Annotated in this window: 56 protein-coding genes and 1 tRNA gene (1 of these 57 only partly in view); 23 read left to right on the top strand and 34 right to left on the bottom strand. The window is 43.3% G+C overall.

Annotated elements, in window-relative coordinates:
* The first annotated feature begins 149 nt into the window (after nt 1-149).
* Nucleotides 150-659 carry a DUF4488 domain-containing protein gene (locus MR764_RS04020; RefSeq protein ID WP_247978107.1) on the top strand — a complete coding sequence of 170 codons (510 nt, stop codon included), beginning with the start codon at nt 150-152 and terminating at the stop codon, nt 657-659.
* A 90-nt stretch (nt 660-749) separates the two neighbouring features.
* Here MR764_RS04020 and MR764_RS04015 read toward each other — a convergent pair whose 3' ends face one another.
* A complete protein-coding gene (locus MR764_RS04015; protein ID WP_247978106.1) occupies nt 750-941 on the bottom strand; it encodes a hypothetical protein in 192 nt (63 codons plus the stop codon).
* Between MR764_RS04015 and MR764_RS04010 the strand changes: the two genes are divergently transcribed.
* A complete protein-coding gene (locus MR764_RS04010) occupies nt 940-1,704 on the top strand; it encodes a hypothetical protein (protein ID WP_247978105.1) in 765 nt (254 codons plus the stop codon). The two genes, MR764_RS04015 and MR764_RS04010, sit on opposite strands and share 2 nt — an antisense overlap.
* Before the next feature lie 77 nt (nt 1,705-1,781).
* Here the strand turns inward: MR764_RS04010 and MR764_RS04005 are convergent, their stop codons facing one another.
* Both MR764_RS04005 and MR764_RS04000 read right to left on the bottom strand, forming a co-directional pair.
* A complete protein-coding gene (locus MR764_RS04005) occupies nt 1,782-3,599 on the bottom strand; it encodes a hypothetical protein (protein ID WP_247978104.1) in 1,818 nt (605 codons plus the stop codon).
* Between the two features lie 36 nt (nt 3,600-3,635).
* Nucleotides 3,636-4,013, bottom strand: coding sequence for a SpaA isopeptide-forming pilin-related protein (locus tag MR764_RS04000; protein ID WP_247978103.1), 378 nt, complete (start codon nt 4,011-4,013; stop codon nt 3,636-3,638).
* 454 nt (nt 4,014-4,467) lie between these two features.
* Between MR764_RS04000 and MR764_RS03995 the strand changes: the two genes are divergently transcribed.
* A complete protein-coding gene (locus MR764_RS03995; RefSeq protein WP_247978102.1) occupies nt 4,468-5,058 on the top strand; it encodes a Crp/Fnr family transcriptional regulator in 591 nt (196 codons plus the stop codon).
* Nucleotides 5,059-5,071: 13 nt separating this feature from the next.
* Here MR764_RS03995 and MR764_RS03990 read toward each other — a convergent pair whose 3' ends face one another.
* Together MR764_RS03990 and MR764_RS03985 are read right to left on the bottom strand one after the other, a co-directional pair.
* Nucleotides 5,072-5,818: an SDR family oxidoreductase gene (locus tag MR764_RS03990; RefSeq protein ID WP_247978101.1), complete on the bottom strand. Its 747-nt coding sequence runs from the start codon at nt 5,816-5,818 to the stop codon at nt 5,072-5,074.
* Nucleotides 5,815-6,240: a DUF3788 family protein gene (locus MR764_RS03985; RefSeq protein ID WP_247978100.1), complete on the bottom strand. Its 426-nt coding sequence runs from the start codon at nt 6,238-6,240 to the stop codon at nt 5,815-5,817. The genes MR764_RS03990 and MR764_RS03985 overlap by 4 nt, the downstream gene beginning before the upstream one ends.
* Nucleotides 6,241-6,749: 509 nt before the next feature.
* On the opposite strand from MR764_RS03985, the gene asnB reads away from it, so the two are divergent.
* A complete protein-coding gene (gene asnB / locus MR764_RS03980) occupies nt 6,750-8,435 on the top strand; it encodes an asparagine synthase B (protein ID WP_247978099.1) in 1,686 nt (561 codons plus the stop codon).
* A 70-nt stretch (nt 8,436-8,505) separates the two neighbouring features.
* Here asnB and MR764_RS03975 read toward each other — a convergent pair whose 3' ends face one another.
* On the bottom strand, nt 8,506-9,081 hold the full coding sequence (locus MR764_RS03975; RefSeq protein WP_247978098.1) for a hypothetical protein: 576 nt from the start codon (nt 9,079-9,081) through the stop codon (nt 8,506-8,508).
* The gene (locus tag MR764_RS03970; RefSeq protein WP_247978097.1) at nt 9,078-9,941 is read right to left on the bottom strand and encodes a patatin-like phospholipase family protein; all 864 of its coding nucleotides are present in this window, start codon (nt 9,939-9,941) and stop codon (nt 9,078-9,080) included. Before MR764_RS03970 ends, MR764_RS03975 begins: the two co-directional genes overlap by 4 nt.
* A gap of 354 nt (nt 9,942-10,295) precedes the next feature.
* Between MR764_RS03970 and MR764_RS03965 the strand changes: the two genes are divergently transcribed.
* Both MR764_RS03965 and MR764_RS03960 read left to right on the top strand, forming a co-directional pair.
* On the top strand, nt 10,296-11,402 hold the full coding sequence (locus MR764_RS03965; protein WP_247978096.1) for a TlpA disulfide reductase family protein: 1,107 nt from the start codon (nt 10,296-10,298) through the stop codon (nt 11,400-11,402).
* A 110-nt stretch (nt 11,403-11,512) separates the two neighbouring features.
* Nucleotides 11,513-12,424 carry a DMT family transporter gene (locus tag MR764_RS03960; protein ID WP_247978095.1) on the top strand — a complete coding sequence of 304 codons (912 nt, stop codon included), beginning with the start codon at nt 11,513-11,515 and terminating at the stop codon, nt 12,422-12,424.
* Between the two features lie 9 nt (nt 12,425-12,433).
* Here the strand turns inward: MR764_RS03960 and MR764_RS03955 are convergent, their stop codons facing one another.
* Complete coding sequence (locus MR764_RS03955; RefSeq protein ID WP_247978094.1) at nt 12,434-13,744, bottom strand: S28 family serine protease; 1,311 nt, start codon at nt 13,742-13,744, stop codon at nt 12,434-12,436.
* Nucleotides 13,745-13,864: 120 nt separating this feature from the next.
* Between MR764_RS03955 and MR764_RS03950 the strand changes: the two genes are divergently transcribed.
* A complete protein-coding gene (locus MR764_RS03950; protein ID WP_247978093.1) occupies nt 13,865-14,443 on the top strand; it encodes a peptidylprolyl isomerase in 579 nt (192 codons plus the stop codon).
* A gap of 231 nt (nt 14,444-14,674) precedes the next feature.
* On the opposite strand, the gene MR764_RS03945 is transcribed toward MR764_RS03950, so the two are convergent.
* The 16 genes from MR764_RS03945 to MR764_RS03870 form a co-directional block, all read right to left on the bottom strand.
* Nucleotides 14,675-15,439, bottom strand: coding sequence for a hypothetical protein (locus tag MR764_RS03945; protein WP_247978092.1), 765 nt, complete (start codon nt 15,437-15,439; stop codon nt 14,675-14,677).
* 17 nt (nt 15,440-15,456) lie between these two features.
* Nucleotides 15,457-17,037 carry a RagB/SusD family nutrient uptake outer membrane protein gene (locus MR764_RS03940; protein WP_247978091.1) on the bottom strand — a complete coding sequence of 527 codons (1,581 nt, stop codon included), beginning with the start codon at nt 17,035-17,037 and terminating at the stop codon, nt 15,457-15,459.
* 12 nt (nt 17,038-17,049) lie between these two features.
* A complete protein-coding gene (locus MR764_RS03935) occupies nt 17,050-20,205 on the bottom strand; it encodes a TonB-dependent receptor (protein ID WP_247978090.1) in 3,156 nt (1,051 codons plus the stop codon).
* A gap of 647 nt (nt 20,206-20,852) precedes the next feature.
* Complete coding sequence (locus MR764_RS03930; protein ID WP_247978089.1) at nt 20,853-21,044, bottom strand: hypothetical protein; 192 nt, start codon at nt 21,042-21,044, stop codon at nt 20,853-20,855.
* A gap of 186 nt (nt 21,045-21,230) precedes the next feature.
* Entirely contained in the window at nt 21,231-22,025 is a 795-nt protein-coding gene (gene trpA / locus MR764_RS03925) for a tryptophan synthase subunit alpha (RefSeq protein ID WP_247978088.1), read from the bottom strand.
* Between the two features lie 120 nt (nt 22,026-22,145).
* Complete coding sequence (gene trpB, locus MR764_RS03920; protein ID WP_247978087.1) at nt 22,146-23,327, bottom strand: tryptophan synthase subunit beta; 1,182 nt, start codon at nt 23,325-23,327, stop codon at nt 22,146-22,148.
* Nucleotides 23,328-23,409: 82 nt separating this feature from the next.
* On the bottom strand, nt 23,410-24,000 hold the full coding sequence (locus MR764_RS03915) for a phosphoribosylanthranilate isomerase (RefSeq protein WP_247978086.1): 591 nt from the start codon (nt 23,998-24,000) through the stop codon (nt 23,410-23,412).
* 135 nt (nt 24,001-24,135) lie between these two features.
* Entirely contained in the window at nt 24,136-24,918 is a 783-nt protein-coding gene (trpC, locus tag MR764_RS03910) for an indole-3-glycerol phosphate synthase TrpC (protein WP_247978085.1), read from the bottom strand.
* Between the two features lie 83 nt (nt 24,919-25,001).
* Nucleotides 25,002-25,988 carry an anthranilate phosphoribosyltransferase gene (gene trpD, locus MR764_RS03905; protein ID WP_247978084.1) on the bottom strand — a complete coding sequence of 329 codons (987 nt, stop codon included), beginning with the start codon at nt 25,986-25,988 and terminating at the stop codon, nt 25,002-25,004.
* A gap of 68 nt (nt 25,989-26,056) precedes the next feature.
* The gene (locus tag MR764_RS03900; RefSeq protein WP_247978083.1) at nt 26,057-26,692 is read right to left on the bottom strand and encodes an aminodeoxychorismate/anthranilate synthase component II; all 636 of its coding nucleotides are present in this window, start codon (nt 26,690-26,692) and stop codon (nt 26,057-26,059) included.
* Nucleotides 26,693-26,756: 64 nt separating this feature from the next.
* On the bottom strand, nt 26,757-28,166 hold the full coding sequence (locus tag MR764_RS03895; protein ID WP_247978082.1) for an anthranilate synthase component I family protein: 1,410 nt from the start codon (nt 28,164-28,166) through the stop codon (nt 26,757-26,759).
* Between the two features lie 417 nt (nt 28,167-28,583).
* Nucleotides 28,584-36,050: a cell surface protein SprA gene (gene sprA, locus MR764_RS03890; RefSeq protein ID WP_247978081.1), complete on the bottom strand. Its 7,467-nt coding sequence runs from the start codon at nt 36,048-36,050 to the stop codon at nt 28,584-28,586.
* A gap of 86 nt (nt 36,051-36,136) precedes the next feature.
* Nucleotides 36,137-36,718 carry a Holliday junction branch migration protein RuvA gene (gene ruvA, locus MR764_RS03885; protein ID WP_247978080.1) on the bottom strand — a complete coding sequence of 194 codons (582 nt, stop codon included), beginning with the start codon at nt 36,716-36,718 and terminating at the stop codon, nt 36,137-36,139.
* A gap of 11 nt (nt 36,719-36,729) precedes the next feature.
* Nucleotides 36,730-37,839, bottom strand: a complete 1,110-nt coding sequence (gene pdxA, locus MR764_RS03880; protein ID WP_247978079.1) for a 4-hydroxythreonine-4-phosphate dehydrogenase PdxA — start codon at nt 37,837-37,839, stop codon at nt 36,730-36,732.
* Between the two features lie 141 nt (nt 37,840-37,980).
* The gene (locus MR764_RS03875) at nt 37,981-39,339 is read right to left on the bottom strand and encodes a leucyl aminopeptidase (RefSeq protein ID WP_247978078.1); all 1,359 of its coding nucleotides are present in this window, start codon (nt 39,337-39,339) and stop codon (nt 37,981-37,983) included.
* Between the two features lie 149 nt (nt 39,340-39,488).
* Nucleotides 39,489-40,418, bottom strand: a complete 930-nt coding sequence (locus MR764_RS03870; protein ID WP_247978077.1) for a hypothetical protein — start codon at nt 40,416-40,418, stop codon at nt 39,489-39,491.
* A gap of 304 nt (nt 40,419-40,722) precedes the next feature.
* On the opposite strand from MR764_RS03870, the gene MR764_RS03865 reads away from it, so the two are divergent.
* Nucleotides 40,723-40,799, top strand: a tRNA-Asn gene (locus tag MR764_RS03865).
* Nucleotides 40,800-41,146: 347 nt separating this feature from the next.
* Here the strand turns inward: MR764_RS03865 and MR764_RS03860 are convergent.
* The 3 genes from MR764_RS03860 to MR764_RS03850 form a co-directional block, all read right to left on the bottom strand.
* A complete protein-coding gene (locus MR764_RS03860; RefSeq protein ID WP_247978076.1) occupies nt 41,147-43,900 on the bottom strand; it encodes a PKD domain-containing protein in 2,754 nt (917 codons plus the stop codon).
* Between the two features lie 240 nt (nt 43,901-44,140).
* Nucleotides 44,141-45,331: a helix-turn-helix domain-containing protein gene (locus MR764_RS03855; RefSeq protein WP_247978075.1), complete on the bottom strand. Its 1,191-nt coding sequence runs from the start codon at nt 45,329-45,331 to the stop codon at nt 44,141-44,143.
* Between the two features lie 172 nt (nt 45,332-45,503).
* A complete protein-coding gene (locus MR764_RS03850) occupies nt 45,504-47,009 on the bottom strand; it encodes a hypothetical protein (RefSeq protein WP_247978074.1) in 1,506 nt (501 codons plus the stop codon).
* 379 nt (nt 47,010-47,388) lie between these two features.
* On the opposite strand from MR764_RS03850, the gene MR764_RS03845 reads away from it, so the two are divergent.
* Nucleotides 47,389-48,375 carry a DUF1080 domain-containing protein gene (locus MR764_RS03845; protein WP_247978073.1) on the top strand — a complete coding sequence of 329 codons (987 nt, stop codon included), beginning with the start codon at nt 47,389-47,391 and terminating at the stop codon, nt 48,373-48,375.
* A 533-nt stretch (nt 48,376-48,908) separates the two neighbouring features.
* Here MR764_RS03845 and MR764_RS03840 read toward each other — a convergent pair.
* Genes MR764_RS03840 through MR764_RS03830 form a run of 3 tightly spaced genes read right to left on the bottom strand, consistent with a single transcriptional unit; the run spans nt 48,909 to nt 52,300 of the window.
* Nucleotides 48,909-50,114, bottom strand: coding sequence for a sodium ion-translocating decarboxylase subunit beta (locus tag MR764_RS03840; protein ID WP_247978072.1), 1,206 nt, complete (start codon nt 50,112-50,114; stop codon nt 48,909-48,911).
* Between the two features lie 12 nt (nt 50,115-50,126).
* Nucleotides 50,127-52,013: a biotin/lipoyl-containing protein gene (locus MR764_RS03835; RefSeq protein WP_247978071.1), complete on the bottom strand. Its 1,887-nt coding sequence runs from the start codon at nt 52,011-52,013 to the stop codon at nt 50,127-50,129.
* A gap of 35 nt (nt 52,014-52,048) precedes the next feature.
* Nucleotides 52,049-52,300, bottom strand: coding sequence for an OadG family protein (locus MR764_RS03830; protein ID WP_247978070.1), 252 nt, complete (start codon nt 52,298-52,300; stop codon nt 52,049-52,051).
* A gap of 886 nt (nt 52,301-53,186) precedes the next feature.
* Between MR764_RS03830 and MR764_RS03825 the strand changes: the two genes are divergently transcribed.
* The 8 genes from MR764_RS03825 to MR764_RS03790 all read left to right on the top strand — a co-directional run bounded on the left by MR764_RS03825 (nt 53,187) and on the right by MR764_RS03790 (nt 71,904).
* Nucleotides 53,187-57,131 (top strand): response regulator, encoded by a 3,945-nt coding sequence (locus tag MR764_RS03825; RefSeq protein WP_247978069.1) that lies wholly within the window; start codon nt 53,187-53,189, stop codon nt 57,129-57,131.
* Nucleotides 57,132-57,870: 739 nt separating this feature from the next.
* A complete protein-coding gene (locus MR764_RS03820; RefSeq protein ID WP_247978068.1) occupies nt 57,871-61,059 on the top strand; it encodes a TonB-dependent receptor in 3,189 nt (1,062 codons plus the stop codon).
* Nucleotides 61,060-61,076: 17 nt separating this feature from the next.
* Nucleotides 61,077-62,849 carry a RagB/SusD family nutrient uptake outer membrane protein gene (locus MR764_RS03815; RefSeq protein ID WP_247978067.1) on the top strand — a complete coding sequence of 591 codons (1,773 nt, stop codon included), beginning with the start codon at nt 61,077-61,079 and terminating at the stop codon, nt 62,847-62,849.
* Nucleotides 62,850-62,878: 29 nt separating this feature from the next.
* The gene (locus MR764_RS03810; protein WP_247978066.1) at nt 62,879-65,653 is read left to right on the top strand and encodes a SusC/RagA family TonB-linked outer membrane protein; all 2,775 of its coding nucleotides are present in this window, start codon (nt 62,879-62,881) and stop codon (nt 65,651-65,653) included.
* 12 nt (nt 65,654-65,665) lie between these two features.
* Nucleotides 65,666-67,366 (top strand): RagB/SusD family nutrient uptake outer membrane protein, encoded by a 1,701-nt coding sequence (locus MR764_RS03805; RefSeq protein ID WP_247978065.1) that lies wholly within the window; start codon nt 65,666-65,668, stop codon nt 67,364-67,366.
* A 36-nt stretch (nt 67,367-67,402) separates the two neighbouring features.
* Nucleotides 67,403-68,926, top strand: coding sequence for a BACON domain-containing carbohydrate-binding protein (locus MR764_RS03800; protein WP_247978064.1), 1,524 nt, complete (start codon nt 67,403-67,405; stop codon nt 68,924-68,926).
* 113 nt (nt 68,927-69,039) lie between these two features.
* Nucleotides 69,040-70,644: a BACON domain-containing carbohydrate-binding protein gene (locus MR764_RS03795; protein ID WP_247978063.1), complete on the top strand. Its 1,605-nt coding sequence runs from the start codon at nt 69,040-69,042 to the stop codon at nt 70,642-70,644.
* A 72-nt stretch (nt 70,645-70,716) separates the two neighbouring features.
* Complete coding sequence (locus MR764_RS03790; RefSeq protein ID WP_247978062.1) at nt 70,717-71,904, top strand: family 16 glycosylhydrolase; 1,188 nt, start codon at nt 70,717-70,719, stop codon at nt 71,902-71,904.
* Nucleotides 71,905-72,182: 278 nt separating this feature from the next.
* Here the strand turns inward: MR764_RS03790 and MR764_RS20215 are convergent, their stop codons facing one another.
* Both MR764_RS20215 and MR764_RS03785 read right to left on the bottom strand, forming a co-directional pair.
* Nucleotides 72,183-72,317, bottom strand: a complete 135-nt coding sequence (locus MR764_RS20215; protein ID WP_282189120.1) for a hypothetical protein — start codon at nt 72,315-72,317, stop codon at nt 72,183-72,185.
* 266 nt (nt 72,318-72,583) lie between these two features.
* Nucleotides 72,584-73,204, bottom strand: coding sequence for a VTT domain-containing protein (locus MR764_RS03785; RefSeq protein ID WP_247978061.1), 621 nt, complete (start codon nt 73,202-73,204; stop codon nt 72,584-72,586).
* Nucleotides 73,205-73,496: 292 nt separating this feature from the next.
* Between MR764_RS03785 and MR764_RS03780 the strand changes: the two genes are divergently transcribed.
* Nucleotides 73,497-75,146, top strand: a complete 1,650-nt coding sequence (locus MR764_RS03780) for a hypothetical protein (RefSeq protein WP_247978060.1) — start codon at nt 73,497-73,499, stop codon at nt 75,144-75,146.
* A gap of 22 nt (nt 75,147-75,168) precedes the next feature.
* Here MR764_RS03780 and MR764_RS03775 read toward each other — a convergent pair whose 3' ends face one another.
* Both MR764_RS03775 and MR764_RS03770 read right to left on the bottom strand, forming a co-directional pair.
* On the bottom strand, nt 75,169-75,477 hold the full coding sequence (locus tag MR764_RS03775) for a hypothetical protein (protein WP_247978059.1): 309 nt from the start codon (nt 75,475-75,477) through the stop codon (nt 75,169-75,171).
* 307 nt (nt 75,478-75,784) lie between these two features.
* Entirely contained in the window at nt 75,785-76,492 is a 708-nt protein-coding gene (locus MR764_RS03770) for an FCD domain-containing protein (RefSeq protein WP_247978058.1), read from the bottom strand.
* A 180-nt stretch (nt 76,493-76,672) separates the two neighbouring features.
* On the opposite strand from MR764_RS03770, the gene MR764_RS03765 reads away from it, so the two are divergent.
* The 5 genes from MR764_RS03765 to MR764_RS03745 all read left to right on the top strand — a co-directional run.
* Complete coding sequence (locus MR764_RS03765; RefSeq protein ID WP_247978057.1) at nt 76,673-80,026, top strand: SusC/RagA family TonB-linked outer membrane protein; 3,354 nt, start codon at nt 76,673-76,675, stop codon at nt 80,024-80,026.
* Nucleotides 80,027-80,149: 123 nt separating this feature from the next.
* On the top strand, nt 80,150-81,715 hold the full coding sequence (locus tag MR764_RS03760; RefSeq protein ID WP_247978056.1) for a RagB/SusD family nutrient uptake outer membrane protein: 1,566 nt from the start codon (nt 80,150-80,152) through the stop codon (nt 81,713-81,715).
* A gap of 131 nt (nt 81,716-81,846) precedes the next feature.
* Entirely contained in the window at nt 81,847-83,475 is a 1,629-nt protein-coding gene (locus tag MR764_RS03755; RefSeq protein WP_247978055.1) for a sialidase family protein, read from the top strand.
* 17 nt (nt 83,476-83,492) lie between these two features.
* Nucleotides 83,493-85,457: a family 20 glycosylhydrolase gene (locus tag MR764_RS03750; protein WP_247978054.1), complete on the top strand. Its 1,965-nt coding sequence runs from the start codon at nt 83,493-83,495 to the stop codon at nt 85,455-85,457.
* 10 nt (nt 85,458-85,467) lie between these two features.
* Nucleotides 85,468-85,614 carry the beginning of a GDSL-type esterase/lipase family protein gene (locus tag MR764_RS03745; protein ID WP_247978053.1) on the top strand. Its footprint extends 1,974 nt past the window's final position, so the window shows 147 of its 2,121 coding nt (coding positions 1-147); its start codon is at nt 85,468-85,470; its stop codon lies beyond the right edge, outside the window.

The raw sequence follows: 85,614 nt of genomic DNA, 5'->3' as shown, positions 1-85,614 counted from the left end.
GCACAAACAAGATACCATTAAAATTAAAAGCTATAAAAGAACAGACCGTTTCAAAGCTAGCTTTGAAACGGTCTGTGAATCTATTAACTTAGTCCAATAATCTGTAACGCTTATTTAGGACTAGTCAAAAACCAAACTGTTATTACGACATGAAAACGACCATTTTAACCACCGTATTTTTAGTGTTGTCTGTTGTTGTGCTCAAGGCCCAGGACTCGTTTAACATGAATCCGTTTGAAGGCGTTTGGCAGATGTATATTCCGGTAGGGGGTAATCCGCTAGTCGAAAACAAGGAAAACGGAGAGCTTAGCCTCGATTCTGCCAAAGTGCGGCCGGGCTACAATTACAAGATTTTTAGCGCGGATGGTCATTTTGTTACCTTGTTTGCTACGCAGATGGTATCGAAGCTAACCATTATGGGTACCTACGAAGTGTTGTCGCCCGGTATTTATATCGAACATGTAAAAGAACATACCAACCCGGCCTATGCCAATAAAGATACAGAGCTGGAGTACCGGTTTATCGGCGATGATATTTTTATAATGACCTACGAAAACGAATTCGGGAACAAGTCGCTGGAAGTGTGGAAGCAGGTAACGTTTGGTAATCCCATGGAAGAATTGGTCAGGCTCAGGCAATTAGAGCAAAAGAAGAACTAGCGTTGTTTGAGTGCATTGGCTTGCGGTTTTATGTGCTCAGCAACGGAAGAAAAATGACAGCTTCACAGTTGCCAGTCTAAGAGCCATTTCTTATCCGGGAGATGGCTCTTCCTCTTTGTATTGTTGTTGTGATATTAATGTGGTTAAGTCCATAAAAAAGATGCGTGGTTCCGGTTTATGAACCAAATCTGTTTTATCTCGTAAAGTAGAGATACCATTAAGTTCAGAATCCGTTTCACCGGGATCAATTTCTTTTTTATAATCATTAAAATAGCAGGTCATGAAAAACAAATGGAGATTGAAGTGGAGTGGGTATGATATTGTTCTTGGATTTTTCATCCTTTTCCTCGTTGCCGCAGCTTGCAATTCAGCTGATTTAAATGAGCAAACTGAACCGGTATTGAAAAGCAAGTCTTTTTTGCCGGATTTCCCGGGAGCAGAAGCCTTTGTTTCCGGATTTTCGAACCCGTATCTGGCTTTTGAAACCGGGAAAGTATTTCACTATGCCGGTGAAACCGAAGACGGAGAAGAAACAATTGTTGTTACCGTTACTGATGAAACCAAAATGATAATGGGGGTCGAGGCCACCGTGGTTCGCGACATTGCCTATCTCGATGGCGAAATGGTTGAAAAAACCGACGACTGGTATGCCGAAGATATGGATGGTAATGTTTGGTATTTTGGTGAATACAGCGAAGAATATGAAGATGGCGAACTAGTTGGGACCGAGGGGTCGTGGGAAGCTGGTGTGGATGGAGCTTTACCCGGAGTACTGATGTTTGCCCATCCTAAAATGGGGATGAAATATCAGCAGGAATATTACGAAGGCGAAGCAGAAGATATGGCAATGGTAATCAACCTCGATAAAATGGTTGATATCGATTTCGGAACATTTGAAGGTTGTTTGGAAACCATGGAGTGGACACCGCTTGAACCCGGAGAACGGGAGCATAAGTTCTATAAAGAAGACATTGGTTTGTTAATGGAACTTCAACCAAAGGGGGGACGAATTATCGTGGAACTGGTTTCGGTGGATCAACCTTAACCTCTGTTTTAAAAGAAAAGTAAGGCTGTCGGAATGAACCGTACAGCCTTTTTTGCTCATTAATTGGAGAGGGGGTATTAATTTTCTGTTGTTGTTTCAAAAATCTCTTGACCGACCAGTTTCAGGCTGCCGTTTTTAACCATGCAGTAGGGCTTGTGGTCTCCGGCTGTTGTCGGATGCCAGGTGTTTTTGGTTTTTCCGTCAATTCCACTTACGGTGATCGGATATTTCCAGTAACCGCCTGCTGTTGTCGGTACTTCACCCTGGCCAATATAATCGCGCGACTCCCACGAAACAAACATCAGCGGAGCGGGCAATTCCCAGCTGTCGGTTATCTTTACTTCCACTTCTTTGGCAACGCCCACCTTTGTGGTTGATAGGTCGGTATTGTCTGTTCTGTCCAGTTTGCCTGGGCTGTGCCAGGTTTCCAGTTCCGGCGAAAGTGGAATCTCAGCAACCTCAAAGGTTTGATTCAGTATTTTAAATACATCGAGCCAGGCTCCGGCACCGATGTTGGGATGCACTTTCATGTCGCCGCCCCATCCGATATACACCTCGGGGGCTACCGTATCTTGCAGGCTTATGGCTTCGCCGGCACCAACACCCATGTTGAATTTTACATCCATCGGAAGATTGATGGCAGGGCCGGCAAGACCATAAATAGCTACTTCAAATGTTGGAATAAGTGAGAAAGTCATGGCCATGGAAGCCATTGCTTCCACTTTTAGCGGACGTGGTTTTAGGCTGATTTCTCCAAAATTGAAATCCATTTTATGTGAGTAATCTTTTGAAAAGTATGCATCCCAGGGGTGCCATTTGGGCACTTTTAGCTTGGCATGTCCGTTTAATTTGAAATCGATATCATCAATGGTGGTTTCAAGTTCTATACCCGATACAAATTTTAGATCGCCTTCGACCGTAATTTTTACTTTTCCGTCTAGTTTTGGCGAAATATGCACGATTACAGGAACCACACCCACCTGGAAATCGAAAATGATAATGGTAGGATCGATAATTGAGAATTCCTCGTCGACCAGATCTTTCTGTGCTTTTGCCTCAATGCCAATGTCGGTCCACACTTTAAAATCGATATTGCTGGGTTTTACCTCGATGCCTCCCCAGTACTCGGTAAATTTGCTGTTGTGACTGGCTGAGAGGTTCATGTCGAGATCCATCCAGAACGAAGCTCCAAAATCTTCCAGTCCAACAGTAATTGGGAGTTTTGGGATGTAGAACTGGGTGTCGAATTCTTTTTCAAAGCCAATTTTGCTGTCGTGCCAGTGTACGCTGGTATTGGAAGCGCTTTTTAATGTGCCGTTTTTTACTGATAGCAAGGTTTTGGTCTCACCGTTTTCAACTACTCTTATTCTTGTTGGATGGATTCGCCCCGAATTATCGGTTAATGCTTTGCTCAGCTCTTCCTTCGAAAGGTTGCTCAAACTTTTGGTTTGCATTTGTTCCATGCTGTATTCGGGTGTAAAAGAGAGGGGTATATCAATGTTTTTAAATATATCGGTAAAGGTTCCCGCCTCGGTTTGCAACACGTATTCTCCGCCTTCGATGGCAACCGCTGTAACAACTCTGACGAGTACATTGTCTTCCATGTCGATGTTAAGAACACAGGCGCTGTCGAGTTCAAAAGCAACACCCAATTCGTTATCGGCATCGAATCGCAGGTCACCGGTAGTTTCATCAAATAAAACGCCGGCCTGACCACCTCCGTGTGTCATCGAGCTGTTCTCCAGAACAATCAGGTTATCGTGTAAAATCCATCGTTCTCCCGGATCGTAAACGACTTCCGGGTCTTCGGTTATGGTGTCTTCCTGGCACGAAGTAAAGAGGCCGGTGCTCCAAAGCAGGGTGAGGATGACTAGATATGCATGTATGTTTTTCATGATAATTTAGTTGTATTTGTGTGAAAAATGGGGCTTTTAATATTCGATAGGAGTGGCAATCTTTACAACCACCTCGAATCGCTGACCGGTTTCAATGGCATTTTTGGTTGCTGCTACATCGCTGGTATTGTCCAGGCCATCCTTCTCCACATAAAAGAAGTAACGCTGCTCTTCCAGGTTTTCGAAAAGCGCCTGGCCTGCCTGGTCGGTTTGCAAGGTGCTGATGGGATCTGTTTTCATAAGCAAATCGTTTTCGGTATTGTAAAGCGTAACGTTTGCTCCGTCTATAGGAGTCAGGTATTTGCTGATAACGGCGATCTGAAGTTGGGGGGCAGGCTTTACATATTCCTCGTCGGTGCAACTCCAAATGGAAAGCACCAGAGTCAATACTGCAATAAGGTTAAATCTCTTCATAAAATATGGTGTTGTTTTTGGTTGTAAATTCATGTTCATTTTTGTGTCGACGCTTTTATCATCCGCAGCATGATTTGCAGAGTTACACCGAAATAAAGACAAGCGAGAATTGGCCAGAATGTTCTGCATTACTTTTTTCCGTCTTTTCGGTTTTATGCAAAAGAAGTTAATAGGTTTTTACTTGGTTTATAGCGATTCATTGTTCTGTAAATTGATGGTAATTCATTTGTATTTAGGATTTACTGCCACAAAATTAGGTGAATGGTTAAATCTATTCTTATCATAAGTTAAATATTGACTTAACCTATGGTAATTTCTTTAATTTAGGAGTTGATTATTACTAAACCCGGGAACTATGCCGACGAATGAGAAGGATAATTTTTTAAGGTATCAAAACCAATTTTACGCATTTATAAAAGCAACCAGCCCGATCTCCGAGTCAACATGGGGGAAGATGTGCGAAATAATGCGTTTTTATGAAGTTAGTAAGGGGACAAAGTTGCTCGATTATATGCGCGTGGAGAGGGCCGTTCGTTTTTTGGGAAAGGGAATTGTTAAATGTGAAGATCATTTTAACGGAAAATCTTTTGTGTACGATTTTAGAGTGGCTCCCATTATTCTGTGTGAAACGGTTTCCTTTTTTAACGTCAGCCCTTCGCGTATTACCCTGGAGGCGGTTACGGATTGTGAATTTATTGAACTCCCGGGCGATCCTTTTTTCCCGTTGATCTATTCAAATCCCGACCTGGCAAAATTTGCAATTAATGGAGTTGCCAATTACCTTGGAATGACACATTATAAAGTTGCTTTATTGCGTACGATGAGTGCTGATAAACGCTACAAACAGTTTTTGCGTGAATTTCCGGAGGTGGCCAAATATTGTGAGCTAAAAGATATTTCCTCGTATCTCAATATTACGCCGCAAAGCCTTAGCCGCATCCGAAAAACAATAAAATGGGCAGAAAATGAAAAAGCGCTGGAGGCCTTAAGTAACGAGTTGGAGGTGGTGTATAAAACTTATCCTGCCTCTTCGTCCGAAATGTAATTTTCAGAAAACTTTATACATAAATCATCCGGGTGGTCATCCCTCCGTCGATAACAAAGTTTTGCCCGGTAATAAAGTCGTTTTCCTCCTGCAGCAGAAAAAGAACCATGTTGGCAATGTCTGAAGCTTTTCCCACCCGGCCTGCAGGATGTTGCAGATGATCTTCGCGCGTAAGTTTGTACTGATGTGCCGTTGCTTTTTTACGCACCGCCGATACGTCAATCCAGCCCGGACTAATGCTGTTCACCTTTATTTGCGGGCCAAGACTGGCTGCCAGCGAATGTGTCAGCGCCATGATTCCTCCTTTGCTGGCCGAGTAGGCTTCTGTGTGCGGTTCCGATTGCAAGGCACGTGTTGAGGCCATGTTTATCATACGGCCTCCGGACTGCTGCATAAAAGGAATCACGTATTTTGAACAGAGAAAAGCACCCGTGAGATTGGTGCCGATCACCCGGTTCCATTCGCTTAAACTTAATTCGGTAACCGGTTTGTTGTCCATAATGGCTGCATTGTTGATCAATCCGTAAATGTTACCGTGGGTTTTTGCCGACAATGCCACAGCTTGTTTTACGGCCTCCTCATCCGAAACATCAACACAAAACATACTCAGGGCCTCTTCCCGAAGTTCCTCCTTTAACTCGTTAATGGCTTCCTCGTCTATTTCAAATACCGTTACGGCGTACCCGTTTTTCAGCAGATCCATTACAAGCATTTTGCCTATGCCCTGGGCGCCACCGGTAACAATTATGTTTTTCTTCATTTTAATTTTGCAAGTTTAATTTCTATCAATGTTTTTACGTCGTTAATCAGGGAGGCCTCGTTTATGTCCAGGCGCAACACTCTGCCTTCCATATAAACTTTTGAGTTCATCAGCTCCTCTTTAATCCAGGGCTTTATATCGCTTTCCAGGATCTTCTCGCTGGCTTTCTGCCCGAAAACCATTACAAGTTTAAAATAACCCTGTCTTGGCGATAAATATACGATGGCTCTTTTTTTATCCTTTATGCGAAAACTCCAGCCGTATTTTTTTACTGAAACATGCCATTCTTCCTCTGCATTGGGGGATTTCTCCAATACAAAGTCTCTGATTTTCATCCACTGCGAAAAGGTTTCTCCAAGTGGAGATTTTAAATCTTCGGTACAAGGTTGCAGGCGAAGATCGGTAAAAATACTGGTATCCATTTTTCTTTTAACGCTTGATTGGAACATCGTACCTCCGGCAATGCAATTTACTAAATCAGAAGAAGGAGAACGTCATTCCCGTCATTTTCTTGTTGCGGCCATGATGGAGACAAATAATTTGTTGTGAGGACGAAAGAATGATCGGAAATATTACTGATATGTTAGCGAAATGTAACTTTTTTAATCATAAAGAATAAAATATGGCTTTTAAAATGACAAATTAATTGAAGTAAGCCTGTTTTGAAAAATCGGTTACTTTTTTTGATATAGCCTTTTGTTTTTCGGGGGGTATAGATGAAAAAAAAGTGTTTTTTCCAGATGTGCCCGATTGGGAAGGAGGTTTTTTAAAATAATTAATATATTAAAATGTTCGCGTATTTATTGAAAATGGATTTTATTGCAAGGAATGCGTTGTTTAATTAAGAAAAATGTCATCAAAAGTTTTTGTGGTATGACAATTTGATTATTTTTGAAGAAGTTTTTCAACCGAATATTAGTTATTTAAAGATATGTGTGGAATAGTAGGAGTTTTTGATCTGAGAATTGGCGCAGAGGAATTGCGCCCTCAGGTGCTTAAGATGTCACGAAAATTGCGGCATCGCGGACCGGACTGGTCAGGTATTTATTGTGGCGAGAAAGCCATCATTGCCCACGAACGTCTTTCCATTGTTGACCCGGAATCGGGTGGTCAGCCGTTATACAGCAAAGATGGAAAGTTAATCCTGGGGGTGAATGGTGAAATATACAATCACCGGGAGATTCGGAAAAAATACGAAGGGAAATATGAATTTCTTACCGGATCGGATTGCGAAGTGATCCTGGCGCTGTATCGCGATAAAAAGGAAAAATTCCTCGACGACATGAACGGAATTTTTGCCTTTGCCTTGTACGATGAGGAGGAAGATGCCTACCTGATTGGTCGCGATCACATTGGAATTATTCCGTTGTACCAGGGGTGGGATAAATACGGCAACTATTATGTGGCATCGGAGCTGAAAGCGCTCGAACGCTATTGCTTTAAAATTGAGGAGTTTCCTCCCGGACATTATCTTTATAGCAAAGAAGGCGAAATGAAACGTTGGTATGTTCGCGAATGGACGGAATTTGACAACGTAAAAGATAATCCAGCAGATGTGGAGGAATTGTCGGCAGCGTTGGAAAAAGCCGTACACCGCCAGTTGATGTCTGATGTTCCTTATGGCGTATTGCTTTCGGGAGGATTGGATTCGTCGATCACCTCGGCGCTTGCCAAGAAATTCTCAACCACTCGTGTAGAAGAAGATGATCAGAAAGCTGCGTGGTGGCCGCAGTTGCACTCGTTTGTTATTGGTTTGGACGGATCTCCTGACCTTGCTGCTGCCCGAAAGGTAGCCGATCACATCGGGACCATCCACCACGAGATTCATTATACCATCCAGGAAGGCTTGGATGCCATTAAAGACGTTATTTACCATATCGAAACCTACGATGTTACTACGGTTCGTGCATCTACGCCAATGTACATGCTGGCCCGGGTAATCAAATCGATGGGAATAAAAATGGTGTTGACCGGCGAAGGTGCCGACGAAATATTCGGAGGCTACCTGTATTTCCACAAAGCCCCCAGTGCCCGTGCTTTCCACGAAGAAAGTGTACGTAAAGTAAGCCGTTTGAATATGTACGACTGTTTGCGTGCCAACAAGTCGCTGGCAGCCTGGGGTGTCGAAGGTCGTGTGCCTTTCCTCGATAAAGAGTTTGTGGACGTGGCGATGCGTTTCAACCCTGAAGCGAAAATGGCAAAGGATGGCAAAATGGAGAAACATTGTTTGCGTCAGGGCTTTGCCAAATATCTTCCGGAGGAAGTGGCCTGGAGACAAAAAGAACAATTCTCGGATGGCGTGGGTTACGGCTGGATCGATACGCTGAAAAAGATCGCTGCCGAAAAAGTAAGCGATGAAATGATGAGTAACGCAAAATTCAGGTTCCCGGTAAATACTCCGATGAACAAGGAAGAATACCTTTATCGCGAAATTTACAGCGAGCACTTCCCTTCGGATGCAGCAGCGAAATGTGTACCGTCAGAAGCTTCGATTGCCTGTAGTACGGCTGCAGCTCTGGAGTGGGATGAGTCGTTCCGGAACAATGCCGATCCATCGGGAAGGGCAGTGAATAAAGTTCATGCACAGGGAGCTACTTTCACCGATGTGAAAAAGTAATTCGCTATAAAAATATTGTTCAACAGAACAACGAAGAGCCATCCGCCGTAAAGCGGGTGGTTTTTTGTTGTTATAAATTGCCGGCAAAACACAGCGCTACAAAATTCCGAATCAGCTGATGATTGTAAAACTCGGGATGAAACTGCGAGGTGTAAAGCGGCTTGCTTTTATGTTTCATCAACTGGTTTTTACAGGTATCAGCAGTGGCCAGTAATACGAAATCTTCAGGTAAGGTGATCGAATCGTTGTGCATCTGGCGTACCGTAAAATCTTGCGGCAGATCGCTAAAAATCGGATCGTTTTGAATGATCTTCACCGTAAAATCGCCAGATTCGGGTTCTTCGCTTCTTAACAGTCGCGCACCGTATAAATACCCTGTAATATGATGGCCGGCACAAATTCCGAATACCGGTTTTTCATAATCCCGGATCCATTTAAAGTAGGGGAGGTGGTGATTCACAATGTCATCGCCTTGCGGAGAACCGGTGAGGATAATTCCGTCAAAATCCTCGAAATGGCTTGTTAAACAATCTTTGTATTCGATAGAAACAGCTTCCGCTCCGGTTTCACTCACGATCTTTTCGATGGGAGCGGCAAATTCGCGGATGCCGGGTTCCGCATTGTTGATAATGAGTATCTTTTTCATTGCTGATCTAAGACTTGCCGGGCAGCCAGTCTGCCTGTTTCAATAACTTCGGTTGCTTTGTAAAAATCGTAAGTTCCGCAGGTATCGCGCGAAATTTCTACCAGAATATCAGGTTTGCCATTTTCTATGGCCAGTTGCGCCAGTCGCAGCATGCCGGTGGTAAGCGTATTGTCGATCAGCGAGAGGTATCCCAAACTGTGTTCTTTCTCTTTTGAATGGCTCAGAAATTCGGCAAACCGATTCAGCCATTTGCTATGGTTCTCTTCTTTTTTCTTTGTCTCTTTTTTACTCAGAACCGGGCTAACAACGGGAATGTTGGCATTTACATGGACCGCTACCAGCAAATCTCCCTTGGTGCGTTCCACATTCGAAATCGGGACATTGTTCATCACTCCGCCGTCAACCAGTATCATCCCGTCTTTTTCGATGGGCGTAAAAACGGTTGGAATGGCAATGGAAGCCCGGATAGCATCGAAAAGCATTCCGCTTCGAAATACTATTTCCCGGTGTTGAATAATGTCTACCGCTGTTGCTGAGTAGGGAATGGGCAAGTCTTCAATCCGGGTATCGGGAATAAATTCCTTGATGGTATTAAGCACGCGTTCTCCTTTTACCAGCCCGGCAGCGCTAAAGGTAAAATCAACGAGTTTAAAAACTTCAAACTGATCAAGTGCTGTCACCCAGTCGCGAAATTCGGAAAGCTTCCCCTGGGCATAAACACCGGCAACCAGAGCACCCATCGAAGTTCCGGCGATCGAAGTGATCTCGTAGTCGCGCTTTAACAGCTCCTCAATCACACCAATGTGGGCAAGGCCGCGTGCGCCTCCGCCCGATAACACCAAAGCTATTTTTTTTGTCATAGTCCGTCAATTGATTTCCTAAATGTAAGAAGAATGTTTGTTGTGCCCAATTTCAGAGAAACGTTGTAATACTGCGTTAATAAAGCTACTGATTCAGTAAGTTTTAAGGAACCCCGATGGCGTGCGGCTTTTATTCTTCTGAAAGATTGTAGTTTCAGTTTTACAGAAGTTTAACGGTAAAATGTGAAGTTGGATTAACATTGTTGCGCAAGGGTATTATATTCTAAATCTTTAATTATCTTCGAGTCTTAAAATAAAAACTTTAAAAAGGCATTTAAACCTGTATTTCTTGAGTATTGGAGGATGTTCGAAATAAAAGTTTAGGAAGAAAACCATTTAAAATTGATGAATAAAATGAAAAAGTATTTTGTACTGATTATCGGTATTGCATTGTTTGCGTGTTCAAAACCAAGTGGATTTAAAATCGACGTTAACCTGGAAGGAGCTGACGGACAGATTGTCCTGGAAGAAAGAACAGAGGGCAAATTTGTGGGTATCGATACCGCTGATGTGGTCGACGGAGTAGCGGTTCTGGAGGGTTCGGTTGAGTATCCGACTATGTACTACATTTCGATTTTGGGACAACGGGCCAAAGCCATGATTTTTGTTGAAAATGCAAAAATGACCGTAACCGGAAAGGCAGACTCGATCAATTTTGTAAAAATTGAAGGTTCGGCAACACAGGATGAGTACTCCGCGCTGAACGACCAGATGAAAGCCATTCAGGATGAATACATGAATTTGTATAAGGAATCGGTTGAAGCCAGGCAAGCCGGAGATACTGCCAAAGCCAGTGAATTAATGGCAAAGGTTGAAGAGATTTATGAGTCTGCCAGCGAGCGGATGAATACGCTTCAGGAAGATTTTGTTAAAAATAATCCGGCATCTTATGTTAGCCCGGTTATTCTGAACAGCGTGCAGTACAACAAAAGTGCTGAACAGCTGGATTCGATGATCAATGCGCTGGATCCAAAAGTACAGCAAGTGCCAATGATTGTTGATATGAAGGCACAGATTGAAAAAATGAAGCGGGTGTCAATCGGACAGATCGCTCCTGATTTTACGCAAAATGATCCGGACGGAAACCCTGTAAAATTCTCAGACATTTATTCGCAAAACGAGCTGACTTTGCTCGATTTCTGGGCATCGTGGTGTGGACCCTGCCGTCAGGAAAACCCGAACGTGGTGGCGGTTTACAACGAATTCAAGGACAAAGGATTTACCGTTTTTGGTGTTTCGCTTGACCGCGATAAAGATGCCTGGTTAAAAGGTATTGCTGACGATGGTCTTACCTGGGCACATGTTTCAGACCTTGCATACTGGGGGAACGCAGCAGCCCAGGAATATGCAATTCGCAGTATTCCGAGTAGTTTGCTGGTGGATAAAACCGGTAAAATTGTAGAAAAAAATAAAAGGGGAGAAGAGCTGAAAGCTTTTGTTGAAGGTTACTTTGCCAAGTAATTTCTCCTGAAACCAAAGATAGTTTAAAGAGCCATTCTTGCCACTTAAGGAAGAGTGGTTCTTTGTTTAAAAGCAGCCGGGTTGCCGGATTAATAAAAAATCATTTAAGGATGCAAAATCATTTTGGCGAAATAGCAGGTGTATTAACCGCCGTTTTCTGGACCATCACTGCCATGGCGTTTGAGTCGGCAGGGAAAAAAGTGGGTTCGCTGGCCGTGAACCTGATTCGTTTGGTCATTGCTTTTTTTCTGATTGGCACATACAGTTGGGTGGCCCGTGGCTTTTTCTTCCCCTCCGATGCTACAGCTTATGCCTGGAAATGGCTGGCTTTATCGGGCCTGGTGGGTTTTGTGATCGGCGACTTGCTGCTGTTTCAGTCGTACCTGGTAATCGGCGCGCGTGTGGCGATGCTGATTATGGCACTGGCGCCACCTTTTGCCGCTTTAATCGGCTGGCTGATGCTGGACGAGGTGTTGTCGCCTAAAAACTGGCTGGGAATGGCAGTTACCATGACCGGAATTGTACTGGTGATTCTGAAACGTGAAAAGAAAGAGCAGAACGGCGCGATCGTTAGAAAGCTGACTTCAAGTTATTCCATTCCCGGTTTATTACTGGCATTGGGTGGCGCATTGGGGCAGGCAGCCGGACTGGTGATCAGCAAGAAAGGAATGGGCGATTACGACGCTTTTTCTTCCACACAAATACGGGTGCTCACCGGTATTGTTGGTTTCTCCATCCTCTTTATTTTTATGAAACGCTGGCCGCGTGTTTGGGCTGCATTAAAAAACGGGCCTGCCATGAAACGAATTTCACTGGGCGCTTTTTTTGGTCCTTTCCTGGGCGTTTCCTTTTCGTTGCTGGCCGTTCAGCATACCCAAACAGGTATCGCTGCTACTTTGATGGCAATTGTTCCGGTGCTGATTATTGCTCCTGCCATTTTTATTTTCAAGGAAAAAATAAACTGGAAAGAAATAATTGGCGCCCTGATCACTGTTGCCGGTGTTGCCATGTTTTTCCTCTAGGCGAACATTCTAGTCCAGTTCAATATTTACGGGAATTCCGAGCCATTCTTCCAGCTTTTCCTTTACCTGTTTCTTTTGATCGGGCAGCAGGTTGCCAATACGAGCGGCGTGCGATCCTTCAGCTTTTACCATATTTAGAAAATTATCTTTTTCCGGAATTTCAAAAGCTGTGGCAAACCAGGGATCCCAGCCGCCATAGATGAAAAGTATACGGGCATCGGTAGTATCAATAAATTCCTTCACATGCTTTGCTGTTTTCTTGTTGTATTTTATCTGAAGATCGGTCGGAAGGAAGATTTTTGATAAATAATTTTTGGCCGACTTTATTTTCAAATAAGGCTTGAACGGTTTGGTGCCGTAACCATAATAGCCCAATTCGCGGGCAGCCTGCACAAAAAACGATTTAATTTCGTCCATGCCCTCGATGGCAAAGTACGATGGATTCGAAACGATCATCAGGTGTTTGAAGAGAGTGTCGGGATCCTGGTCGGCAGCCGGAACCTGGTCGGCAAGATTACCCCACTGCCAGAGTGCAAACGGATATTCAAGTACGCAATAGTCGAGTACTTCGTCCATACTGATCCGGAAAGTGAATTTTTGCTGTTCGCAAAGTGCTTTTAGTTTGGGCAGGTAAACCGAGCGGTTTTTTAATATTTCTGTTTGAAATTCCAGTATTTTTTTGCGTTGTTCAGGTGTTCCGGGAACGTTGGCAATAAACGGTTCGTGCCGGCCGTCTTCCACTCCAAAATTCAGCGGGGCCACATAGGGTATCGAAACATCCACATCGTTGGGATACAGCCAGCGGTGGTACACCACGGTTTGTCCGCCTTTGCTGATGCCGGTGTTGATCCACTTTCCGGTGTAGTATTTTTTCATCATCAGCACAATGTGGTGATGATCGGCTGCGGCATTTTTTACGGTCAGGTAATCCCAGTTCAGCGGTTTGGGCCATGATTCGCCAAAATAACGGTGTTCCACACAGATCTGGCTGGCGTTCAGCATTGGGCTTAGTTCGTTGATATAGCGCGGACTTCCGGCATAGCCTGCCGTATACCCTTCGGTAATAAAAACAACGGGGGCTTCTTTTGCTTTATCGGCTACGAAAACACGTTGCAGAAAAGTGCCTTTTTCGGGATGGTTGTAATCAAGCTGTTGTTCTACCATAATTTTGTAGGTAGACGTAAAAAAAGCGTTGCCTTCAATCTTTTCCACACTTTTAATTTCGGGCTGCGCTTTTAAAAAGGCTTCAATATCGGTTTCCTGTGCAAACGACAGCGAGAAGGCCAGCAGTAAGGCAATAAATAGAACCAGTTGTTTCATCATCTAAATTATTGGAATGATTTTGTGGATATAATTATTCATCTTTTTTGTAAGAATACCCATCGTCAGTTTTCTTACATTTGAAAGCAAGCAAGTAAAAAATAATATCCAGTAAAAAAAATGAGAAATATACTATTCTTGATCTTGAGTTTATTCCTGTTTGAGGGAAACGCCAGCGCTCAGCAACTACCTAAAGTGGAAATGAAAACGAAATGGGGAGTGATTACAATGGAAATCGACACCCTTAAAGCGCCGGTTACCGGGAAGAACTTTCTGATGCACGTGAAGAACGGTACGTATAAGGATGCTGTTTTTTATCGGGTGGTGCGTTTGGACAATCAACCCAATAACGATGTGAAAATTGAGGTGATTCAGGGAGGTTTGTTTGACGATAAGCAAATTGATCAGATTTCGCCGATTTCACACGAGACGACCGAAGTGACCGGAATTAAACACCGTGACGGTACGCTGTCGATGGCCCGAAATGCACCCGGAAGCGCCAGCACCGAATTTTTTATTTGCGTGGGCGATCAGACCGAACTGGATTATGGAGGAACGCGAAACCCTGATGGGCAGGGATTTGCTGCATTTGGAAACGTCGTTTCAGGAATGGATGTTGTCCGTAAAATACAACAGGAAAAAGACACAACTCAATATTTGGTTGATCCGGTAAAGATTGAACTGACTCTGGTAAAATAAAACAATCAAGATTCTCAGGATTCAACAACAGGAATGGAAATGTATACTCCTGTCCGGGATTTGTTTTTGATTTTTAATGCAGAACATCCAAGGTAGAATTCCCAATATCCAATCTTCCGGATTTTGTTGGATATTTTACATTCAAAATGGAGAATTGTATAATTCAAAAAATTAACTGTCAGAAAAAATGGCCCCGAAGGGCCATTTCGTATTTGTTATGAGTCAGTAATTTTAGGGGAGGGTTAGTGTTTCGGTTGCTTCATCCCAGGCATAAACATCAGGGATGTAATGCGTGAGTTTTAATGTGAGCACCTTTCCGCTGACGGTTCCGGTGCCGCTGACAAATACGTCTCCGTAATCATCGTCGTAATACCAGGCGGCTTGTCCTGAAACGGTAACATTTCCTCCACTTACCACAATGACAATATCGTAGCCTTCTTCATACAAATCTATGGCTTTGTAAACGATAAGGTCATTTCCCAGATCGGCTTTCAAGAGATCAACCGGCCAGGCACCTGGCCAAAAATCAGAGTTAAAATCACCTGTGCCTGCATCCTGGTATTCAATGTTAAACAATGCGGTGTACGTAGTTGTATTGTAAAGTTCCGACACATTGTCGCCGGTTAAGGTTAATTTGAATTTGTACATTTTCGCCGGGTTGATCTGATCTGTAGGGATCACAGGGACAATTTTGGCATAAGCTTTTGCTTGTCCGTCGGTAAAAGTTACGGTGGCGCTTTCCAGATCAAAAACACCCTCAATGTCGTCATTCATTTCAAGGGAAATATTGGCCGTTGTACTTCCCGATAAATCAGAACGAACAATCTGCACCATTACTGAATAGTCGTTGTCAGCTGACAGAAAATTCTGTGGAACAACCGATGACGCAAAAGCCACATAAGGAGCTTCCGGCTTGTAAATTTCTCCGATGTTATCCTGATCGCAGGAGACTATCGCCAATCCCAGGATCAATAATATGAAATATAGTTTTTTCATGATATTCGTTTTTAGGATTAATTATTGGCAAACGGATTTTGATCGATCGTTTCATCCATATTCTTGTTCCCGTCGAACTCTGATTGAGGAATTGACATTACAAAATCAGGGTATTCGGGATCCAGTGTATTATGCGTGAGCAGCTTGTCGGCATGGTTGCTTCCTGCGAAATTGCGGGAGAAACCTGTTTTCAAACGCTTAACATCCATAATCCTTCCCACTTCTCCCCAAAGTTCGATTCTGCGTTGCAAAATGATTTCGTCGAGTAAGGTAACAGATCCGTCTTCCGGGGTTGTTGGCCCATTGGCGTCGTTTGTTGTCAGGGTTTTGGCATTGGTAAGAGCAGAAATGTTGTAATCCGGATCACGTTGTTCCATTAATTCTTCCAGGATAGAACGTGCTTCGGGGTATTTTCCCTGCATACATTGTGCCTCTGCTTTTACGAGCATCATTTCTTCATGACGCATCAAAATGTAGTCGCCAAGTGCATTTGTAGGATCCGAAAAACGGAACTTAAACTGATTGTAACTAAAAGCGGGTCCAATGGGTTCGTCTACTTCCAGCGGTCCGTTCCACCAAAGCGCTTTTCGCACATCATTGTCATTCATTTGATCGTATAGCCACGAACTAATGCACTTACGTGAAGTTTGTGCATAGTAATCGGCACTGGCATCCATGTTCGAGAAGAACGATCCGAAAACAGTTGAATGCTCGGAAATAATTTTCAGGCCCCATAATACAGTAGAAGAAGTGGCGTCGTTAAAGGCAAAGCCATTTTCCAGATCACTTAATGATAACATGGAAGTTCCTCCGCTTAGTGCGATATTTGCTGCCGATTCTGCGGTTGCCCAATCGTTCTTTTCCAAAGCAATATTGGCTTTTATGCCGTTTGCCACATAGTAGTCGATGTGAGACGGATGACTTTTAGGTGCAGCAATATCCGGATTTAACAGGTTCAATGCGTCGGTCATGTCAGCATCGATCTGAGCATAAACTTCGGCAACAGTACCTCTCGGTTTCCCTTCCGAAGTGTTGGTAGTGGGTTCGGTGTAGATGGGCACACCCGGTGCATCTTCGTTTCCAACATAGGTCTGCTGGTAAAAGCGTATCAAACTAAAATAGGAATAGGCTCTTAATGCATACGCCTGGCCGATCAAACTATTGATTTCGGAAGGTTCTCCGGTCATGTTGTCTTTGGCGGCAATAATGGAGTTGGCATTTGAAATAAGTGTGTAATAAAAATACCAGGTTGAATAAGGCCGTCCGCTTTTGTGGGTATAATCCGATTTTACATTGTAAACATAGTCGTAGTAAAACCATCCCTGGCCTTCTTCGTTCTGAACCATGTCCTCAGCCATCAAATCGTAGGTAAGGGTAAATGCTGTTACGCCAAACTCTTCATCGCCCCAGTTGGCCGACCAGTTTGTTGCATCGTACATGGCACGGTAGATTCCGTTTAGCGCCACATTGGCTTTGGCAACATCCGAAAACAGAACGTCGCCCGATGTGCTGTCGGTAGGATTCGTATTGAGCTCATCCTCGCATGAAAACGTTATCAGCACAGCTATAATCAGTATTAGTAACTTATATAGTTTCATGATGTAATGTTTTTAAAATTTTACTTCGATACCCAAAAGACTTGTTCTGTCGGGTGTATAAGAAAAATTGGTAGTTCCGTTAAAATTATGTTGCGGATTCATACCATCGAGGTGAGAGAATAAAGCAACGTTGTCGAAAGCAACATAAGCTCTTATACTTTCAATGCCCCATCGCTGCAAAATTGGTTTGGGCAGTGTATAGCCAAACGTAATATTTTTAATAGCGAAATACGAGGCATCAATAAGCTGACTGTTGGTGTATGGACGCGAGAACCCGGTTCCGTTTTGGATTCTTGGAACATCGGTTACATCTCCCGGTTTTCGCCAGGCGCGTTTAATCCTGTCCGCATAATTGGTTCCGATGTAAACAGGGTTGGTAAGTCCCTGGTAAACATATTCATAAACTTCGCCTCCCACAGAGAAGGTCGTCATGAATGAAAGATCGAAGTTCTTTAGAAACTGGAAGTCACTTCCAAATGCTCCGTAAAAATCAGGAATACGGCTACCCGAGATCAGCTTGCTTTGTGTTGCTTTCTGGTAATCGCTTGAAATATAGCGCTCGCCAGGATTGCCATTCTCGTCTTTGTCGTAAACCCAATAGAGTTGCGCACCGGTTGTGATATCGACACCTGCCGACTGAACCAGGTAATACGAGTTGATTTCTTCTCCTTTTCGCTGAATGAAGTTTCCGTTTACAATCTGATCCTGTTCCCCGTCGAGTTCAACGATTTCATTTTTCAGTGTGGTAAGATTTAAAGTTGCATTCCAGCTAAAGTTAGGTGTGCTAACCACCTTCGTTTTGGAGGTAAATTCAAAACCGGTATTCAGCATTTCGCCGACATTGGCCCAATAACTGTCGAATCCGAGTGAGGTCGCCATTGGTCTTTCCATCAGCATGTTTACTGTTCTTCTTCGATAGTATTCCAACCCAAACTCTAAGCGTTTCCATAGTATGGCTTCCACTCCCACATTAAAGTTGTTGTTTTCTTCCCATTTGATCGACGTATTTTCAAGCGACGAAAGCAGGGCTCCGTTGAGGTTGGCATTCGACCAGCCCAGATCGTAAAGCGATTGCCATCCGTAATAGGTCCCGATCCGGTCGTTTCCTTGTTTCCCGTAACTGGCTTTTAGTTTCAGGTTGTCAACAGATGCCATGTTGCTCATAAAGCTTTCTTCGCTCACACGCCACGAAGCTCCAACTGACCAGAAATTACCCCAGCGATAATCTTTGTTAAAGCGCGATGAACCGTCGGTACGGAAACTTGCCGAGAGATAATAACGGTCTGCATAATCGTATGTTATATTGCTAAGAAAGGATTCGATGGCATAATTGTCTTCAAACGATGTCAGTTTCGAAATGGTCGAACCCGGGGCCAGTTCCTTGATGCCGGAATACGGGAACCCGGTTTTTTCGCCTTCGAGTTCGTTCACTACCAGTTTGTAGAATTCGTGACCTGCAAGCAGGTTGATGCTGTGGCTGCCAAAATCTTTTGTGTAACGCAGCAATTCATTTACGGTGTAAGAGTAATTCCGGTCGTTGAGCAGGTTCAGGCGGCCCCCCACAATCGCTCCATCGCCAAAGTCGGGGTTATTGTAGGCTTTCTCGTTGGAATTAACGTAGTCGAAACCAATATTGGTACTCAGCGATAAGCCATCGAGTGCACTTCCCATACCTTTCCCGATAAGGTCGAAATGAAACCTTCCGGATAAGTTATCGGCTATGGTCGTATAAGAGTCTTCGTACAAGGTAGCGACAGGGTTCCAGTTGGGGTTTGCGCCCGATGGACGAGTCAGCCCATAGTCGAATTGTTTTTCTCCCGTTTCTGAAAGAACCGGGTTTCCCTGTGCATCCTGAATATAGATAGGATAGATGGGAGCCATAAACTGAGCAGAATACCAAACGTTGCTCGAATACGAAGTTCCCTGGTTGGCCAGAAAGTCACTCTCCGTTTTCGAGAAGTTGATATTACCTCCGAAGTTAAACCAGGGTTTGGGAGTTAATTCGGCTCCGATTCTTCCCGAGATTCGGTCGAATTGTGTGGTTTTGAGCAGGCCTTCTTTTGAAAGATAAGCGATCGACGCAAATACCCGGGAGTTTTCCGATCCACCGTTGATAAACAGTTGATACTCCTGGTGAGTTGCATTGTCGTTGGTGATTTCTCCCAGCCAATCGGCTTTGTACAATAGCTTTGCATTAGGATTTATTTCACCGGTTTCGGGATCAATCAATTCAGAAATCGGCATGTTGTATGGATTGTACATTTCGTTGGTTCCGAAAATGCCCGAATTGCCGGTCATAGCCTCAATCGCTTTTTCGCCAGCCAGGTCGGGATTAACTCCGCTTCTGTAAATCAAGTCATTTTTAAACCCCTGGAAAGAGGCTTCGATAAAATCTGCAGAGTTCAGTGTCTTGTATGATTTTATGGCCCTGTCGGTCATCCCGTACGTAGCTTTAAACTCAATTGACAGCTTTTCTGATTTACCTTTCTTAGTGGTAATCACCACAACACCGTTTGCACCACGAGAGCCGTAAAGCGCTCCTGCCGATGCGTCTTTCAGAATGGTCATCGATTCAATGTCGCCCGGGTTAATGGCATTTAAATTTCCATCGTAGGGAACACCGTCGACTACATATAAGGGAGCATTGTCGGAGTTGATCGATCCAAAACCACGGATAATAATGCTGGCATCGTCACCCGGCTGCCCCGACCCCGAGGTCGTTTGAACTCCCGGAACCTGTCCCTCCAGCGCTTTCGAGAGGTTAACCACCGGTCTTTTTTCAAGTACGTCGTTGTTAATCACTTCGGCTGATCCGGTAAACGATTCTTTTTTGGCTGTTCCGTATGCAACAACCATTACCTCGTCCACGCCAATAACATCAGGTTCCAGTGCTACGTTATACATACTGGTTCCGGTAATTTTTACTTCCTGAGATTTCATTCCCACAAATGAAAAAACAAGTGTTTCTTTTTCGGGAACAGTAAGTGTAAATTCCCCGTCGATATTGGTTGTGGTACCGTTGGTGGTACCTTTAACAACCACTGATACTCCGGGAATTGGCAAGCCATCCTGTGTAGAGGTTACCTTCCCCGAGATTTGCTTTGTTTGGGCGAATAATGTGCTCACTCCAAAAACCAAAGCCACCATTAGTAGAAGTATTTTCTTCATAGACTAAGATTTATGTTAATACTAAAGCTTCTTTACTCTTTGCTTTGTAAGAATTTCGAAATAAAAAACTCCCGCCGGGGAAACGGGAGTCTGAATATCTGCCAGCCGGCCAGATATACACTTTCTACATTTTTACGCTGTTTAATTCTGTTTCTATGTAAAAAAGTGGAGTGCCTTTAATCGTAAACATTTCCCCGGGCTCCCCGTATAAAATTTTCGTGCAGAAAATCATGAATAGTCTTCTATGATTTTCAGGTTTTGATCAAACTTATGGAATGAATTTTAGTAAAGAGCCTGTAAGTCAGTAAACAACAGGAATAATCGATAAGACCTGCAATTTCGGGGAAATGGTGTTTATTGGAAGGAATTGGGGTGTTTGCAGCTAAAAATGCTACGTTGGCAGACTAAGTTGTGCAATTGGCACAAAACAATAATGATTCTCAGGAATCATCAACAGGTATGAAAGTAAAGATTTTTACTTCTATCGGTGATTTGTTTTCAATTTTTAATGCAGAACTCCCAATGTAGAATTCCCAATATCCAATTTTCAGGATTTTGTTGAATATTTTACATTCAAAATTGAGAATTGGATATTTTTAATATTTGACTTTCATAAAAAAGGCGGGAGTTACCCCGCCTGTTATTTCTTAAGCCGCGATGTCGGCGAATGCTTCCGCCAGTACATCGGGATACAAATCATTAAAATTCTTGTAACACCAACGGTAAAGTTCCATACGTTGGTCGGGTTCTACCCAGTTGATACATTTGTTTAGCTCTTTTCTGAAAAGATCCTTGCTAAAACTTACTTTAGGAAGAATCACTTTAGCATACTCCATCATGGTCTTTTGTTTTTGAACTTGTTGCCTTTAAGATAACATGGAAAAGCCTAATTGAGTATGCTGTAGAATATGGTTTAACACTTATTAAGTTAAAATAATCAACCGCTTCCGGTTAATGAATTGTTGTATAGTTAATTACAGCAGAGTGTTAAATCCCTGTTTCAAAACATGCTTTTTGTGTGAACATTAGAGAAGTGCTTTACCTCCCGGATCGATGCTTTTTACAAATGTTGCAATATCTTTTTCAAGGTTAACGGAGTCTTTAATGGCGTTTACAAATGCGCTGCCAATGATAGCTCCCTGCGCGTATTTACAGGCATTCGAGAAGGTTGCATGGTCTGAAATCCCAAAGCCGATCAGGCGCGGATTTTTCAGGTTCATGTTCTGAACGCGTTCAAAATAATCTACGTGAAAGTCTTCCACTTTTTTACCAGCTCCGGTGGTTGACGACGAAGAAACCATGTAAATAAATCCCTCCGATGCTTCATCAATCTGCTTGATTCTTTTTTCTGATGTTTGAGGAGTGATCAGCAAAATATTGTGCAGGTTGCTGGCTTCAAAATATTTGCGGTATTCTGCTTCGAATTCATCCAGCGGAAGATCGGGCAGAATGGTTCCGTCGATGCCGATTTCTGCACATTTCCGGCAAAACGCCTCAACACCATATTGATACACTGGATTCAGATAGCCCATCAAAATCAGCGGAATATTTACTGATTTCCGGATGTCTTTCAGTTGCTCAAATAAAAGCCTGAGGTTCATTCCGTTTTTCAATGCAATTTCGCTGCTGCGTTGTACCGTGGGGCCGTCAGCGGTCGGATCTGAGAACGGCATTCCGATCTCGATCAAATCCGCGCCGTTTTTTTCCAGTTCCTGGATAATTTTTACCGTGTCATCCAGATTCGGAAATCCTGCGGTAAAGTATACTGAAAATATATTTTCCTTTTTTGATTCAAAAAGTTGATTGATCCTGTTGTTCATGATTTGCTTGTTTCAGCCCCCTAAATCCCCCGGAGGGGGACTTTAGAAAGCAAAGTTTGTTTCATATTGTATTTGCCATTTCTTAGCCTCTTCCTTTTGGGGAGAGGTTGGAGAGGGGCTTTAATATCCAAAATAGTTAAGGTAGGTTTCCATGTCTTTGTTACCACTACCCGAAAGATTGATCACATTTACGTCGTCCGGATTCATTTTTATTTTGTCGAGCGCCGCCAAAGCGTGTGCCGATTCCAATGCGGGAATGATACCTTCCTTTTGAGTGAGCAGCAATACCGACTGTAATACTTCTTCGTCGGTGGCGGCCAGAAATTTTGCACGGCCGGTTTTGTGCAGGTGAGCGTGCAGCGGGCCGATTCCAGGGTAATCAAGTCCTGCCGAGATGGAATACGGTTCAATAATTTGTCCGTCTTCTGTTTGCATCAGCATCGTTCGCGCCGAATGTAAAACTCCGGGAGAACCAACGGTGAGTGTGGCCGCGGTTTCGTCGGTGTCCACTCCTTTTCCTGCGGCTTCCACGCCAATCAGTTCCACTTGTTCGTCGTCCAGAAAATGATAAAAAGCTCCCGCGGCGTTGCTTCCTCCTCCAACGCAAGCGAGCACGCGGGTGGGCAGTTCAGAACCGGTTTGTTCGAGCAACTGGCCCCTCATTTCCTTGCTGATCACCGATTGGAAACGGGCCACCATGTCGGGGTAGGGGTGCGGCCCCACTACCGAGCCAATAATGTAGTGCGTATCTTCCGGATTGTTGATCCAGTCGCGCATGGCTTCGTTGGTAGCGTCTTTTAAGGTTTTGTTGCCACTGTGAACGGGTACCACTTCGGCGCCCAGCATTTTCATCTTTTTTACGTTGGGTGCCTGGCGCGAAACATCAAGCGCTCCCATGTAAACCACGCATTTTATTCCTTTCAGTGCACAAACTGTTGCGGTTGCTACACCGTGCTGACCTGCCCCGGTTTCAGCAATAATTCTTGTTTTTCCCAGTTTCTGAGCCAGCAGTATTTGTCCAATGGTATTGTTCAGCTTGTGTGAACCGGTGTGGTTCAGATCTTCGCGTTTCAAAAAGATTTTTGATCCGTAATGTTCCGAAAGACGGCTGGCATAATAAAGTGGCGATGGCCTGCCCACATAGTCTTTCATGAGTTTATCGAACTCGCTTTTGAATTCTTCTGCTTCGATGATTTCAAGGTACCTGGTTTTTAACTCTTCGATGTTGGTATACATCATTTCCGGAATCCAGGCCCCGCCAAATTCACCGTAATATCCTTTTTCGTTAACTTGATATTTCATTTTATTTTCTTTCATCTTAAGTCATTCCCGTGGAACGAGAATCTGTTGAGTTTCCTGCTTGCGCAGGAAAGACAAGCGTCTGTTATTTTAATTCTTCAATAAATCGTTTCAGCTTTTCAATGTTTTTACGTCCCGGTTCATCTTCGAACCCGCTGTTCAAATCAATCCCGGTAAGTTTTGGATGATCGATCTTTTGGATTTCTTCTGCATCATCGGGCCCAATGCCACCGCTTAAAAAAAACGGTTTGTACCCCGTGTATTTATTTAATATTTTCCAGTTGAATTTTTCCCCTGATCCGCCATGCAGTTTGGTTTTTGTATCGAACAGAAAATAATCGACCTCTTTCTCGTAGGCTTGCGTGGTTTCAAAACTGAAAGAATCGTCCACCGAAAAAGCTTTAATAACTTTCAATCCCTGTTTTCGGAGCATGGCGCAGGTTTTGGGATTTTCTTTTCCGTGGAGCTGGATATAATCCAAATCCAGGTTTTTGGCCAGTCCGAGTATTTCAAAGGCATTTTCGTTGACAAAAACACCAACTTTGGGCATGTCGGAGTTAAAAAGCCCGGAATCAGGATGTTGTCCCACAAAACGACTTGACGGTTCATAAAAAATATAGCCCAACAAATCAACACCGAGTTTTTCTACTTCCTCACGGTTTTCTGTGAACTTCATTCCACAGACTTTTATTTTCAGTTTTCTTTCCACTTCTTTTTCCTTGTGTATTTCAATGTCAGTGTGTACAGGAAATGAAGTCTTCTGTTGAACCGACTTTTAATTTCCGTTAACTGACCTGTTTCGAAATGATCGTTATAGTTGTTGAATAAACTTTTTACAGGCTTTACCCGGGTCCTGGGTTTTCATAAATGTTTCTCCGATGAGGAATCCTTTAAAACCGTAGTCGCGCAGGTAATGAATTTCCTTAACGCCTGCCAGTCCGCTTTCCGATATTTTTACAAACCTGTCGGGAATCAGTTTTGAAAGCTCCACCGATGTTTCGACACTTACGTCAAAGGTTTTCAGGTTGCGGTTGTTTACGCCCACAATATCCACAAAGTCGTTAACAATCTCCAGCTCTTCAGCGTTGTGGATTTCCATTAAAACCTCCAGTCCCAATTCTTTTGCTTCCTCCGCCAGCTCAAGCGCCAGTTCTTTTGAAAGGCAGGCAGCAATGAGCAGAATTACATCGGCTCCGTAGGCTTTGGCTTCCACCAGTTGGTACGGATCGATCATAAAATCTTTTCTCAGGATCGGAATATCGGGGTTAATTTCGCGTGCCTTTACCAGGTTGGCCTGCGATCCGCCAAAAAAGTTCTTTTCAGTCAGGACCGATAAGCCCGCAGCACCGGCTTTAGCGTATGCTTTGGTAACGTCTTCTACCCGGGCGGTGAGGTTAATATCGCCTTTGGAGGGAGAACGTTGTTTGAATTCGGCAATTATTCCCGAAGAACCGGGTTTTAGCAGGCTCCCTTTCAGTGAGTTACAATCCCTGAAGAAATCGGGTATATCTTGCAGTACCTCAATGTCGACCAGCTGTTTCTGGTGATTGATTTCTTCTCTTTTGGCTTCAATGATTTTGTCGAGAATTGTCATTTTCGTATGTATTAGTCTTTTTATGCACTTCGCTTTACAAGATAGCGTTTTAATCAGCGCTCTTGTTGGAACAAAATGACGGTTTATTTGATCACGGCTTTTAATTTTTGGAGTGCTTTCCCACTTTCCAGAGATTCACGCGCCATCGAGATGCAATCTTTCAGCGTTTTGTCAGGATAAACCAGATTCAATCCGAGTGCCGCGTTGGCCAGAACCGCATTGGTTTGCTCTTCTGTAGCATTTCCGTTCAGCACATTCATAAAGATCTTTGCTGCATCTTCCACCGATTTTCCGCCATGCAATTTGGCCGGTTCAATCGTTGTTAACCCAAAATCAGCAGGTGCCAGTTGTGTCTCTTTTCCACGGGTGGCATAGCGAGCCTCCGATGTCAGCGAAATTTCGTCGTAACCGTCGTTGCTGTTCACTATCGCAAAGTTAATATCCAGTGTTTCATAAACCTTCCGATAATGCTCAAAATTTTCAGGATTATTCACCCCCAGCAATTGATATTTTGGTGCCGACGGATTGATCATGGGCCCAAGAATGTTAAAGAAAGTGGGGACTTTCAGCGCTTTTCGGACCGGTGCAATGTGTTTAAACGCAGGGTGAAACAGTGGAGCATGTAAAAAGCAGAATCCGCCCTCGTCCAAATCTTTTTTTAATTTGCTGATATCGTTGCTAAACTGATAGCCGAGGTATTCCAAAACGTTTGATGAACCGGTGGTGGAACTGGCTGCGTAATTACCGTGTTTGGTAACATTTAAACCGGTTCCGGCAATCACAAAGCAGGCCAGCGTCGAAATATTAAAGGTGTTTTTTCCGTCGCCGCCGGTACCCACAACATCAATGCCGTTGTATTCCGACAAGTCTACTTTTGTACTCAGGTCAAACATGGCATCACGAAAACCCGCCAGTTCCTCTGATTCAATCGGGCGCATCTTATACACCGTCAGAAAGGAGGCGAATTCAGCTTCGGAGTGAAGTCCTTTTCCGACTTCTGTCAAACTGTTCCTCGCCTGATCGCGGGTAAGTTTATTGCCTTTAAAAAGGTATTGTAAGGTATCTTTCATAATTCGATTTTAAAAAATAAGTGTTTTTTAACTGATCAGATTACTGTGACTGAAATTGTGACTGTGCACTAAGATTTCAACCAGTTTTCGATCATTTTCTCTCCCAGCGGTGTTAGTACCGATTCCGGGTGAAACTGGACTCCCTGAATATCAAAATCGCGGTGTTTCATCGACATGATCATTCCGTTGTTGTCGTAACTGGTTACTTCAAAACATTCGGGGAGTTGGTCATCCTGCACAATCCACGAGTGGTAACGTCCCACGTCAAAGGTTTCGGGCAGTCCTTCAAACAGAATCGATTTTTTGTCGGTGAGTTTTACTGGAGTTGCCACACCGTGCAGTACGCGGTTCATGTTGTGAAGTTTTCCTCCGAATGCTTCCCCGATCGCCTGGTGTCCCAGACAAACGCCCAGCATACTTTTCTTTGGACCATATTCTTTTATAATGTCCAGCAATAACCCGGCTTCTTCAGGTATTCCGGGGCCGGGAGACAGAACGATTTTGTCGTATTTTTCCAGGTCTTCCAGCTTAATTTCGTCGTTGCGGAACACATCCACCGGCAAACCAGAAATCTTTTTGATTGCATGCACCAAATTGTAGGTGAACGAATCGTAATTGTCTATTACTACGATATTGGCCTCTCCCGGCCTCCCCGAAGGGGAGGAGATTGGGGAATCCTCTTGTTTGTATTGTTTTTGTTCCATTTTTTATTTTTTTCTGTTTGTTTTTGCTCTTCTGTTCCCCTCCTTTGGAGGGGTTAGGGGAGGCTCAATTGATTCCTTTTGCCATTTCGATGGCTTTTTTCAATGCTGCCAGTTTGTTGTTGACTTCCTGCAACTCGTTTTCTTCATTTGAATCGGCCACAATGCCGGCACCTGCCTGGTAAAAAAGCTTGTTATTTTTACTCAGGAAAGATCGGATCATAATGGCATGGTTCACGGTGCGGTCGAAGCCGAGGTAGCCGATGCAACCTCCATAGTAACCACGGTTCTGGTTTTCGTAACGGTCGATCAGTTCCATGGCTTTGTATTTAGGCGCGCCTGACAAGGTTCCGGCCGGGAAAGTTTCGCCCAGCACTTTTATCAGGTTGGTATCGTCGGTAATTTTACCTGAAACCTGCGAAACCAAATGAATGACGTGTGAGAAGAACTGAACTTCGCGGTAAGTTTCCACAACCACATGATCGGCATTTCGGCTCAGATCGTTGCGGGCCAGATCCACCAACATCACATGCTCGGCATTTTCTTTTGGATCTTTGCTGAGTTGCGCTGCCAGTTCGCGGTCCTGATCGTCGTTGCCGGTGCGTTTAAAAGTGCCTGCAATCGGATGGATGTATGCTTTGTTCTTCATGATCCGGATTTCTGCTTCCGGACTGGAACCAAAAATGCGGTAATCGCCATAATCGAAATAAAATAAGTAAGGCGACGGATTAATGGACCGTAACGAGCGGTAAACATTAAAATCGTCGCCTTTAAACTCCTGCGAAAACTGCCGGCTTAAAACGATCTGGAAGACATCGCCTCGGTAGCAGTGTTCTTTTCCCTTGGTGACCATCAACTTGTATTCATCGTCGGTGATGTTCGACTTTTCATCTCCCGTCGGTTCAAACTTTGCCGTTGCAAAATTCAGGTTGATCAGCAGGTGATGAATGTAATCGATCTGTGACTGCTCGCCTTCCATCAGGTTTTCCACCATGTGGATCTGATTTTTATGGTGATCGATGGCAACCACATATTTGTAAAAGCAATAGGTTACTTCCGGAATCTGGTATTCTTCTTTTTTATCAGAGCTGAAGTGGATGTTTTCAAAATGCTGCACGGCATCGAACCCCAAATAGCCAAACAGCCCGTTGGCCGGAAGTTCAATTTCGTTGCTTTCCACATTGAAGGTTTTGAAAAAATCATCCAGTTCGTCGTGTAATTTTCTTTCCGGTGATAGTTGGAACGTTTCTTTTTCTCTTCCCGGAAGTTTTTTTACCACTTCTCCGTTGTTCACCGTAAACCGGGCCATCGGACTGAAAGCAATAAACGAATAGGCGTTTTCATTTCCGTGGTAGTCGGAACTTTCCAACAGGATGGATTTCGGATACAAGGTCCGCAACCGAAGATAAATGCTCACCGGTGTAACGGTGTCGGCCAGTATCTTTCGGACTACAGGTTTAAATGTCAATTTTTCCATGAATAGGTATGTTTTAATTTGTTTGTTACTGTTTTAACTTTTCGGTTCAATTCAAAAAAAACGGCTCATCGTGAATTCGATGAGCCGTCTCCTTTGGCCAATGGCAGAACCTCTCTTCACGAATGTTGTAAAAAGTTGCTGTGCCACCACCAAATATTATTGTTAATTCTCATTGTCGTTTTATGTATAAAAAAACCTGCTCTTTTAGGAGCAGGCCTTGTAATATCTTTCAAAAATACCAATATGGCTCTTTAACTCCTAACTTACGTAAGAAGACCCCACCACGGAAGCCATATTGTATTTGTTTTTTTCATTGTTGTCAATTAATGAATGCAAGAAAGTCGATTTTTTTCAAAAATCAAAATAAAATTAAGACAAGGTTTCAATTCTTTCTTCATCGTAAGATTCCATTAACATCTAATTGGCCAGTGTAAACCTGAAACTTACACCAAAATTGGCGTTGGTTGTACGGTAAGAAAGCGATGTAAACGGATTGTTTAAAATCCGGTCGTAGAACACACGCATTTCAAACTTATCACTTAAACGGTAGTCAGCATAAGTCTTGATGGTGAAGTTTCCCTGCCCTGCGGTAATCTGGTTATCTTCGGAATCGAGCTGACGCAAAATGGTTTTGTTTCTTCGGTACGAAATGTCTGCCCTGATGTTTAAATCGTTGGAGTATGCCTGCTGCGAGTTCTTGGTTTTGATGATCACATCCATATGCGTAAACCGGTAACCCAGCCCGATGATGTATTCGTTGCTTAATACTTCGGTTAGCTGATTGTTGGCAAACGACAGGTTGAGGTTACGCGAGCGTTTGATTTCGCCACGCGTGGTAAAGTCGCTTTGCCACATTACGTCGACATTGATAAGCGGATTAAATGCCTCGATAATGCTAACCGAGTTAAAATCGTATGACGGCACAAAGTTGTCGGCTAAGTCGCGAATGTAACTAAATCCATCACCTGTTTCCAAATAATTAAGGTTGGAGACAAACGAACCAACGTTGTAACTCGAACGGTAGGTATGCTGGAAGTTCAGCGAGCGCATAACTTTGTTTAGTCCCGGAATGCGTGAAACCATTCCTTCGTAACGAATGCTCCAGTTGGGGCGAATGTATTTCAGCGACGGGAACAAACTCAGCGAAACCTTATTCGGATCTTTATCCTGATAGGCTGCCAGGAATGCCGGTACCAACACCTCTACCGAGTTCGGGCCATACCCGTCAGGATATCCGGCGAACTGCGAATGCGGAGTATTCGGATTATAGCTGGCGCTGGTTCCTCTTTGCTGTGCCAGACGGTTGGCAATAATGGCGCGGTATTCTTTTAATTTTTCAAACGATTTTGAACTGGTTACTTCTCCTTTTCCGATAGCAAAGAAAGCAGTTCCCCAGGTGAGCGTTGACATACTGAAGTTACCGGTTTCGGTAAAACTGTTTGCGTTGAATAGCCCGGTGTTGGTATCGTAATCGTAGAATTCAGTGATGTTTTTTGAAATCGAACGGTCACCCGTGAGGTCGATACGCAAGTCGGGTAGGGGCTCCAGCATAACGCGCAGGTTAATCCGCTCGTTTTCGCGGAACATAAACGGCTGGTTCAGGGTCGAGTCGATTGTGAGCCATCCGTTTTCTGCGGCTTTCACTGCAAAATCACGGTCTTGCCAACCCATCAGGAACGGCAAGCCGGGAGCCATTTTGGGGGCAATATTCTGAAGGCCCCATTCCGGATCACCCGAAAAACGTCCGCCACCAAAGAGCGCAGGCTCGGGTAAATAACCGGGCATCACGGTGCTTCCGTTTTTGCTGTAGGTAACATTAATGGTACGAACTCCGGTTGCCACGCGGGTTGTAAAATCAAGCACATCCATTATAAACGGCTGATCGCCCCGTTTCCCCGATACGGTTAACATGGCCTGGTTGGCGTTTGCCATCGGGGTGAATTCTATGGTATTCGGATCAATAATGTTTACTTTTCCGGGAACAACTTTGCCCTGTGTGTCGGTAGCAAGCACCTTAATCTTTTTCGTATTGAGTTTGTGACTTATTTTTTGCGGCTTGTCGGCAACCAATCTAACGTTACTGCTATAGTTTTCTTCCTGTTTTTTTGCAAGAGGTTGGTTGTCTTGCTGGCGGCCTCCACTTGAATTTCGATTTAAACTTCCCCTGCTTCTTCCTGTTCTCCTGAATTTTTGATCAACTTCTTTGAAATACGGCACCTTGTTAAATAACGTCTGAAGGTTGGCATTCCCGGAGAGTGTCATGTTTCGCGAGTTCGAAATAATGTTTCCAATGTTGGTTTCTTCATCGGTTATCGGACCAGCCTGCCAGTCGTAGGTTCCGGCATAGCGCACATTGGCAGTAAGGAAGTTAAGCGCCTTGAATGTACGAAGCGGCACCTGGTAATTTACATTAAATGTATGATTATACAGGGTAGGACGTCCCAGATCCCACAAATTGGTCAGGATCGAGTCACGTTTCCACTCGTAGTCGTCATCGCGTCTGTTGATTCGTCCTTCCGGTTCGTCGATACGTGAGGTTCCGCGAGAAGAGAAATCGAATTTCAATGAGGTGGTAACATCATACCGGATATCCAGATAACGGTTCCAAAGGAAATCCTTCTCAAACGTAGCCGGTAAAATCAGGTTCGGATTGGTAATGTTCCTGGTTTGTGTTTCGTGATAACGACGGTACAAATCAGTTCTGTACGAGATCTGCGTTGGCAGCGGATAAAAGTTAAAGTTGCCCAATAGTTTTAACGGACCTTTTTGCAGCAGTTTTACATTACGGAAGGGCTCTATCTTTTTAGGGCGGCTGCTGTAATTGTAGGAGAACATAAACCGATGGGTTTTATCCACATTGTACTCGGTATTTACATTGTGTTTCGAAGTCTCGTTGTACGAGTAAGTTACCGCGAAGTTTTCGGTATCCCACAGCTGAGTCTTTTCCTTTTGTTTCTGCGGCTCTACCTTGACATTGGTAAAGTTGATGCTTTTTCGTTCCACCACATCCTGAACAAGGCTTTTGAGCGAATCTTTTTCAATTTTTGAGTCCAGTCGGGATAAGGACTGGTCCAGTTCAATATCGGGTTCAAGTGGATTGTATTTTGGATTGACCGTACTTTTGGAATAGCCGTAGTACATTGGAATTCTTACTCCGGCTTTTTCCGGGAAGAAACGTCCCCAGTCGATCGAGGTGGAAACATCAATATCGGTCTGGTCTTCCAGCGAGCGGCTGTTTACATTCTGATCAATACTTCCAAATCCGGCCGAACGTTTTCTTCCGGCCACGGTAACATTACCGAGATCGGCAAGCCGGGCGGTAACACGGGCATTGGCGGCCCAACCTCCTTCGTCATCAAAATCAGAAAGGCGTAATTCGTTGGTCCATACTTCCACCGATTTTGGACCGGTGTTCAACTGTCCCCGTCGGTTGCGGATCCCCATCATAAATACCTCAACATTACCCAGGTTCGGACTACCTTTTACTTTAATCCGGTTTTTCCCGTTGTTGCGGTTAGGATCGGATTGGATATATTCGTCGTTAATTTTTATCTGTGAACCGGCCACCCGAATAGCGTCGTTCCGGTCGAGTTTCAGGTTGGTGAATAGTTCCAGCGGAACGTAAATCTGGTTTTCTTCGGGCCATACAATATAACGGTCGCTTTCTCTGTCGTTATTGTAATTTCCTTCGGGCGTTAGCTTTAAAGGAATTTCGTATTCGTAATAGTTGTAGTTGTAGTCCGATCCCAACCGAATGAAAAAGTAGAGTTCGTCATCTTTTAATGAACTGCCTTCCACTTCTTCGGCATGTACATCCATTTTCAGGGTTTTGTAACGGCGGAAATCCATGTACAGTGATTTGTAAGCAGCCCTGGCATCTCCCTGTTCAAGATCTGTAGCTTTTAGCACCATGGATTGTTCATTCAACTGACGAAGTTGCGGGTTGGCCGGGTCGATTACCCTTGAAACCCCCGGAGGGAGAACATAATTCACCGGTTCGCGGCTTCCGTTCTCTTCAATACTGACGGCCGATACTTCAAAATCGGTTTCCAGCGAAGGAGCTGCCAGTTCGTCGGTCAGGTCGCCGGTGTATCGTCTCCACTCGGCACGTACCAGGTCGAGCGTAGCAAAACGCATCACCGTAGAATCTTTAAATCCATGCATAAACATACGCATAAACCGAATCGACTTAAAGTCGCTGATGTTACCGATGACTTTATCAGGAGTGCTAACCGGAATCTTAAATTGGTACCACGAAATTTCTTCTACGTCGCCATTTTTTAATTCTACCGGCCTGCTTCTTTTATCGGTAATGTAATTCTGCCCAACAACAAAGTCTTGTTTCCTGACACTTACTTTGTATTGATAGTAACGTTCGTATTCGTTCAGGGTATTGTCGTCGTTAATGTCCTCAATGTCGGGAAGCGTAGTTGCTGAAGTCGGGTAGCTCTCTGTCGACATTTCCGAGGTTGGAGAATTACCATCGGGGCCATTGTAGTTTTTATAACGAGCCAAAATGGGTAAGCGTGCATCATCGTAATTACTTCCACGGTAATAATGAAAATTATCGCTTGAAGGGTCGTTCATCGCTTTTTCATAAACGTCGTCGTTTACTTTCAGCCTAAGTTCTTCGAGATATTGCGCAAAGTATGTCGCTTCGTCGTCGTCGTTCAAGCCATCAAACCCGATGTCCTGATATCTGCGCGAAGAAGGAGTATTGTCAAATGCATTAACGAGTGACTGCAAGGTTGAAACCCGTCCCCAAACCGTAGTATCCACATTGTCGACCAATTGTGAAGTCGGAAGTCCCTGTTCAAATCCTTTTCGCGAATCTTTCAGGAAGTCTTCGGAAATATCTCCGAGGTTGAAATACAGATCACCGCCCGATTGTGTTCCGAGCGTATCGTAATAAAACGGATCCATCAGCCAGAATTCGATGTATTCAATGTTGGCGGTTTCAAAATCGCTGGTCTGAATATCGCGCATAATACCTGCCCAGCGTGTTTCCGGGTTTTTCAATGTACCGTCGGGATTTACACCCGCAGCAAAACTGCTGTTTCCGGTATCGAAGTTGTACGGACCGCGTTCTGACGGGTAATACGCCAAATCCAATACGGCAATATTGGTGGGTTCGCCGGTAACAAATTCCTTTTCGGGGAAAAGTTCCTGTTCGAAAACCTCCCGGACATAGTGGTTGGATTGTGCATCCGGATCAGACTTAATATGGGTGGGTGTTAATGAATTGTTACGCAGGAACAGTGGGTCGATGTTGTAAAATGCCAGTTTCGCACGGTTCATACCATACTCAAGCGAGCCCACAGTATTTCCTTCCGGAAATAAATCCGATTGATATTGCGGGGTACTGGCGAGCATCCACGATTGCCGTGCTTTTAGGCTGATCGGCGTTTTTGTTGCCTCAAAGTCGTCGATGTAAACGGCATTTTTTATCGACCGGTTGCTTCCCGGAACGAGTTTGGCATATTCGCCTTCAAAATCGATGGAAGATTTTGTATTGGTGCTGTAGAACGGGAGCGCATCCAACGCTTTGGTCAGGAGCATGCTTTCCGTATTGTAGCGGGCATCAAAACCGTACATTAAATTGGAAATGGGATCTTCGCCGTAGTCTACTTTTTCAGTGAGCGGTCGTTCCTGCATGTACAAAAGGGTACCCCCGATATTAAAGTTGTCGGAAAATGCATAATTGGCATAGGTTCCCATCAGGGTTTTTCGCTGCATGGTAAACAAGTCCTCGCTTTCAGTCGATACCGAAATCGGCGTTCCTGCTTCGAGTAATGCCTGGTTGATAATTTTTACCGTACCCAGCGTGTAATCCACGGTATAGTCTATATTTTCAGTAAGAACCTGTCCGCCGGCAGTTACTTTAACCGATCCCTGCGCCAGGTTAAGCGAACCGAGCGAAATATCAGAACTGGATGAACCTTTGTAGCTTCCAATCAACTTGAATTTGTTATGTTCAGCATCCTGTTCTGCTTTTACTTTTGTGGAGTCGTACAGGGTTTGGAACGTGAAGCGTTCGATGTCTCCTGGATTTTGCAGCGAATCCGCCAGGTGTTTTCCAAAAGGTTCAATGGTAGGGAATATGATTCGTCCACTGTTGGAATCAATGGTTATGCCTTCCACGTAGTCGAAGATACCGTCTTTGGTAGCGTCGAGCTGCTTGTTCAGCATGTCGAGACGCATTACCTCAAGTAGGATGTGCCCTTCCAGTCGGCTGGCAGGCAGATAATTAATGTAGGTTCCGGTAGAGTCGTTCTGGTAAACCACATTTAACTCAAATTCATCATTGGTAAGCTGGTATGCGTTCAGGTTATAAATGTTCTTCATCATCAACTTCCAGGTTGGTTTTCCCGGCGAAAGGTTGGTTCCTTTCAGCAATTTTAGGAACAAGGTTTTGGGAGCGTCGATACCGTCGGTTGAGAATTCACCCACCTGAAATGTTTGTCCGTTTGATGTAAAGTTGAACGCTACTGCGAGCACTTCATCCGTATTTAATGCTGAATTCAGCGAAATATAACCGAGCCTCTCGTTGACCGAATATTCTGATTCACTCAGTTTTCTGGCGTGTTCTATTTTTTCGAAGTCGGTTCCTCCCACAAAATCCTGTGAGAATTGGGCCATGGTGGACGAAATGTTTTCAACCTGACGAACGTTGGAATACGTGGTTGACATTTCGTTGTAAAGACCGTTTGCCTCGTTGTTCGGATAAATACTTTGAGGATAGGGGAGACCCAAATTTGCCTGAAATTGCGGTAGTTGGTTGTAGATGTTCGGATCGTGTTCACCTAAATCCTGAAAGGCCAGGATATTGCGAGAATCGGTAAAATCACTGGACTTGTTGGTTACCCAAACTTCAATTTTATTGATGGTGATCGGAGACCGCGGCACTGCCGTGTTTTTTAGCCATTCGTCGTAGTGGTCGCGAAAATACTGGGCGAGAAAAAAGTGCCGGTTGGCATCGTAGTTGGAGGCCGATATCTCGAAGGTGGCAACCTGGGCTCCACCTTCCGTCTGAACGGTTTTTGACTCACCCTTGTGTTGCGAGAAAATGGTGGTCACGTTCAGTTTCCCAAACTGCATTTCGGTTTTTACCCCGAATAGGTTGGACGCCCCGGTAATCAAGGATCCGTTTAACGGTAGCGACACATTTCCGGCTTCCACACGTTTTATAATTTCATCTTCATCGCCGGTGTATTCGATGTTCATTTTGTTCTCGTAATCGAACGTAGCTTCGGTGTTGTAATTCACCCGCATGTTCATTTTTGTACCAATCTGACCGGTAACATTCATCTGAATTTTCTGGTCAAAATCAAAGGTTGGTACTTTTCGAAGTCGTTCGGGGATCGAAGGGTTGTCGGTGGTATTTACCTGGTAGCCAAAACTTACCTCTACATATCCCTGTGGCTGAATGTTAATGGTGTTTCCTCCAAAAATCCGGTTAAACGCCTCGCTTCCAACGGTAAGTTTCGGGAGCAATCCGCCGCGTTGATCCTGGTCTTCCAATGCTGCGCGCTGTTTCCAGTAGGCTCTCACTGACTGGTCGAAATCGTAGGCCATGTAGTCTTGCAGCGACATGCTTTGCGGAAGACGATAGTTCAGGGTTCCCATTTTTTCATAAAACACATACTGCCCGAGTACGGGGTCGTATACCACCTCGTATTTGAGGTTGCTTGGGTTGTTTAGAAAAAGTTTCTGAGAATCTTGCCGGGTATAGCCAAACGCCGGCTGATCTTTAAATGGGTAGGGCAATTGCCCGGTTGTGTCAATTTCAGACAAATCCTGCGCTGCTCCTATTATTGGAAGTGTCAGGGAAAAAATTAAAAATAAGCTGAAGTATATTTTTCGTAAACTTCGGTTCAGTTTCATACAAATTTTATTACTGCTAAAAAGGCAGCCTGTTTTCAGGAGATCACTTTAAAACGTGATAAATAGTTCCTGCGTTTTTTTCTGGTTTAGAGCCTTTTTAGTGCTTGTTTAATCACACTCTCTACGGTTGCATCGGCCTGTTCCTGCAGGATTTTCGAAACCACTTTTTCGGCATCCTTTTTCACAAACCCCAGCATGACTAAAGCAGATAACGATTCATTTCGTATTGTATTGTCTGTTGAGAGTAAAATTTGACCACTTTCAGCTATTTTTCCCAGCTTGTCTTTCAGGTCGATAATGATTCGTTGCGCGGTTTTCGCCCCGATTCCTTTCACCGCTTTTAAGACAGCTACATTTTCGGTGGTAACGGCCGATCTGATTTCATCGGGCGTTAACGACGACAACATCATGATGGCGGTGCTGGCGCCGACGCCGTTTACCGAAATCAGGTTGCGGAATAACTCGCGTTCGCCCAGATCGGCAAAACCGTATAAAATGTGCGCATCTTCCCGCACAATCTGGTGGAGGTACAACCTGGTGTCTTTCTTCCCGCTCAGCTGGCTGTATGAGTTCAGCGAGATATTGATGAAATACCCCAGTCCGCCGGCTTCAATTACAATATTTGCCGGACTAATGTCAGCGATGTTTCCCCGAATGTATTCGTACATAATCGTTGGCTTTATAACGCATCTTCGTCGCTGGCTTCAATATCTACGCTTTCATCTACCTGGTTCGGGTTGATTTCGTATTTTCTCAGCGGATTACGGGTTATTTCCTCGTAAATTTCTCTGCTTTTGAATATGTCGATGGCCAGGTAAAGCGCCTGGCGGAACGATTCGGGCGATGCTTTGTCTTCTCCCGCCAGGGAATAAGCAGTGCCATGTGCCGGCGAAGTACGGATTACCGGAAGGCCGGCAGTATAATTTACTCCTCGTTCAAAAGAGGCCAACTTAAACGGGATCAAACCTTGATCGTGGTACATGGCCAGGATCGCATCAAATTTCCGGTAGTCTTCGGAACCAAAAAATCCGTCGGCAGGGTAGGGACCTAAAGCCACAATGCCTTCTTTTTTAGCCTGTGCAATGGCCGGAATGATGATGTCTTTTTCTTCGCTGCCCAACAAGCCGTTGTCGCCGGCATGCGGATTTAATCCAAAAACTGCGATACGTGGCTTGGTAATGGCAAAATCTTGCTGAAGTGATTTGGCAATGATCCGGATTTTCGAAAGAATGGCTTCCTTGCTCAGGCTTTGTGCCACTTTAGAGATAGGGATGTGAGTGGTTACAACGCCCACTTTCATGGTCTCGCTCACCATTAACATGGCGTAATCTTCGGTATTGAATTTTTGCGCCAGGTATTCGGTATGACCCGGGAAGTGGAAATTTTCATTCTGAATATTGTCCTTGTTGATCGGGGCTGTTATCAGCGCGTCGATGTATCCGTTCTGCAGGTCAGAAACAGCACGTTCCAGCGCCTGGTAAGATGACATTCCGGCTTCGGCCGTTGATTTACCCAACTCAACCCTGATGTTTTCATCAACACAGTTGATGATGTTCGCTTTTTGAGGATACACTTCCTTTGTGTTGCGAATGTGGTTGAAGCTTACGTCGTTTATGTTTAACGCCTTGCGGTGATATGCCGCAACTTTGGGAGAACCGTAAACAATGGGTGTGCACATTTCAAGTATGCGCGGGTCTTCCAGTGTTTTCAGTATTACTTCATAACCGATCCCGTTAATATCGCCGTGGGTGATTCCTATTCTTATTGATTCCTGCCTATTATGTTTCATTTGTATATCTTTTTGCAATTAAGCCCTTATGTGCAAGCGGTGCAAAGTTAATTTTTTAATTGAAAGATTCCTATAACCGGTGTATGCCCGAAGATGCATCAGAACAAGCTGATTTCTAGCCTTATGGTGCCTGTCTTCGGATTAAAGCATCGATTTTAAAAACTGATACAAAAGTCGTGTGCCAAAGCCTGTACCTCCGGCCGGCCGATAAGCATCGGCTTCTTTTAGAAAAGGTGTGCCTGCCGAATCGATGTGGATCCAGTTATAAGAAGTAAAATGTTCCAAAAACTTACCCGCAATGGTTGACTGCCCCTCGCGGGTTCCCAGGTTATTCATGTCGGCAATTTTCGATTTTAGTGGTTTGGCATATTCATCCCAAAGCGGTACTTCTATCAGCCGTTCGTATGTTTCGAAACCTGCTTTCTTTAGTTTTTCAATGTTCTCGGAAGTATTGCCCATTACCACTGCCGCATGTGGTCCGGCTACTATATCTGCAGCGCCGGTTAAAGTGGCGTAATCGATAACCAGTTGGGGATCGTATTTTTTTGCATAAGTCAGTGCATCGGCCAGTGTCAGTCTGCCTTCTGCATCGGTGTTGAGCACTTCAACCGTTGTGCCGTCGAACATGGTAATAATGTCGCCCGGTACGTAAGCGTTTCCATCGGGGCGGTTGTCGGTGGCAGCAACTAAGCCCACCACGTGGAGTGGCACTTTATTTAAAGCCAATGCGTAAATTGTGGTTGCAATTACAGCGGCGCCGGCCATATCGGTTTTCATATAATCCATCGAATTGGCCGTCGGTTTCAGACTAAGCCCGCCAGTGTCGAACACAATTCCTTTGCCCACCAGTACAATTGGTTTTTTGTTGACTGCATTTTCAGGTTTCCATTCCAGAATGTTGAAGGTTGGCGGATCGATACTGCCTTTGTTTACCGCCAGCAGACCGCCCATTTTCAAGGCTTCTATTTTTTGTTTATGGAATACTTCCAGAGAGAAACCTGCTCTTTCTGACAGCTTTTCGAGTTCTTTCGAAAGCTGCGGTGCGTTTAGAAACGAGTTGGGTTCGTTTACCAAATCGCGTGCAGTAAACACTGCCCGTACCAGGTTTAAAAGATCTTCGGTATCCCGATCGGAAACTTCGTCTCCAACCACGAACACTTCGGTTAAGGCAAAGGTCTCTTTTTCTTTGAGGTACTTGTCAAAGGAATAAGAGGCCAGCAGCAAACCTTCGAGAAATGCCTTTAAAAGCGGAGAATTGCAGCGGTTGATCAAATTAACAGCTGAAATATTTGCATCCTTTAATTCGTTGTACAGTTTTGCCCCGGCTTTTCGGGCAGCTTCCTGCTCGGTATAATTTTCATCTGGCTTTATTTTTCCGAAGAATGTTAACTCTGGATAATTCAGTATCGAAGATTCGGTTCCTTTCTCCAGTTTTTTCGAGAGGTATTCTCTTTCCTTTTCGCTTATTTCGGTGGCGCTTATCTGCTCAATTGTTTCCAAAAGAGTAGCCGTTGAGCAATTTTGTCTCGGGATTTTTATGATTGAAATAGTAGGTAACATAACGTAACAATTTATCACTGTTGATGATGGTGAATGAATTTGTATGAATAACGAAAAAACTCAAAAATTGATCAGGAAAATGAATTCAATTATCTCTTATTGCGAATGTGTTCCTGAACATCCTTCATATCAAGAACTTCAAACCCGTGTAGTAGGTACGCCTTAACAAATGCATTTACTTTTGGATTGGAGCCGGTCTTCGATAAAACAACGTCAACTGCTTTTTTGTAAGCAACAGATCGTTGTTCCTGGCTTAGTCCGGGGTGGTTAAAGAGTACGAGGTAATCAAATATTTTGTCGGTATAAGCCGAAGATGGAATCAGGCTCTCGTCCGAGAAATCAACATTGTCGAGGTAAGTCTTTTGTAACGAAGTCAGGCGTTCTTCTTTCGACAGAAAGGCATCAATCATTGGTTTTCGCTTGATTGAAATAAGCTTTGCCGCATATGTGCCTTCGTTTTGTTGAACGATTTGTGTCACCCGCTGATCCCAGTCCATTTGAATTTGATTGAACTCATCCGAGGCTTGGACAGCTTTTGCCGAATCGTTTCTTTGCCACAACAGGTTCACTTCATTTTCCATAAGGCTCAATGCTTTTTCGTATTCCTTCTGTCGCCTCAGAAAATCGTACCAAAGCCTGTTTTCTTCCGAGTGAATAACTCTGAGGCTGGCTTCCGGATCTTTGAAGTCGAGTACGATCTCAATGTCTTCGTTGTTGAAAATCAGGTCCAGTTGTTGCGGATCTTCCTTCATGATTCTGGCATAGGGTGTAAGTCCGAAAATCATCCTCACTACAGCTGGTGCTGAATTTTCGGGTAACGAAAATTTCACTTCGCCGTTTACTGCAAAGGCGCTGTCTGTTTTTGTGAAATTGTCGCCTTCTATCCAACCTATTATTACCGGACTATCGGGTTGATTGGTGATGCTGGCAGTGAGTGTGTGATTTTGTGTTAGCCCCTGCCGCGGAACTCCGAATAGAAGAATAAAGAGTGTAATTATTGATGCGACTGATTTTTTCATGTGGTTATTTTTTTGAATGGACTAAAAGTACAGAATCAGTCCCAAATCCCGAAAAAGTAGAAGGAGAAACTAAAAAAATAGATTCGGTGGTATTTTTTTAGAATAATGTGAAAAACGAGGATTTTTTCAGAATGATTTGATTGACAGGCACTCGTGATGAAAGGATTGTTTGGCGCGGGAAAACCGATGCTTCATTGGCAAGAAAAATGAGTGATTTTTTTTGAAAAATATTTTGAGTTTAAAGAAAAGCTATTACTTTTGCATCGCTTTTGAAATGCAAACGTTCTACAGAACAAAACAATATTCCCTAGTAGCTCAGTTGGTTAGAGCGGCGGACTGTTAATCCGTAGGTCGTAGGTTCAAGTCCTACCTGGGGAGCCACACAGGATAAGAGGTCATTTTCGACCTCTTTTTTTGTGCCCGAATTTTTGAAAACCTTGCTGATGTTGAGAAGTACCTGTTTCGGCTTTATGAATTGACAAGTTGCAACTTAGCAATTCATTTTTTAGATCAATCCCCATCATTGTGTATAATCGAAAGTATGATCAGGTTAATAGGTTTACTGGTCAAATTCGGATAAAATTTTTCACCATAGATTTTTATTGAAAAACTAAAGGCAGTCCATAGCCTGCCTTTAATTGTAGTAGATGTGTTATTTCTGCCAATTTCAAGTTAGGTTAAAACCTAACTTACTTCCTTTGATGGCCAAAATTCGTGTTTAATAAACGCTACCGTTTATAAAAAACTTTTCCATTGAAAACTGTTTCACCCATCGTCATGCGGTAAACATACATATTGGTAACAGTATTCCCCGGAATAAAATCTGTTGTATATTTTATTTCTGCTTCAACCTGATTGTTAAATACCGTTTGAATTAGTCGTCCAGTAAGATCGTATAAATCAATGCGGACATGGGTATCGAGAGGTGAAACAAATTCGAAGTTTAATTTGTCGCTGAATGGGTTTGGGTAAACAGTCAATTCCGGCTTGTCAAAGTCGATCTGAATGGTAGCTGATTTGGTTTTATTGTCTGCGGAATGAATTACAATTGAACCACCTGCAATTGAAGTCGTTTGATCAAGATCTGCATAGTCATCAGCTCCACATTGGTTGTCATAGACCACTGCATCGCCATTGTTTTTATCCCAGATTTTGATTCTGAAAAGATCAGTTTCAGTATTTTCGGCTAAATCAGCATCGATTGCACTAAGCATAAATCCGAAATCGCCGGAACCATTAATTGTACCTGAACCTTTATATTGGGCTTTTGAACCAGCGATTATCAACCATTCATAATCGGTACTTTTGAAATTCAGTCCTCCGGCTTTGAACTGGAATTCGGTGTTACCATCCGGTGTTACTTTTCCTTTTTGGTATTTGGCCACAAATCCAAAGTTAGCTGTGCCACTTACATCCATATAATCATATGCCGGATCAAGATTGACACATATTGGTGACACAATCCAGCCACCACCGGTTACAAAGCCTGCGGATGGATCGTAAACAACAACATACTGGTAGGTTTTAGTTACCGGGCCGTAACCATCATCTACCGATACAGTTATTGTATAAACTCCTGGATTACTATATGTATAGGAATAGGTTTCGTCAATCAATGGAGATAACATATTAGTTGTAGATCCATCTCCCCAGTCGATAACAGCAGTTTCGACATTACCGTCGTCATCCGAATAAGAAACTGTTATTGAAAATAATTCATTAATTGCTATCGGGTCTAAGGTTGAAGGTATAATATCAGAAACATAAGGAGGTGTATTATCTGAGGGAGCCGTCACAGTAATCAGGAATTCCGCCAAGCCAATTTCGTTGCATGGATCTTCTCCTAATACAATATAGCCAATGCTCGTTTCTCCAATACCTGTGCCGGTAACTTTGCCATATTCATCTACGGTTGCTATTGTATCATAAGCACTCAACCAGAAGCCGCCGGTAACAGTGGAGCTAAGTAAGGTGCTTCCCCCAACCGGAATCACATTTTTCCCGCTTATCTCTCCGGCATCTGGTTTGTCAGTGACGTATAGTGTAATTTCGTTCGATTTAGCAGTAGTCGAGGTGCAATTAGTAGTGTTGGAAACCGTTATTTCACAACTTACCACATAAGTATTTCCGGGTACCAGCTCTGATAAATAGTATTGGTTATGATCTTGTACAATAGATTTATCGTTGAGTTTCCATGAATAGGAAACAAGGTCTTCTCCTATATTGTCTGGCGTTGCTGTGAAGATCGGATTAATGCTTGAACATATCTCTCCTGAAACATTGCATATAATGTTCACTGAGGGTAATCTGAGAATCTCAGGATTCAGAAAGGGATAGCCTTCATTGCAACTGCGAGATATTCCCCAGAAAGTTGTAAAATCCCAGCCAGCGTCAGTAAATGTTGATTGCGTTTTCATTTTATCGGTGGTTATACCTTCACCATCACCAGCACTTGATTCAGTTCCTGATGTTTCAATGTCCCAGAAAGAACTTGTAATAGTAGGAATTCCATAATCAGGAATAAAGCCTCCGACCAATCCGCCCATACCAGGCAAAACAGATCCGGTACTATAGGAATTGGTTATCTTTGCATTGCCAACAGTGAATCCAACAAGGCCTCCGCATGACTGAAAAGTTGAATTGCTTGTAACCGGGCACTTGCTGTAACTATTATAAATTGTTGAACCAGCATCAATACCAACCAAACCGCCAACACGGGAATTACCTATCACTTTTCCTGTACTATAACATTTTGAGATTGTTGCATCAATAGCATTTCCAATAAGACCTCCGCAACCTACATTGCATTCAACAATGCCTTCAGAATGAAAACAATTAAGAATAGAAACATAAGTTTCACAAATTCCAACTAACCCTCCTGTATCTGAATCACCACTTACATTGCAGGTGCTGTAGCTGTTACGTAAGGTTGTTTTACTATTGTAATTTTTCAAATGACCAGCTAACCCACCGGTGTAATAATGTCCTTTCACTGTGCCTGTACTAAAACAGTTATCAACTATAACATTAAAATCGGCATAACCTAAAAGTGCTCCGGTATTTTCTGCACTATCCGCCTGAATGTAAACATTCGTAATACCCAGGTTCTTAAATTCAGCTGTTTGTGTGAAACCAAAAAGTCCAATTTCAGCATTAGAGGAACTTTTAATATAAAGACCTGAAATAACGTGATTCATTCCATCGTAATTTCCCCAAAATTGATTCTTACTATTGCCGATAGGAATCCAGCCATCAGTCCAATTTACAGTTGAAGATGCATCAATATCTGCCATTTGAATATAATAATTGTACCCCATAGACGAATATGTATTCGTTGCAAGCCAGTAAAGATTTTCAAGAGTGGCAATTTGATAGGGATTACTTTCGGTGCCATCGCCAAGTGCAGGCGGGGTGGCGGTTTGTGCATTTATAGTCCAGCTGATTACAAGCAACATCAGGTTTAGAAGTAGTAATTTTTTCATGATTTTTTAATTAATGGTTATAACTAAGTTGAATTAAAATGGTTTTTACTACTGCTGATTAGAGAAGGTCATGTGTAACTGTTTGATTCAGTATAGCATGACCGTCTCATAAATTCAGCTGTAGTTGAATAACCTGAAGCAAAATTCAGAAAGTGAAAATCAATGATGAAATTTTTGGAGGCTACCTTTGTACTGTTTTTGAAAAATGGTGCAAGGAATGGGTGTTTTTAGGAAATTTTTTTAATTGAATCGTGAGGCATACACGCTTGGGGACTCACCTTCAAGCTTTTTAAAGTCGGTTATAAAGGCATTGCGGGAAGAGAATCCGGAGAGCGACCCAATAGCTTCGAGGGTAATTTCATTTGCCTTGCCTTCCTTAATGAGGGATTTTGCATGATTGATTCGCCATTCATTTCGAAAGTCATTAAAGCGCTGTTTCTTTACTTCCCTAAAATAGTAGGCAAGATGATGAGCCGGGACATCGATTTGTTTCGAAAAATAGGCAAGATTACAATCGGGCTCCAAATAAAGCTGCAACTCTTCCATAACAGAATCTGATTTATGTCCGATGGAATGGAGATAATCGGTTTCAAAAGAATTGGAAAGTGGTTTAGTATTATTTGTCTGTCTGTTATCGTTTTCCTCTTCACTATTTTCAGGCATCCGAGGTAATCCATAAAGAATTGTCGGGAAAAAGAATGGCGAGATTAAAAGCCCGATTAGTCCAACTACCGATATTACGCGAATGAGATTAAAAGTAAAGAATATGGCAGAAAAATGCATTTCAAAACTTTTGAACACCATAAATAGCTGGCTTATTACTAAAATCAACATAAACCCGAGCAAGTAGAAAAGCCACTTTTTCATGAATTGTTGCTTCGAGAATACTGATGATGATTTTCTTTTTTTTATGTAATTGATAAATAAAACAATCGACCATATTGTATACCCAAGCACCAGAAAAAGTCGAGTTAAAAATATGGTAGCTGAAGAGAGAAATTCGCTTAATAGTGTTGCTTTATATACCATTATATAACTTTGATCACTTACAACTATTTTGGCTACTTCTACTTTTTCCTGCCAGGGAACAAAAGTGTTTGGCAAGGCTGAAATGAAAAAAATTATTGCAGGAATAAAATGCAATAAATCGCTTCTTTTCAATTTTGGATCATCAGTTAGAACACTTCTCACATACCAGTAAAGCATTGGTCCGATCAAATAAACCGGAGAGCTAAAAAGAGAAAGATTAAAAAGAAAAAGACTGATTAAGGTAACTGATTTTGAATACAATAATATATATTGATAAAGACCATACAGACTAATCAAAAAGAAGAAAATACCGAGATAAGTAGAAGATGCAAATTTTTTTGCATTGAAATACACTAAAAGCAAAGACAAGAAAATGCCGGCTATCGATAAAAACAAAAGCATCTACTACATTAATTATGAGGTACAATTTACTAATTTTTTGTATTGAAAAATACAAGAAGATTAGTTCAAGTTAATGCAAATTCACACCAAACTTTCACAAATTAGGTTGCAACTTCCAACTGTAAGGGGAGCACCAATAAAAAGGTCGTCAATTTTGGCGACCTTTTTTTGTTTATCTGCGTCCGGATCTTTCGCTGGAAGATGATCGCGACTGACTGCTTTTGTTGGAAACGCCTGAACTTCGGCTTCCAGAGCTACGACTGCTTTTACTTGAAACGCTTGAACTACGGCTTTCGGATGATGCCTTTGGTCTGGATATGCTTTTAGAAGCTGAAGACCCTGACGAAACTTTGGGTTGTTGATAGGAACTTCCCGACCTTGAAGAGCCGGATGATACTTTGGGTTTGCTGGCCGACTTGGTTGAATAAGCCGATGTTGCCCGATTTGATGGTTTGTTATTCTGGCGGGCAGATGTTGATGTTCTGTTGTTTTGTAAGGTCGACGATTTTTGTTGTACTCCAGATCTAGTATTAGCTGAAGTACGCGTTCCCGTATTGTAAGTTGGGGTGTTCCTGTTGCCCGATTTTTGAGTTACTGCACTTTTACTGGTCCTGGAAGTGTTTGTTGCAGATCTTCCGGATTGTATGGTTGATGACTTTCGTGTATTTTCTACTCCCCTGTTGGATGGGGAACTTGTTCGTGTCTGCGATGCATTGCCTGAAACACTTCGTCTTCCTGAATTTGATTGATAAGTTGATGCATTTCTTGCTGACTTCAGATTGCTTGTTCTTCGGGCGTTTGTACTTTCAGTCCCCGTTCTTCTTCGCGATGCTGTTCGGTAAAGATCGTCTCCTCTTTTTCGCAGATCGGGTCGGGAATACGTTGTTCTGTAACTTCCTTGTTTGATTCTGGTGTTCACTTTTGGAGAGTACGACCGCACCCGGCTATAGTAGAAATCGTGATAGCCATGGTAACGATGATGATTCCAATAACGATAGTGTGAGTAATAAAAGTGGTTAAAATGGCTGTGGTAACCGTAGTAGGTATGCCAGTAATAGGGCCGCCAAGGATTCCAGTACGAAGGATAATATCCCCAACTCCAGGTCGAATGCCAGCAGACATACCCGGGGCGAAAGATAAAACGGATGATTGGCCAGGTTGCCAGTTCAAATGTGGTAATGGCAACCGGAGATGGAGTGCTTACTATTACCGAGCTCCCCATGTATCCGGGATTCGGTGTTTCCTGGCTGTCGGCATAAATGGGTTCAACAATGTAATTTTGACCGTATAGCGCTTCGTCTCCAATCAATTGAATCCGGGCGGTTCCATCGTCGAAACGCTGAACCGTAAAAACAGCGATGTCCTGTGTTTCGTATTGGTTAAGTTGAGTTCTTAAAACGATGGAATGAACATTCCCATCAACATAATCCACCACCGAGATATAATCCACATAGTTATCTCCATTCAGGTCTAGATTATTGATATGTGAGTTTTGATCGTTCAAACTTCTTTCAAAACCTTCAAGCGTTTCAGATTCCTGGAATAACTTCATTGTTGCATAGAGGTTCAGGTTGTCACCCGGCAAACCCAGGTATTCGTCCTCGTAGTTACTTGCTGTTGTCTGGTTTGCAAATGAGGTAAGAAGAGCAAGAATAGATATGATGATTAATTTTTTCATGACTTTAGGTATTAAATTAATACTGTTTCTGCTTGAAGGAAATGCAAAACTCGTACCATTCATTAAATGTTTTGGTAACTTATTGGTAATCAATAACTGGATTGACCTTCCTGAAGAGTGTTTAATGATGGTTTTAAACCTTAGAAGCAATATTGGAACGAAAGGGACTAAACCATCTTTTGTGAAATTTATATTTTGAACGTAGATTTCAAAAATGGAAGCCAAGAGGAAATGGGGTTTATAGCTCTCTACATGCATCCATAATTAGGATATTTTAAGGTTATAAATTGAGCTGAAGTATTCAATTCAAAACTGTTTTAAGTAGATTTGTGTTTGCGAAAACAAAATTGTCATTTTACTAATCAAAAAAAGATATACTATGAAAAAATTTAATGCTCTCATTTTAGTGGTCGTATTTACTTTAATTGGTTTCGTTGGGGCCCAGGCACAACGTGTTGAAAGTGACTCGCCGTTAATTGGCAGGTGGGACCTTACCATTAATATGACACCAGATCAGATTGAAAATCTCGGACTTTTCAGACACGGATTAATGGCTTCTGATGGTTTCCCCGGGTGGCTTGAAGTTAAATTATCGGGTTTTTCAACTCTTGTTGGGTACTATGTAGGATACGAAGGCAGTGCAAGGCCAATTGCAGAAATAATTTATGATGCAGAGACGGATAAATATCATTTTACCATTCCTCCGCAGTGGATGAACATTGATGATCTTTATTTTGAATTTTCATTAAAAGATGATAAGCTGTCTGGTTATCAAATGCTTGCTGGTAATAAACTGGAGTGGACAGGTGTTCGGGCTCCATCGTTGGAAAGAAAAGAGCCGCCGGTTTGGGGCACTCCCATCAATCTGATTACCGAAAATATGGACCGATGGATCATTCCGGCGAACTGCAAATTTAAGATGATAGATGGTGTGATGGTGAACACTGAATCGGGGGGCAACTTGGTTAGTACACAGAAATTTAACGATTTCAAACTTAGTGTTGAATTCCGTTATCCCGCAGGAAGTAACAGTGGTATTTATCTTCGCGGCCGTTACGAAGTGCAGATCGAAGATTCAAAGGGAAGAACAGACCTTGTTAGTTTGGGTGGTATTTACGGTTTTATTGCTCCTGCAGTATATGCCGCTAAAAATCCCGGAGAGTGGCAAACGTATGAAATTACGCTGGTTGGCCGCCATGTAACTGTGGTACTTAATGGTGTCGAAATTATTTCGAATCGTCCAATTCCCGGAATTACCGGTGGCTCGCTTGATAGCAAAGAAGGAGAACCCGGTGCGTTTCAAATACAGGGTGATCACGGACCGGTGGAATTCCGCAAATTTGTGGTTACGCCTTCGATCAATTAAGAGACAATATGCAGATTTTTTAGAATTGGGAATTACTGCAATTGCAGCCAATTGGCATATAACTTTTAATTATAAAAGCTAATGATAGGGGAGACTGTCCAAAAAGGGCGGTCTCTTTTTTTTGCAAATTCAGGTATGTAGCTCAGTATAATGCTTTTAGATGGCAGCTGCTTTAGAATATAAGGTTTCAAAAACAGGATATAAGACGATTTTTCCCTGTTGTGTGGAACTAATTAGTTGTCATCTTTCTCCTGTTTCTTCCAATTGATATGAAACCCAAATACAATTTCAGTTTTTTACTTCGGTAGTTGCAGATCGCTCAGAAATAAGCTTTGCCTTGCCTAAAAGTCACACGTAAAGGATGTTTTCTTTCAGCTGGCAGCAATCTTTCTATTCTTATTGGGATCAGAAAAGTCTGCAAGGTTAGCTTGTTGCATAACATAAGTTTTGTTGCAATCCTTCACGCAAAGCAAAAAACGAGGACACCTCACGATGCCCCCGCTTTTTCTTCTATTATAACTATAAACTTGGCGCTAAAGCAAGAACGATATCAATACACCCGCAGCAACGGCCGAGCCAATTACACCCGAAATGTTACTGGCCATGCAGTACTGCAGAATGTGGTTCTTTTTATCGTATTTCAAAGCCAGTTCGTTGGCAACACGCGAGGCCATCGGAACAGCACTCAAACCCGTAGCTCCAACAAGCGGATTGATTTTTTTCTTCGAAAAAGCATTGTAAATTTTCACTGCAAAAATTCCACCGGCGATTGAAATGGCAAAGGCCACAAAACCGCCCACTACAATTCCAATTGTTTTTGCTGAAAGAAAAACTTCCGAAGTCATGGTCGCTCCTACGGTCAGTCCCAAAAAGATGGTGGCCGTATTCATGATCGGTCCCTGAGCTGCATCAGCCAAACGACTGGTTGATGAACCAATTTCCTTGATCAGGTTACCAAAAAGCAACATTCCAAGCAGCGGAACAGATGAAGGAACCATAATGGCTGCCAGCGTTCCCAAAGCAATCGGGAAAATGACCTTTGCAGCTCTCAGGTTCTTGATCTCGTATTTTGCAGGATACTTTTTATCCATCTCTTTCATGTTGATCTCAAATTCCTTTTTCGAGATCAGTAATTTTGCCACCAAAGGAATGATTACAGGAACCAGCGCCATGTACGAATACGCTGCGATGGCGATCGGCCCTAGCAAATGCGGAGCCAGCTTAATCGTAGTATAGATCGCGGTAGGTCCGTCGGCGCCACCGATAATTCCCAGCGAAGCTGCTTCTTTTGGTGTAAAACCAACGGCTACTGCACCCAGCAGGATCGTAAAAATACCGATCTGCGCAGCCGCTCCAAACAGAGCCAGTTTCAGGTTGCGGAGCATCGGTCCGAAGTCGGTAAGCACGCCCACTCCCATAAAAATAATCGGAGGCAGCAAACCTGTTTTGATCAGTGAATAATACAGGTAATTCATAATTCCGTATTCATGCGCAATCTCAAAAAGGTTCATGTAGCGATGCCCTTCCAGTTCAATCAATTTAGCATCGACCACGCCCATTTGTCCGCCTGGAAAGTTGGCCAGCAACACCCCAAAAGCGATGGGAACCAGCAATAAGGGTTCGTAACCTTTTTTTATTCCGAGGTACAGCAAAACAAAAGCGATGGCCCACATGATCAGTGTTTGCCAAGTAATGTCGCCCAGCGCTGTCATGTTAAACAGTTCTCTCAATATTTCCATACGACTGTGTGCTTAAGCCAGTTGAATCAATACATCGTCTTCCTCTACGCTGTCGCCGTTCGACTTCAGGATTCCAACGACTTTTCCGTCTTTATCGGCAACAATGGCGTTGTAGGTTTTCATCGATTCAATGTAGCAAACCAGATCTCCTTCTTTAACGGTATCTCCCACTTTCAGTGGAGTTTCCGATGTATCTTTTGTAAGCATGAATTTTCCTTCGAGCGGAGCCAGCACGTCATGAGCTTCGGCTACAGCAGCAGCAACCGGTGCTTCTTTTTGAGCCGGTGCAACTTTGCCATTTCCGTTGGCAGCGGTTTCAGCAGCAATATCGCCGTAAGAAACACCCACTTTGAATTTCTCGCCGTTGATATCGATGATCATCGATTTTGGCTCGTAATTTCCAACCGGTACTTCCACTTTTTCAGGTTTCGGCTCTTTGGCAGCTTTTTGTGCAGCCAGATCGGCTTCGAAATCGGCTTTTGCTTTACCCGATTTGTAGGCACGGTATTGTTCCGGGTGCATCGCCAGTTCAAGCAACTCTTCGTCATCCTGTCCGAAATCCCAGTTTTTCTCTTTCATTTCCTGTTTGAAAACGTCGAGGTTATCAGGATACAGATCCTGCGGAACACCGGTATAGAATTCTTTTCCGTTAGCTTTTGCCAGTTCAATGATTTCCGGATCAAGTTCTCCCGGTAGCTGACCTGATTTACCAACAATCATATCCCAGATATTGTCAGCGATCATACTCCAGCGCTCGCGGCCTTTTATCAGCTGAATAACATTCATCAGGGCCAGGTTTTTCACGTACTGGCTGAAAGGTGTTACCAGTGGCGGATAGCCCAGTTTTGGCCAAATGTATTCTACTTCATTAAACAGTTTGATTAGAAGATCATCCTGAGTTAAAGTTGGTTTATTATTTTTTACGAGCCATTTATTCAGGCTTTCAAGGTTGTTCCCGAGGTCAGCCATCAAACTTCCCATCATTCCGCCCGGAAGACCTGAACCGATCAGCAATGAGTTCATGTGACGGTTCTTCGGGTCGATATAGTAACCCAGAAAATCATCGATAAATTCCTGAGTCAGCGAACGCACTTCCATGTACGCTTTCATATTGATATCTTTCACGGCATAACCCGCATCCTTCAACATGCCCTGAACTGCCAGCACATCGGCATGACCTGTACCCCACGAAAGTGGTTCCATGGCCACGTCCACATAATCAACTCCTGCATGTGCAGCTTCCAGGATACTTGCCATGGAAAAACCCGGGCCGGAATGACCGTGGTACTGAACAATGGTATTGGGATGTGCCGATTTTATGTTTTTGATGATTTTGCCGATAAAGGCCGGACGACCGATACCTGCCATGTCTTTCACACAAATTTCGTCGGCGCCCATTTCAATCAGCTGGTTGGCCAGATTGGTGTAGTACTCCACGGTGTGTACTTCCGAAATCGTCAAACTCAAAGCAGCCTGCGAAATCATACCGCCTTCCTTGGCAAACTTAATCGAGTTTTCAAGGTTGCGCACGTCGTTCAAACCACAAAAAGAACGGGCAATGTCGGTTCCCTGCAGTTTTTTTACTTTGAACATCAGTTTTCGTACATCGGCCGGAACAGGGCTCATACGAATGGCATTCAGCGCTCGCTCTAGCATGTGAGTCTGAATCCCTGCATCGTTGAAAGGCTGTGTCCAGCGACGATTGGCAACGTTTGGATTCTCGCCAAACAACAGGTTAATCTGTTCAAAGCCACCACCATTGGTTTCGACCCTGTCGAAACACCCCATATCGATAATCGCCGGAGCTACTTTTTCCAACTGATCTACCCGGGGAACATATTTCCCCGATGACTGCCACATATCGCGGTACAGCAAACTAAATTTGATCTCTCTCTTCATTTCAGTCAATATTTTGGTTTTTATTGGATATCTTTTTATTCGTCGATCTTCTCTACCGAAGTAACTTTGCCTTTGCCACGGGTAACCACGTCAACAGCCGAAACTATGGCCGCAAGTTTAGATGCTTCCATCCCTGAAGGAGCAGCAGCAGGTGCAATTGCCTGAGTAGAAACCGTAGCAAAAGAGTTTGTAATACGGATGATCACATTACCGAGTACCACTACCATGATAAGTATAAAAAACACGGTACCCATGCCGGTAAGCATTAGTTGTAAAGCGTTAGTCATTTTGGTTTTTATTAAAATGAAAGGCGCAAATTTAAATTTATTCGCGAATTGAATCTAAATCGAAAATTGCAAACCGTAAGCAAATAAGCAAATCAGCTTTCAAAATGAAAGTCGTGTTCGTAGCACGGCCCACATATCAAAATCATAAAGCTTTGGAATATATGCAGTTATCCACATACTTAACTAGGGTAAAATTCAGAAAGTGTTCTTCAACATGTTCTTAATATTCTTAACATTCGGCCATTAATATCATCCATTTTGTTCAACAATAACCAGATATACAGGTCTTTTTATTCGTCGTGTATAATTAATTTCCCAACAAAATCCATTGCCACAAACCAACAAAATCCGGATTATGAAACTACATCTGTCTCGTCAGAAGTATTGAAATGATTTGCTGCAGACCCGGCATAATCTCGAATGTCAATAAATTCACCTAAAATATTTTGAGATGAAACCCATGCGGGGATAGATGATTGGTTGAGATTTGAGTGAATTGGAGGAAGATTTTATCATTAATAAATTTCTGAGGAATATGAAATGTAATTGTTTAAGTATATGTATGTGAGCGTGTAAGATTTGCAGGTTCATTTGTTGATTTGGGAATTCATCCTGTTGTTTTTACCTGTTCTCGGCATATTTCTGTCGCTGATCCGGCTGTACTTTAATGCGGGAAATACGGGGTGTAGAAGTATTGGCGACTGTTCTTTTTTGGGTTTAGGCTGTTTTTGTTTCTCCGGATAATTGTTACGCCTGCAACGTTTTTTGAAATCCGGAAGATTGCAGTTGATAGAAAATACATCATTCCGGAATACTTCAATTAAGGCCTTTTTTCCTATTTTTAAAGCGTTGTATGGGAGATTGTGGTAAACTTAAGGTGTTGATTATGAGTTTTAAGAGGTGGAGTTCGATTCGGTTTGCATTGATTTTGTTCTTACTCTCAGTTATTTGCAATGCTACTTTCGCTCAGGAGGTACATTATTCTTTGCAGCAAATATCGCTAGAACAGGGTTTGTCTCAAAGCACCATTCATAGTCTGTGTCGCGATAATTTAGGACGATTATGGCTGGGGACCAAAAACGGGTTAAACTGTTACGACGGAGTTCAAATGAGCACATACTTTCATGACCCGAATGACCCGAACAGCTTGCCCGATAATTATATCTATTTTGTTACACAAGACAGGAATAGCACGTTTTGGATCGGAACGGGTAAGGGGCTGGTGAGGCACGAAGAAGGCAAAAGCGGATTTCAAACCGTTTGCCGGGATACTACATGGGCTGTCTTGTATAGTAATTTCTACTCAAAGGGAGATACCCTGTTGTTTGGTACAACTGACCATTTATGTGTTTACGAAACTTCTACCGATAAAACTTCAAAACTTTTTTTCCAGGGCATACAAAACATTCCGTTAAAGTATAAAATAGTGGAATGGAATAATCAAATGCTGATTGCGTCGCGTTGGCGGGGGCTGCTGTATTTTGATATCCAAACGGGAGAGTTAAAAGATGTCCCCTTTTTCAACGAGAAAGAGATTGTTACCGCTTTAGCAGATCGTCAGGGGAATTTATGGCTTAGTGTTTATAAAAAAGGATTGTTCGTGATTGCACCAACCGGTGAAATTATTAGTAATTATACTACGCTCAATTCAGCCCTTAAAAATAACATTGTGTTGTCCATCAGTGAGTTTGAAGATGGAGTGGTTTGGATTGGCACCGATGGCGGCGGGATGCAGGGAATCCGGATTGATGGTTCGTCATTTTTTGATTTGCCCATTCGTTCGGCAGAATATCCCGAACTGAATTCTGTCTCTGTCCTTTATTCCGACGAGTTTTCGAATGTTTGGCTGGGAACAATAAACGGAGGCGCTTTTTTACTGAAAGAAGTGATCGCAACATCGTATTCCGATGTTAGCTGGAACAATCCAAACGGGCTAAGCAGTCAAACCGTATTAAGTATTTTTGTAGAAAACGAGGATGAAGCCTGGATCGGTACCGATGGGGGAGGCGTTAACAAATACTCGATAAAAGACGGGCTGTTTCAACATTATCCCGAGACCCGCGATAAGAAAGTAAATGCCATTACTGAGTTGTCGGAGCAAGAGTTGATGATCAATTGTTTTGCCGAGGGAATCAAAGTGTTTAATAAGCAAACCGGTCGTTTATCCGATTTTCCGTTGAAAGTTAGGGGAGTCGCTCACCATCTTCCGGGGCTGGGCTATTTTGGACTAAGTTTGTTGAAAATCAGCGCTACGGAAATACTGGTGATGGACAATTATTTGCATATTATTGATTTGCCATCCCAAACGATTACCCTGGTATCTACCGATCAGATACAGGAACTCGACGGAGAATTGAAAATCGCAGGCAAAATTCAAAATGAATTGTACCTATACGGACAGAACGGCATTTATAAATTTGATCTGCAAAAAAGAGAGCTCGTTTTGATTCACAAAACTACGACTGATGTAGTAATCAGAACGGCTTGCGTTGATAGCGACCAATCGTTGTGGGTCTCCACAACCAATTCGTTTTATCATATACTTAAGGATTTTTCTAACGAGCAGGCCTTAGATTTGGGATTGACGGGGGCAGTAACCAGTATTGTTAACGGGGCCGGGAATAAGCTTTGGTTGGGTGCCGGCCGAAGTCTGTTGTTGCTCGATAAAGAAACCGGCGAGATACATCGTGTTGGAAAATCGGAAGGCATTATGCCCAACGAATTTTACAGTAAGGCAACCGGAAATATCAACGGACAGGTTTTGATGGGAGGGGCAACAGGACTGGTGCATATCCGAAAAGGACTCGATCGTGCCGATAAGGCGCCCATTGAATTGTTTGTCAATAATCTGAAAATAAAGGATAAACTGATTGATGAGAAGTTAATTTCAGGATTTAAAAAAGACTCGACGATTATTCTGCCGTATAGTTATGGATTGTTGCAGTTTAATTTAGTGATCAAGGAAAAAGACTTTTTTAAGGATAAAGTAATACGCTACCGCTTGAAGGGATTTTCAGATCAGTTTGTTGAAACAAATGATCCGCGCATCAGTGTAATTGGTCTTAGTTCAGGTGAATACGAGGTACAGATAAAAGTTATCGGAGACGATGGTTTGTGGACTTCTGCACGCACGGTGATGAAATTAAATGTTCGCCCACCCTGGTGGCTAAGTTGGTGGTTTAAGATCATCGGTTTTGTTGTTGTCGTGTCCTTGATCTTTATTATATGGTACATTTTATATAATCGTCGTATCGTGAAAATGCAGTTGGAAATGCAGGAACGCGAAAAAAAGTTAAACGATCAGAAAATAACTTTTATGACGAACATTTCCCACGAGATACGTACCCCGCTTTCGTTAATATACGGGCCACTCGAGCTCTTGCTAAAAGAAAACAAAGACAGGATACAACGTTTCGATTTGTTGGAACTGGTTTACAAGCAGGCCAATTACCTGAATTTTTTGGTAGAACAGGTGTTGGATTTGGAAAAAATAGATGGTGTTACAGAAGAGCTTGAATTTAGTAAAGTCAATTTAAAAGAATGGCTGCAGGAGGTTTTGGATAGCTTTATGTTTGAGTTGGAAAAGCACGATATCCGGGTTGAATTTAAGCTGGATGATTCGGTGGAGGATGTTGTGATAGATAAAAAGGCGATTACAAAAGTGATCTACAATATCGTGATAAATGTGACGAAATACGCCTCCGGAACAAATATTCTAACGGTGTCAACCCAGCAAATTGATCATGATTTCTTTAGAGTTTCATTTACCGATGAAGGCCCCGGAATACCAGAAGATATTAAAGGGAAAATTTTTGATCGCTTTTATCAAAGGCAAGCAAATCACGAAGGATACGGGATTGGTCTGGCCTATGCAAAATTGTTAATAGGGAAACACGGTGGCGAAATTGCGGTGAAGAATATGGAGCCTCACGGAGCTCAGTTTTATTTCGATTTACCGCTGACCCAGGAGGCCCCGACGGTTGATTATGTCTATCGTTCTGATTTAACTCCGGATTTCGTTAATGTAAGCGAACAGAACATTCAAAAGCAGGAACTTTTGGGCGAATTAACCTTGCTTATCGTTGAAGATAATCTTGAATTACTGAACTATACCAAACAGCTTTTTAAGGAACTGTTTCGAAAAGTAATTGTCGCTCATAATGGCAAAGAAGGACTGGAAAAGGCGACAGCAGAGCTTCCCGACATTATTTTATCGGATGTAATGATGCCGGTTATGGATGGACACGAATTTTGCCGGAATGTAAAATCGAATGTCGAAATCAGCCATATTCCTGTTGTATTGCTAACTGCCCGGAAAGATGAATCCTCTGTAAAACAGGGGTATAAAATGGGAGCTGATGCCTACCTCACAAAACCTTTTAGCAACGAGGTGCTGATAGATGCCCTTTACAATATCTTATCGGGCCGCTTAAAGCTAAAAGAGAGTTATAAAGAATCGATGTTTAAAGAGAGCACGGTTGCAAAGGTTACCACCAGCAATGCCGACGAGAAATTTCTGCAGAAAATAAACCGGATTATTAAAGAGGAAATTAGTAATCCTGAGTTAAATGTTGATTTCCTGGTCGATAAAATGGCAATTAGCCGGGCCTCGCTTTATGCAAAGTTTAAATCCATAGTAGGTGTCGGAATCAATACCTATATTAACGAGTACCGCTTGTCTGAAGCAAAAACCTTATTGGAGCAAACCGATTACTCCATGGTCGAGATTGCCGAAATGGTCGGTTTTCAAACACAGAGTTACTTTAGTACCGTTTTTAAAGATCAGTTTGGTACCTCGCCTATGAAATACCGGCAGAGCTCAAAAAAGTAGCCCGCGACCGTGTTCGATGGGCAGATTTCCCTGCTTTAATTTTAATACGGATCTGAAGTTTCCCGATTCGTTTCTTTTTCAAACTGTCCCTCCTTTAATGCGGGAGCTTAGCAAATAATTTCTCGTTTTTTTGCTAAAGCGACTCAAAATAGCCGTGTTGTTTTGTCTCTGAAACTTGTTGTTTGTAGTCATTACTCAGTCTTCCCCCGGCCGCAATAATTAAGGAAAACTATGCATAAATAATCGGAATGCGAGTTTCAAAAACGTCCGAAAAAATTATAGAAACGTCTGAAATGCGTTTGCTTATTATTGTTAAGTGCTTGCATTTCATTGTATTGTACGGTTTTGGAAATAGTTCAGTTAATTGTAAAAAAAGGTTAAATGGAACTCCCATACATTTATCTCCCGAAACTAGCAAGAGAAAGTCGTTCTTCAAATTTACTGTCTTAGTTATCACCGGAATTAGAACGATAAAAGAGATTGGGAAGTCCTTATTTCTTGGGACTAAACACTGCCGGAACCTACCACCCAAAAACGACAAATGCTGAACGACAAAGCGCAAATAATAAACGAAATCAAATTTCTAATTAAAAATTTAACATATATGAATGAAAAACAACGAGTGAAGAAGGTCCCCAATAATCAAGGAAGGAATTAGTCGCCTGATGACGACATTTCTGATTCTTGATAAGAAAGAACGCTGGAGTAAATCACGAATTTTTAATCAATTTTCAATTAAATGAAAATCAAAAGAAAACATTTCATTAATGCATGCAAAGGCTTATTGCTTTCATGTTTTTGCATGCTATCCTTCGAAATGTTTGCTCAAAACGTAACCGTAACCGGAACTGTGAAAGATGATCTTGGTGAGACGGTAATTGGAGCAAACGTTGTTATTGAAGGGCAAACGAGCATTGGAACAATTACCGATATCGACGGTAATTATACCTTAGTTAACGTTCCTTCAAAAGGAAGCCTTGTGGTTAGTTTTATCGGCTTTAAGCCCCAGGTTATACCTATTAATGGTAGAACAACGATCGATGTAATATTGAAATCAGACTCTCAGACACTGGAAGAGTTTGTAGTTGTGGGGTATGGTAAAACCGACAGGGCAACGCTGACCGGAGCGCTATCGAGTATTGAAACCAAAGAATTAACAAAAGTGCCGGTGGCCAGTGTTACCAATGTGCTTGCCGGTTCTGTTTCCGGAGTTTCTTCGGTTCAGAGTTCAGGACAGCCCGGTAAAGATGCTGCTACCATTTATATTCGCGGATCGGGTTCGCTAAGCGACGCTGCCGGGCAGCCTTTGGTGCTGGTCGACGGTGTGGAAAGGGAATTTTCACAAATCGATGCCAACGAAATCGAGAGTATTTCGGTACTGAAAGATGCTTCTTCTACAGCGGTATTCGGTGTAAGAGGTGCAAACGGTGTAATCCTGGTAACCACCCGTCGCGGAAAATCCGGAACACCTTCTATTAATGTATCTTCTTCATTTGGTTTACAACAGCCACAGGCAATGGTAGAGCAGGTAGGAAGTTACGAATATGCCCGGTTCTGGAACATGAGAGCCGATATGAACGGCAGTAACGATAAATTCACGTCCGAGCAAATTGAAGCATTCAGAACGGGTTCTGATCCTTTGCTTTATCCGAATATCAACTGGAGCGATTATATGTTCCGGGATATGTCGCTGCAAAGTAAAACCAACCTGAATATTTCAGGTGGAAGCGATAACATCAAATATTTCGTTTCGTTCGGATACCTGTATCAAAACGGTATTCTGAAAAACTTCGACATTATTCCGTACGAAAACAATTACCAGTATAACCGGTACAACTACCGCGCTAACATCGATGTAAAACTTACCAACACTACAAGCATGAAACTGGGTGTGGGGGGTTACATGGGGAAAAACCGTCAGCCCAATTCTACTCACGGTTACACCTGGGGCGATCCTACCTGGACCATGGTGCAGGTTTGGTCAACACCTTTCTCTGCTCCCGGAATTGTGGATGGTGTGCTTACACGTGGAAATGGTAAAGGATATCCGAGCGTTGAGTTTCGTGATGGTTTCAAACCATTTTTCGGTAGCGGATACCAGGAGCAATTCACTACACAATTGAATATGGACCTGGAAGTTACCCAAAAACTGGATGTGATTACCAAAGGATTAAGCGCATCGGTTAAAGGAGCCTACGATAATAATTTCAACCTGAATAAACACCGGTATGGAGGAAACTCTGAATCTCAGGTTGTATATCATAAAACCCAGTTGGAAGATGGCACCATTCCTCCTACAGCGGTTGACTACGATAAAACAATTGTATTTATACCGAGTGGTTCAAACACTCCGCTTAGCTATAGCGAAACCTACGGAAGAGACCGTAACTGGTACCTGGAAGCGCGCGTGAATTACGATCGTACTTTTAATAAAGTGCACAAAGTAACCGGGTTGTTCCTTTACAACCAGTCGAGAGATTATTATCCAAAAACTTCAGGCGGATCGTTGGCCAGTTACTGGTATATGCCCCGTGGATATATTGGATATGTTGGTCGTGCTACTTACGGTTACAAAAACAAATACCTGTTTGATGTAAACGTGGGTTACAACGGATCGGAGAACTTCGCACCCGGTAACCGCTACGGATTTTTCCCAGCCGTTTCTTTAGGATGGGTAGCTACCGAAGAAGGTTTCATGAAAAATCAGGGGGTATTTGATTACCTGAAAATCAGGGCATCTGTTGGTAAAGTTGGTAGCGACGTTGGTACACAAACCCGTTTTATGTACAAACCCGGAACCTGGTCGGCTGGTGGCTCTTACTCTTTTGGTGTTGAAAATGCCAACAGTCAGGAAGGATATCTATACGGAACTCCCGGAAACATTGGTGTGAGCTGGGAAACGGCCGAAAAACAAAACTATGGTTTCGATGCCCGCTTCCTGGATAGCCGTCTTTCTGCAAATTTCGATTACTTCTTTGAGCACCGTACAGGAATTCTGATTACGCCGCGCTCGTTGCCTTCGATTATTGCTACTTCGATGCCCAACATGAACGTTGGGGTTGTAGATAACCAGGGGTATGAGGTTACCCTGGAATGGAACGAAACCCTGAGAAATGACTTTCACTATTTCGTAAAGACCAATGTTTCGTTTGCCCGGAACAAAATCATATTCATGGACGAAGTGAAGAACAATTACGATTACCAGGACCAGACAGGTGGTTCTACTGGACGTAACGCTGGTTTGTATCAGTATGTTCGTTTGTACCAGGAAGACGACTTTGTGGTGAATGCTGCTGGTGAATACGTGTTAAATCCCGAATTGCCGCAACCTTATATTACAGTGGCTCCGGGCGATGCCATGTTTGCCGACTTAAACAATGATGGTATTGTTGACTCAAACGACCAGGCTGTAAGCGGATATGCCGCCCGTCCGGAATATACATTCGGATTAAATGCAGGTTTCGATTTTAAAGGCTTTAACTTTTCGATGCAGTGGACCGGTGCAACCAACGTTGACAAGTTGCTGCAGACCGACTATATCATTCCTTATACCAATGCAGGAAGCCGTGGTTTGCTAAAACACCTTTACGAAGACTCGTGGACCCCGGAAAATATCGACGGGAAATACCCAAGACCGGCAAAAGCTACAGAAACCTGGAACTTTGGTAGCGGTAATAATCCCAGCTCTACTTTGTGGTTGCAGAACTCTGCTTACCTGAGACTGAAAAATGTAAACATCGGTTATACTTTCTCTAACTCTCGTTTCCTGAGAAGCGTAGGTCTTAAATCGCTTACAACCACATTAAGTGCCTACAACCTGTTAACATTCTCTCCGCTGAAATTAGCCGACCCGGAAAGTGTAACAAGCAACTCCGGAGGTTATCCCCTGGTAAAGCTGTACAGCTTTGGTGTGAATCTTAATTTCTAAGAAAAATGATTATGAAGATGAAAAATATTATAAAACTGGGGTTCCTGATGATGGTCGTTACGGCGGTTTGGTCTTGCAGTGAGATTGAATTTGGTGACGAATTTCTGGGAACTGCTCCGGAAGTGAACGAGACGACGCTTGACTCGATGTTCAGTTCAAAGCTTTATGCCGAAAAAGTCCTGACACAGGCCTATACTTATCTGCCCTATGGAATTCCTACAGGAACAGATGGCGCCAATAATAAATTGGGATTAAATCTACTGGAAAGTCTTACGGATTTGAATTCAAGTTTCAGGGACAATGCCAGCGACGGCCCTACAAAATTATACTACAACGGTAGTTTAAATGCCAGCCATTCGTCGGCCGGTAACGAAGCTTACCGTTATGGTGCCGAAGACGACTGGAGTGCCATTCGCTATGCATGGTTTTACCTCGAGAACGTAGACCGGGTGCCTGACATGACTGCAGCCGAAAAAGCAGAGCGCGCCGCAGAAGCCAAAATGATTCTGGCCATTTCGTATGCCGAAATGCTGCGCTACATCGGAGGTTTTCCTTACCTCAACCATGCCGTTGAACCAACCGAAACAATGGAATATCCCCGTTTGAGCTTTGAGCAAAGTGTGGATACAATTATTTCGTTGATTGACCAGGCACTTCCGCATTTGAACTGGATTATGGCCGGCGACGACGACGGTAGAATGAACAAAGCCGGTGCTTATGGTTTGAAATTGCGGGTACAGTTGTTTGCTGCCAGTCCAACTTTCAACTCTTCTAGTCCCTGGCATCCGCAAGCCGACGAATATACCCGTTATGCGACCGGAGATGCTTCGAGATGGGAAGACGCTAAAAAGACAGCTGAAGAATTTATCAATGCATTGAATTCAAATGGTTATTATGATTTGATTCAGCCAAGTGAAGATACGCACGAAGCACGCCGGTTGGCTTATCGCCAGGCTTACTATCAGCGCGGAGGAACAGAAGTGTTGATTTCTACCCGTAAGGGAAGTGCAACATCGCTGCACGACCAAATGATTACAAACTATTCGCTGTACTGGGGGCCAACGTTAAACTACGTGAACATGTTCCCGTGGGCCGACGGGTCTGATTTTGAAGAAGATTTCGACTGGGAGAACCCATCAAAACAGCCATTCTTTGAAGGAAAAACACCTACGCGCGATCCTCGTTTGTACGAAACAGTGGCTGTTCCCGGTGATATTTATAAGTCAGGAACTGTGGTTACTACTTATTCAAATCATGCAAACTATAAGGTAACAAGTACCGGTTTTATGATGATGAAATTTGTGTTGCAGCAAGCAGCCGACAGAACCACCCGCCCTCACTGGCCTTATCTGCGCCTGCCTGAAGTTTACCTGAGTTATGCCGAGATTTTGAACCAGGTAAATGGCGGCCCCAATGCAGTAGCTTACGAGTATGTAAACAAAGTACGTAATCGTGTGGGCTTGTCGAATCTCCCGACCGGAATGAGTCAGGCAGAGTTTCGTGAAGCCGTATTGCGCGAGCGTGCACTGGAATTTGGTTACGAAGAAGTGCGCTGGTTCGACCTTGTTCGTTACGGACGCGTAAGCGATTTCAAAAAGACATTATATGGTTTAGAGTCGGTGGGTAACGATGACCTGAATCCAACAGCCTTCACTTTTGAACAAAAGGATTTGATTGGTATTCATACCCGTTACTGGAAAACAAACTGGGATACAAAATGGTACCTGGCGCCTATTCCGTTGGTTGAAATCAACAAAAACTATGGAATGACTCAAAATCCAGGTTGGTAAATAATATCAAATTTTAATAACTGTATGATATGAATAAACCAAAATTATATATCCTATTAATTGTACTAAGTGTTTTCATCGGGGGGCTAAATGCTTTCGCACAAGATGAACCTGTAAAGGATACGCTTAGTATTTCAAACCACTCGAAAGAGCTAAAAGGGGTGAATACCCTGGCCGGGTCGACTGCCGGTGCTGAGATTTTTCAAAACTCACCCGAAATAGATGTAAAAAAAGCATTGTACGGGCAATTACGTGGTTTGTTGGTGGAGCAGGGCTCGGGAAGTTCTGCATTCAACCAGGCTTCTTTAAAACTGTTTGGCAAAGCACCGCTTATTTTAGTCGACGGTTACGTTCGTAATCTGGCTGACATTACTGCCGATGAAATTGAAAACATCACTGTGTTAACCGATGCTGCTTCGATGGCCATTTACGGAGTAAGAGGCGCCAACGGCGTGGTACAGGTAACAACCAAATCGGGTAAAGCAGGTAAAATGAAAATTACTGCCAAATATCAGTTTGGAATGAACAACGAGTTTCGCAGTCCCGACTTTGCCGATAGCTACCGTTATGGGACATCGATCAACCAGGCCTTAATTAACGATGGATTAAGTGCACGTTATAATTCGTTTGAACTGGATGCATTTAAATCGGGAACCTACCCGATGGAATATCCCAATGTGAACTGGTGGAATGAAGCCTATTCGCAACCCGGACACAACCACCGGTTGAATCTGACTTTCAATGGCGGAAGCGAACGTTTCCGTTATTTCACAGCAGTAGATTATTACCTCGATGAAGCCATGTTGTCGCCCAACGAAGAAGACAGCCGATATGACTCGCAGGTTAAAGATTCGCGTTTGAATATTCGTACCAATATCGATGTCGATCTTACCTCTTCAACCTATATGCGTTTTAACGTAATGGCAAAGTTGCAGGAAAGCAACGGTCCGAACTATACGCTGAATACACTGTACAATAACTTGTACAAAATTCCGGCGGCAGCTTTCCCTATTCGTCATCTTAATGGCACTTATGGTGGTAACCTGATTTATCAGGCCAACAACCCGGTTGCCGTTTTACACGATAGCGGTCATAGCAAAAATATATACGGTACCTTAAATGCTGACCTTACACTGGAACAGGATTTACAAGCCATCACTCCCGGTCTGAAAGCATCCTTGGGAATCTCTTTCGACAACCAGGGTGTGATGTATGAAAAGTCGGGGAAAAGCTATCAGTATATGTACCATAATGCGACTATTGATTCTGCAACCGGAGCATTGTCGTATACTGCTGCTACCTATGGTGAAAACTCAGCTGTATTGAATCTTTCAAATCAGGGATTCAGTAGTTTATACATCGAAAGTAACGTAAACGGCAAACTGTCATACGAACGTGCTTTTGGAAAGCATAACGTTAGTGCTGCTGCCATTTACGACCATTACACTTACATTGTTAACGGAAGAAACAATAGCCAGAAACGTCAATCGGGCGTGGGTACTATCGGATACAACTACGACAACCGTTACCTGTTGGATGTGGTAGGCTCGTACTCAGGAAGTTCATACTTACCTGACGGTGATAAATTCCGTTTCTTCCCCGCAGTATCCGGAGCATGGGTAATTTCAAACGAAGCCTTTATGCAGGATGTAAGCGCCATCGATAATTTACGCTTGTTTGCTTCTCACGGTATTTCAGGTTGGGATGGAAACCTGAGCCACGAATTATGGAGAAGTTCTTATGGAACAGTAGGTTCTTACTACTTCATTACAAGCGATAATCCATCTTGGGGACTGGGTGAAAGCGGTCTTCCTGTTGAAAATTTAACCGTTGAAAAGTTGGAAAAAACCTCGGTTGGATTTGATTTGACAATGCTTGACAAACAACTGGATGTGAGCGTGGAAGGATTTATCTCGGAACGTAGCGACATTTTACTTTCTTCGGCCAACTCGGTAACCGGAATTATCGGTATCCAAACAGGAAATGAGAATGCCGGAATCGTCGACTACAAAGGAATCAGTGCTTCGCTGGGATGGAACTCAACTGTTGGTGATTTCAAATACAGCATTAACGGAAATATTACCTATCTGGCCAGCGAAGTGGTAAATGTAAACCAGGCTTACCAGGAATACGATTACCTCTATTACAAAGGAAATTCGCTAAACCAGGCTTACGGACTGGAAGCAATCGGTTTCTTTAACGATCAACTGGAAATCAACAACAGTCCGGCGCAAACTTTCTCGGAAGTAAAACCCGGCGACGTGAAATACAAGGACCAAAACGGCGATGGCCTTATCGACAATAAAGACATCGTGAAAATGTTTGCTCCTACAGAACCTGAATTCAATTTTGGACTCAATCTGTATGCAGCCTATAAAGGTTTCGATCTTTCAGCTACTTTCCAGGGAGTTACCGGTGTAAGCGTAAATCTGTTGAACAGCCCGCTGTACAAACCATTAATTGGCAACGGAACAATCTCAGACACTTTCCTCGATAACGAAACGCCATGGACAGCTGAAAATGCAGCAAATGCAACCATGCCACGACTCACCACTCAGGCGAATGCAAATAACTATGTAAACAGTTCGTTGTGGTACCGCAACGGTTCATTTGTGAAACTGCGTAACCTGAAACTGGGCTATACTTTCCCAAAATCGATGGTGAAAGTGGCTGATATGTATGTGTATGTACAGGGAACCAACTTGTTCTCTTTCGACAATATTGAATTTGCCGATCCGGAACAATTGGGAGCAGCTTATCCGGCTACCCGTGCGTATTGGGCAGGAATTAAGTTTAACTTTTAATAAAGAAGAACTATGAAATTTAAAAAAATTATATGGTTGGTTCTTCCCTTTTTTATGGGAGCGTGTAATAGTTTTCTTGAGTTTGATGAGACGAACAATCTGAAAACAGAAGAAGATGTGTTCACTTATTTCGAAACAACCAAACAAACACTTACAGCAGTTTATTCATTCCTTCCGCAAGACCTCGGTGTTTTGGGCGGAGCGATGCGTGCTGCCGGTGCCGACGATGCAGAATATGCCAATACGGGCGCTGCTGTGCAGGATTTTAATACCGGTAACTGGTCGGCCATTAATACATTGGATACACAGTGGGAGCTTTACAACGGAATTCGCGCTGCCAATACCTTCCTGGAAAAATTGAAAACAGTCGATTTTTCGCGTTACGAATACACAGCCAATTACAAGAAATGGATGGTGCAACTGGCAACCTTCGATGCCCAGGCACGTGTACTGAGAGCTAGTTATTTCTTTGAACTTGCCCGTCGTTACGGCGACATTGCCATGCCGCTCGAAGTAATCGATATTGAAACCGATCGTACCATTGCAAAAACAGCATTCGAAGACGTAATTCAGTTTATTGCTGATGAATGCGATGCCTGTGCCGAAGCATTGCCATTAAACTACGATAGCAGCGAGTTCGACAAGGAAGTGGGACGCGTAACCCGCGGATATGCTTATGCTTTGAAATCGAAAGCGCTGCTTTATGCTGCCAGTAAACTGCACAACCCAACTTCGGATGTGGCGAAATGGAAAGCATCGGCAGAGGCAGCCTGGAATCTGATTCAACTGAGCGAAGAAAACGGATTGTACCGCTTGGACCCCAATGGTGTAGCGAATAATCCTACGTCTCCGGAAGCAATCATGCTGATTCGTAACGGAAACAGCTCATCGTTCGAATTGGATAATTTCCCGATTCGTTTAACCGCCGGCAAACGCAGTACTTTGGCGTCGGGAACTTTCCCGTCTCAAAATCTGGTTGATGCCTTTGAAACCATTAACGGTTATGCGGTAACACTTACCGACCTGGGCTGGGTGAGTGAAGACCCTGAATTTGATGCTGCACAGCCGTTCGCCAATCGCGATCCTCGTTTTTACAAAACGGTACTGGCCGACGGAATGACGTTTAAAGGTACCACTATCGATGTGAAAGACGGTGGCGCCGATAACCTCTCAGTAATCGAAGGTGGAACGCCAACCGGCTATTTCCTGAAGAAATACGTGATTGAGGGAACCAATTTCGAGGTAGGACAGGAGTCGGTATTCAAACACACCTGGGTGGCCTATCGTTATGCTGAAACCCTGCTTTCGTATGCCGAATCAATGATTAATGCTTTTGGCGATCCAAATTATACCGATGGTACTTACACCAAATCGGCTTTGGAAGCCCTGAACGAAGTACGTGCCAATGCCGGAATGCCTGCAAAGCTTATCGGTACCAAAGAAGAGTTTGTTACCGCGCTGCGTAACGAATGGAGAGTGGAATTTGCTTTTGAAGATCACCGCTTCTGGGACATCCGCCGTTGGGGAATTGGTGCTGAAACACAACGGGAACTTTATGGCATCAGAATTCTGGAGAATGAAGGCCGGAAAGAATACCGCAAAATAGTGTACGAAACACGCCAGTGGAAAGAAGCGATGAATTTGTATCCGATTCCACAGGAAAAGCTTTTCGTAAACACCAATCTGGCGCCTCAAAACAACGGATGGAATTAATTGATTTAGGTTTTATTCAAGAAAAAATTATATCTAATGAAGACAAATAAATTTAAAAATATAGCTGCAGCTTTAATCTTAATTTTAGCTATTACAGGACTATTTTCATCGTGTGAAGAGTACGGTGGAATCGATTCTCAGGTGGTGGGCGCTCCGGCTCTGACCAGCGACGCTTTGGCACAATACGATGCACAAACTTTATCGCCCGAAAATATTGTATTCAGTGTAAGTGCAAACACACCCTGGCAAATTTCTGTGGCAACCGATGCCGAAGAGCAAAGCTGGTGTGTAGTAACTCCCGGGAACAGTGCAGCAAGCGCATTGGTTGCTGAAGTTACTGTTAAAATGACTACCAATACCACTACAAGTCCACGTGTGGCTACGCTAACAATCACTGCTGAAAATGTTAACGAACCGGTTGTAGTAAAAGTGGTTCAGGCGCCTCGCGGTAACCTGCATGTGGAAGGTCCTGCCTTGTATGAAGAATTTGCTACCGATCCGGCGGAAACCAAAACAATGACCATCCTTTCAAACAAAGCCTGGGAAATTGTTTGCGACCAACCTTGGGTAACATTTAGCGCTATTTCAGGTACTGCGTCTGACGAGCCGGTTACTATTGATGTAACAGCGCAGGCAAACAGCGGATTAAAAAGAGAAGCTTCTTTTACATTGAAAACAACAATGGATGAAGTAGTAAGAACAATTGTACAGAAAGGTATCTCTCTTGAAGTATTGGCTGAAGATGCTGAAGTTTTAAGTGCTGTTCCTGCTCAACCCGAAGCAACTGTTACTGTTGGCATCGACGCTTCAGTAGACTGGACTGCCGAAACAGAAGCAACCTGGATTACCTCGCTTACCCGCAATGGCGATGCGCTGGAATTCACTTTCGACAACAACTCTAACTTTGCTCCACGCGAAGCAATTGTTACCCTTGCAGGTGGTGGTTTAACTACCGAGGTTGTGGTGAAACAAGAAGGTGCTGCCTTTATTGTTTGGGACAGAGTAAATGGTGTTGAAGTAGAATTACCTGAGGGAATGCTTACCGAAGAAGGTATCTTGTTAAAAAGGGCTGACGGTTACGAAATTCGTTTCCCTAATCATTATAAAAGAGGTGAATTTGTTTGGGAATTTTCAGAAATCTCAACCACAATGCCATTGGCTATTCAAGGTGCAGTTGATTATAATGCAGGAGTGGTTCCGAATACTCACATTGTAATGAGTAATATCTCAGGGTCAGTGGCCGGACCAAACGACTGGCGTGTAAACAACGGCGGTGGTAATGGCTGGTGGTTAACCTGGCAAAACGTAACTGTTTTAAAATATCAGTGTAACGATATCCGGACCATCAGAAGCGAATACAGTGCCAATAATGGCATTACTCTGGATGTATTCAATGCTGCAGGAGAACTGATGACAAATAAAACACACGCCGTTGCAACCGACGACGCTAAGTGGGTTGGCACTCCCGGTTTTGCCTACTGTCTGTATTTCCCGAATCAGGCAGCTGATGCTACCGATTATTGCGTTTTGAAATCATTTAAGGCAGTAGCCTATGAGTAACAGCATGGAGTTTTAATTCCATCCTGTAAAAAATAACAAGGATTTAAAAAGCCCTTGTCTATGACAGGTAAGGGCTTTCCTTAAAGGATACTTACTTAAATAAAAGAATAAATATGAAAAACAGATTATATACAATCGGATTACTCAGCCTGCTGATGGTTGGTTTGAGTTGGATGATTACTTCGTGTGATTCGGATGACGAATTACTGGAAGGTGTGGATCTGCGGTATGAGGAATTGGGTAAAAATACTGTCGATGACTACTACCTCGTAGATGCACAAGGAACGGTAACGGTTCAGTTGCGTGTAAAGTCTGACCATGCGTGGAAAGTACACGGAACGGCTGATTGGTACACCATTTCTCCAAGCGAAGGGCCTGCAGACTCGGTAACAACGGTTACCATCGAGTGTGCGCCAAATACCGAGTTGGACGATCGATTGGACAGCATTAAAATTCAGAGCGATTATTGGGTCGGTAAAACCTTTGCTCTAGAGCAAAAAGGTATTGCTTATCTGACTGCGGAAGCTGCAGAAACAGGAGTGTTGAAAAGCAAAGAACTGGGAACAGCGAGTTTTGTTGTAAAAGCCAATCAACCCTGGTCGATTGAAGTGACAGAAGGTAGTAACTGGCTTTCCATTGAAGAGAATGCTTCAGGCGGTGAAGCCAAAAAGGATACAGAAACAGAAGTACGACTAAGTTTCAATGCTAACCTGGGTGAAGAACGTGTAGGTAAACTGACCATCTTCGACCGGAACAAAAACGAAGAGACTAAAGTGGAAGTGCAGTGTACGCAGGAAGGTATTATCCTGATCCCTGTTATTCCGGCAGAGCAACAGGAGTTTGGATATTTCCGGATTTATAATGCGGGTGCCAACCAATTCACTATTGCAGTTGAATCGAATGGAGACTGGATTGCCAGTAAAGAGAATGACAGCGATGATTGGTACTCGATTGTGGGACAAACCGAATTCAACGGGAATGGTGTAATCACTGTAGAGATGACTGAAAACACAACTGCGGAAGTACGTGTTGCCAACATCGTATTTAATACGCCGGAAGTTGAAGGTGCCGAGGTGGTAACAAAATCGGTAACCATTAAACAGGCCAATACTCCTCAGCCAACCCGAACAATGATGGATGCCGGTGGACTTGGAGCATGGAATGTTATTGATGGCTATGAAAAGCCTATTGCCAGCGATGCAGGCGCAATATTCTCCCAGGCTGGTGTTCAGCGAACAGACTTCAAACCGGGTAATTTTAAAGTGAAGGTGAAGGATATGTCTAGTGCAACCTGGTGTGCTATTGTGATTTCCTATGTCAATCCGAATAATCCGACAACGGCGCACAGCATTACCATCGGGCTGAACAATACCGCGGCAAAAAATAAACTGTGGACCTTTGTTTCTCCTTGGGGATTTGCCGGTCCGCAGGTGGCGAACTTTGTTGGTACAATCGATATGACTGCAGAACATACATTTGGCCTTAATTTAACAGATAGTAATGGCGCTATGCACATTACATATCATTTAGATGAGGTGAATCGTCACGATTATATCTGTGATGGAAATGCCAGAACATCTGCGATTAGCAAGGTAGCATGTTATGGTGCGTACCAGATGGCGTATGATTCTGAATTTAAAATTCAACTTATTGGAGCCAGTGGCTCTACTACTTTCGAGTGGTTTGAATATACTCCAAACATTGATTGGAAAGACTAAGCAGTATTATAATCTTCCGGAGACCGAGCCGGTTTCCGGAAGATATTTTGATTAACTAGAAAAAATTAAACAATGAGATACAAGAATTATTTATTAGGCCTTTTATTCCTGGGGGCAAGCATCACTGCCTGTTCCGAAGAAGCAGGTGATGATAATCCTTTTAATTTCCCGGAAACAGAAGACGGAAGAATTATTCCGATTGACCATATTACCGTGCAAACAACAGAGAATGTAAAGATTGTTGCAAAACTTGATCGCAATCCGGTAAATGGAGTGGATACTGCCCGTTTTTACGGAATTCAGTATAGCGAAGCGATTAAAGCGGTCAGCTACAGGCTGCTTGATGGCGCCACAATGTCGCCGGTACCGCCGGCCATTACCGATAGTATTCAGATATCGGCAGGAGGGAAGGTTTACAATGTGCGCGATTACTGGGAAAAGGTGGAAGTTTACACCGTTACCACAGCCAAAAATGAGAGCTATAAAATTGCTTTTAAACTGGAAGATTATGTGGGTGAAGTGAGTGGCGCAGGAACCGCAGATGAACCCAAGGTAAATGAACCGGGTACGCTGTTTATCGATCTTTTTAATGCAGCTAATCCTGTTCCTGACCAGGAGGTTTGGAAACTTTGTACAGCAGGTTCTTCAGCCTGGGCCCGCTATTTTGCTGCTGTTGAAGGCTACGAAACCGTAAAAGTTGAAGACGGTTACCTGAAACTGACGGCCAAAAAAGACGGCGACGATTATAAAAATGCAGGTATCCGCACATACAATGGTTTTCCAAAAAATTCACGCGTTGAAGTAAAAGCACGCCTGACCAAAAAAGTGCGTGGCGGATTCCCGGCAATCTGGCAAATGCCAATTAACGGAACAGCCTGGCCATCGGCCGGAGAAATTGACATCATGGAATGGATACAGGGAACGCCTGCTCAAATTTACCAGACGTTACACTACAACGACGACCAGGATACTAAACTTGACAACACTACGGGTGTTGCGCCAACTTACGACGTTACCGAATGGCACATTTATGCCGTGGAGCGCAGCGATGAAGCAGTTGTATTTTTTGTCGATGGAGTTGAAACCATGCGTTACCTGAAACAAGGTAAAACAAGCTCGCAATATCCTTTTGGCGATTGGAATTATGATATCATTTTAAACTTCTCGCTTGGAGGAACAGGAACCTGGCCGGGACCCATTTATGATCAGGACCTGCCCGGTGAGATGTGGGTAGACTGGGTACGTGTAATTACTTTGTAAGATAAATTCTCATAAATAGAAAATTCAGTAATGAATTTTCACTCGATGACGAGGTACTTAATTAGTTGAAAAGGTAGAGTGTTTAGGACACTGTTGCACCAGTGTCCTCTAGTTTAGTTTGATTAGATTTAGGTTTAATGACCCTTAAAAGCCTCTCGCAAGAGAGGCTTTTTTGTATTATGCACGCAGAGGTATTATCGGTAACAGGTTTTTGTGCGGCGGTATTTTTTTATTTAAAAAAGGAAATTCGTGTTTTCATTTCAACCGGATACGCACTACTAAACAACACCAATTGCCTGCAGAAAAGCGTTCCAGTCCCAGTAATCTTTATCCCAGCTTATCTTTTGGTTTTCAATCTTCATGATAGAAATCCCCGGAAACTCAAAATATTTTTGGGTGGCAGGAATTCCCATCTGGGGCCAGCTAACGGAAGTTGTGCCTCGGCATCCAGTCGTGGATCATACAGATGGCGGTCGATTCGTGCGAGTATTGCAGAGCCGGTTGGGCGTTTCATATCATCGAAATCAAAAGGGCTACCAACGTGTGCCCGTTGTTTTGTTTTATCGATTAATACTCGTATTCGGAATAAGAGTTACAATTTTGAAACGCTTTGACACTGCCAACAAAATGATTTGGGGCTATTTATATCCGAAAAGGGAAAGTAGGCTAAAGGTGGAGCTTAAAAAATTCCAAAGATGACAAAGGCGTAAAGGATAAAACGCATGTAGCGGAAAAGCGCCCAAAGCAAATAGTTTTTAAAATTGTATTTGATCAGGCCCGACGCCAGGCTAACAATCGAATGCGGGATGGGCGAAACGGCGCCCAGGAAAACAAACAAACCGCCCCATTTCCTGAGGTTGATAATGTGTTTTTGCAATTTTGTTTCAATACGGTTTTTTATGTAGGGGATCATAGACAACCGGGTACCCACAAAGTAGGCGATTATTCCTCCCAGATACGATAAAGAGGCCAGTATAAATAAAGAGCCCCACGGCGTTTCAATTTTAGAGGCCCAGGCAATAAATACTTCGGGTGGCAATAAACCTAAAATGGTTTCAGACAGCAGAAAAACCGAGTATATAATCTTGGGAGAATAGACTGTTACGAGGTTGTTGAGCAACAAATTAAAATCCAAAAGAAATATTTCGAGGCTGATTAATATCAGTACAAAAATAGCCGTAACAGTGCCTCCCTTGTACGCCGTACTTTTCAGAAAGGAATAAAACCTTGTGATCCTGTAATAGCGGTTCAGGATGGCTAGGCGTTTGGGAGTGAGGCTGAATAGCATATTTTTTATCATCGTTTTATTTTGATCGCAAAGGAAACCTAAAATAGCTTATAATAACACGATTGAAGGAGGAAATGTTGTGCAGATTCGAAAAAGTTACTGCAATTTTTATAAGGCAGAAGTGGCGTTTTAGCGAGTTGAGAACATTTGTTAATTAAGAGGTTCGAAAATCAGGGGAAGAGATACAGCCTGAAATCTTCCAACCAACAGACCGTTAACGCACTTCAGGTGAAATGTCGATAGCTAAAATTTGTGGGATTAATTCAGAGTTTATATTTTCGGGGCTGACTAAACCATAATACCGATGAAACAGGCAATTTTAATTTTTACCTTACTTCTTTTTGTAACGATCTCGTTTGGCCAAAGCAACGCCGATTCTCCTGAACATGTAATAACATTCAAAAAAGGCAAAACAATAGTTCAAACAAGCGAAGATGGGAAGATGCTAATAAATGTGTCTCCCAAAGATTTGCGAAAGTTTAAAGCCGATGGAGTGGTGCGTTACAGTAATTTTGGCGCTGTTGGCGACGGGAAAACCGACGATATGGAAGCCCTGGTGGCAACACATGCTTTTGCCAATCAGGAAGGGCTTGGCGTAAAGGCCGACGACGGCGCCACTTATTATATCGGAGGAAAGGACCGCACGGCTGTTATTCGCACCTCTACCGATTTTGGAGAGGCCAGATTTGTTATTGATGATACAAACGTACAGAACCGAAATGCGCATGTTTTTTTGGTGAACTCGGCCCTGGAGGCTTTCAGACCTGAGGGGATTGTTTCGTTGAAAACAAATCAGAAAAAGATCGCTGTTTCATTACCTGCCACTTGTCTGGTCACGGTTACCGATTCAAATGTAAAACGCTACATCAGGTTTGGGCCGAATCAAAACAACGGATCTTCGCAAACCGATATTTTTATTGTCGACAAAAATGGGAATGTAAATATGGACGCTCCGATCATTTGGGATTTTGATCAGATCACCGAAGTAACAGCTCTCCCCATCGATGAGGAAACACTTACCATTACCGGCGGACATTTTACAACGATTGCAAACAGTGCCGAGTCGAAATACACGTATTACAACCGGGGAATTGCCATCAAACGTTCCAACGTACTGGTGGATGGACTGGAACACCGCATTGTAGGCGAGGGAAGTCATGGTGCGCCTTATGGAGGTTTCGTCAATATCAGTGAATGTGCCTGGGTAACGGTTAAAAACTGTATTCTCACGGGGCACAAAACCTACCAGACAATAGGCTCGGCAGGTGTGCCGGTTTCGATGGGAACCTATGATATTACCGTGAATCGTGCCCTTAATGTCTCGTTTGTAAATTGTAGCCAGACCAACGATATTAACGATAACCGATACTGGGGAATAATGGGATCGAACTATTCCAAAAATCTTTTGTACGACGGATGTACGTTTTCCCGGTTCGACGCACATATGGGCGTAGCCAATGCTACCATTCGGAACTCAACGCTGGGCCATCAGGGAATTAATGCCATTGGGAGCGGTACTTTTATAGTAGAAAAATCCACGATTCGGGGACGAACTTTGATTAACCTGCGCTCGGATTACGGCAGTACCTGGAAGGGGGAAATGATTATTCGCGACTGTGTTTTTGTTCCGGCAAACGGAAGCAGCGTTAGTGCATCGCTTATTGGTGGTTCCAATTCGGGGCAGCACAACTTTGGCTACACCTGTTATATGCCTGAAAAAATCATGATTGAGGGACTATACATCGACGATACGAATCATCCGGAGGATTACCGGGGACCGGCCATTTTTACCAATTTTAATCCGAAGATGACCGACGATTCATTTGTCGAGGCCTTTCCCTATATCACGACCAGGCAGGTAATCTTAAAAAAGGTAACTACTGCCAGCGGTAAGAGTTTAAGGGTAAGTGATAATCGCTACATGTTCAAAGAGGTAGATATTCGTAACGAATAGGAGGCAAATTTCAAGATCACTTTTATTCCATCAGTTGAATCATAATTTCAATCACTTTAACTGAAGGAACTTCGAAGGACTGTGGCTTGGGCAATGGTGGCTGCAAGTTCCGATTGTTCGAACTTTTCCATCGATTCCTTTGAATCCCGGATGGACACTCTGCCTTACTCGCCCGGTGTGCCAAATTCATGCAATAGTTTTGAGCGATGACGGGAATAGCTTTGAATTGAGGTTCCCGGTCATGGGCTGTTTTCAGCATTTCTTCATCCTGCAGTTCGGTTTTTAGCCGCACAATCTGTATGATGGTTCCAATCGATTGTTGCTTCCTCACTGTTTTATTGAAGTCGTTTTTCCCAAAATTGCGAGTGTTTAGTAAAAGTCACAATAAGAGATTACAACAATTGGTAGATCGAATGGTTTAGCGCTTGGCTGCTATCGAAGACAAATCATCAGGTTGACACCTTGTCTTTTCTGAAAATCTATCGAAAATCAAAAGCAAAATCTGGTTCAAAGTTTTATGACTCACCCTGATTTTGTCTGCGACACAATCTTCCCTCTCTATGCATAGAGAGGGAGCGAGGGAGAGTAAAAATCTTTACTTTCATATCTGTTGGTGATTCCTGAGAATCATGATTGTTTTATTCAAATAGCCGGTTGAAATGATTGTCAAGATGTTTACGCATGGCTTCTCTAAACTTTTTGGGTGTTCCCGTTCTTAAAATCTCCACCAGTTCTTTGTGCGAAATGTATTTCTTTTTGTTGATCGGCTTGTTGATTATCCCACTGTCGTATACATAGTTAAACGCAGGGAGCAAAACGTTTTGAAAGTTAATAAGCGTTTCATTTTTTGTTATATCGTAAAGTTTCCCGTGAAATTTGATTTCGTGCTCGATATCAAACAATACATCCTCCGAGGCAGTTGGTTCTGAATTAATAATCTCCTCCAATTCTTTAATGTCATCTTCGTTGACATATTGAAAAAGCGAATCGGCCATTCCAATTTCAAGAATCAAACGTATCTCAAAAATATTCCGTAGAGTTTCATTGTCCAGGATTTTGGGAATCATCGATCGCTGAAGGATTTGTGCCAGGTTCGGACTGGTAAGTACTGTGCCTTTGTGTTTTTTGGAGTCAATCAGTCCCATTGTTTTCAACCGGGTTAACGATTCGCGGATAACGGTCCGGCTAACTCCCATGGCAGTAGCCAGTTCAATTTCCTTGGGTATGGTGTCTCCAACTTTAAGTCCTCGGTTAATAAATATCTCTAAAAGCTCCATCTCAACTTTGTCAACCAGGCTGCTGGTATCAATGGTTGGGATATGATTTATAAGTTCTCTGTGTGGCATAGTAAATTGGTATTTAGTCCCTGAAAATTTAACACAAATTTTATAAAACATTTTGAATTAAAAAACAATTCTCTATATTTGTTTCGCATTATGTCATACATAAAGCATCAAAAGAGAAGTTTCAATTAAATCTAATTTAGATGAAAAGTCTAAATCAAATCAAACGTTAAAAAGCACTTTATGAGTAATTTGAAAGAAAAAAAACTAAAGAGTAGCAGATCGTTTCCGAAGCTTAGAGGAATATTTCTTGCTATGATTTGTTTGGTGTTTTTCCAAGCAGAAGGGTTTGCCCAGGCGAAAACTGTTACGGGTAAGGTTACCGCCGAAAACGGAGAACTGCTGCCGGGGGTATCAATTGTCGTAAAAGGAACAACAACGGGTACAATCACCAATATCGATGGCGAGTATCAATTGGAAGTTGGTGAAAACGATCTTCTGGTTTTCTCGTTTATCGGAATGGTGTCGCAGGAATTGAGTGTAGCCGGTAAACAAACAATCGACGTTGTTCTGGTAACTGCAACAGAAGCTTTGGATGAGGTGGTGGTAACCGGTTATGGAGGTAAGCAAAGTCGCGCAAAGTTAACCAACTCCATCGCTTCGGTAAAGGAAGAAACCTTAACAGGCGGGGTTCATGCCAACCCGGCTCAGGCACTTACTGGTGCGGTGTCAGGGTTAAAGGTTACCACTGTTTCCGGGAATCCAGGGGCCACTCCTTCGATTTACCTGCGTGGTGGTACCAATTTCGACGGAACCGGTTCTCCCTTGGTATTAATTGATGGTCAGGTCGGTGAATTCAACGACATCAATCCAAACGACATTGAGTCGATCGAGGTGCTGAAAGATGCAGGTGCAACTGCATTGTACGGAGCCCGCGCCAATAACGGTGTAATTTTGATTACCTCTAAAAAAGGAGGCAAGCCGGAGATTAAAGTGAGTGCAAAATTCGGTTTAAATTACTTAACACACGATTACAATTTTTTAGGTGCCGAAGATTACCTGTACTGGGTAAGAAAGGGGTATCAAAATGCTTCTCAGATGTACCAGAAGGCAGATGGTTCATGGGTGGGCTATGGCAGTGCATCTTCTTTGAGTGGCGCAGCTCCCTATGGTATTGGTAACCGTTACTACGATGATAATGGCAATCCGTTGGATGGGAACAAAACATCACTGGCTGTTTATAGTCCGATGGTTTATACTTCAGATCTGGCATTCTTACTTAACGAAGGCTGGCAAACTATGATTGATCCGGTTACCGGGCAGGAGATTATTTTTTCGGAATTTAATAAGGAAGATGCCGCATATAACAATCCGGCGCTAACGCAAGACTATAACATTAGTTTTAGCGGTAGCAACGACCGGGGAAAATACTATGCCGGTATTGGTTATTACGATGCCGAAGGACAGCCTGTAAAGACGTGGTACAAAAGATTAAACTTTACGTTTAACGGTGAATATAAAATCAGGTCATGGCTTACTTCCAACAGTAATTTCCAGTTCACCGATGCCAAATGGTACAATGTTTCAACTACCAATGAACAAAACTATTTTGGACGTATCCAGAGTACACCGCCGACGCAACGCGAATACAACCCTGATGGTGAGCTAATTTTAGGAAACAACGTTGGTGATGGTAATCCGCTCGTTAACGTTGACCGATTGAAAAGAGATAACAATACCAATAAATTTATTATGGGACAAGGTTTCAGGATTGATTTCCTTTCGAACCTGAGTCTGAAAGTAAACGCTCATTGGCTACTGGACCAGGGATACTACGAAGCATTTAATAAAGATTACCTGAACAGACCTGGTATTTGGAATACAAGTCGCAGTTCATCGGCCAGCTATGATAAAGAGTTGAGTCAAACCTACAATGCCGTTTTGAATTATGACCTTACAAAAGGGAAACACGCCGGTAGCGCCCTGATCGGTTACGAGTATTACGACAAACAGTGGAAAGGTTTAAGCGCCAGCGGTAGCGGTGCCCCAACCGATGATTTCGCTGATCTTGGCCTTACTTCTACAGAAGAAGGAAGACGTTCGATTGATACCTATCATACTGAAGAAAGAATTCGCTCCTGGTTTGGACGTGTGAATTACGACTATGCTGAAAAATACCTGGTTTCAGGGACCTTCCGTTACGACGGTTACTCACGGCTTTTGGGTGATAACCGCTGGGGATTCTTTCCCGGGGTATCTGCCGGTTGGATCGTAAATAAAGAAGACTTTATGAAAGATTACAATTCATTGATTTCTTTCTTGAAGCTAAGAGCCAGCTATGGTTTAAATGGTAACGTATCCGGAATCGGAGCCTATGAACTGCAGGGAAGTTATGGGACAACAAAATATAATAACCAGGTTGGATATGTTGTAGGTAGTATTGCAAATCCTGGCTTAAAGTGGGAACGTACCAAAACTGCTGAGGTTGGTATGGATATCAGTTTCCTTGAAAATATGATCAATACCAACTTTACGTATTATAACCGTTTGACTTTGGATAAGTATGCAAATATTCCTCTGCCAATATCTTCAGGAATTAGCTCAATCCGTTCAAACAATGGAGAGTACAGAAACAAGGGGTTGGAAGTTGATATGTCGGTAAAAGCATTACGTAAAGGCGACTGGACATGGGACGTTTCAGCCAATATTTCGTACAACAAAAGTATTGTAGAAAAGCTTCCGGACAATGGTCTGGAAAATAACCGTCAGGGTGCTTTCCAGGTATACGACGGAAAAACCGGCAACCTGATTTGGGTAGGCGGTTATCAGGAAGGTCAGCAACCCGGAGATTTGTACGGATTTAAAGCACTCGGCGTTTTCGATGACTGGGATGAAGTGAATGCTGTTGCTGCCGACAGAATAGATAAAACAACCGGTTGGTTTGGTTCGAATGCCCGTCCTGTTTACGGGCCGGACGCGTGGGAGGCTCTGGGGGATGCCAAAGGCAACGGTCTGGCTTTAAAACCCGGCGATATGAACTGGTTGGATGTAAACGAAGATGGAGTGATCGACAACTTCGATCAGGTGAAGATGGGAAATACCCGCCCGAAATGGTTTGGAGGAATCACTTCAACACTGGCGTATAAAAACTTTAAGTTTTATGCCCGAATGGACTACTCACTTGGTTTTGTTCAGGTAGACGCTCAGCGTGCCTGGTTCCTGGCAATGGCGCAAGGTACCTACAATACTACTGTTGATACAAAAGATACCTGGACCACCGATAATCCCACAGCTAAGTTTGCGGAATACCGCTGGGCCGATCAGTTGGGATCAAGGAACTATGCCCGTCAGTCTTCGCAATGGATTTACAAAGGAGACTATTTGGCTTTCAGAGAGATCTCGCTCTCTTATTCTCTTCCACAAACGCTACTCGAAGGAATCGGTGTGAAAGCTGTAACTTTATCCGTTGCTGGTCAGAATCTTGGCTATTTGACCGCATCCAAACTAAACAATCCTGAGAATTTTAGTTCGGGCGAACAATGGGCCGGCTATTCAGTACCAAAAACAGTGATTTTCGGCGTTGATGTTAAGTTTTAAGAGGCATTAATTAATAAATAGAAAAGAAATGAAACGACCATGACAAGTTTTTGCCACATACGCAAATGATTAAAATCATGGGAGTTCCATCTTATACTTTTGAAAACAAACAATATTAATAAGATGAAAAAGCATATAATAAACATAAAAGTTCTGATTCTTTTTATGGTTTCATTAGTGTCTTGCGATTCGCTTGATTTGGGGCCAATAGATTACTATGGCAGTGAGAATTTCTGGCAAAACGAAGCACAAGTGAACGGGTATATAACCGGCATACATGATCAGATTCGTAGTCTGCATTCAACATTCTTTATTTTAGGGGAGGCCAGAGGTGGACTTTTGAAAAGTGGAACAGGTTCTACCGGTACTTCGCTAAATGATTCAAGCCCGGTTAAAGACCAGGATTTTACCAAAGATAAAACAGGTATCAGTTCCTGGGGGGGTTTCTACCAACGCATCCTTTCTGTAAACCTGGGAATCTACAAGCTGGAGAACGAAGTTGATTTCCTGACAGATGCCAGTAAAGATTATTACCTGGGGCAATTATACGGATTAAGAGCTTTCTTGTATAGCTATCTGTATAAAACTTACGGAGGTGTGCCAGTTATTACCGAACCTAAAGTATTGCAGGGCGAAAACCGTGCTGAACCGTTGTACACTGAACGAAGTACTCCAAAAGCTGTACTCGATTTTATAAAAAGCGATTTGGCGCAATCAGAAAGCCATTTCGGATCGAATGTTGAGATCAAAGATCAAAAAGGATCATGGTCGAAATATGCCACTTTGATGTTAAAAGCAGATATCTATCTCTGGTCGGCAAAAGTAAGCACCGGAGATCAGACTCCTGCATCCGGTGATTTGGCCGTTGCAAAAGCTGCGCTGAATGAAGTAAAGGGCAAATTCTCCTTGCTGGATAATTTCTCTTCAGTTTTTGATTATGGCAATAAAGGAAACAACGAAATAATCTTTGCCCTTCGTTTTCTGGATACGGAAGCAACTACATTTCACTACCTGTTCCTGTATCAGTTAAACACCATCGCCACTAAATTTTTAGCTGATGGTTCGGCTGCTGTAGATCCCGCTGAAACCAAGGGAAATGGATTATTGCGTCACGAGTACATTTGGCCATTGTTTGAAAGCTATGATGAGCTTGATTCCCGCAAGTATTCAACATTTATTGATATTTATGACAAGGATCAAACCACAGGAGACTTAATCAATGGTGGACTGGTTATGCCCAAATTTATGGGATTGATTAATGCTGATGGTAACCGGGTTTATGCCGACGATATTCCTGTTTACCGTTATGCCGATGTGTTGTTAATGTTGGCAGAGGTTGAAAATATGGAAAATGGAAATCCTGCACAATACATTAACGAGATACGCGAGCGAGCCTATGGCGATGACTATAATCCTGCTGTGCATGCTTACGCCAATGCTGGATTTGAAGCCAACGAGTTGGCAATATTGGCCGAGCGCGATAAAGAATTTGTTTGCGAAGGCAAGCGTTGGTTCGACGTGCGTCGTATGCAGGATGCTTCAGGAGATCCGCTTGTGTTTTCGAACCAGGCAAATTATGGAAATCCTGCAGTTTTAAGAACAAGCGAAGCGCATAAATTGTTGTGGCCGGTCGATGTAAATACTTTAAATGTAGATCCGTTATTGGAACAAACACCGGGATATAATTAAAATCCGTTTTTTCATAGAGAATAAAGGTTTAGTTGGAAGTAAATCAGGGGCAAAATTGCCCCTGATTTCAAAACAAAAGACACTGGCTCCTGGGGAGTTTTTTATATTTGTGTAAATTAAAATTTAATAAAATGAGATATCACCTGCTTTGTGTATTGGGGTCGATTGTATTAGGCCTGTCGGCTTGTACCGGTTCAATTCAGACCGAATTGGAAGGAGTGAATAAGACACAGTTTCTGGAAAAGAGAATTCCGTTGTTTGTCGAAAAAGAGAATCCGGATATTTTCCAAATTAATCTGGATGTAGAGCAGGGAATTAGCTATAAACTTAAAAAAATTACATTGGTCCTTTCAGAAGGTAGTCAGGCCGATTTCTTAAATTCAGTTAATGTGGATTGGACAGCATCATTAACCGAAGACACACTTACTACAAACTTCTCAAAAGCCTTTCTATTGGCAGGGAATGAAATCGAGTTGGTAGGAGATGCTACACTTACCTCCGGAAGTCATACGCTGGCTTTTCAGTTTCAGGTGAAAAACGATGCCGTATTAACACAGCGTTTTTCAGTTGAAAAAGCCATCTTGACATTTGGCGGAAAACGTCTGGCAATCGACGTAGAGCAGCCTTTTGCCTACCGTCCCGCAAAACTAGTGCGTGCTGCCGGTCAGGACAGTTGCGATACCTATCGTATCCCCGGATTGGTAACAACCAATGAAGGTACACTAATTGCCGTTTACGATAACCGTTACAACAACAGCAAAGACTTACAGGAAGACATTGATATCGGTATGAGCCGCAGTACCGATGGCGGACAAACCTGGGAACCCATGAAAGTGATTATGGATATGGGCGAATGGGGAGGACTGCCGCAGGATTTAAACGGCATTGGCGACCCCAGCGTGTTATACGATCCCGTAAACCATACCATATGGGTAGCGGCAGTGTGGATGCACGGTTTCGACAAAAATCAAATGGGATGGTGGGCTTCAAAACCCGGTATGTCGCCCGAGGAAACCGGCCAGTTTATGCTGGTAAAAAGTACCGACGACGGATTAACCTGGTCGGAGCCAATCAATATTACCGAACAAATTAAAGACCCGGCATGGCAGTACCTGTTGCAAGGCCCCGGAATGGGGATTACCCTGAAGGATGAAACCCTGGTGTTCCCGGCGCAGTTTAAAGCCGACCTGGGCGAAAAAGCCATCGACGGGCATCAATATACACCACATTCGACTATTATTTACAGCAAAGATGGTGGCGAAACCTGGACCATCGGAACAGGCGCCAAAACCAATACTACCGAAGCACAAGTGGTGGAATTAAGCGATGGCAGCCTAATGCTAAACATGCGCGACGACCGCAACCGAAAAGATAAATCGGAAACCAACGGACGTGCTGTTGCCATTACAAAGGATCTTGGCAAAAGCTGGGAGATCCATCCTTCGTCGAATTCGGCATTGCAGGAACCCAATTGTATGGCCAGTTTAATTGCCGCCAACCTTGAATTAGAAGGTGAAACCAAACAGGTGCTGTTCTTTTCAAATCCAAATAATAAGAATCAGCGTACCAACATGACCATTAAAGCAAGTTTGGATGAAGGAATGACATGGCCCGAAGCGTACCAATTGGAATTGAATGAAGCGGGTGGCTTTGGCTATTCCTGCATGACCATGGTAAACGAAAATACCGTTGGGATTCTTTATGAAGGAGTGAAAGAGCTTTACTTTCAGAGTATTCCGGTATCAGACATCATACGGTAGTAAAATGTCAACCGAAAATGAATAAAATATCAAAATATTTTAGCTTCCTGACAGCGCTTGTTGCTGTCGGGATGCTTTTTTCATGTAGCACAGAAAAAGATCCAATTCCGGCGCTGATACCGATGCCGCAGCAAATCGAATGGAGCACGTCGTCATTTAATATGGCCGACAGCAGCGCCTGTTTTGTGCAGCGCATAGTTGCCGATATTCCGGAGGTTCCGCTGAACAAGAAGGAAGCCTATCGCTTAAATGTTTCGGCCGATTCTGTAATCCTGGAAGCCACAAGCGAAACCGGAATTTACCGCGGCCTGCAAACCGTAAAACAGCTGCTTGTCGAAAAAAATGGAAAACGTTACCTGAAAGGCTGTACGATTGTTGACTGGCCGGCTTTTCGCATTCGTGGTTTTATGCAGGATGTAGGCCGGAATTTCCAACCCATGGATATGCTGAAAGAGCAAATCGATGTATTGGCGGCCTATAAGTATAACGTGTTTCATTTTCATGTGACCGAAAATCCGGGCTGGCGGCTGGAGAGCAAAATCTATCCGCAGTTGAACGCCGCGGAAAGCATGACGCGTGAGAAAGGGAAATTCTATACCCAGGAAGATTTTAAAGCGCTGGTGGCGTATTGCCGGGAACGAAAAATTACGCTGATACCCGAGTTCGACATTCCCGGGCATAGTGCTGCTTTCCGCAAAGCAATGGGCATTGAAACGATGAGCGATCCGCGCGTACAACCGGTTTTAATCGACCTGGTTGATGAATTGTGCAGCCTGGCTCCGGCCAACGTGATGCCCTACATCCATTTAGGAACAGACGAAGTTTGGCACGATTATGAAAAACCATCACCAACGTTGTTGCCGGCGCTTCTTGAGCGGGTAACGCAATATCACGGCCGCGAGCTGATTGTTTGGCGTCCGGGGCAGCATATCGAAGGCGACTCGGTTTCCATCACGCAACTTTGGTCGTCAAACGGGCATCCCAAACCGGGGCACCGTTATATCGACTGCCGTTTAAATTACGTCAACCATCTCGATCCCTTGTCGGGCATCACTCAGTTGTACTTCGATCGAATTAACGGAGCTGCTCACGGCGATTCGCTGCGTATAGGAGGCATTTTCTGTTGCTGGAACGATAACAATGTAAATGAGGCTTACGACATTTTGGTGCAAAACCCCGTGTATCCGGGGATTGTTACCTACGTCGAAACTTCGTGGACCGGCCAAAAAACAGATGTTGGTGAAAACTACCTGGCAAAACTACCGGAAAAAGGAAGTGAACTATTCAATGAATTCAGCGCTTTTGAGGACCGGATGATCGAGCACCGCGATAAATATTTTCAGGGTAAACCGTTTCCGTATGTAAAACAATCAAACATTGAATGGAAAGTTCTGGGGCCGATCGCGAATGGTGGAGATGTTGATGTTGCCTTTCCGATAGAAGATAAGTTGTTGGGAACCTACCGTATCGACACAGCAAATTACACCTGGCAGGGGCCGCTTTATGGCGGAACAATTCAGTTAACGCACTACTTTGGTTATCCGTCGCATTTCCCAAAAGAAACAGGAACTTATTATGCCTACACGCAAATCTGGTCGCCACAGGACCAAAGCGTTGGAGCGTGGATAAGTTTTCACGACTGGTCGCGTTCCGGTGGCCGCCGGGGAGGACCATTTCCGGAAAATGGGGAATGGCACAATACACACCCGAAAGCCTGGCTGAATGGCGAACTGATTGCCGCGCCCCAATGGAATAATCCGAGTCTGGCGAGTAACACGGAAGAAATTCCGTTCACCGATGAAAATTACTTTTTCAGAAAACCGGCTTCCATTCTCCTGGAAAAGGGGTGGAACGAAGTGTTACTGAAAATTCCAGTCAAAAATGATACCTGGAAACGCATGTTTACTTTTGTGCCGGTACAGGATGAAAATGGAACCATGAAAGAAGTTGAAGGCCTGAAGTTTTCAGCTGAACTGAAATAAAAAAATTAAGATGAAATTTCGTTGCATAGTGTTATTGGTAGGATGGTTGATGCTCGTGTTGGGCGTCGGGCAAAGTGCCATGGCCATGTCATCAAAGAACGATGTACAGAAGAAAATAAAAGTAGCCTGTGTAGGGAATTCAGTGACCCGCGGTTAT

Source organism: Maribellus sp. YY47, assembly GCF_023111095.1.
Classification (GTDB): Bacteria; Bacteroidota; Bacteroidia; order Bacteroidales; family Prolixibacteraceae; genus Draconibacterium.
Note: the sequence above shows the minus strand (reverse complement) of the source record. Positions and strands in the feature narration are given on the sequence as shown.

Bases quoted from the DNA above. Each gene is read 5' to 3' on its own strand.
- MR764_RS03940 (WP_247978091.1), bottom strand. From the start codon at position 17,037: ATGAAACTATATAAGTTACTAATACTGATTATAGCTGTGCTGATAACG.
- MR764_RS03860 (WP_247978076.1), bottom strand. From the start codon at position 43,900: ATGAAAAAATTACTACTTCTAAACCTGATGTTGCTTGTAATCAGCTGG.
- MR764_RS03755 (WP_247978055.1), top strand. From the start codon at position 81,847: ATGAGATATCACCTGCTTTGTGTATTGGGGTCGATTGTATTAGGCCTG.
- MR764_RS03960 (WP_247978095.1), top strand. From the start codon at position 11,513: ATGCAAAATCATTTTGGCGAAATAGCAGGTGTATTAACCGCCGTTTTC.
- MR764_RS04005 (WP_247978104.1), bottom strand. From the start codon at position 3,599: ATGAAAAACATACATGCATATCTAGTCATCCTCACCCTGCTTTGGAGC.
- MR764_RS03770 (WP_247978058.1), bottom strand. From the start codon at position 76,492: ATGCCACACAGAGAACTTATAAATCATATCCCAACCATTGATACCAGC.
- MR764_RS03765 (WP_247978057.1), top strand. From the start codon at position 76,673: ATGAGTAATTTGAAAGAAAAAAAACTAAAGAGTAGCAGATCGTTTCCG.
- MR764_RS03990 (WP_247978101.1), bottom strand. From the start codon at position 5,818: ATGAAGAAAAACATAATTGTTACCGGTGGCGCCCAGGGCATAGGCAAA.
- trpB (WP_247978087.1), bottom strand. From the start codon at position 23,327: ATGAAATATCAAGTTAACGAAAAAGGATATTACGGTGAATTTGGCGGG.
- MR764_RS03810 (WP_247978066.1), top strand. From the start codon at position 62,879: ATGAATAAACCAAAATTATATATCCTATTAATTGTACTAAGTGTTTTC.
- sprA (WP_247978081.1), bottom strand. From the start codon at position 36,050: ATGAAACTGAACCGAAGTTTACGAAAAATATACTTCAGCTTATTTTTA.
- trpA (WP_247978088.1), bottom strand. From the start codon at position 22,025: ATGAACAACAGGATCAATCAACTTTTTGAATCAAAAAAGGAAAATATA.
- MR764_RS03945 (WP_247978092.1), bottom strand. From the start codon at position 15,439: ATGAAAAAACTATATTTCATATTATTGATCCTGGGATTGGCGATAGTC.
- MR764_RS03795 (WP_247978063.1), top strand. From the start codon at position 69,040: ATGAAAAACAGATTATATACAATCGGATTACTCAGCCTGCTGATGGTT.
- MR764_RS03935 (WP_247978090.1), bottom strand. From the start codon at position 20,205: ATGAAGAAAATACTTCTACTAATGGTGGCTTTGGTTTTTGGAGTGAGC.
- MR764_RS03915 (WP_247978086.1), bottom strand. From the start codon at position 24,000: ATGAAGTTCACAGAAAACCGTGAGGAAGTAGAAAAACTCGGTGTTGAT.
- asnB (WP_247978099.1), top strand. From the start codon at position 6,750: ATGTGTGGAATAGTAGGAGTTTTTGATCTGAGAATTGGCGCAGAGGAA.
- MR764_RS03840 (WP_247978072.1), bottom strand. From the start codon at position 50,114: ATGGAAATATTGAGAGAACTGTTTAACATGACAGCGCTGGGCGACATT.
- trpD (WP_247978084.1), bottom strand. From the start codon at position 25,988: ATGAAAGATACCTTACAATACCTTTTTAAAGGCAATAAACTTACCCGC.
- MR764_RS03870 (WP_247978077.1), bottom strand. From the start codon at position 40,418: ATGAAAAAATCAGTCGCATCAATAATTACACTCTTTATTCTTCTATTC.
- MR764_RS03805 (WP_247978065.1), top strand. From the start codon at position 65,666: ATGAAATTTAAAAAAATTATATGGTTGGTTCTTCCCTTTTTTATGGGA.
- MR764_RS03750 (WP_247978054.1), top strand. From the start codon at position 83,493: ATGAATAAAATATCAAAATATTTTAGCTTCCTGACAGCGCTTGTTGCT.
- MR764_RS03900 (WP_247978083.1), bottom strand. From the start codon at position 26,692: ATGGAACAAAAACAATACAAACAAGAGGATTCCCCAATCTCCTCCCCT.
- MR764_RS03830 (WP_247978070.1), bottom strand. From the start codon at position 52,300: ATGACTAACGCTTTACAACTAATGCTTACCGGCATGGGTACCGTGTTT.
- MR764_RS04000 (WP_247978103.1), bottom strand. From the start codon at position 4,013: ATGAAGAGATTTAACCTTATTGCAGTATTGACTCTGGTGCTTTCCATT.
- MR764_RS03760 (WP_247978056.1), top strand. From the start codon at position 80,150: ATGAAAAAGCATATAATAAACATAAAAGTTCTGATTCTTTTTATGGTT.
- MR764_RS03780 (WP_247978060.1), top strand. From the start codon at position 73,497: ATGAAACAGGCAATTTTAATTTTTACCTTACTTCTTTTTGTAACGATC.
- MR764_RS03985 (WP_247978100.1), bottom strand. From the start codon at position 6,240: ATGGATACCAGTATTTTTACCGATCTTCGCCTGCAACCTTGTACCGAA.
- MR764_RS03970 (WP_247978097.1), bottom strand. From the start codon at position 9,941: ATGACAAAAAAAATAGCTTTGGTGTTATCGGGCGGAGGCGCACGCGGC.
- MR764_RS03815 (WP_247978067.1), top strand. From the start codon at position 61,077: ATGAAAAATATTATAAAACTGGGGTTCCTGATGATGGTCGTTACGGCG.
- MR764_RS03845 (WP_247978073.1), top strand. From the start codon at position 47,389: ATGAAAAAATTTAATGCTCTCATTTTAGTGGTCGTATTTACTTTAATT.
- MR764_RS04020 (WP_247978107.1), top strand. From the start codon at position 150: ATGAAAACGACCATTTTAACCACCGTATTTTTAGTGTTGTCTGTTGTT.
- MR764_RS03950 (WP_247978093.1), top strand. From the start codon at position 13,865: ATGAGAAATATACTATTCTTGATCTTGAGTTTATTCCTGTTTGAGGGA.
- MR764_RS03785 (WP_247978061.1), bottom strand. From the start codon at position 73,204: ATGATAAAAAATATGCTATTCAGCCTCACTCCCAAACGCCTAGCCATC.
- MR764_RS03800 (WP_247978064.1), top strand. From the start codon at position 67,403: ATGAAGACAAATAAATTTAAAAATATAGCTGCAGCTTTAATCTTAATT.
- MR764_RS03835 (WP_247978071.1), bottom strand. From the start codon at position 52,013: ATGAAGAGAGAGATCAAATTTAGTTTGCTGTACCGCGATATGTGGCAG.
- MR764_RS03930 (WP_247978089.1), bottom strand. From the start codon at position 21,044: ATGATGGAGTATGCTAAAGTGATTCTTCCTAAAGTAAGTTTTAGCAAG.
- MR764_RS03825 (WP_247978069.1), top strand. From the start codon at position 53,187: ATGAGTTTTAAGAGGTGGAGTTCGATTCGGTTTGCATTGATTTTGTTC.
- MR764_RS03955 (WP_247978094.1), bottom strand. From the start codon at position 13,744: ATGAAACAACTGGTTCTATTTATTGCCTTACTGCTGGCCTTCTCGCTG.
- MR764_RS20215 (WP_282189120.1), bottom strand. From the start codon at position 72,317: ATGGGAATTCCTGCCACCCAAAAATATTTTGAGTTTCCGGGGATTTCT.
- MR764_RS03975 (WP_247978098.1), bottom strand. From the start codon at position 9,081: ATGAAAAAGATACTCATTATCAACAATGCGGAACCCGGCATCCGCGAA.
- MR764_RS03995 (WP_247978102.1), top strand. From the start codon at position 4,468: ATGTGCGAAATAATGCGTTTTTATGAAGTTAGTAAGGGGACAAAGTTG.
- MR764_RS03965 (WP_247978096.1), top strand. From the start codon at position 10,296: ATGAAAAAGTATTTTGTACTGATTATCGGTATTGCATTGTTTGCGTGT.
- MR764_RS03855 (WP_247978075.1), bottom strand. From the start codon at position 45,331: ATGCTTTTGTTTTTATCGATAGCCGGCATTTTCTTGTCTTTGCTTTTA.
- MR764_RS04015 (WP_247978106.1), bottom strand. From the start codon at position 941: ATGACCTGCTATTTTAATGATTATAAAAAAGAAATTGATCCCGGTGAA.
- MR764_RS04010 (WP_247978105.1), top strand. From the start codon at position 940: ATGAAAAACAAATGGAGATTGAAGTGGAGTGGGTATGATATTGTTCTT.
- MR764_RS03895 (WP_247978082.1), bottom strand. From the start codon at position 28,166: ATGGAAAAATTGACATTTAAACCTGTAGTCCGAAAGATACTGGCCGAC.
- trpC (WP_247978085.1), bottom strand. From the start codon at position 24,918: ATGACAATTCTCGACAAAATCATTGAAGCCAAAAGAGAAGAAATCAAT.
- ruvA (WP_247978080.1), bottom strand. From the start codon at position 36,718: ATGTACGAATACATTCGGGGAAACATCGCTGACATTAGTCCGGCAAAT.
- MR764_RS03820 (WP_247978068.1), top strand. From the start codon at position 57,871: ATGAAAATCAAAAGAAAACATTTCATTAATGCATGCAAAGGCTTATTG.
- MR764_RS03790 (WP_247978062.1), top strand. From the start codon at position 70,717: ATGAGATACAAGAATTATTTATTAGGCCTTTTATTCCTGGGGGCAAGC.
- pdxA (WP_247978079.1), bottom strand. From the start codon at position 37,839: ATGAAACATAATAGGCAGGAATCAATAAGAATAGGAATCACCCACGGC.
- MR764_RS03850 (WP_247978074.1), bottom strand. From the start codon at position 47,009: ATGAAAAAATTAATCATCATATCTATTCTTGCTCTTCTTACCTCATTT.